This is a genomic window from Acidovorax sp. SUPP3434 (genome assembly GCF_030159015.1).
Taxonomy (GTDB): Bacteria; Pseudomonadota; Gammaproteobacteria; order Burkholderiales; family Burkholderiaceae_C; genus Paracidovorax.
The window spans coordinates 57,036-168,998 of sequence record NZ_BQXL01000003.1; the positions used below are offsets into that span (position 1 = coordinate 57,036).

The window sequence follows — 111,963 nt, forward strand, 5'->3', positions numbered from 1 at the left end:
ATCGCAGCAGCCAGATACGCGCCGGGGATCGGCGCGCGTTGCATTCTCGACGCCCCGTGAATTCTCGCTTGTCGCCCTGCGATTTCTGGTGTTTACTCCCTCTATCCGCCTTCGCTGCGAGATCGTCAAAAAGCATCGCTGCCAGGTGCGGATATTGATCGACAAACCTTTTTTTGGGAGAGGGAAACTCACATGGATCCGATTCTGGGCCAGATCATTCTTTGGGCCGTGCCATGGGTACCGCAGGGCTGGGCTCTGTGCGACGGCACACTGCTGTCAATCAATCAGAACCAGGCGCTCTACTCGCTGCTGGGCACCCGTTATGGCGGCGATGGCGTCAACACCTTCGGCTTGCCCGATCTGCGCAACCGGGTTCCGCTCGGTTCCCAGAACATGGTGACCATCGGTGGTACGAGCGGTGCCGCTACCGCGTCCACCAACGCCATTGGCGCTGCGATCCTGTCGCTCGCCAACCTGCCGGCCCACACCCATGGCGTGACGGTGGCTGCGGGCGGAACGGCCGCGGTGTCCATTCCTGCGGACGACACCACGGGCGACAACAACATTCCAAGCAATACATTGGTGATGGGCAAGGGCGCTGCTGGCACCACGCCCGCCAAGGTGTACAGCTCCAAGTCCTCCACCACGACGCTCAAGCCTTTCGATGCACCCTTGACCCTGCCTGCCATCACCACGCAAGCGGCCGGCAGCGCCACGCCCACGCCCGTGCAGATGAACGTGCCCGTCACGGTCAGCACGCTGCAGCCCGGCATCACGCTGAACTTCATCATTGCCGTGAACGGCATCTATCCGTCGCGTCCCTGACCGCGGATGGGCAGGCAGCGGCCTGCCTGCCGCCATGGCCACCCGGGCGCGGCTAGCGCTTCGGTGGCGATGGACGACGAGGCCGGGGCAACCCGGCCTTTTTCTTTCTTTCTTTTTGCGGACCGTCGCACAGGCGTCCGCCGGTGCTTCAGGTCAGGTCAACGCGCCCCGGGCATCCACCCGGATGATCCGCTCCACCACGCCGTGCGCCAGCCCGCCGCGCACGCCGATCAAGAAGTCGTACAGGTTCACCGTCGGGTCGCAATGGCCGGGAATGAGCCACAACATGCGGCCCAGCGAGGGCAGCCGGGCCTTGTTGCCGTCGGCGTAGAGAATGCCGTGCTCGTCGCCGCCGTTGGCATAGCGCAGCGCCCGCTCGGGCGGCAGCATCGCCACGATCGGCAGGCCGGAGTCGATTGCGTGGCTCTTGTGGCCGGCATCGCACACCGCGTGCGTTTCCTGGCTGGAGATGACCTGGGTCTTGACGAACAGTGCATGCTCGAAGGCCGGCTGGGCCGGCTCGCGTTCGTTGCCGGCGTAGTCCGCGTCCATGAACAGGAACGAGCCCGCCTGCAGTTCGCCGTAGACGCCGCTGGCGGCCTCGTGCACCAGCGTGCCGGTGCCCGCGCCGGTCACCAGCGGCACCGGAAGGCCGGCGGCGGTGATGAGGTCGCGCGTGTGGCGCGCGGCCTCCACCACGGCGGCGATGGCCTCCCGGCGGGCCTGGGCGCCGCGCAGGTGCTGCGCGCGGCCATGGTAGGCATGCAGGCCCGCGAAACGCAGCCGGGCATGGCGCGCCACGGCCAGCGCCAGGGCCACGGCCGGTTCGCCGGGCGGCACGCCGCAGCGCCGCTGGCCCACGTCGATTTCCACGAACACATCGATGCCCGCATCGCTGGCGGTGACGGCCATGGCCTCGGCCAGGCGTTCGATGCCTTCCTCGCTGTCCACCGCCAGGGCCAGGCGCCCGCCGCGCAGCCCGAGCTGGTGCGCCAGGCGTGCCACGCGCAGCAGCTTGGCGGCGGCGATGACCTGGTTGCTGATGTACAGGTCGTTCACGCCGGCGGCGGCCAGCGCCTCGGCCTCGCTCACCTTCTGCACGCAGGCGCCCGTGGCACCGGCCTGCTGCAACAGCAGGGCGAGCTCGGCGCTCTTGTGCATCTTGGCATGGGGCCGCCAGCGCACCTGGTGCTTGCGCGCGAAGTCGGCCATGCGCTGGATGTTGCGCTCCATGGCGTCGAGATCGACGACGAGTGCGGGGGTGTCGATCAGGTCGACGCGCAGGCCGATGCTGGCGCGCAGGGATTCAGGAATGGGCTTCATCGCGCGTGGCGTCGTCCAGGTGCTGTGTGTCGGCCCAGCCGACCAGGGTGAGGCCGTCGCCGGTCCAGAGCAGGCGGTTGATGGCCGCGTTGGTGAGTTGCCAGGTGCGTGGGGCCTGCAGTTCCTGGCCGGTGGCGGCGCGGTACAGCACGTCCATCACGCCGCCGTGGGCGACCAGCACCACGAGTTCGCCGGGGTGGCGCTGCGCCAGCTGGTGGGTGGTGCCGAGGATGCGCTCTCGGAACACGATCAGCGACTCGCCCCCGTCGGGCACGAAGTGCGGATCGCGCTGGCGCCAGCGGCGGGCCTCCTCGGGCATTTCGGTCTCGATCTCGGCGAAGGTGCGGCCCTGCAACTGGCCGAAGCTGCGCTCGCGCAAGCCGGGCTCGGCGATCAGCGGTGCGCCCGTGGTGTCGGCCACCGCCTGCGCGGTGGCATGGGCGCGCTGCAGGTCGCTGGCATAGATGGCGGCCACGGGCTCGCCGGCCAGGGCCTCGCCCACGCGGCGTGCCTGCCACAGGCCGGTATGGTTGAGCGGAATGTCCAGATGGCCCTGGATGCGCGTGTCCACGTTCCAGGCGGTTTCTCCGTGGCGGATGGCGATGATGCGGGTGGCGTGCATGGCGTCGAGTTCGTCGATCAGGGGGCGGGCGGCGCCAGGGTGGTGCGCACCTGTCGCGGGCCCGCGGGGGGCTGCGGGAAACCGGTCAGCGCGGCGTCGAACAGGATGCCGAAGATGGCCGGGTCGCTGGTCCAGACGTCCTCGTGCACGGCGGAGGTCTCGTACACGATCTGCTGCGTGGCGGCGTCGCGCAGCACCAGGCTCGCCTCGCGGCGGTAGAGCGTGGGGGGGCGGTCCATCATCCAGCTGCCGCCCATGCCCCAGCCCCAGCGGCCGCCATGGCCCCCGTAGCCGAGGCCCAGGCCCCAGCGGGGGTAGAACGGGTCGCCGTAGTAGGGCCAGTAAGCCGGCGTGGCATAGCTTGCCTGTGCGCCGACCTGCAGCACGAGCCGGGCGTTGGCGTCGTCGCGTTGAAGCCCCACGCGCGCCAGCGACTGCTGGGCCATGGCTTCGATGGGGGCGAACGATGCGGCCTGGGCCTGCTGCGAGGGCAGGCGCTCCAGTCGGTAGGTGGGCGGCGAGGGCAGGGCCGCTAGCGTCGAGTAGCTGTGTACCGCGCTGTCCACGGTGCGGGTGACGGCGCAGCCGCCGAGCATCAGGGCGGCCGTGGCCAGGGTGATGGAAAAAGCGCAGCGCAGGGTCTTCATGGGTGTCTCCGGAAAGGGGCCGTCATGGTGCGGTCAGCGCTGGCGATGATCGATGGGGCGTTCAGGACAGCTGGACCACCTGCACGCCCGGCAATCCGGGGGCGGCAGGGAAATCCTCGCGGTCGAATGCCTTGTCTCCGTCTTCGCTGGCGATGCCCGTCGCCTTCAGACCCTTGAAGTCGTGCAGTGTTCCATCGAGCAGGTGCGACGGCACGACGTTCTGCAGCGCGTTGAACATGTTTTCCACTCGGCCGGGGAATTTCCGGTCCCATTCGCGCAGCATCTCGCCCACCTGCTTGCGCTGCAGGTTCTCCTGGCTGCCGCACAGGTTGCAGGGAATGATGGGGAAGTTGCGGTGCGCGGCCCAGCGCGCGGTGTCCTTCTCGGCCACGTAGGCCAGCGGGCGGATCACCACGTGTTTGCCGTCGTCGCTCACGAGCTTCGGGGGCATGGACTTGAGCTTGCCGCCGAAGAACATGTTGAGCAGCAGCGTCTGCAAAATGTCGTCGCGGTGGTGGCCCAGGGCGATCTTGGTGCAGCCCAGTTCGTCGGCCACGCGGTACAGGATGCCCCGGCGCAGCCGGCTGCACAGGCTGCAGGTGGTCTTGCCTTCGGGGATGAGGCGCTTGACGATGCTGTAGGTGTCTTCGTTCTCGATGTGGAACGGCACGCCCTGCGAGGCCAGGTACTCGGGCAGCACGTGCTCGGGAAACCCCGGCTGCTTCTGGTCGAGGTTCACCGCCACGAGGTCGAAGTGGATGGGCGCGCGCGCCTTGAGCTTGAGCAGGATGTCCAGCAGGGCGTAGCTGTCCTTGCCACCCGACATGCACACCATGACCTTGTCGCCCTCCTCGATCATCTGGTAGTCCACGATGGCCTTGCCCACCTCGCGGCACAGGCGTTTTTCCAGCTTGTGGGTTTCGCGCTCGATCTTCAGGCGGGCCGGCGCCGCAGCGGCCTCGGCGCTTGCCGCTGCATCGGGCGTGCCGAGGGGCTCGGGGGCGTCGGCGGTCCAGCCGGGCGTGGGGTGGTTGAGGATGGCATTCATGGGGTTCACCACTGTCCTGTCTCGCTGCGGATGGCCACTTCGCAGTCGTCAAAAATTTCCAATTTGGCGATCTTCACGCGCACGCCCAGCACGCCGGGCAGCAGCATGAGCCGGGCGCTGAGCTTGCCGATCAGCGTCTCCAGCAGGTTCACGTGCTCGGCCGTGCACTCGTCGATGATGATCTGGCGCACCTTGCGGTAGTCCAGCACGTGCAGGATATCGTCGTCGCTCGGGTGAAGGGGCTGCGTGCCCAGGTGCAGCTCGGCATCGACCTGGATGGGCTGCGGCGTGGTTATCTCGTGCGCGAGGATGCCCAGGTTGGCGTCGAAGCGCAAACCGGTGAGCGTGAGGATCTGGGTGCCTGCGGCGTTGTACATGGGGTATGGGGAGGAAAGGGGGAGGGCGGAGCCGGCTTGCGCTCACATCATCGAAAAGTCGCGCTCGAACCGCATCAGGTGCTGGCCGCCATCCACCAGCAGCGTGGTGCCGGTGATGGAGCGGTTTTCCAGCGCGAACTTCACGGTGGCGGCCACGTCGGCGGGCGTGGAAGACCGGCCCAGCGGGCTCAACGCGTGCAGCTGGCGGAATTTCTCGCCTTCCAGCAGGTGGCTGGTGAGGGTAAGGCCCGGCGCCACCCCCACCACCCGCACCCGGGGCGCGAGCGCCAGCGACAGCATGGTGCCGGCCGCTTCCAGCGCTGCCTTGGAGAGGGTGTAGCTCAGGAAGTCGGGGTTCTGGTTCCAGAGCTTCTGGTCGAGCAAGTTGACCACGGCGCCGTGGATTTCGCCCTGGTCACCCCCATCGCCTGCGGCTCGCTGTTCCAGATGCGCATGCAGGCCCTGGGCCAGCAGCACGGGCGCCGCGGTGTTGCTGCGCAGGTGCTGCTCCAGCGTGGAAAAGCCGAAGCTCGCGGCATCGTCGTGCTCGAAAAGCGAGGCACTGTTGACCACCGCATCCACCGCGCCGAAATGCTGCACCACGCGGGGCAGCAGGCCGCGCACGGCGGCCTCGTCCTGGAAATCGGCATCGAAATGGGCGCTGGCGCATGAAAATCGCCGGCATGCTGCTACGGTTTCGATAGCATCCTGCTCGGAATGCCGATAGTGGACGGCCACCTGCCAGCCGCCGGCCGCCAGCGCGAGCGCGATGTCGCGGCCCAGGCGCTTGGCGGCGCCGGTCACCAGCACGGTGCGAGGACGGGAGGGGGAGGGCATCGGGGACAATCGGGACCGTGACGACGACAGAACCCCCAAGTTTAACGACCGCCCTGGCGGCCCACATCGGCCAGGCCATTGCACAGGCCGGCGGCTGGATCGGCTTCGACCGCTTCATGGCCCTGGCCCTGTACACGCCCGGCCTGGGCTACTACGCCAACGACTCCACCAAGTTCGGCCTGCTGCCCGGATCGGGCAGCGACTTCGTGACCGCGCCCGAGCTGAGCCCCCTGTTCGGCCAGACCCTGGCCGTGCAGGTGGGAGAGGCCCTGGCGCAGACCGGAACGCACGAGCTGTGGGAGTTCGGCGCGGGCTCCGGCGCCCTGGCGCTGCAACTGCTCGATGCCCTGGGTGAGCGGGTGCAGCGCTACACCATCGTCGATCTTTCCGGCACCTTGCGCGCGCGCCAGCAGGTGCTGCTGTCCCCGCATGCGCACAAGGTGCGGTGGGTGGATGCGTTGCCCGACCGCTTTGCGGGCGTGGTGGTGGGCAACGAGGTGCTGGACGCCATGCCGGTGAAGCTGCTGGCCCGCCACGGCGGGCAGGCGGGCGGCGTGTGGCATGAACGCGGCGTGGTGCTGCAGGGCGATGCCTTCGCCTGGGCCGACCGGCCCACCGATCTGCGCCCGCCCGTCGAGGTGGAAGGCCCCCACGACTACCTGACCGAGATCCACCCGCAGGGCGAGGGCTTCATCCGCACCCTGGCCGACCGGCTGGAGCGCGGCGCGGCCTTCTTGCTGGACTACGGCTTCGGCGAAGCGGAGTACTACCACCCCCAGCGCCACATGGGCACGGTGATGTGCCACCAGGGGCACCTGGCCGACAGCGATCCGCTGGTGGCGGTGGGCCGCAAGGACATCACCGCGCACGTCAACTTCACGGCCATGGCGCTGGCCGCGCAGGACGCGGGCCTGCAGGTGCTGGGCTACACCACGCAGGCGCACTTTCTCATCAACTGCGGGTTGGCCCAGCGCATGGTGGAGTTGCCCCTGCTCGAACGCGCGACGGCCGCCAAGCTGGTCATGGAGCACGAGATGGGCGAGTTGTTCAAGGTGCTGGCCCTGGGCGCGGGCGAACCGTGGGAGCCCGTGGGCTTTTCGCAAGGGGACCGATCCCACCGGCTGTGATGCGCTGTGCCGCCCTGAGCCCTTTGGGTGGGCCCAACACAGGGTGGTGTCAATTCAGCCGCTGACCACTGGCCGCATCGAACAGGTGCGCCTGCTCCGCCACGGGCCGCAACTGAAGCGCGTCGCCCGGCCGCACGTCGATGCGGTCGCGGAACGCCGCCAGGATGTCGTGCCGGCCATCGAGCCGCAGCGCCACCTGGGTTTCCGAGCCCGTGGGCTCCACCACGACGACCTGGGCCAGCAGGCCCGCGCCGCTGGTGTCCAGCGCGAAGTGCTCGGGCCGGGCCCCGTACAGCACGTTGTCGCCATGGCGCCCACGGGGCGGGCGGGCCAGGGGCAGGCGCAAGCCGTCGTCGGTCACCACGCTGGCCTCGCCCTCCAGATGCAACCGGCCGGGAATGAAATTCATGGCCGGCGAGCCAATGAACCCCGCCACGAACGCATTGGCCGGCCGGTCGTACAGATCGAGGGGCGCACCCACCTGCTCGATCACCCCGTCCTTGAGCACCACGATGCGGTCGGCCAGGGTCATGGCCTCCACCTGGTCGTGCGTGACGTACACCGTGGTGGTGCCCAGGCGTTGGTGCAGTGCCTTGATTTCGGTGCGCACCTGCACGCGCAGCTTGGCATCGAGGTTGGACAGCGGCTCGTCGAACAGGAAGGCATCGGGCTGGCGCACGATGGCGCGGCCCATGGCCACGCGCTGGCGCTGGCCGCCCGAGAGCTGGCGCGGTGTGCGGTCCAGCAAGGCTTCCAGGCCCAGGATGGCGGCCACCTCGTCCACCCGGCGCCGGATGGCGGCCTGGCTCTCGCCCTGCAGCTTCAGCGAGAAGCCCAGGTTCTGCGCCACCGTCATGTGGGGGTAGAGCGCGTAGTTCTGGAACACCATGGCGATGTTGCGGTCCTTGGGCGCCACGTCGTTGATCACGCGCCCGCCCAGCCGGATCTCGCCGCTGGTGATGGTTTCGAGCCCCGCGATGGCGCGCAGCAGCGTGGACTTGCCGCAACCCGAGGGCCCGACGAGCGCGACGAACTCGCCGTCGCGGATGTGGATGTCCACCCCGTGGATCACGGGTGTGCCGCCGTAGTGCTTGACGATCTGGTGAAGGGACAGTTCGGCCATGTCAGTCCTTGACGCCGCCGGCCGTGAGCCCGCGCACGAGGTAGGTGCGCACGAGCACCGTGAAGATCACCACCGGGAACATCACCAGCGTGCCGCTGGCGGCAATCTTGGTCCACTCCCAGCCTTCGTACTGCAGGAAGTTGACGATCGCCACCGGGGCGGTGACGGCATTCGTGCGGGTGAGGATCAGCGCGTAGAAGAAGTCGTTCCAGGAAAAGATGAAGCACAGCACGGCGGTGGCCGCCAGCCCGGGCGCCGCCAGCGGCAGCGTGATGCGCCAGAACGCCTGCCAGACACCGCAGCCGTCGATGTAGGCCGCCTCTTCGAGCGCGGTGGGCACCGCTTCGAAGAAGGTCTGCATCAGCCAGATCACGATCGCCAGGTTGAAGGTGAGATAGACGATGGCCAGGCCCACGATGGTGTCCTGCAGGCCGAGCCAGCGGTAGGCCAGGAAGAACGGGATGGTGAAGGCGATGGGCGGTGCCATGCGCGTCACCAGGATCCACAGGGCCACCTGGCGCCGCCACCGGAACTGCCAGCGCGTGAGTGCATAGGCGGCCGGCACGCCGATCAGCAGCGACAGGCCGGTGGACAGGGTGCTGACCGCCAGGCTGTTCCAGAACGACTTGAGGAAGTTGCCCTGCAGCAGGCTGCGAAAGCCTTCCAGCGTGGGCGTGAAGAGCAGGCGGTCCTCGAAGATGTCCGCGCCGGGCCGGAAGGCCAGCTGCACCAGCCACAGGAAGGGGAACATCACCACCAGCAGCAGAGCGACGGCCACGAGGCCGCGCGCGTGGCGGCGCAGCCATCCGGCACGCCGCGCATCTGGCAAGGGCAGCGTGGCAGGGGGCGGCGTGAACGTGGAGGGCAGGGGCAGGGCGGCTTCAGCGTTTGTCATGGTCGTTCCATCCGAGTCGGCCCACCAGCCAGCTGAGCGCGAACACGCCCGCGAGAATCACCATCGCGATGGCGCTGGCATAGCCCCAGTAGGAGAAATTGAAGGCCTGGATGAAGCCGTAGTAGTTGGTCACCTCGGTCACCGTGCCCGGGCCGCCATCGGTCAGCACGTAGATCAGCGGAAAGGCCTTGAAGCTGTCGATCAGCCGGAACAGGCCGCACACCACCAGCACCGGCCGCAGGTAGGGCAGCACGATGTACCGGAACAGTTGCCAGCGGTTGGCGCCGTCCAGGCTCGCGGCCTCCAGCGGGTCGTCCGGCACCATCTGCAGCGTGGCCAGCACCATCAGCAGGGTGAACGGAAACCACTGCCAGGTGTCGGCGATGGAGATGGCCCACAGGGCCGTGTCGGGGTTGGCGATCAGCGAGCGCACCGGCAGACCCACCGCCTCCAGCGCGCGGTGCAGCGGGCTCACGTCGGGCGTGTACAGGATCTTCCAGATCAGCGCCACCACGATGGGCGGCAGCACCATGGGGATCAGGAACGCCGTGCGCGTGGCGCCCAGCAGCTTGGAGCGCCCGTTGAGCAGCAGGGCCAGGCCCAGCCCCACGCCCAGTTGCAGCGCCACGCTGGAGACCGACAGCTGCAGCTGCGTGGCGATGGAGCGCAGAAAGCGCGCGTCCTCCAGCAGGTGGCGGTAGTTCACCAGCGGATCGTCGAAGCGGAAAGTGCCGGCCGCGTCGGTGAGGCTCAGGGGCGTGAAGCTTGTCACCAGCAGCGCCGTGGCCGGCGCCAGCGTGATGACCAGCAGCACGGCCAGCGAGGGCAGCAGGCCCCACAGGAAGGCGCGGCGGCGCGCCGCTTCCCAGCCGAGGCCGGGGCGCAGAGTCAAGGTGCTCACTGCCGGCTCACAGCTTCAGCCCGGCGCGCTGGAGCTCGGTGATCGACTGGGCCTGCGCCTGCTGCAGCGCCTGCCGGGCGCTGGCCTGGCCGGAAGCGATCAGCGCGATCGCCTTGTTGAGCTGCTGGTCCACTTGCGGGTAGACCGACACCGTGCGGTACTTCATGTGCCCGGTCTTGGAGGCCAGCTCGATCGAGTCCAGTGCCAGTTGTGCCAGGTCGTTGCCGTTGATGACCTGCCTGGCGCGGAACTCCCGGGAGTCGATGTCCGAACGGCGCGCCGGCGAGCCGTACCCGGCCAGCACCGCTTTGCGCGTGGTCTGCTTGGACAGCGCCCACTGGATGAAGGCCCACGCGGCCTCCTTGTTCTTCGACCCCGTCGGAATGCCCAGGCCATGCACGGCCGTGCCCGGAAAGCGCCCTGCAGGCCCCTTGGGCACCTGGCCGAACTGCAGTGTCTTCAAGGTCTTGCTGGAGGCCGGGTCCCCCAGTTGCGCGAGATGCAACTGCCCCGCATCGGTGAAATTGACGCGGCCGAGCTTGAGCGCCTGGGTCACCTGGTCGGGCGTGTAGGTGATGGCACCGTCGGGCCCGAACTCTCGCAGCAGGCTGGCGTAGTACTCGGCCGCTGCGATGGCTTCGGGCGTGTCCAGCGTGGGGTACAGGTCGTCCGGTGCCTTGCGGAACACGTCGCCACCGAAGGCATGCAGATAAGGCACGAAGGTCCAGCCGTAGTGGCTGTCGGACACGAAGCCCGCCACGCGCTCCTTCTTGTTCACGGCGCGCAGCACCTTCACCAGGTCGTCCGTGGTGTCGGGGTAGGCCAGGCCGGCCTGCTGCACCAGATCGAAGCGCGAGGAGGCGGACAGCAGCGCCTCGGCCGTCCAGGGAATGCCGTAGAGCTTGCCGTCCTTGCCGGTCTCGGGTGCGCGCGCGCCGGGCAAAAAGTCGTTCACGTCCCAGTCGGCGGGCGTGAGGTTGGGGTTCCTGATGAAATCGTCGAGCGGCGCGAGCCAGCCCGAGTGGATCCATCGGCTCGAGTAGATGAAGGTCACGTTGACCACGTCGTAGGCCGAGCCTTTGGTGGACAGCTCCAGGTCGGCACGCTGGTTGTAGACCGGGAACGAGGGCGTGTCGAAGTTCACCCTGGCGCCCGTGAGCGACTCGAACTCGGGCAGGTACTGCTGCAGCAGCTTGGGGTAGGCCGCGCTGAAGGTCGAGACATTCAGGGTCACGCCCTGGAACTTCTTCGCACCGCTCTGCGCCTTCGCAAAGCCGGGCAGCAGGGCGGTGGCGCCCAGGGCCGATGCGGCCTGGAGCCACTGGCGTCGTTGGGTCATGTCGATGGCTCCGTGGCGTCAGGCGGTCGCGGTAATGACGCTGTCGATCTGCGCGTCGTTGGTGGCTTCGGGCCGCACGCGGGTGCGACTGCGGCGCCCGTCCACCGCCACGGCGGGCTCGCCGTGTACCGTGACGCGGCGCACCACGCGGGCCTGGGTGCCGTAGTCGTTGATCGCGAAATGCTGCGTCGCCCGGTTGTCCCAGATCGCCACGTCGTCCTGCTGCCACTGCCAGCGCACGGTGTTCTCCAGGCGGACCACGCGGTTTTGCAGGATCTCGAAGAGGCGTGCCGATTCGGTGCTGGAAAAGCCCGCGATCTTCTTGACGAAGTGGCCCAGCAGCAGCGCGCGCTCGCCCGACACGGGGTGCACGTGCACCACGGGGTGCTCGGCTTCGAACACGGAGGACACGAACACTTTGCGGTGGTGGTTCAGCCGTTCCTCCTCGACCACCACGCGCTCGGCACCGTAGTCGTAGTCGTTGCTGTGCACGGCCCACAGGCCGTCCGCCAGGCGCTGGAGGTCTTCGGGCAGGCGGGCGTAGGCCGCCGCCGTGTTGGCCCACACCGTGTCGCCGCCGTAGGCCGGGATGGTCACGCCGCGCAGGATGCCGTACTTGGGGAACGCGTCGATGAAGGTCACGTCGGTGTGCCACGAATCGGCACGGCCACCGCCCTTGGAGGCGTCGAGTTCGAAGATGCGCGTGCCCGTGGGCGAGGGCACCGTGGGATGGGCCACGGTCTTGCCCAGGCGCGCGCCGAACGCCTGGTGCGCGGCATCGTCCAGGTGCGTCTGGCCGCGGAAGAACAGCACCTTGTGGCGCACCAGCGCGGCGGTGAGGTCGGCGATGGTCGCGTCGTCCAGCTCCCCCGACAGCTGGAGGCCGAGCACTTCACCGCCCAGGCTGCCCGCCACGCGGCGGATGCGCAGGTTTCCAAAGGACGTATCGAACCGGGATGGGGATGTTTCGCTCACGGGCAGGCTCCAGCGGGGAGGGGGTGATGGCCGGATTCTGGAGACCGCCATGGCGGACGCGAAGCGACCAAATCGGATATGCAAGCGACCCGAACATCGGGCCATATCCATAGGCCGAAAAGATGGAAGGGCGCTGCCGGCCCGTTACCCGTTACCCGTTACCCGTTACCCGTTACCCGTTACCCGTCGGTCAGCGTGCCCTTGGCCGGTGCGGCGTCCAGGGTGGCTGCATCGCTGCGGTCCTTGAGCCCGATGCCGGTAAGCCCCAGGCGCCGGGCCTCCTGGCACAGCCACCACAGGCGCGCCGCCGCCGCGGCCGGGGCCAGCCCTTCGGGCCGCACGTTGGAGATGCAGTTGCGCTGCGCATCGCTGCGGCCCACCTGCGGATGCCAGGTGAGGTAGATGCCCAGGCTGTCGGGCGAACTCAGGCCCGGGCGTTCGCCGATCAGCACCGCCACCAGGCGTGCGCCCAGCAGTGTGCCCACCTCGTCGCCCAGCGCCACGCGCGCCTGCGTGGCAATGACCAAAGGGCCGATGCGCCAGCCCTGCGGTGCCGTGCCCAGAATGGCTTGCACCAGCGGCGCGGCATGGCGTTCCACGGCCAGGGACGAGAGGCCATCGGCCACCACCAGCAGCAGGTCGCATCCCGCCTGCGGGGTGCCGCCATCGCCCTGGCGGCCCAGGCCGCGCAGGCGCTCGGCATCGGCATCGCCCAGGCGGCGGCCGAGGTCCGGGCGCAGCAGGTAGGTGGCACGGTCGGTGGCGGCGCTGGCCACCTGCAGCGGGGTGCCGCCTGCCGGGGCGAGCTGCGTGGCCAGGCCTTCGGCATCGAGTGGCCGGTGCACGGCATCGCGTGCCTGAGCGTGGGCCATGCCGAAGTCCAGCAGTTCGCGCGTGGGGATGGCGGTGCCTGCGCGCCCCAGCGCCAGCCGCGCCGCCGTGTGGGCGCGCAGGTCGTCCCAGGGATCGGGCGGGGGGCCGGCGTCCGGGGTGGCGGGCGTGTCGGCCATCACCCGGCCCCTCCGATGCGCCGCAACTGCGCCAGCGCGGGCCGCTGCTGCGCGGCGGGCAGCAGGCGGCCGGCCCCGTCGGTCAGGTGCATGCGCTGCAGCCAGGCCTCGAACTCGGGTGCGCGCCGCAGGCCCAGCACTTCGCGCAGGTACAGCGCGTCGTGGAACGAGGTGCTCTGGTAGTTGAGCATGATGTCGTCCGCACCCGGAACGCCCATGATGAAGGTCAGGCCCGCCACGCCCAGCAGCGTCATCAGCGTGTCCATGTCGTCCGAATCGGCCTCGGCATGGTTGGTGTAGCAGACATCGCAGCCCAGCGGCACGCCCAGCAGCTTGCCGCAGAAGTGGTCTTCCAGGCCCGCGCGGATGATCTGCTTGCCGTCGTACAGGTATTCCGGCCCGATGAAGCCGACCACGGTGTTGGTGAGCAGGGGCGAGAACGCGCGCGCCACGCCGTAGGACCGCGCCTCGCAGGTCTGCTGGTCCACGCCGTGGTGGGCGTCGGCCGACAGGGCACTGCCCTGGCCGGTCTCGAAATACATGACGTTGTCGCCCAGCGTGCCGCGCCGGAGCGACAGGGCCGCCTCGCGCGCCTCATGCAGCAGGGCCAGGTTCACGCCGAAACCGGCGTTGGCCTTTTCGGTGCCGGCGATGGACTGGAACACCAGGTCCACCGGCGCGCCCTGCCCGATCATCTGGAGGGTGTGGGTCACGTGCGTGAGCACGCAGGACTGCGTGGGGATCCGCAGCGTGGCGATCACCTCGTCGAGCCGGTGCACCAGCCCCGTCAGGGCCGCGATGCTGTCCGTGGCCGGGTTGATGCCGATCACCGCGTCGCCCGCGCCGTAGAGCAGGCCGTCAATCATCGAGGCGGCGATGCCGCGCAGGTCGTCCGTGGGGTGGTTGGGCTGCAGCCGCACGGCCAGGTGCCCGGGCAGGCCGAGGGTGTTGCGAAAGCGCGTGGTCACCCGGCACCGGCGCGCGACCGCCACCAGGTCCTGGTTGCGCATGAGCTTGCTCACGGCGGCCGCCATCTCGGGCGTGAGGCCCGGCGCCACGGCGGTCAGCAGGGCGCTGTCCGCGGCCAGCAGCCAGTCGCGCAGCCCCCCGACGGTGAGGTGGGCGATGGGCGCGAAGGCCGCGGCATCGTGCGTGTCGATGATGAGGCGGGTGACCTCGTCGTCCTCGTAGGGCACCAGCGCTTCGCTCAGGAAGCGGTCGAGCGGCACATCGGCCAGGCACATGCGCGCGGCCATGCGTTCCACCGCCGTGCCCGCCGCGATTCCCGCCAGCACGTCGCCCGACCGGGCCGGCGTGGCCTTGGCCATCACGTCGCCCAGGTCGCGGAACTGCCAGCGCTGTCCGCCGGCGGTGTGGTGGTAGCGGCTGGCGGGCATGGGGCGTCGGGGCCTTTCGTGGACAGTCAGGCGACGATGACGTGGCTGCCGGCCGCCTGCAGCGCCGACAGGCCGGGCAGCGCGCGCGAGCCCGCATCGGTCACGATGGTATCGATCTCGGGCAGGCCTGCATACACCACGCGGCTGGCCTGGCCGATCTTGCTGTGGTCGGCCAGCACGATGAGCCGCTGCGCCTGCGCCGCCATGGCGCGGGCGATGGCCGCCTCGTGGTGGTCGAAGCTGGTTGCGCCGTGCAGGCAGTGGATGCCCACGGGCGAGAGCAGCGCCACGTCGGCGCGGTAGCGGTGGATCTCGGCCACCGTGATGTCGCCGTGCGTGGCCCGCACCCCGGGGTCGGTGCGGCCGCCCAGCAGGATGACGTCGTTGCGCGCCGGGCGGCCGGCGTCGGCCCCGGCCAGCTGGAGCGCGGCGTTCAGGCTGTTGGTCACCACCGTCATCCCCGACAGGGACGACAGCTCCGCCGCCAGGAGGGTGGTGGTGCTGCCGGCATCGAGGAACAGCGTCTGCCCCGGCTGCAGCTGCCGCAGCGCGGCGCGGGCGATGGCGCGCTTTTCGCGCTCGCGCACCGCCTGGCGCACAGCCAGCGGCGGTTCGGGCGCCGGGCCGGGCGCGACCACGCCGCCGTGCACACGGCGCAGCACGCCCTGCGCCTCCAGCTCGACGAGGTCGCGCCGCACGGTCTCGCGCGAAACGTCGAGGTCCTTCACGATGCGCTCGGTGCTCACGCGGGTGAGCGTGGCCAGCAGCGTGCGGATGCGGATGAATCGTTCTTCCTGCAGCATGTCCTGTGATCCTGTCGTGTCGGTTCGTTCGCGGGTGGGGACAGCGCAGGGGCCGTGCCCGCGGCCCGGTGGTGCCGGGTGGCTCCGTTCACCCGCAGGCGCCGGTGTCCTGGGAGCATCGCGAAAGAACGGGGGAGGGTGTGTGCGTTCCGTGCGGCCCCGGTCGGTGCGATGGGGCGCATGGGTGCCCAGTGTTATCTTTTGCATGAAAGGGCACAAGCACCCAATATGCCAAGGTCAGGCGTCCGTTTCGTGACGGTTGCCAGTGCTGTGCAAGCAGTGGGGGCGTCGTGTCGATAGATGATTTTGTAGTTAGCAATGCATAAATCATTCGTTCCGGTTTGCACGCGTGCTGAATAAAGTGGCAACCCAGAGGGCCCCGCCGGGCCCGTTCAAAGGTGGTTCACCATGTCGGCAGTTCTGTCCCACGCCCCGGTTTCCGCGACGGCCATCGCCCTGGACGATGATGCCGCGCCGCAGCCCTTCGATATCCGCCCGGTGGCCGGCGCCGCAGGCCCGCTGGGCGCCGAGGTGGTGGGCCTCGATCTGTCGCGGCCCCTCGGCGCACAGGACTTCGACCGCATCCACCGTGCCCACCTGGCGCACCACGTGCTGGTGTTCCGCGACCAGCGCATCACCCCGCGCCAGCACATTGATTTCAGCCGCCGCTTCGGCCCGCTGCAGATCCATGTGCTGAAGAACTTCCAGCTGGCCGATCACCCCGAGATCCTGATCGTCTCCAACATCAAGGACGCCGGCGGCCAGCCCATCGGGCTGGGCGATGCGGGCCATTACTGGCATTCCGACCTGTCATACAAGGAAAAGCCCAGCCTGGGCTCGCTGCTGCACGCGCAGGAGTTGCCCTCAGAGGGTGGCGATACGCTGTTTGCCGACCAGCACGCGGCCTACGATGCCTTGCCCCAGGCGCTCAAGAACGCCATCGCCCCGCTGCAGGCCGAGCACAGCTACCTGGCCAAGTACGAGGAGCTGCGCGCCCGCAGCCCCTGGCGCCCGAAGCTCACGCAGGCACAGATCGACGAGGTGGCGCCCGCCGTGCACCCGGTGGTGCGCACCCACCCCGAAACCGGCCGCAAGGCGCTCTTCGTGAGCGAGCACTTCACCACGCGCCTCGTCGGCCTGCCCGACGATGAAAGCCGCGCGCTGCTGGACGAACTGTTCGCCGCCAGCGTGCGGCCCGAGTTTCTGTACCGGCACCGCTGGCTGCCGCACGACCTCGTGTTCTGGGACAACCGCTCGGTCATGCACCTGGCGGCCGGCACGCCCGACAGCGAGCGCCGCAAGCTCTACCGCACCACGGTCGAGGGTGACCTGCCGTTCTGAACGGCCGCCGCCTTCGCCCCCGCGCTCCTCCCTTTCCCCTTCTTCGTTGCTTCTCGCTTCTCGCTTCTCGCTTCTCGCTTCTCGCTTCTCGCTTCTCGCGCCAGGAAATGCCCACCATGCACCAGCCTTCACGCCGCGGCATCGCCCGCCGCACCCTTGCCGCCCTGGCCGCTGCCGGCCTCATCGCCTGCGGGGTGGGGCTGCCCGCCGCTTCGCACGCGGCTGAAGGCCAGTTGCGCATCGCGCAGCAGTTCGGCGTGGTGTATCTGCTGTTGAATGTGGCGCAGGACCAGAAGCTCATCGAAAAGCACGGCAAGGCGGCGGGCATCGACATCCAGGTTGATTACCTCCAGCTGTCCGGCGGCTCTGCGGTCAACGATGCCCTGCTGTCGGGCAACATCGACATCGCAGGCGCTGGCGTGGGCCCGCTGTTCACGCTGTGGGACCGCACCAAGGGCCGCCAGAACGTGAAGGGCGTGGCCTCGCTGGGCAACTTTCCGTACTACCTGGTGAGCAACAACCCCAAGGTGAAGACGCTGGCCGACTTCACCGAGCAGGACCGCATCGCGCTGCCCGCCGTCGGCGTGTCGGTGCAGTCGCGCGTGCTGCAGATGGCCTCGGCCAAGCTCTGGGGCGACAAGGAGTTCAACCGCCTGGACAAGATCCAGGTGGCCCTGCCGCACCCCGACGCCGCCGCCGCGATCATCAAGGGCGGCACCGAGATCACGGGCCACTTCGGCAACCCGCCGTTCCAGGAACAGGAACTGGCCGGCAACCCGGCCGCGCGCATCGTGCTCAACTCCTACGACGTGCTGGGCGGGCCTTCGTCGGCCACCGTGCTGTACGCGACCGAGAAATTCCGCCGCGAGAGCCCCAAGACCTACAAGGCGTTCCTGGATGGCCTGGACGAGGCCGCCAAGTTCATCACCGCCCACCCCGAGAAGGCGGCGGACATCTACCTGCGTGTGACCGGCGCCAAGACCGACCGGGACCTGCTGCTCAAGATCATCAAGAACCCGGAAGTCCAGTTCAAGGTGAAACCCGAGAACACGCTGGGCATGGGCCAGTTCCTGCACCGCGTGGGCGCTATCAAGAACGCGCCGACCACGCTCAAGGACTATTTCTTCGAAGACGCCCACACCGCGGGCGGCAACTGACGCGCGCCATGCGGATGGGACCCCTTTCCCCCGCGCTGATGGAGCGCCTGGAGCCCGAGACCGGCGGCGCCGGCGGTGGCGTGGCCCCGGCGGCCGGACCGCTGCCCACCCGCGCGGCGGACCCGTCGGCGCTGCTGCACGTGGAGGGCGTGAGCATCGACTACCGCACGCGCGACACCGTGGTGCGTGCCACGCACCGGGTGGATTTCCAGGTGCATGCGGCCGACCGCTTCGTGCTGCTGGGCGCTTCGGGCTGCGGCAAATCGACGCTGCTCAAGGCCATTGCAGGCTTCATCCCGCCGAGCGAAGGCCGCATCGTGCTCGACGGCCAGCCCGTCACGCGGCCGGGGCCCGACCGCGTGGTGGTGTTCCAGGAGTTCGACCAGCTGCCGCCCTGGAAGACCGTGCGCGAGAACGTCATGTTCCCGCTGCTGGCCGCACGCCGCGCCAGCCGCGCCGAAGCTGCGGAGCGCGCGGCGCTCTATCTCGACAAGGTGGGGCTGTCCCGGTTCGCCGATGCGCACCCGCACCAGCTGTCCGGCGGCATGAAGCAGCGCGTGGCCATCGCCCGCGCCCTGGCCATGCAGCCGAGGGTGCTGCTGATGGACGAACCCTTCGCCGCGCTCGATGCGCTCACGCGCCGCCGCATGCAGGAGGAACTGCTGGGGCTGTGGGACGAGTTCCGCTTCACGCTGATCTTCGTCACCCATTCCATCGAAGAAGCGCTGGTGGTGGGCAACCGCATCGCCATCCTGTCGCCGCACCCGGGGCGGCTGCGCGCCGAGGTCAACTGCCACCAGTTCGGGCTGCACAGCCTGGGCGGCACGGCGTTCCAGGCCACGGCCCAGCGCATCCACCGGCTGCTGTTCGACGAGCCGGCGCCCGGAGGCGGCGCGGCCGGGCCGGTGCAGGCCGAGGTGCAGGCGCACGAGCGGGCCGTGCCTTCCGCCGCGGCGCGGCCGATCGGCGCCCTGCCTTTCCAGATTTCCGTATGACCGCTGCCCTCACCCCTTCCGTGGACGCCGCGCCCCGTGCGCGGCCCGAGCCGCCCGTGCGGCCGGAGTTCGAAGGCCCGCTCGCGCCGCTCGAACGCATTGCGCCCCAGCAGCCGCTGCCGCTGTTCGCCCGCGTTTGGCAGCAGCAGGCCGTGCGGCGGCTCGCCATCCTGGCGGTGCTGGCCGTGCTGTGGGAGCTGCTGGCGCGCTGGCAGGACAACGATTTGCTGCTGCCCACCTTCGTGCAGACCGCCCGGGCCCTGGCCGAAGGCCTGGCGTCGGGCGAGCTGCTGGCCAAGGCCGCGATCTCGCTGTCGGTGCTGCTCAAGGGCTACCTGGCCGGCATCGCGGGGGCCTTCGTGCTGACCACGCTGGCGGTCTCGACCCAGTTCGGGCGCGATCTGCTGTCCACGCTGACCGCCATGTTCAACCCGCTGCCCGCGATCGCGCTGCTGCCGCTGGCGCTGCTGTGGTTCGGCCTGGGGCAGGGCAGCCTGGTGTTCGTGCTGGTGCACTCGGTGCTGTGGCCGCTGTCGCTGGCCACCTACGCGGGCTTTCAGGGCGTGCCCGAGACCCTGCGCATGGCCGGGCGCAACTACGGCCTCACCGGCATCCGCTACGTGCTGCAGATCCTGGTGCCGGCGGCGCTGCCGTCCATCCTGTCGGGCCTGAAGATCGGCTGGGCCTTTGCCTGGCGCACGCTGATCGCCGCCGAGCTGGTGTTCGGCGCGTCGTCGGGCAAGGGGGGCCTGGGCTGGTACATCTTCCAGAATCGCAACGAGCTCTACACCGACAAGGTGTTCGCCGGCCTGGCGCTCGTGATCCTCATCGGGCTGCTGGTGGAGACGCTGGGCTTTCACACGCTGGAGCGACTGACGGTGCGCCGCTGGGGCGTGCAGCGCTGACTGACCGGCCCGCTGCACTGGGCGCGCGCGGGCGGGGGCCATGCCCCTGGGCTTTCAGGGCCCGGGCCGGCCGATCCGGGGCCGAAAAGCCGCAAGCCCTACACTGCAGCCCATGTTTCGCTGGCTGATCGTCGTTTTTCTCGCGCTGGTGCTCATCAACGGCCTCACGCCGCTGCTGCAGCGCCTGGGGATGGGGCGTCTGCCGGGGGACTTCCGGTTCCGTCTGTTCGGTCGCGAGTGGTTCATTCCACTCACCAGCACGCTGCTGCTCAGCGCCTTGGCGAGCCTGATCGCCAAGTGGGTGTGAGGCCCGCGCGTCGCCTGTCACGGATTTTCCATCTGCCCTTGTCACACTGGGCGCGCCCGATGTCCCGGCCGCCCCTTTGAAAGTCGTTTTTCCCATGTTCCGCTCCATCGCCCGGCTGCTGCCGCTGCTCGCCTGCGCCATCGCGCCGTTTTCCGCCATGGCCCAGGGCCCGGCCAACACCTTGCAACGCATCCAGGAAACCCATTCCATCACCCTGGGCGTGCGCGAAGCGGCCTGGCCGTTTTCGTTCCTGGACGACAAGAAGGCCCCCGCGGGCTACTCCGTGGACCTGTGCCTGGCTGCGGTCGATGAGATCAAGCGCACGCTCAAGCTCAAGGAGCTGGACGTGAAATACAAGGTGGTGAGCGGCACGGAGCGCATCCCCAAGCTGGAAGCCGGCGAGATCGATCTCGAATGCGGCTCCACCACCAACACCAAGGCGCGCCAGGATCGCGTGGCGTTCAGCAACACCGTCTTCGTGGCGGGCATCCGCGTTCTGGTGCCCAAGGGCGTCAAGATGGATGTGCTGCAGGACCTGGCCGGACTGCCCGTGGCAGTGAGCAAGGGCACGACGTCCGAAAAGCTCCTGACCCAGCTCGCCGTCAACGAGGTGAAGATGCAGCTCAAGGTGTTCGCCTCCGACACCGAGGCCTACAAGGCCTTGCAGGACGGCACCGTGCGCGCCTATGCCAACGACGATTCGCTGCTGCTCGGCATGGCCGCCAAGAACAAGGCCGCGGACAAGGTGGAGCTGAGCAAGTTCGTGCTGTCGGTGGAGCCCTACGCCATCATGATGCGCAAGGGCGATACCGAGCTGGGCGCCGTGGTGGACCGCACGCTGAACCGCCTGTTCTCGAGCCGCGACATCGACCCGCTGTACAAGAAATGGTTTGCCACCGAGCAGTTCAACCTGCCCATGGCGCGCCTGAGCCGTGAGAGCTTCAGCCGCCCGAACAAGGAGCCGGGCGTGGCGATGGTCCTGGGCTACTCCATCTGAGGCCCCCGCCAGGCGCGCCGGCGGTCGGCCCTGGCCTACATGCCGCCTCCGCCGCCCCGCCGATACTGGCGGGCAACGCCTGCGTCCGTTGACCGCCGCCCTTGCGGGCCGGCCGGGCCCAGGCCCTGCACGAACGCGAGGTGGTAATGAGAGCATGCATCGACATCGGCGGCACGAAGATCGCCGTCGCCCTGGCGCCCGCGGGCACCGGCCTGGCCGAACTGGTGGCGCGCCGCACCGAGCCCACCGCCAAGACCGGCGCACCCGACGCCCTGGCCCGGCAGGCCCTGCGCATGGTAGACGAGGCCTGCGCCGAAGCGGGCATCACCCGCGCGCAATTGCAGGCCACAGGCGTCTCGGCCTGCGGCCCCTTCGCGCTGCGCGACGGCCAGGTGGAGCTGGCCACCCCCAACATTTGCGGCGGCCTGGCAGGCCCCGGGCGCGACGCGCCGAACGACTGGATGCAGATCCCCTTGCAGGCGCCGCTGGCGGCCGCGCTGGGCACGGTCCATGCGCAGAACGATGCCGTCGCCGCGCTGCTGGCCGAGCGCCGCTGGGGCGCGCTGCAGGGCCTGGACCACTGCGCCTACGTGACTTGGAGCACCGGCGTGGGCGTGGGCCTGTGCGTGGACGGCCGGGTGCTGCGCGGCAAGAGCGGCAACGCGGGCCATGCGGGCCACAGTTTTTCCAGCGACGGGCCGGGCGATGCCCTGTGCGGCTGCGGCAACGTGGGCGACGTGGAGTCGCTCGTGGCCGGCAGCTCGATGCCGCGCCGCTTCGGCCATGACGCCGAACAGCTGGTCGATGCGGCCAAGCGGGGCGATGCCGCCGCGCACGCCGCGGTCGCGGGCATGTGCCGCGTGCTCGGCCGCATGCTCTACAACCTGGTGGCCACGCTGGACCTGCAGCGCATCAGCCTCGGGGGCAGCGTGTTCCTGCACCACCAGGACTACCTGCTGCCGCCGCTGCAGGCCGAGGTGTCGGCGCACCTGCCGGCGCTCACGGCCGGGGTGCAGCTCGTGCCGGCCGGCCTGGGCCTGCAGGTGGGCGACTATGCGGCGCTGGCGGTGGCGAGCGGCTGAGATGGATCAGCCTTCAACCTTCTCGCTTCGTCGGTTCGCCCGGCCGTGCTGCAGCACCGGCTGCGGTGTCCCGCCGGGCGATGCGGCGCAATGACAAACCGCAGGAACCGTTACATGGCGGCCCGGTCGGGGGGACGATAATCCGGCCCCATGCACATCCGCTTCACCAAGATGCAGGGCGCGGGCAACGATTTCGTCGTGATCGATGAAACCCAGGGCCGCCTCGGCCTCACCGCCGCGCAGTACCGCTTCCTGGGCGACCGCCACTTCGGCGTGGGCGCCGACCAGATCCTCACCGTCCGTCCCTCGCCCGCCGAGGACATCGACTTCGAATACGTCATCCACAACGCCGACGGCGGCGAGGTGGAGCAGTGCGGCAACGGCGCGCGCTGCTTCGCCCGCTTCGTGCGCGACAAGGGCCTGACCACCCGCGACCGCATCCGCGTGCGCACCCGCGCTGGCGACATCGCCCCCGAACTCACCCCCGACGGCCGCGTGACGGTGGACATGGGCCGCCCGGTGCTCGATCCCGCGCGCGTGCCGTTCGACACCACGGGCCTCACCCCCATCATGCAGGGTTTGGGGCAAAAATGGCCTCTGGCGCATGATTCACTAGGGCATGGCGCTATTGTTTTTGTAGCAGTCGTTTCCATGGGCAATCCGCACGCGGTGCAGCTCGTGGACGACGTGGACACCGCGCCCGTCGCGCAGACCGGCCCGCTCATCGAGCGCCATGCGCGCTTTCCGCAGCGCGTGAACGCGGGCTACCTCCAGGTCGTGGACCGCACCCGGGTGCGCCTGCGCGTGTACGAGCGCGGCGCCGGCGAGACGCTGGCCTGCGGCACGGGCGCCTGCGCCGCCGTGGTGGCGGGCATCCGCCTGGGGCTGCTCGATGCGCGCGTGGACGTGCAGACGCGTGGCGGCCTCCTCACCATCGCCTGGAGTGGCGGCGACACGGACCCGGTCTTCATGACCGGTCCCGCCACCACCGTCTTCGAAGGCCAGATCGACATTCCCGACACACCATGACCATTCCCCACAGCACCCAGGTTCCCCCCATCACCGAAGACGACATCGCCGAGTTCCTGGCGCAGACGCCGGGCTTTTTCGAGCGCCACGCCGAGGTGCTGGCCAGCGTGCAGATCACCAGCCCCCACGGCCAGCGGGCCGTGAGCCTGCAGGAACGCCAGGCCGAGATGCTGCGCGAGAAGATCAAGGGCCTGGAGCAGCGCATCATGGAAATGGTGCGCAACAGCAACGAGAACGCCGCCATCGCCCACAAGATCCACCGCTGGACGCGCGAGCTGGCCGAGGCCCGCAACCCCTCCAGCCTGCCGAACGTGGTGGAGGAGGGTATCCGCCGCCTGTTCGACGTTCCCCAGGCCGCGCTGCGCCTGTGGGACGTGGCCCCCACCTATGCCGGTGCGGCCTATGCCCAGGGTGCGAGCGAGGATGCGCGGGCCTTCGCCTCGTCGCTGACCATGCCGTTCTGCGGACCCAACCTGGGGTTCGAGCCCACGGCGTGGCTGCCCGATGCATCGCAGGTGCAGTCGCTGGCCCTGCTGCCGCTGCGCGAAGGCGCGATCGACAGCACCGAGCCGGCCTTCGGTTTGCTGGTGCTGGGCTCGGCCGATCCGCACCGCTTCGATGCCGCCATGGGCACGGATTTTCTCGCCCGCATGGCGGAGCTGGCGAGCGGCGCGCTCTCGCGCCTGCGCTGAGCGGCGGCGCCGGCCCCTTGCCCGCCGGCGCCTTCTGCCTTTCTTTTCCCCTGCATCGCCGCCTGCCATGACCGAACCGGTGCCCACCGCCGATGCCGAGCCGGCACCGGCCGCCACCGCGCCCACCGATCCGGCGGTGCTGCGCTACCTGGAGCACGTGCGCGTGGAAAAGCGCCTGGCCGCCCGCACCCTGGCCCTGTACACGCTGGACCTGGACAAGCTCGCCCGCTTCGCCGAAGGCGCGGGCGTGCCGCTGCTGGGCCTGGCCACCGCGCACATCCGCCGCTTCGTGGCGCAGATGCACAGCGGCGGGCGCAGCGGGCGCGGCATCGCGCTCATCCTCTCGGGATGGCGCGGGTTCTTCACCTGGGCCGGGCAGCAGGGCCTGGTGCCGCACAACCCTGTGCAGGGCGTGCGGGCGCCGCGCGCGCCCAAGCCGCTGCCCAAGGCCCTGCCCGTGGACGACGCGGTGCGCCTGGCCGAGTTCGAGCACGCGGGCGGCGACCCCTGGCTGGAGGCGCGCGACGCCGCCATGGTGGAGCTGCTCTACGGCTGCGGCCTGCGGGTGGGCGAGCTGGTGGGGCTGGATGCCGCGCCCGGCCCCGACACCCAGCGCCAGGGCCGCGGCTGGGTCGACCTGGAGGCCGGCGAGGCGCATGTGTTCGGCAAGGGCTCCAAGCGCCGCAGCGTGCCGGTGGGCACGGCCGCGCTGGCTGCGCTGCAGGCCTGGCTGGCGCAGCGCCCGCAGCCTTTCGGCGGCGCTGCGTCGGCGCGGCTGGATGCGGCGCTGTTCGTGGGCCAGCGCGGCCAACGGCTCACGGCGCAGTCGATCTGGCTGCGCCTGCGCCAGCGCAGCCAGCAGGCGGGGCTGACCACGCCCGTGCACCCGCACATGCTGCGCCACTCGTTCGCCAGCCACCTGCTGCAATCGAGCGGCGACCTGCGCGCGGTGCAGGAGCTGCTCGGCCACGCCAACATCACCACCACGCAGGTCTATACGCGGCTCGATTTCCAGCACCTGGCCAAGGTGTACGACGCGGCCCATCCGCGCGCCCGCAAGAAATCCAGCGACTGAGGGGCCGGCCGCTGGTGCCGGGCCTGGAGGCCGGCGGCCGGCCGCCGGGCGGGATCAGCCGCGCACCAGGCGCCGCGGGATGCGCGGGGCTGCCAGGACGGGGTGCTGGGGCAGCTTGAAGGCCGCCACCGAGGCCAGCAGTTCGCGGGCCCGGCTGCTCAGGGCAGCGGCGGCCGCAGCCATTTCCTCGACCATGGCGGCGTTGTGCTGGGTGGTCTGGTCCATCTGCGTCACGGCGCCGTTGATCTGGTCCACGCCCTCGCTCTGCTCGCGGCTGGCGGCGGTGATCTCGCCGACCAGCCCGCTCAGGCCGCCGATGCTGCTCACCACGCTGCCCATGGTGTGGCCCGCGCGGTCCACCAGGGCCGTGCCCGCGTTCACACGCTCCACGCTGGCGGTGATGAGGCCCTTGATCTCGCCGGCCGCCTGCGCCGCGCGCTGGGCCAGGTGCCGTACCTCGCCCGCCACCACGGCGAAGCCCCGGCCCTGGTTGCCGGCGCGGGCCGCTTCCACGGCGGCGTTCAGCGCCAGGATGTTGGTCTGGAAGGCGATGGCATCGATCACACCGATGATGTCCGCGATCTGGCGGCTGCTGTCGTTGATGCCGCGCATGGTCTGGATCACGTCCGACACCACCGCGCCGCCTTCGCGGGCCACGGCGGACGCGGTCTGCGCCAGCTGGTCGGCCTGCCGCGCGCTGTCGGCGTTGTGGCGCACCGTGGCGCTCAGCTGCTCCATGGACGCCGCCGTCTGCTGCAGCGCGCCGGCCTGGCCCTCGGTGCGCGCCGACAGGTCGCCGTTGCCCTGGGCGATCTGCGCGGCAGCGGCCGAGACGCTCTCGGCGCCCTCGTGGATGGCGGTCACCACGGTGGCGAGGTGGTCGCGCATGTGGCGCAGCTGCGCCATCAGGCTGGTGTCGTCGCCGGGGGCGAGGGCGATGGCCACGGTGAGGTCGCCCTGGGCCACGCTGCGCGCCAGGGCGGCGGCGGTGGCGGGCTCGGCGCCCAGTTCGCGCAGGATGCTGCGCGCCACGAGGTAGCCGAAGCCGAGCGCGGCCAGCACGCCCGCCGCCACGGCCACCACGATCCCCAGGCGGGTGTCGGCAAAGGCCACCTCGGCGGCTTCGTAGTCGGCCTGCGCCGTGTCCAGCTGCACCTGCGTGAGGGACGACAGCACCGTCTGCAGCGGGTCGAGCGCCGGGTACATCTCGCGGGCGGCGAAGGCGGTCAGCCCCGGGATGTCGCCGTCGTGCAGCAGGCCTTCGAGCCGCGCCACCGCCGCATCGGCGGCCAGTTGCAGCGGGCGAAATTGCGCGACCAGCCGGCGCTCCTCGCCGATCAGCGGGGCGGACAGGTAGGCCGACCAATGGGCGTCGATGTCCTTGCGTGCGCTGGCGATCGAGTCGAGGCCCTGGCGGGGCGTCATGGCGCCGTCGCGCACCTTGTGCGCCGTGTCCACGACGTTCACGGCATAGGCGTCCGCCACGATCTTGATCTGCTTGAGCGGCACGACGCGGTCGTGATAGACCGACACGAGTGCGGCATTGGAGCCCGCCATGCCCAGCAGGCCGGCGGTGCCGACGCCGGCGGCGAGCAGGCACAGGAGGGCCAGGAGCAGGGCCAGGCGGGTGGCGACTTTCAAAGGACCGAAGTGCAGCATGTGGTGTTTTCTCCCTGAAATTGTTGGAATGCTTGGTGCTTGGATGTGCGTCTCCTGCCAGGGGGCTGGAGATGGGGTGGATGGTAGGAATCTGTGAGCGGATGTTTCTCAACAATGCTCAAATGTTGCTTTGCGTCCTCCCGGCCCGGCCGCGCGCCACCGGGCCCGCGCCATGGCTTTCGCCGGGGCGGCGCACGGGCATCGCACAATCGCGGGCATGAAAACCCTACGCCTTCGACCCGGCAAAGAGCGCTCCCTGCTGCGCCGCCATCCCTGGATCTTCGAATCGGCCATCGCCAAGGGCGGCGGCGACAGCGGCGAGACCGTGCGCGTGGAATCGCACGAAGGCCAGTTCCTCGCCTGGGCCGCGTTCAGCCCGACCTCGCGAATCCGCGCACGCGTGTGGAGCTTCGACGAAGCCCAGCGCATCGATGCTTCTTTTTTCATAGCGGCATGCCGGCGTTCCATATGCGCCAGAGGCCGATTCGGCATCGAAAGCGATGGCGTGCGCCTGGTGCATGGCGAGTCCGATGGGCTGCCTGGCCTGATCGTGGACCGCTATGGCGACACCCTGGTGGCGCAGTTCACCAGCGCCGGCACCGAGCGCTGGAAGGCCGTGATCGCCGACGCGCTGCTGCAGGAGACCGGGCTGGTGCGCCTCTACGAACGCTCCGATGCCAGCGTGCGCGGGCTGGAAGGGCTGGAGCCCGCCACCGGCTGGCTGCGCGGCGAGGGCGAGACGGGCCTGTCGATCCGCGAACACGGCTGGCGCCTGACGCTGGACATCGCCGAAGGCCACAAGACCGGCTTCTATCTGGACCAGCGCGACAGCCGCAAGCGCTTCGCCGACGCCACGCAGCGCCTGGGCTTTCAGCGCGTGCTCAACTGCTATTGCTACACGGGCGGGTTCACCGTCGCGGCGCTCTCGGGCGGGGCGGGGCACGTGACCTCGATCGATTCGTCCGGCCCGGCGCTGGAGCGCGCCCGGGCGCACGTCGCCCTGAACGGCTTCGAGGCCGGCCGCGCGGATTTCCTCGATGCCGATGTGAACGCCTCGCTGCGGCAGTTCCTCAAGGACGGGCGCACCTTCGACGCCATCGTGCTGGACCCGCCGAAGTTCGCGCCCACCGCCGCGCACGCCGACCGGGCCGCGCGCGCCTACAAAGACATCAACCGCCTGGCGCTGCAGCTGCTGGAGCCGGGCGGCATGCTGTACACCTTCTCGTGCTCGGGCGGCATCAGCGCCGACCTGTTCCACAAGATCGTCGCCTCGGCCGGGGCCGATGCGGGGGTGGACGGCTTCATCCTGGAGCGCCTGGGCGGCGCGCCCGACCACCCCATGACGCTGGAGTTTCCCGAGGGCGAATACCTCAAGGGCCTGGCGGTGATGCGCAAATAGCCGGCCGCGCTCAGCCGCCCGCGCCGAACACCTCGACGCGCCCGCGGCCGTTGTGCTTGGCCCGGTAGCAGGCCACGTCGGCATCGTGCAGCACCACGTCGGGGCTGTCGCTGTGGCTGGAGAAGACGCGCACCCCCACGCTGGCGCCCACGCGGAAGCGGGCGCCTTCGGCGGCGAAGTCCTGCTGGTGGATGGCCTGGACGATCTTCGTCCCCACGGCCTGCGCCTGCTGCGTCTCGCAGGCCTGCAGCACCACGACGAACTCGTCGCCGCCGATGCGCACCAGCGTGTCGGCCATGCGCACCGACTGGCGCAGCAGCACCGCCACCTGGCACAGCACCTGGTCGCCCGCGCCGTGGCCCGCCGCGTCGTTCACGGCCTTGAAACCGTCCAGGTCGATGTACAGCAGGGCATGCGGCCCGGGCTGGCCGGACAGCGTCTGCACGATCGAGTGCAGCCCGCGCCGGTTCTGCAGGCCTGTCAGCGCATCGTGCAGGCTTTCCTCGCGCAATTGGTCCGTCAGCGCGCGCAGTTCGTCCTGGCGCCGCTTGTCGGTGCTGATGTCGGTGTGGAAGGCGCAGGTCTGTCCGTCGGCCATGCGGTTCATGGCCACCCGCACCCAGCGGCCGCCGGGCAGCGGCACCTCGAACGGCACCCCGGCGAAGTTCAGGCTGTCGTGCAGGGCGGCGACGATGTCTTCGGCGCGCGCCGCGTATTCGTCCGGGGCGCAGGCCGATGCCCAATGCTGGCGCACCACCTCGGCGTAGCTGCGCCCGAGCGCCGCCACCTTCGAGGGCAGGCCATACATGGCAAGGAAGTGGTCGCTCGCAAACACGATGCGCCCGTCGCCGCTTTGCACCGAGGCGCCGTCGCCCGCGTGTTCGAGCATCTGCAGCGCATCGCCGGCCGGCCGGTCGGCGGGAGGCGGTGCGGGCGCCTGGGTGGGCATGCGAAGGTTGGCCTCGGCCAGTTCCAGCCAGATGCGCACGCGGTGCCCGTCGCCCATGGAGGACGCCGCCACCCGCAGCCAGCGGCCCCGGTGCTGGAAGACGTAGGGGCGCGTCTGCTGCACGTGCCGCGCGATGCCGTCGGCCACATGGCGCTCCAGGTAGCGCAGGTCGTCCGGGGCCAGGCGCTGGCGGTAGAAGCGGCGCAGGTTGTCCGCGTACGGCTCGCCGGCGTGGACGTGGCCGTCGTGCTCTGGAAAGAAGCGCAGGAAGCTCTGGTTCCACAGCACGGTGCGGTGCTGGTCGTCGAAGACGCACATGGCGATGCCCAGGGAATCGAGCAGCGTGGCGGTCAGGCGGTAGTCCATGGCCAAAACGTATCAAAAAGCTTCTTCGATAGTCACTGTATAGCAGGCCGATGACGGTGTTGCGCTCGATGGGGGTGCTTGACAGCGCCGCTACACTGGATGATGGTCCTGCAGCCGCCTTCGCGGCCGCGCTGCAGAGGCCGGCGCGCCGTGCTTTTTCTTTCTTTCCGCGTTGCGGCACCCGCTGTTTCACCCAAGGCTTTTCTCCATGTCCCTCATTCCCGCCACCATCCTGACCGGCTTCCTGGGCTCGGGCAAGACCACGCTGCTCAAGCGCCTGCTGTCCGAGGCCCACGGCCAGAAGATCGCCGTGATCGAAAACGAATTCGGCGAAGAGAACATCGACAACGACATCCTGGTCACCGAGTCCAAGGAGCAGATCGTGCAGATGAGCAACGGCTGCATCTGCTGCACCATCCGCGAGGACCTGCGCGAGACGCTGCAGCTGCTGGCCGCCAAGAAGCGCAAGGGCCTGCTCGAGTTCGACCGCATCGTGATCGAGACCACGGGCCTGGCCGACCCCGGCCCCGTGGCGCAGACCTTCTTCATGGACGAGGAGATCGCCGAGACCTACCTCATCGACTCCATCATCACCCTGGTGGACGCCAAGCACGCGCCCCAGCAGCTCAACGACCGCCAGGAAGCGCGCCGCCAGGTGGGCTTCGCCGACCAGATCTTCCTGTCCAAGACCGACCTCGTGGGCAAGGAAGAGGCCGACGCGCTGATCCACCGCCTCAAGCACATGAACCCGCGCGCGCCGATCAAGGCCGTGCATTTCGGCGAGGTGCCGCTGGCCGAGGTGCTGGACCTGCGTGGCTTCAACCTGAACGCCAAGCTCGACATCGACCCGGATTTCCTCAAGGAAGACGACCACGGGCATGGCCACGGCCACGACCATGGGCATGACCACCACGATCACGACCACGCGCATGGCGAGCATTGCGACCACCCCTCGCACCAGAACGGCCAGGGGCACGGCCACCACCATCACCACGACGATGACGTCAAGAGCTTCGTCTACCGCTCCGAGCGCCCGTTCGATCCCGCCAAGCTGGAAGACTTCCTGGGCGCCATCGTCAACATCTACGGCCCGCGCATGCTGCGCTACAAGGGTGTGCTGAACATGAAGGGCACCGAGCGCAAGGTGATCTTCCAGGGCGTGCACCAGTTGATGGGCAGCGATCTGGGCCCGCAGTGGGCTGAGGGCGAGCAGCGCCTGAGCAAGATGGTCTTCATCGGCATCGACCTGCCCAAGGACATCTTTCTCCACGGCCTGGGACAGTGCCTGGCCGAGTAGGACAGGACCCCGTTTGGGGCTTGCCGCACCGGCTTGTGTGATATCTGCCACTTTCCAGTTCGCGCCGGGCCCGGATCGATACAATCGCGCCCCGGTAAAACGCCGGAAGGCCTGCTACTGCCCCTGGAGCCGCGTCGCGTGCTCAGGGCCCGCCCCTACTGCGAGGAGACAGGAAGTGAAAGCCGAACCCAGCAAACCCGAGGCGGATGCCAAGGCACCCTCCAGCGGCACCGTCCGCGCGGCCGCCAAGGCGCCCGCCAAGTCCAAAGCCGCCGTGCCGGTGCCTGCCTCCGCGGGGCCTTCGAGCGAACCCGCGCGCAGTCCCCGGCCTTCTTCCCGTTTGGCCCAATTGACCGTACCATCCATGGCACCCGCGGTGGCCTCCACCGCCGCCAAAGCCAGCTATACACACACCATGCCTACGACCCTGCAACCGCAAAATTCCGTCGCGGCCGCCAAGAAAGATCCCAAGCTGGCCGGCAACTGGAAAACCAAGTCCGCCGAAGAGCTGAGCGACGCCGAAGTGCTCGCCATGCCCGACAGCGAGTACATGAACGAAAAGCAGCTGGCGTTCTTCCGCCACAAGCTGGTGCAGCTCAAGCAGGACATGCACAACAACGCCGGTGAAACCACCGAGCACCTGCGCGAAGACACCGTGGTCGTGCCCGATCCCGCCGACCGCGCCACCATCGAAGAAGAGCACGCCCTCGAACTGCGCACGCGCGACCGCGAACGCAAGCTGCTCAAGAAGATCGAGCAATCCATCGGCCGCATCGATGCGGGCGACTACGGCTACTGCGACGAGACGGGCGAGCCCATCGGCGTCGGCCGGCTGCTCGCGCGCCCCACGGCCACGCTGTCGCTGGAAGCGCAGCAGCGCCGCGAACTCAAGCAAAAGATGTTCGGGGACTGACCGGCCGATCCTGTCTTCCCTTTTTGCGCGGCGAGCGACCTGAACCACCATCCATGAGCAAGGAAGAGTCTTCCCCCGGCCTGTTGTCCAAGATGGTTCGGTTCGTCCGCAACCCCACGGTCAACTGGACCGATCTCGATTCGATCGATGCCGACCGCGAAAGCCAGTACAGCAAGCAGATGCTCAAGGAGATGATCGAGCGCAAGCGCCGCAACGATTTCGTGCGGCGCCGGGAGTTCGACCAGTTGCGCAAGCTGCGCAAGCGCGAGGCCCTGCAGGGCCAGCGCACCGAAGACCCGACCGCACGGCCTTCGTTCTTCCAGAGCAGCATGGCATCGCCCGACGACCGGGCCGTCACGCTCAAGAAGATCGACGAGATCGAAGCGCAGATGTCTCAGCAGTGGTGGAAGAGCAAGAACACCCCCACGCCCAGCGAACTGGGTGACTCCGCCGCCTCCGCCACCGATTCCACCATCGCCGCGGCCCACGACCGGGCCTTCGCCCCCACGGCACCCGCCAGCCTGCCTGGCGTGCTGTCGGCGCCGACCGCCGTGCAGCCGCTGTTTTCGGGCGAGAGCCTGCTGCCCTCCGGCGCGCCCGAGGGGGCCGGCGCAGCGCCATCGCCTTCGCAGGCGGTGCCGGCAGCCGCTGCCGCATACGCCCCGCCACCGGCCCCCGAGGTGGCCCCCGCAGAACCGGAGGAATTCGTGCACGAACCCGACCTCGAGGAAGCCGCCATCCGCTTTGCCAATGGCGACCATGCCGGCGCGGAGTCCGGCCTGCTCGAAGTGCTGGCGCAGCACGAGCAGGACGATCCCCAGCAGCAGCTGGAGATCTGGATGACGCTGTTCGATCTGTACCGCGCCATCGGGGAGCACGAGCGCTTCGATGCGCTGGCGATCGACTACGCGGCCCGGTTCAGCCGTTCTGCGCCGCTGTGGTTTTCCATGCCCGAACTGCTGGGCCTGCAGGCGCAGCCCGCGCCGGCCGCCACGGGCTTCGCGCAGCGCGAATTCAGCTGGAACTCGCCGACCACGCTGGCCGCGCAATCGGTGGTGGCGCTGCAGGCGTCGCTCGCCCGCGCCGCCCCGCCCTGGACGCTGACCTGGTCGCGCCTGGCCGCCATCGACGAGGCGGCCGTGCCGCTGCTGGCCAACCTGTTCACGCAGTGGGCGGAGCAGGAGGTGCAGCTGACGTTCTTCGGCGTGGAAGCGCTCAACACGGTGCTGGAAGCCCGCACCCAGTCCGGCGACCGGGATACGTCCCCCGAGTGGTGGCGCCTGCGCATGGCGGCGCTGCGCCTCATGAGCCGACCCGACGAGTTCGAACTCGTGGCACTCGACTACTGCGTGACCTATGAGGTCTCGCCGCCATCGTGGATCTCGCCGCGGTGCAGTTACTCCAGCGACGACGGCGGGGCCCCGGTGCCCGAAGATGCCACGTCCTCCGATTTGCATGCCTCGGGCTACGGCGATCCTTCGTCCATGCCGGCGGGCCTGGAGAGCGCCGAGCCTTCAGCCTCGCTGTCCGGCCACATCGAGGGCGATGCAGTGCCGCTGCTGGCGCCATTCGAGGAGCAGGTGAAGCCCGGCGCGCCGCTGATCATCGCTTGCGACCGCCTGGTGCGCGTGGACTTCGCGGCGGCCGGCTCGGTGCTCAACTGGGCGGCCGAGCAGCAGGCCCACGGCCATGCGGTCCACTTCGTCAACCTGCAGCGGCTGGTGGCGGTGTTCTTCAACGTGATCGGCGTGAACGAACACGCCTGGGTCGTTCCGCGCAAGAACTGACCCTCGGGCGCAGGGCGCTCTTCATGCCCCGTGCAACGCCGTGCGCGGGGGGCGTTGCAAACCGTGCAGGCATCCCCACATGCCAACGCTATGGAACAGTTTCACGGCACCACCATCCTCAGCGTCCGCCGCCAGACGGCGGACGGCATCCAGGTCGCCATCGGCGGCGACGGCCAGGTCACCCTGGGCAACATCGTGGTCAAGGGCACCGCGCGCAAGGTGCGCAAGCTCTACCACGGCAAGGTTCTGGCGGGCTTCGCCGGGGCCACGGCCGATGCGTTCACGCTCTTCGAACGGTTCGAGGCCAAGCTGGAAAAGCACCAGGGCCACCTGACGCGCGCGGCCATCGAACTCACCAAGGACTGGCGCACCGACCGCGTGCTGCGCCGCCTGGAGGCCATGCTGGCCGTGGCCGATACCAGCGCCTCGCTCATCATCACCGGCAACGGCGACGTGCTGGAGCCCGAGCAGGGCATCGTGGCCATCGGATCGGGCGGCGCCTATGCGCACTCGGCGGCCAAGGCGCTGCTGAACCACACCGAGCTCAGCGCGCAGGAAGTGGTCAAGAAGTCGCTGGAGATCGCCGGCGAACTGTGCATCTACACCAACATGAACCACACCATCGAGACGCTCTGAGCGCCCCGGCGGTTACTATTATTTTGATAGCTGTCTGCCCTAGAAGAATATGTGCTGACGGCTGATTTGATTGCAGGTCCCCATGTCGTCCATGACCCCCCAGGAAATCGTCTCCGAACTCGACCACCACATCGTCGGCCAGGCCAGCGCCAAGCGCGCCGTCGCCATCGCGCTGCGCAACCGCTGGCGCCGCCAGCAGGTGGAAGGCAGCCTGCGCCACGAGATCACCCCCAAGAACATCCTCATGATCGGCCCCACCGGCGTGGGCAAGACCGAGATCGCGCGCCGCCTGGCCCGGCTGGCCGATGCGCCCTTCATCAAGGTCGAGGCCACCAAGTTCACCGAGGTGGGCTACGTGGGCAAGGACGTGGACTCCATCGTCCGCGACCTGGTCGAGATGGCCGTCAAGCAGGCGCGCGAGAGCGACATGAAGAAGGGCCGCGCCCGCGCCGAAGACGCGGCCGAGGACCGCATCCTCGACGTGCTGGTGCCGCCCGCGCGGGGCCATGCGGCGGCCGAGGCCGCGCCACCGGCCGACAACACCGCCCGGCAGGTGTTTCGCAAGAAGCTGCGCGAGGGCCAGCTGGACGACAAGGAAATCGAGATCGACGTGGCCGACGCCCGCCCGCAACTGGAGATCATGGGCCCGCAGGGCATGGAAGAGATGGCCGAGCAGCTGCGCGGCATGTTCAGCCAGATGGGCCAGGAAAAGCGCCGCACGCGCAAGCTCAAGATCGCCGAGGCGCTCAAGCTGCTCACCGACGAGGAGGCCGCCAAGCTCGTGAACGAGGACGAGGTGAAGACCCGCGCCGTGCAGAACGCCGAGCAGAACGGCATCGTCTTCATCGACGAGATCGACAAGGTGGCCACCCGGCAGGAATCGAGCGGCTCGGACATCTCGCGCCAGGGCGTGCAGCGCGACCTGCTGCCGCTGGTGGAGGGCACCACCGTGTCCACCAAGTACGGCATGGTCAAGACCGACCACATCCTGTTCATCGCCTCGGGCGCATTCCACCTGAGCAAGCCGAGCGACCTGATCCCCGAGCTGCAGGGGCGCTTTCCGATCCGCGTCGAACTCGAATCGCTGTCCGTGCAGGATTTCGAAGCCATCCTCACGCAGACGCATGCCTCGCTGGTCAAGCAGTACCAGGCCCTGCTGGCCACCGAAGGCGTTACGCTCGAATTCGCGCCCGAGGGCATCACGCGCCTGGCGCACATCGCCTTCGAGGTGAACGAGCGCACCGAGAACATCGGCGCGCGCCGGCTGTCCACGGTGATGGAGCGGCTGCTGGACGAAGTGAGCTTCGATGCCGCCCGTTTGTCCGGCCAGACGGTGGTGGTGGATGCCGCGTACGTGAACGCCCGGCTCGAGTCCTTGAGCCAGGATGAGGATTTGTCGCGCTATATCTTGTAAAAGATTCCGGCGTGTTGCGGGCCCCTGGATTCTTGCCCGGATTCCAGGTTGCCCGATAGCCTTCAGGTATCACTTGCATAGCCTGGGCTAAGTGCTTATTCAGTAAAGCATTTTGGGCGTTCTCCACTGGCACTGTCGGTGCTAAGTCGTTGATTTCATTGCAAAACTTTGTTGCACCTGGCGGGGCTCGGTATTTTTTTCCTGCTACAGTGCAAAAAAGTGCAATTAAGTGGTGAAAAGTGCCCTCGTGCGTCCATTCCGGATGCGCAGGCGCGACAACGAGCTGGGGTTCGATTCCGTGTTTCAAGGGGCGTCATCGCTGAGTCTGGATGCGAAGGGAAGGCTTTCCGTGCCTACCCGGCATCGTGACGTCCTCGCGGCGACCGCCAACAGCCAGCTCACCATCACCAAGCATCCGCACGGCTGCCTCATGGTGTTTCCCCGCCCCGAATGGGAAAAATTCCGCGAACGCATCGCCGAGCTGCCCATGTCCGCCCAGTGGTGGAAGCGCATCTTCCTGGGCAACGCGATGGACGTGGACATGGACGGCACCGGCCGCGTGCTGGTCTCGCCCGAACTGCGGCAGGCCGCCGGCATCACCAAGGACACGATGCTGCTCGGCATGGGCAACCACTTCGAGCTGTGGGACAAGGCCACCTACGAGGCGCAGGAGGCTGTTGCCATGCAGGCCGAGATGCCGGCCGCTTTCCAGGACTTTTCTTTCTGAGGCCATGGTGAACGCACCGCTGCAACACACCACGGTCTTGCTGGGCGAGGCGGTCGACGCCTTGCTGGGCGCCGCCGGCCCCGCGCCCGCCGGCGTGTGGATCGATGCCACCTTCGGCCGTGGCGGGCACTCCCGCAAGATACTGGACCGGCTGGGGCCGGGCGGGGGCCTCGTGGCGTTCGACAAGGACCCCGAGGCCATCGCAGAAGCAGCGCGCATCACCGATGCGCGCTTTTCCATTCGGCATGAAGGATTCCGCCATCTCGCCGAACTGCCCGAGCGCAGCGCCGCGGGCATCCTCATGGACCTGGGCGTGAGTTCGCCCCAGATCGACAGCCCCGATCGGGGCTTCAGCTTTCGTTTCGACGGCCCGCTGGACATGCGCATGGACACCACGCGCGGCGAGAGCGTGGCCGATTGGCTGGCCACGGCCGAGGTCGGGCAGATTGCGGAGGTGATACGTGACTACGGCGAAGAACGGTTTGCTGGCCCCATTGCAAAGGCGATTGTTGCTCGTCGCGAGGAGCGGGGCCCTCTTGCCACCACCGCTGAACTGGCCCAACTCGTGGCTGGCTCGGTCAAGACCCGCGAAGCAGGCCAGAACCCTGCAACGCGCACATTTCAGGCTCTTCGGATTTTCATCAACGCCGAGCTTGAAGAGCTGCAACAGGCGCTAGAGGCCAGCCTGCGGGTGCTCGCACCCGGTGGCCGGCTGGTGGTGATCAGCTTCCATTCGCTGGAAGACCGCATCGTCAAGCAGTTCATCGCCCAGCATTCCAAGGAGGTCTTCGACCGCCGCGCGCCGTTCGCGCAGCCGCAGCCCATGCGGCTCAAGGCGCTGGACCGCATCAAGCCCACTGCGGCCGAGATCGAGGCCAATCCCCGCTCCCGCAGCGCGGTGATGCGCGTGGCCGAGCGCACGGAGGTGCAGTCATGACGCGCCTGAGCCTGGTGCTGCTGCTGGGGGTGATGGTGAGCGCGCTGTACCTCGTGCACATGCAGTACGAGTCGCGGCGCCTGTTCACCGAACTGGACCGCGCGGTGGCCGAGTCGCGCCGCCTGGAGACCGAACACCAGCGCCTGCAGGTCGAAAAGCGCGCCCAGGCGACGCCGCTGCGGGTGGAAAAGCTCGCCCGCGACCGCCTGCAGATGCGCACGGCCACACCGGCCATCACGCAGTACGTCGCCGACGACGGCACGCCCGTGGTCACGGCCGCCACGGCGGCTCCGGTGCCGGCCACGCCGGGTGGCGCAGGGAGCGTGCGCCGATGAGCCGCAGCGTCAACTACACCTCCAGCCCGCTGCTGGCCAGCAAGACGCCTGTCTGGCGCAGCAAGTTCATCGTCGCCATGGTGGCGCTGGGCTTCGTGGGCCTGGGTGCCCGCGCGGCCTACGTGCAGGTGTTCGGCAATGCGTTCTTCCAGCGGCAGGGCGAGGTGCGCTTCGCCCGCACGCTGGAGCTGCCCGCCAACCGGGGCCGCATCCTGGACCGCAACGGGCTGATCCTGGCCTCCAGCGTGCCGGCGGCCAGCATCTGGGCCATTCCGGAAGACGTGGAGCAGGACAAGCCCGAGGTGCGTGAAAAGCTCCAGCAACTGGCCAAGCTGCTGGAGATGCCGCTGCCCGCGCTCAAGACCAAGCTCGCGGACGAGGACAAGACCTTCGTCTGGATCAAGCGCCAGCTCGACTGGGAGGTCGGCCAGCAGATCGCCGCCCTCGACATCAAGGGCATCTACCAGCGCAAGGAATACAAGCGCCAGTACCCCGAAGGCGAATCGGCCGCGCACGTGGTGGGTTTCACCAACGTGGAAGACCATGGCCAGGAGGGCATGGAGCTGGCCTTCGACCAGCAGCTGGCCGGCAAGGCCGGCTCGCGCCGCGTCATCAAGGACCGCCTGGGCCGCGTGGTGGAGGGCGTGGGCGCCGAGGTGCCACCGGTGGACGGGCAGGACATGCAGCTGTCCATCGACAGCAAGGTGCAGTTCTTCGCCTACCAGAAGCTGCGCGACCAGGTGGCGCTGCACAAGGCCAAGGCCGGCAGCGTGGTGGTGATCGACGCGCACACGGGCGAGCTGCTGGCGCTGGCCAACTACCCGAGCTACGTGCCCGACAAGCGCCAGAACCTCACTGGCGAGCAGCTGCGCAACCGCGCGCTCACCGACGTGTTCGAGCCCGGCTCCACCATGAAGCCGTTCACCATCGGCCTGGCGCTGGAGACCGGGCGCGTGCGCCCGGAAACCATCGTGGACACCAACCCCGGCCGCGTCACCATCACGGGCTCGACCATCTCCGACACGCACAACTACGGCGTGCTCACGGTGGAAGGCGTGATCCAGAAATCCAGCAACGTGGGCACCACCAAGATCGCCATGCAGATGCCGGCGCGCGAGATGTGGGAGACCTTTTCGGCGGCCGGTTTCGGTCAGAAGCCGCAGATCCACTTCCCCGGCGTGGTGAGCGGCCGCCTGCGGCCCTACAAGACCTGGCGCCCGGTGGAGCAGGCCACCATGTCCTACGGCTACGGCCTGTCGGCCAGCCTGCTGCAGATGGCGCGCTCGTACACGGTGTTCGCCAACGGCGGCCAGATCATTCCCGCCACTATGCTCAAGTCGAGCACGCCGGCGGTCGGCGTGCCCGTGTTCTCCGAGCGCACGGCCGACCAGGTGCGCAAGATGCTGCAGATGGCCGCGGGCCCCGGCGGCACGGGCCAGCAGGCGCAGACCGTAGGCTACTCGGTGGGCGGAAAATCCGGCACCGCGCGCAAGCAGGTCGGCAAGAGCTATGCCTCGGGCAAGTACCGGGCGTGGTTCACAGGCATGGCCCCGATCGACAAGCCGCGCATCATCGTCGCGGTGATGATCGACGAGCCCAGCAACGGCGTGTTCTACGGCGGCGCGGTGGCCGCGCCGGTGTTCAGCGCCGTGGTGCAGCAGACCCTTCGCATGATGGGCGTGCAGCCCGACATGGCCGTCAAGCCTCAGATCGTGGCCAACACCGTGGAGGAATCGCTATGACGACGACCCCGCTGCTCACTTCGGTGCACGACGCCGTGCAATGGCTGGCCGCCCGGGTGACCGGTACGCTGCAGACCGACAGCCGGCTGATCCAGCCCGGCGACGGCTTCATCGCCTGGCCGGGCGCCGCCACCGATGGCCGCGCCCATGTGGGCGACGCGCTCGCGCGTGGCGCCATGGCCTGCCTGGTCGAGCACGAAGGCATCGAGGCCTTCCATTTCGCCGACGCGCCGGTGGTCGCGCTGCGCGGGCTCAAGGCCATCACCGGAACGCTGGCGGCCGAGTGGTTCGGCCACCCCACGCAGTCGATCGACGTGCTGGCCGTGACCGGCACCAACGGCAAGACCAGCGTCAGCTGGTGGTTGGCCGATGCGCTCAACCTGCTGGCGCGCAACGAACTGGCGGCGCCTGGCGGCTGCGCGCTGATCGGCACGCTGGGCGCCGGCGTGCCGCCCGCGCTCGAATCCACCGGCCTCACCACGCCGGACCCGGTGCGCCTGCAGCGCGCCTTTGCCCATTTCGCCAAAGAAGGCCATGTGGCCTGCGCGATCGAGGCGTCGTCCATCGGGCTGGCGGAGCACCGCCTGACCGGCACCCGGGTGCGGGCGGCCCTGTTCACCAATTTCACCCAGGACCACCTGGACTACCACCCGAGCATGGCCGCCTACTGGCAGGCCAAGAGCACCCTGTTCGACTGGCCCGGGCTGCAGATCGCCGTGGTCAACATCGACGACCGGCGCGGCGCCGAACTGCACGAGACGCTGTCCCAGCAGCCGCTGGACCTGTGGAGCGTCTCCCTGCAGGGGCCCGCACGGCTCCAGGCCCGGGACATCGCCTGGGGCGATGGCGGCCTGTCGTTCACCGTGGCCGAAGGCGCGCAAAGCCATGTGCTGCAGACGCGGCTCATCGGCCACTACAACGTGGGCAACCTGCTGCTCGTGATGGCCACGCTGCGGGCGCTGGGCTTGCCGCTGGAGCATGCGCTCTACGCCTGCGCGCAGCTGTCGCCGGTACCGGGCCGCATGGAGCAGATCCATGTGCTGCACCAGCCCCTGGTCGCCGTGGACTATGCCCATACGCCCGATGCGCTCGACCAGGCGCTGCAGGCGCTGCGCCCCATCGCGGCGGAGCGCGGCGGACGGCTGTGGTGCGTGTTCGGCTGCGGCGGCAGTCGCGACCGCACCAAGCGGCCCCTGATGGGCGCGGTCGCGCAGCAGCGGGCCGATGCGGTCATCGTCACCAGCGACAACCCGCGCGGCGAAGTGCCGGCGGACATCGTTCACGAAATCCTGCAGGGCACCGTGGCCGGGCGCACCGTGCGCGCCGAGGTGGACCGCGCCGCAGCGATCGCGCTGGCGTTGTCCGAGGCCGGGCCGCGTGACGTGGTGCTGATCGCCGGCAAGGGCCACGAGGACTACCAGGAGGTGGCGGGCGAGCGCCGGCCGTTCTCCGACATGGCCCACGCCCAGGCCGGCCTGGCCGCCCGGGGAGGTCGCGCATGATGACGCTGCAGCAGGCGCTGGGGTTCATCCAGGCACGCGTGCCCACGGCCCGGCTGGTGGGCGAGGGCGCGCTGCCGCTGTCCCGCGTGCACACCGACACGCGCACGCTGCAGGCGGGCGATTTGTTCGTGGCGCTCAAAGGCGAGCGCTACGACGCCAATGCCTTTCTGGCCGATGCGCGCACGGCCGGCGCCGCTGCGGCCGTGGCCCACGGCGGCCTGGAGGCCGCGGGCCTGCCCGGCATCGAGGTGCCCGATACGCTCGCGGCGCTCGGTGCCCTGGCCGCTGGCTGGCGTGCCCAGTTCCGGCTGCCGCTGATCGGGGTGACCGGCAGCAACGGCAAGACCACCGTCACGCAGATGATCGCGGCGGTGCTGCAGGCCTGGAAGGGCCCTGCGGCCTTTGCGACGCAAGGCAACTTCAACAACGACATCGGCGTGCCGCTGATGCTGCTGCGGCTCAACGCGGCGCACGAGGCGGCGGTGATCGAGCTGGGCATGAACCATCCGGGCGAGATCGCGTACCTGGCCGACCTGGCCCGCCCCACGGTAGCCCTCGTCAACAACGCGCAGCGCGAGCACCTGGAGTTCATGCACACGGTGCAGGCCGTGGCCGAAGAGAACGGCTCCTGCCTCTCGGCCCTGCCCGCCGATGGCGTGGCCGTGTTCCCGGCGGGCGATGCCTACACCGCGCTGTGGCGGCAACTGGCTGCGGGGCGCCGATGCATCACCTTCGGCGCGGACGGTGCCGACGTGCGCTGCACCGCCGCACAGTGGGAGGGCAGCGCCTGGCGCATCCGCATCGACACGCCGCAGGGCGGCTTCGATGCCACGCTGCGCGTTGCCGGCATGCACAACGTGACCAACGCCCTGGCCGCCACGGCCTGCGCGTTGGCGGCTGGTGCGCCGCTCGACGCCGTGGCGCGCGGGCTCTCGGCCTTCGTGCCGGTCAAGGGGCGCTCGCGCGCCTTCAGCGTGCCGCAGGCCGGGCGCGTCGTCACGGCGGTGGACGACACCTACAACGCCAACCCCGATTCCATGCGCGCCGCCATCGACGTGCTGGCCGGCCTGCCCGGCCCGCAACTGCTGGTGCTGGGCGACATGGGCGAGGTGGGCGAGCAAGGGCCGCAGTTCCACGCCGAGGCGGGCGCCCAGGCGCGTGCCAGCGGCATCAGCAGGCTGTTCGCGCTGGGCGCGCTCAGCACTCACGCCGCGCAGGCCTACGGGCCGGACGCGCGGCATTTCGACGACATGGCATCGCTGCTCGCAGCGGTGCAGCAAGCCCTGCCCCAGGTGGGCAGCGTGCTGGTGAAGGGATCTCGGTTCATGAAGATGGAGCAGGTGGTGCAGGTGCTGGAAGCCCGTGCGGACACGACGAAGAACGCACGCGGGGGCGCCACATGCTGCTGATACTGTCGCAATGGCTGCAGGGCCTGTCGCCGGAATTCGGGTTCTTCCGCGTCTTCCAGTACCTCACGTTCCGTGCGGTGATGGCGGCGCTCACGGCGCTGGTGATCGGGCTGGCGGCGGGGCCGAAGGTGATCCGCATGCTCACCTCGCTCAAGATCGGCCAGCCCATCCGCGGCTATGCGATGGAATCGCACCTGTCCAAGAGCGGCACGCCGACCATGGGGGGCGTGCTGATCCTGGGCTCGATCGCCATCTCCACGCTGCTGTGGTTCGACCTGTCCAACCGTTTCGTGTGGATCGTGCTGGCCGTGACCCTGGGCTTCGGCGCCATCGGCTGGGTGGACGACTGGCGCAAGGTGGTGCGCAAGGACCCCGAAGGCATGCGCTCGCGCGAGAAGTATTTCTGGCAGTCCGTCATCGGCCTGCTGGCGGCTCTCTACCTGGTGTTCAGCATTTCCGAGAACTCCAATTCGCGCGTGTTCGAACTGTTCATCACCTGGGTGCAATCCGGCTTCTCGCTGGACCTGCCGCCGCAGGCCGGGCTGCTGGTGCCGTTCTTCAAGGAGGTGAGCTACCCGCTGGGCGTGCTGGGCTTCGTGATCCTGACCTACCTCGTGATCGTGGGATCAAGCAACGCGGTCAACCTGACCGACGGCCTCGATGGCCTGGCGATCATGCCGGTCGTCATGGTGGGCTCGGCGCTGGGGCTGTTCGCCTACGTGGCCGGCAGCACGGTGTACTCCAAGTACCTGCTGTTCCCGCACATCGCGGGCGCGGGCGAGTTGCTGATCTTCTGCTCGGCCATGGCCGGCGCGGGCCTGGCCTTCCTGTGGTTCAACACCCATCCGGCCCAGGTGTTCATGGGCGACGTGGGCGCGCTGGCGCTGGGCGGCGCCCTGGGCACCATCGCCGTCATCGTGCGCCAGGAGATCGTGCTGGCCATCATGGGCGGGATTTTCGTGGTCGAGGCGCTTTCGGTGATGCTGCAGGTGGCCTGGTTCAAGTACACCAAGAAGCGCTACGGCCAGGGGCGGCGGCTGCTCAAGATGGCACCGCTGCACCACCATTTCGAGAAAAGCGGCTGGAAGGAGACGCAGGTGGTCGTGCGCTTCTGGATCATCACCATGCTGCTGTGCCTCATCGGCCTGACCACGCTGAAACTGCGATGAACCCGCACGACCCCCTTCTTCCTGGCGAGGCGCCAGGCCTGCCGCAGGGTGCCGATGGCCCCGGCGAGGGGGAGGGCGCGCCCAGGGTTTCGCCGTCCGGGGTGGCGCCGGTGCAGGGCGTGGAAGCCATGCCGCCGAGCCCCGACGCACCCGGCGCCACCGATGTGGCCGACGTGCCCCGCGTGGCCGAAAGCGTGGCGCTGGCGCCGCAGGACGCATCCTCCGCACCGGCCCCCGCGAACGACGCGACGGCGCAGGCGATCGCCGGCATGACCGCGCCCGCGGTGTCCGCCGCTGCGGCGGCGGCCGCGTTCGTGGCGCAGATCTTCGCAGACGTGGGCTCGCCCGAGTCCGCCACCGCGGCCGGTCCGCGCGATCCGGGCGCGGCGCCATCCCCCGATGACGCGGCCCCGGCCGACGGCGCCGCCGGCCCGGTGGCCGGCCCCACGCCGGTGCCGGCCGGCTGGCCGGGCGAGGGCGCTGCGCTGCTGCAGGGCCAGGACATTCTCATTCTCGGCCTGGGCGCTTCCGGGCTGGCCATGGCCCGCTGGTGCGTGCGCTGCGGCGCACAGGTGACGGTGGCCGACACGCGCGAGGCGCCTCCGCAGCGCGGCACGCTGCATGCCGAACTGCCCCAGGTGCGTTTCGTGGCCGGTGCGTTCGACGCCTCCCTGCTCGAAGGGCGCACGCCGCAGGCCATCTACCGCTCGCCCGGCCTGCGTCCCGACACGCTGGCCGCCCTGTCGTCCGAGGCCCGGGCGCGCGGCATCCGCATGGAGGGCGAGCTCGCCCTGTACGCCATGGCGCTGCGCGAGTTGCGCGCCGCGCACGGCTACGCCCCGGCGGTGGTGGCCGTGAGCGGCACCAACGGCAAGACCACGGTGACTTCGCTCACCGGCCAGCTCGTGGACTGCGCCGGCAAGACCGTGGCCGTGGCCGGCAACATCGGCCCCACGCTGCTGGACACGCTGGGCCAGCACATCGATGCGGGCACCCTGCCCGAGGTGTGGGTGCTGGAGCTGTCCAGCTTCCAGCTCGACGGCGTGGCGGGCTTCGAGCCCACGGCCGCGGCCGTCCTCAACATCAGCCAGGACCACCTGGACTGGCACGGCAGCCTCGCCGCCTATGCGGCCGCCAAGGCGCGCATCTTCGGCGAGAGCGGCCTGATGGTGCTCAACCGCGAAGACCCCGAGGTCATGGGCATGCTGCCCGATGCCGGGCCAGCGCGCAGCACGGCCAGGCCGGCGGCCGGGCGCTCGAAGGCCCCGAAGGTGCAGGTGCGCCCCCATGTCACGTTCGGCGGCGACATGCCCCAGCGCCCGGGCGATTTCGGCCTGGAGGTCGTCAATGGCATGGCCTGGCTCGTGCGGGCCCAGGAGGCCGACGAAACCGCCCGCCGTTCGCGTGCACAGGAAGAAGAGCTGCACATCCAGCGCCTGATGCCCGCCGATGCGCTGCGCATCCGCGGCCGCCACAACGCCGTGAACGCGCTCGCCGCGCTGGCGCTCGCGCAGGCCGCCGGCTGCGCGCTGGGCCCCATGCTGTACGGCCTGCGCGAATACCGCGGCGAGCCGCACCGCGTGGAGGCCGTGGGGCTCATCGGCGATGTGGAGTATTTCGATGACAGCAAGGGCACGAACGTGGGCGCCACGGTGGCGGCTCTCACCGGCCTGGGCGCGGAGCGCCGGCTGGTCGTCATCCTGGGCGGCGACGGCAAGGGGCAGGACTTCTCGCCGCTGGCCGCGCCCGTCTCGCGCTATGCCCGCGCGGTGGTGCTGATCGGCCGCGACGCACCCCAGATCCGCGCCGCGCTCAAAGACGCGGGCGTGGCCCTGCTGGACGCACCGACGCTGCCGCAGGCGGTGGACCTGGCCACGCAGCGCGCCCATGCCGGTGATGCGGTGCTGATGTCGCCCGCCTGTGCCAGTTTCGATATGTTCAACGATTACGAGCACCGCGCCCGCGTGTTTTGCGAAGCCGTGCAAGCGCTTGCGAACGATCGCGGCCAGGACCTGGAGGGCTCCGCATGAGCACCGCACCCGCATCCCCCGGCCTGCTGCAGCGCCTGACCGGAAAGTTCGGCGGCTGGTTCGGTGGCCTGCCCGCCAAGCCCGCCGACGTGCTGCCGGTGCGCGTGGGCGGCACCGAATACCGCCAGACCACGACCACGCCGGCCAGCGTGCTCGGCTTCGACCAGGCCCTCCTGTGGGTCGTGGTGGCGCTGCTCGCCTGGGGACTGGTGATGGTGTATTCCGCGTCCATCGCCATGCCGGACAACCCGCGCTTCGGTAAGATCGCGCCCACCCATTTCCTGGTGCGCCACATCATGGCGCTGGTGATGGCCTTCGTTGCGGCCCTGCTGGCGTTCCAGATTCCCATGTCCACCTGGGAACGCGTGGCACCGTGGCTGTTCGTGCTGTCGATCGCTTTGCTCATCGCGGTGCTGATCCCGCACGTGGGCACGGTGGTCAACGGCGCGCGGCGCTGGCTCTCGCTGGGGGTCATGAACTTCCAGCCGTCGGAGCTGGCGAAGTTCGCCGTGCTCATCTACGCCTCGGACTACATGGTGCGCAAGATGGAGGTCAAGGAGCGCTTCTTCCGCGCCGTGCTGCCCATGGGCGCGGCCGTGGCCGTGGTGGGCGCGCTGCTGCTGGCCGAGCCCGACATGGGCGCCTTCATGGTGATCGCCGTGATCGCCATGGGCATCCTGTTCTTGGGCGGCGTGAACGCCCGCATGTTCTTCCTGATCGCCGCCGTGCTGGTGGGCGCCTTCGCGCTCATGGTGATGATGAGCGACTGGCGGCGCGAGCGCATCTTCGCGTACCTCGATCCCTGGAGCGAAAAGCACGCGCTGGGCAAGGGCTACCAGCTGTCGCACTCGCTGATCGCCATCGGCCGCGGCGAGATCTTCGGCGTCGGGCTGGGCGGCAGCGTGGAAAAGCTGCACTGGCTGCCCGAGGCGCACACCGACTTCCTGCTCGCGGTGATCGGCGAGGAGTTCGGCCTGGTCGGCGTGCTCATCCTTATCATGCTCTTCCTGTGGATGACCCGCCGCATCATGCACATCGGCCGCCAGGCCATCGCGCTGGACCGCGTGTTCGCCGGCCTGGTGGCGCAGGGCGTGGCCATCTGGATGGGCTTTCAGGCCTTCATCAACATGGGCGTGAACCTGGGCGCGCTGCCGACCAAGGGGCTGACCCTGCCGCTGATGAGCTTCGGGGGCTCCGCCATCCTGATGAATCTGGTGGCCATCGCCGTGGTGCTTCGGGTTGACTATGAAAACAAGCACCTCATGCGCGGAGGCCGCGTATGAGGTGCTTGTTTCAACAAAACGGGCACCGCATGGCGTCAGCCATGCCGGGCGCGCAGCGCGCGATGCGCGGAGGCCGCGTATGAGGTGCTTGTTTCAACAAAACGGGCACCGCATGGCGTCAGCCATGCCGGGCGCGCAGCGCGCGATGCGCGGAGGCCGCGTATGAGGTGCTTGTTTCAACAAAACAGGCACTGCATGGCGCCAGCCATGCCGGGCGCGCAGCGCACGGTGCGGGGTGGACGCGTATGAGCGCACCCAAAACCGCGCTCATCATGGCCGGCGGCACCGGCGGCCACATCTTCCCGGGCTTGGCCGTGGCCGAGGAGCTGCGCACGCGCGGCTGGCGCGTGCACTGGCTGGGCACGCCCGGCAGCATGGAGTCGCGCCTGGTGCCGCCGCGCGGGTTCGCGTTCGAGCCCATCGATTTTTCCGGCGTGCGCGGCAAGGGGCTGCTCACGCTGGCCTTGCTGCCGCTGCGGCTGCTGCGCGCCTTCTGGCAGTCGCTGGCCGTGGTGCGCCGCGTGCGCCCCGACGTGGTCGTGGGCCTGGGCGGCTATGTCACGTTTCCGGGCGGGATGATGGCCGTGCTGTTGGGCAAGCCTTTGGTGCTGCACGAACAGAACTCGGTGGCCGGCCTCGTGAACAAGGTGCTGGCCGGCGTGGCCGACCGTATCTTCACGGCCTTCCCCGGGGTGCTCAAGAAGGCCCAGTGGGTGGGCAACCCGCTGCGCACCGCCTTCACGCAGCAGCCCGCGCCGGCCGAGCGCTTCGCCGGCCGCACGGGGCCGCTGCGCCTCCTGGTCGTGGGCGGCAGCCTGGGCGCCCGCGCGCTCAACGAGATCGTGCCGCAGGCCCTGGCGCTGATTCCGGCGGACCGCCGGCCCGTCGTCACCCACCAGAGCGGCGCAGCGCAGATCGATGCGCTGCGCGAGCACTACGCGAAGGCGGGCGTGCAGGCCACGCTCACGCCGTTCATCGACGACACCGCGGCGGCGTTCGCCGACGCGGACCTCATCGTCTGCCGTGCGGGCGCCAGCACCGTCACCGAGATCGCCGCCGTGGGCGCGGCGGCGGTGTTCGTGCCGTTCCCCCATGCGGTGGACGACCACCAGACCGCCAATGCCCGCTTCCTCGTGGACGCCGGTGGCGGGTGGCTCGTGCCGCAGCGCGACCTCACCCCCGAGTGGCTGGCGAAGTTGCTACAAAATTCAGAGCGCGATGCCCTAGTGGATATTGCTCGGAAAGCCAAAAACATGCAAAAGATCAACGCCACCCGCGAAGTGGCGACTGCCTGCGAGGAGCTGGCATGAAGCACGCCATTCGCCACATCCATTTCGTCGGCCTGGGCGGCGCCGGCATGTGCGGCATCGCCGAGGTGCTGTTCAACCTGGGCTACGGCATTTCGGGCTCGGACCTGTCCGACAGCGCCACCCTGCGCCGCCTGCAGGCGCTGGGCATCCGCACCTGCGTGGGCCATGCGGCCGCGCACATCGAAGGGGCGGATGCAGTGGTCACCTCCACGGCGGTGCAGGCCGACAATCCCGAGGTGCTGGCCGCCCGTGAAAAGAAGATTCCCGTGGTGCCGCGCGCGCTGATGCTGGCCGAGCTGATGCGCCTGAAGCGCGGCATCGCCATCGCCGGCACGCACGGCAAGACCACCACCACCAGCCTGGTGACCAGCGTGCTGGCCGAGGCCGGGCTCGACCCGACCTTCGTGATCGGCGGGCGGCTCAACAGCGCGGGCGCCAATGCCAAGCTGGGCAGCGGCGACTACATCGTGGTGGAGGCGGACGAGTCCGACGCCTCGTTCCTCAACCTGCTGCCCGTGATGGCCGTGGTGACGAACATCGACGCCGACCACATGGAAACCTACGGGCACGACTTCGGCCGCCTCAAGGGCGCGTTCGTCGAGTTCCTGCACCGCATGCCGTTCTACGGCACGGCGATCCTGTGCGTGGACAACCCGGCCATCCGCGACATCCTGGCCGACGTGACCTGCCCGGTGACGAGCTACGGCTTCTCCGAAGACGCCCAGGTGCGCGCGGTGGACGTGCGGGCCGATGCGGGACAGATGCGTTTTCGCGTGCAGCGGCGCAACGGCGTCACGCTGCCCGACATCGACGTGGTGCTGAACCTGGCGGGCGAGCACAACGTGCTGAACGCCCTGTCGGCCATCGCGGTGGCGGTGGAGTTGAACATTCCCGACGACGCGCTGCTGCGCGCCCTGGCCCAGTTCAAGGGCGTGGGCCGGCGCTTTCAGCGCTACGGCGACATCGCCGCGCCGGGGGGCGGCAGGTTCGCGCTGATCGAGGACTACGGCCACCACCCGGTCGAGATGACGGCCACGCTGGCCGCGGCGCGCGGTGCCTTCCCGGGCCGGCGCCTGGTGCTGGCGTTCCAGCCGCACCGCTATAGCCGCACGCGCGACTGCTTCGAGGATTTCGTGAAGGTCATGGGCAGTGCGGACGCCGTGCTGCTGACCGAGGTGTATGCCGCCGGCGAGGCGCCGATCGTCGCCGCCGACGGCCGGTCGCTCACGCGCGCCCTGCGCGTGGCGGGCAAGGTCGAGCCGGTGTTCGTGGACGACGTGGCCCTGCTCGCGCAGGCGATCGTGGACAACGCCCGGGATGGCGACGTGGTGCTGTGCATGGGCGCGGGCTCCATCGGCGCCGTGCCGGCGAAGGTGGTGGAAATGCTGCAGAAAGAAGAAGCGCCAGCGTTGGCGGAGGTTGCGCGATGAGCCACGAAGACACCCCTGCCATCGACGTGCGCGCCCTGGGCAAGGTCGCGGTGCTGATGGGCGGCTCGTCCGCCGAGCGCGAGGTCTCGCTGATGTCCGGCGGCGGCGTGCTGCAGGCGCTGCGCGCCCGCGGCGTGGACGCGCATGCGTTCGACCCGTCGCAGACCGACCTGTCCGAGCTGCGGCACGGCGGCTATGCGCGCTGCTTCATCGCCCTGCACGGCCGCCATGGCGAGGACGGCACGGTGCAGGGCGCGCTCGAACTGCTCGGCATTCCGTACACCGGCCCCGGCGTGATGGCGTCCAGCATCGCGATGGACAAGATCATGACCAAGCGCATCTGGCGCTTCGAGGGGCTGCCCACGCCGGACTGGCGCCTGGTGTCGAGCGCCGCCGAGACCGCGCAGGCGCTGCAGGCGCTGGGCGCGCCGATGATCGTCAAGCCCTCCCGCGAAGGCTCCACCATCGGCCTGACCAAAGTGACCTCGCCCGGGCAGTGCGAACAGGCCTACCTGCTGGCCTCCCGCTACGACCCCGAAGTGCTGTGCGAGGAATTCATCGAAGGCGACGAGACCACCTGCCCGGTGCTGGGCCAGGGTGCGGATGCGCATGCGCTGCCGGTGATCCGCATCGTGGCGCCGGCCGGCAACTACGACTACCAGAACAAGTATTTCACCGACGTCACGCAGTACCACTGCCCGAGCGGCCTGCCCGAGGCCGAGGAGCGCGAGATCCAGCGCCTGGTGGTCGAGGCCTTCCGCACGCTGAAGTGCCGGGGCTGGGCGCGCGCCGACATCATGATCCGCGCCAGCGACCGCAAGCCCTTCCTGCTGGAGATCAATACCTCGCCCGGCATGACCGGCCATTCGCTGGTGCCCATGTCGGCCCGCGCCAGCGGCGTGAGCTATGAGGCGCTGTGCCTGCGCATCCTGGCGAGCGCCTCGCTCGACGGGCTGCAGGGCCATGCCGGCGCCGGCGCCACCATCCACGCCACCCCCACGGGAACCCCGGGAGCCGCATGACCGCCTCGCTGCCCGCACCGCTCGACGTCAAGCTCATGAACCTGACCGCCACGGTCCTGTTCGTGGGCTGCGCCGCGTTCGTGCTGGTGGTGGGCGGCTCGTGGATGCTGCGCCATCCGGCGTTCGCGATCGGGCGCATCGTGGTGCAGGGCGAGCTGGTGCACAACAACGCCGTCACGCTGCGGGCCAACGTCGGGCCGCACCTGGTGGGCAATTTCTTCACCGTGGATCTGCGCGCCGTGCGCGAGGCGTTCGAGCAGGTGCCCTGGGTGCGCCACGCGATGGTGCGGCGCGAGTTTCCCAACAGCCTGCGCGTGGAGCTGCAGGAGCACGACGCCGCGGCCTACTGGGGCGCCGAAGAGGGCTCCACCCTGGTCAACAGCCAGGGCGAGGTGTTCGAGGCCAACGGCGACGACCTGGACGCGGACGACCTGCCCCGCCTGCAGGGCCCGCAGGGCCAGTCGCTGGAGGTGCTGCAGATGTACCACCGCCTGCAGCCGGTCTTCGAGCCGCTGGACACCAAGGTCGATGCGCTGGAGCTCACCGGCCGCGGCGGCTGGCGCGCCACGCTGAACAGCGGCGCCGTGGTGGAGCTGGGCGGCGGCACGCCGCAGGACGTGGTGCAGCGCACGCAGCGCTTCGTGCGCACGCTGGCGCGCGTGGCGGGCCAGTACGGGCGGCGCGCGGACGCGCTCGAATCGGCCGACCTGCGCCACGCCGACGGCTATGCGCTGCGGCTGCGCGGCGTGACCACGGTCAATGGCGACGCCCCCAAGGCGGCCGCCCGGGCGCCCGCGCGCACTGCGCCGCAGCGCGCGCGCCCCGCCAGAACAACAGGGCAGAACCACTGAGGGCAGGACACAGAATATGGCAAGAGAATACAAAGACGTGGTCGTGGGGCTGGACATCGGCACCGCCAAGGTGATGGCGGTGGTGGCCGAGGTGCTGCCCAATGGCGAACTCAAGCTGGCCGGGCTGGGCGTGGCGCCCAGCAACGGCCTGAAGCGCGGCGTGGTGGTGAACATCGACGCCACCGTGCAGAGCATCCAGCAGGCGTTGAAAGAGGCCGAGCTGATGGCCGACTGCAAGATCCAGCGCGTGTACACCGGCATCACCGGCAGCCACATCCGCGGGCTCAATTCGAGCGGCATGGTGGCGGTCAAGGACAAGGAAGTCACCCAGGCCGACGTGGCGCGCGTGGTGGAGACGGCCAAGGCCATCAACATCTCCAGCGACCAGCGCCTGCTGCTGGTGGAGCCGCAGGAATTCGTGATCGACGGGCAGGATGTGAAGGAGCCCATCGGCATGAGCGGCATCCGCCTGGAGGCCAAGATCCACATCGTGACCGGCGCGCAGAGCGCGGCCGAGAACATCATCAAGTGCGTGCGCCGCTGCGGGCTCGAGGTGGAGCAGCTCATGCTGAACCCGCTCGCCTCCAGCCAGGCCGTGCTGACCGACGACGAGCGCGAGCTGGGTGTGGCGGTGGTGGACATCGGCGCGGGCACGACCGACGTGGCGATCTTCACCGGCGGCGCGATCCGCCACACGGCCGTGATCCCGATCGCGGGCGACCTCATCACCAGCGACATCGCCATGGCGCTGCGCACGCCCACCAAGGACGCCGAGGACATCAAGGTCGAAAGCGGCTATGCCAAGCAGCTGCTGGCCGACCCCGAGGCGCAGGTGGAGGTGCCCGGCCTGGGCGACCGCAGCCCGCGCATGCTCAGCAAGCAGGCACTGGCCGGCGTGATCGAGCCGCGCGTGGAGGAGATCTTCTCGCTGGTGCAGCAGGTCATCCGCGAGTCGGGCTACGAAGAGGTGCTGTCCTCGGGCATCGTGCTCACGGGCGGCAGCGCCATCATGCCGGGCATGGTCGAGCTGGGCGAGGACATCTTTCTGAAGCCCGTGCGCCGGGGCATTCCCAAGTATTCGAGCGCGCTGGCCGACATGATCGCCCAGCCGCGCGCCGCCACCGTCATGGGCCTGCTGGAAGAGGCGCGCCTGGCGCGCCTGCGCGGCTTCAAGGTGGCGCAAAAGAGCGGCTCGGTGAAGACCGCGTTCGGCCGCTTCAAAGATTTCATCGTGGGGAACTTCTGACATGTTGTCCCCTCAGCACTGGCTCGCTCGCGCCGGCCCCGATGCGCTGTTCTGGCAACGATGGCGGGGCACCGGCCCCCCTTTCGTGCCGCGGGCCGCGTCCCACCCGATTCCAACCATCCAGCCGTTTTGGCCCCATGCAATTCACGTGAAAGACTAGGAGCACCCACCATGACCATCGAAATGATCGAAGCCGAAGAATTCAATCAGGGCACCCAGATCAAGGTGATCGGTGTCGGCGGCGGCGGCGGCAATGCCGTCGCCCACATGATCGCGCGCAATGTGCAGGGCGTGGAGTTCGTCTGCGCCAACACCGACGCGCAGGCCCTCACGCGCAGCCCCGCGCACCGCACCATCCAGCTGGGCGGCAGCGGCCTGGGCGCGGGCAGCAAGCCCGACAAGGGCCGCGACGCCGCCGAAGCGGCCGTGGAAGACATCCGCAGCGCCATCACCGGCGCGCACATGCTGTTCATCACCGCCGGCATGGGCGGCGGCACGGGCACCGGCGCGGCCCCCGTGATCGCGCGCGTGGCCAAGGAGATGGGCATCCTCACCGTGGGCGTGGTCACCAAGCCCTTCGACTGGGAAGGCGGCCGCCGCATGGCCAATGCCGACAACGGCCTGGCCGAGCTGGAAGCCAACGTCGATTCACTGATCGTCGTGCTCAACGAGAAGCTGCTGGAAGTGCTGGGCGACGACATCACCCAGGACGAGGCCTTCGCGCATGCCAACGACGTGCTCAAGAACGCCGTGGGCGGCATCGCCGAAATCATCAACGAATACGGCCACGTCAATGTCGACTTCGAAGACGTGCGCACCGTGATGGGCGAGCCCGGCAAGGCCATGATGGGAACGGCCACGGCGGCCGGCCCCGACCGCGCCCGCATCGCCGCCGAGCAGGCCGTGGCCTGCCCGCTGCTGGAGGGCATCGACCTGTCGGGCGCCAAGGGCGTGCTGGTGCTGGTGACGGCCGCCAAGGGCAGCCTGAAGCTGTCCGAGTCGCGCCTGGCCATGAGCACCATCAACGCCTACGCCTCGCCGGACGCGCACGTGATCTACGGCGCTGCCTACGACGACAGCCTGGGCGAAGAGATCCGCGTGACCGTGGTGGCCACCGGCCTGTCGCGCCAGAACGCACGCCGCCAGCCCATCTCGGTGGTGCAGGGCGGCCTGCGCACCGGCACGGACAACGTGGCTTACCAGATGCCCATGGCCGGCGCGACGCTGGGCGCGGGCCTGGTCGGTGGCGGCACCGCGCAGGCAGACTACGGCAACATGTCGGTGCCCAGCGTGTGGCGCACCAACCGCACGCAGGCGGCCGCCCGCGTGGACGCGCTGTCCTCGGGCGGCATGGACGACCTGGAAATCCCCGCGTTCCTGCGCAAGCAGGCCGACTGACGGGCAAGGCCCTGCGGGCCTTTCTTGTTCACAACACCGCCATGTTCCGCAAGGGGCTGGCGGTTTTTTCTTGTGCGCGTGGGCCTATTGCCCCCATAGCGGCAGCGATGCCCCATGATGGGGCCTCCCCCTCTAAAATCGACCGATGCTCCAGCAACGCACGATCAAGACCCTGACCCGCGCCGTCGGCGTGGGCCTGCACAGCGGCCAGCGCGTCGAATTGACGCTGCGCCCCGCCCAGCCCGACACGGGCATCGTGTTCCGCCGCGTGGACCTGCCCGAGCCGGTGGACATTCCCATCACCGCCATGGCCGTGGTGGACACGCGCATGGCCTCCACCATCGGCGTGGGCGGCGCGAAGGTGCACACGGTCGAGCACCTGATGTCGGCTTGCGCGGGCCTGGGGCTGGACAACCTGTACATCGACATCACGGCTGAAGAGGTGCCCATCCTCGACGGCTCCTCCGCCTCGTTCGTGTTCTTGCTGCAGAGCGCCGGCGTGGAGCTGCAGCAGGCGCCCAAGCGCTTCATCCGCGTGACGCGCCCGGTCGAGGTGCGCGAGGGCACGGGCCCGAGCACGAAGTGGGCGCGGCTCGACCCGTACCACGGCTACAAGCTGCGCTTCGAGATCGACTTCGCCCACCCGGCGGTCGATTCCACCGGACAGAGCGTGGAGTTCGACCTCGGCTCCGGCAACTACACCCGCGATATCGCGCGCGCGCGCACGTTCGGCTTCACCAAGGACGTGGAGATGATGCGCGCCAGCGGCCTGGCGCTGGGTGGCGGGCTGGACAACGCCATCGTCATGGACGACTACAAGGTACTCAACAGCGACGGCCTGCGCTACGACGACGAGTTCGTGAAGCACAAGATCCTCGATGCCATCGGCGACCTGTACCTCGTCGGCAAGCCGCTGCTGGCGGCCTACAGCGCGTTCCGCTCGGGCCACGCGATGAACAACCTGCTGCTGCGCGAACTGCTCGCGCAAGAGGACGCCTGGGAAATCGCCACGTTCGACAACGAGCGCCAGGCGCCCGCCGGCTTCGCCCAGCCGGTGGCCGCGTGGTAGGGCGGCGCAGGGGCTTCGCGGCATGCTGATCTTTCGCTGGATCGCCACCCTGCTGCTGCTCATGGCAGCGGTGTCGTTCGCGTTCTACGTGGGCACGGGGCAGGCGCGCTACAAGCGCTGGGGGCTCATCATCCTGAAGTGGACGGTGATCGCCGGCTTCGTGTTCTTCGCCGTGCTCATCCTGGGGCGCATCGCCTGACCGGCACGGAGGGATGGCGGCGGGCGAGGGGGCTGGCCTATACTGGCGCCTGCTCCGGGGTGTGCTGATGCGCTGAGATGCGGGCGGCCTGACGAATGTCAGGCTGGCTTGCGAACCCGACGAACTTGATCCGGTTCATACCGGCGGAAGAAGAGCCGACCTCCCGTGACCGTGCCCGCACCCGCGTGGCACGCACCGCTTCACCAGGCGCCCTGCGCCCGGGTTCCAGGCACAGGTCCATTTCCGGAGCAGCCCCACCGCCCCCGGAAACAGGAGACCTGCCCCATGAACGCACCCGAACCCCTCGCCCGCGAAAAATTCGCCGAACTGCTCGCGCTCACCCGCGCGCCCTTTCCCGCATCGCGCAAGGCCTACCTGCCCGGCCACACGCACGCGGACCTGCGCGTGCCGGTGCGCGACATCGCGCTCACCAACGGCGAGCAGGTCAGCGTGTACGACACCTCCGGCCCCTACACCGACCCCGAGGCCGTGATCGACGTGCGCCAGGGCCTGGCCAGCGTGCGCGGCGGCTGGATCGCGGCGCGCGGCGACGTGGAGCACTACGAGGGCCGCCCGCCCGTGGCGCTGGACGATGGCCAAAAGAGCGAGGATGCCGCCCGCCTGGCCCAGCTGCGGGCCGAGGCCGCCGCGCTGCAGCGCCAGCCGCTGCGCGCCAAGAGCGGCGCCAACGTGACGCAGATGCACTATGCGCGCCGCGGCATCGTCACGCCCGAGATGGAATACGTGGCCATCCGCGAGAACGGCCGCCGCGAATGGATGGCGCAGTACATGCAGGATGCGGGCCGCGAGCAGCGCCTGATGGGCAACCCCATGGGCGCGAGCATCCCGAAGATCATCACGCCCGAGTTCGTGCGCGATGAAGTGGCCCGCGGTCGCGCGATCATTCCCGCCAACATCAACCACCCCGAGGTGGAGCCGATGGCGATCGGGCGCAACTTCAAGGTCAAGATCAACGCCAACATCGGCAACTCGGCCGTCACCTCCAGCATCGAGGAAGAAGTGGAAAAGCTGGTGTGGGCCATCCGCTGGGGCGCCGACAACGTGATGGACCTGTCCACCGGCAAGGCCATCCACACCACGCGGGACTGGATCGTGCGCAACTCGCCGGTGCCGATCGGCACGGTGCCCATCTACCAGGCGCTGGAGAAGGTCGGCGGCGTGGCCGAAGACCTGACCTGGGCCATCTTCCGCGACACGCTCATCGAGCAGGCCGAGCAGGGCGTGGACTACTTCACCATCCACGCGGGCGTGCGGCTGGCCTACATCCACCTCACGGCCCAGCGCCGCACCGGCATCGTCTCGCGCGGCGGCTCCATCATGGCCAAGTGGTGCATGGCGCACCACAAGGAGAGCTTCCTGTACGAGCACTTCGAGGACATCTGCGACATCATGAAGGCGTACGACGTGTCGTTCAGCCTGGGCGATGGCCTGCGGCCCGGCTGCGCGTCCGATGCCAACGACGAGGCGCAGTTCGCCGAACTGCACACGCTGGGCGAACTCACCCAGACCGCCTGGAAGCACGATGTGCAGACCATGATCGAGGGCCCCGGCCACGTGCCCATGCACATGATCCAGGCCAACATGACCGAGCAGCTCAAGACCTGCCACGAAGCGCCGTTCTACACGCTGGGCCCGCTGACCATCGACATCGCCCCGGGCTACGACCACATCGCCAGCGCCATCGGCGCGGCCATGATCGGCTGGATGGGCACGGCCATGCTGTGCTACGTGACGCCCAAGGAGCACCTGGGCCTGCCCGACCGCGACGACGTCAAGCAGGGCATCATTGCCTACAAGATCGCCGCGCACGCCGCCGACGTGGCCAAGGGCCACCCCGGCGCCCGCGCGCGCGACGACGCGCTCTCCCAGGCGCGTTTCGATTTCCGCTGGCAGGACCAGTTCAACCTGGGCCTCGACCCCGAGACGGCCCAGGAATACCACGACGAAACGCTGCCGAAAGACAGCGCCAAGGTCGCCCACTTCTGCTCGATGTGCGGCCCCAAGTTCTGCTCGATGAAGATCACGCAGGAGGTGCGCGAGTTCGCCGCCAAGGGCCTGCAGGAAAAGGCGGTGGAGTTCCGCGGCACGGGCGGCGAGCTGTACGTGCCGATCCAGCCGGTGGGCTGATCGCCCTTCATGGGCGCAGGGCGCGCCGCCTGGCAAGGCGGAGGCGTGCCCTGGCGGACCTCAGGCGTGGCCCAGGCGCAGGGCCCGCACCGCAGGGACCGTTGCGGGCAAAGGCGCCGGCACGGGCGCGGAGAGGCGTTCCGCCGATTCGCTGGCCGCCGAGGAGTGCGGCAGCGCGAAGCGGCTGATCACCGACGACAGGTCGTGCGCCTGCCCGCGCAGGCTTTCCGCCGCGGCGGCGGATTGTTCCACCAGCGCCGCGTTCTGCTGCGTCATCTCGTCCAGCCGCGACATGGCGGCGTGGATGGCCGCGATGTCCTGGTTCTGCGACCGGGTGTGGCTGCGGATCTCGCCCATGGTTTGCGCCGTGTGCTGGATGGTGGAGACCACGCGCTCCATCGTGCGGCCGGCGTGCCCGGCCAGGCTGGCGCCCGAGGCCACCTGCTGCACGGACTCGGCGATCAGCGCCTTGATCTCCTTGGCGGCCTCGGCCGAGCGGTTGGCCAGGCTGCGCACTTCGGATGCCACCACGGCGAAGCCCCGGCCCTGGTCGCCGGCGCGCGCGGCCTCCACGGCGGCGTTCAGCGCCAGGATGTTGGTCTGGAAGGCGATGGAGTCGATCACGCCGGTGATGTCGGCGATGCGGCGCGAGCCCGTGGCGATGCGGTCCATGGTGTCCACGACCTGCGTGACCACGCCGCTGCCTTCCTGCGCCACGCTGGCGGCCTGCGAGGCCAGGGCTTCCGTGCGCTCGGCGGACGCCGCCGCATCCGCCACGCGGCGGGTGACCTGCTCCAGCGAGGCCGCGGTTTCCTGCAGCCGCGCGGCGGCCTCCTCGGTGCGGTTGGACAGGTCGGCGTTGCCGCCCGCGATGTCGGTCGAGGCGGCGCTGATGCTCTGCCCCAGGGTCTGCACGCGGTGCACCAGGCTGCGCAGCGCGCCCTGCATCACCGACAGCGAGGTGAGCATGCGGCCGGTTTCGTCGCGTTCGTGGCCGGCGATGTCCTGGCGCAGGTCCAGCCCGGCCACGCGGTCCGCCGTGGCGCTGGCGATGGCGATCGGGCGGGTGATGCTGCGCACCAGCCACAGCGCCAGCAGGGTGCCCAGGGCCAGCGACAGCGCGCCGAAGGCCACCAGCGCCCAGCGCGCCATGCCGCTCAGGCGCGCGACCTGCGCCGCCGCTTCGTCGATGTCCTGCCGCTGCGACTGCGAGAGCGCTTCGAGCGCCTGGAGCAGCGCCGTGGCCGAGGGCAGGAAGCGTTCACCGTAGACCTTGCGGATGCGCTCGGTGAGGCCCGAATCGCGCGCGGCCACCAGCTCCGTCCGCGCGGCCAGAAAGGTGGCGCCCATGGTGCGCACCTGCGCCACCTGCTGCATGTCCTCGGTGCCTTCGAGCCGCCGGGCCAGTTGGGCGACCAGCGCGTCGTACTGCTGCTGGGTGCGTGCGATGTCGGCGCCGAGGATCTCGCCCACCTCGGGTTCGGAACTCAGTGCCACGGCCTTGTAGCGCTCGGCGTTGATGGCCTGCAGCCGGTACGCATCGGCCACCAGGCGCTCGGTCGCGACGCTGCGCTGCACCATGGCGTCCGTGGCGCGGCCGATGTGGTGCAGCGACCAGATGCCGATGGCCGAGCCCACCAGGCTCAGCGCCAGGACGGCGAGAAAGACAGTCAGCAGGCGCTGGCTCAGTGAGCCGGTGCCCGGCCGGGCGGCATTGGGGGCAGGGGATTCGTGGGACGCGGGAGATGCAGTGAAGGGGTGTGCCATGTGGAGTCCGAAGGTATGGCGGGCGCCATGGCGGGGCCGGAAGGCGCGGGCCGGCGCGGTCGCGATGGCAGTGACTTTGCCCTCTATTTGTGACAATTTGTTTTCCACTGCACGGTGTGAGGGCATGGCGCCGCGTGTTGGCCCCTCGGTGAATACCCCGTCGGCTATTGGCAGGGCGCCGCATATAGTGATCGCCGATGCGGCCCACGAGGCCGTGTTTTTTTGGTGGCGTGGTTATTGCTAACGCTCAAGTAACATTTTGTAGAGGAGAGCCATGAACGCTCTGGGCCGCCTGTCGATTCGCACCCGCCTGTATTTCGGGACGATCTTTTCCTTGGTGCTCCTCGTCGTCATCGGTGCCATGGGCTATCTCGCCCTGGACCGGACGCGGGACACGTTGCAGGTGCTGTTTTCGCAGCGCGTGCAGACCCTGACCGACATGGCCGAACTGCGCACCACACTGGGGAATCTGCGCCGGGCCGAGAAGGACATCATCATCAACTTCAACAACTCGGTCGAAGTGTCGGCCCTGCGCGACAGCTGGGGCAAGACGCTCGCCGCGCTGCGCAAGAGCCTGGCCGACGTGCGGCAGGCCCAGGCGGGGGATGCCGCCTTCGTCGAGGGCATCGACAAGTCGCTCGCCGAGATCAAGCAGTACGAGGCCGGCATCTCGCCCATCTTCGAGCAGATCGAGCGCGCGCAGATCGACGGGGCTGGGGGCGGCGCCTATGCCGACCGCCTCAAGCAGCACATGGAGGCCACCGACCAGCTGTTCGCCAGCCTGGCCACCACCGCGCGCCAGCAGATGGAGGAGGCGCGCCAGGGCGTGGAAGCGCGCACGGCCTTCATGTCGGCCGCGATCGGCGGCGGGCTCCTGCTGGGGCTGGCGGTGCTCATTCCGCTGACCTTCTTCAGCGTGCGCTCCATCACGCAATCGCTGGCCCAGGCGCGCGATCTGGCCGAGCGCATCGCCAGCGGCGATCTGTCGCACGAGGTGCATGCCACGCAGCAGGACGAGGTGGGCCAGTTGGTGACCGCCATGGGCCGCATGCAGGACTCGCTGCGCGGACTGGTGCGCCAGGTGCAGGAAGCGTCGGGCAGCATCTCCACGGCCAGCACCGAGATCGCCTCGGGCAACCACGACCTGAGCCAGCGCACCGAGCAGACGGCGGCCAACCTGGAAGAAACCGCGTCGTCCATGGAGCTGCTCACCAGCACCGTGCAGCAGAGCGCGCAGTCCGCGCGCCAGGCGAGCGAATTCGCCACCACCGCGGCCGAGGTGGCCGCGCGCGGCGGCGCCGTGGTGTCGCAGGTGGTCAGCACCATGGGGCAGATCACCGACAGCTCGCGCAAGATCGCCGACATCACCGGCGTGATCGATTCCATCGCCTTCCAGACCAACATCCTGGCGCTGAACGCGGCGGTGGAAGCCGCCCGCGCCGGCGAGCAGGGCCGCGGCTTCGCCGTGGTGGCCAGCGAGGTGCGCAGCCTGGCGCAGCGCAGCGCCGAGGCGGCCAAGGAGATCAAGGGCCTCATCGGCTCGTCGGTGGACCGCGTGGAAGACGGCTCGCGCCTGGTGAGCGAGGCTGGTGCGACCATGAACGAGATCGTGGGCAGCGTGCGCCGGGTGTCGGACATCATTTCCGAGATCACCGCCGCGTCGTCCGAGCAAAGCGACAACATCGGGCAGATCAGCCAGTCGGTGAGCCAGCTCGACCAGATGACGCAGCAGAACGCCGCGCTGGTGGAGCAATCCACCGCCGCATCGGAATCCTTGCGCGACCAGGCCAACCAGCTCACCCAGGCCGTGAGCCAGTTCAAGCTGAGCGATGCCGCCGAAGCCCCTGCGGGCCGGGTCGCCGCGCGTTCCCCTGCCGGCGTGCCGTCGCCCGCAGTGGCGCAGCAAGCCAAGGCGTTGCAGCTGCACTGAGCATCGTCGACGGGGGCGGTGCAGGGTGGGGCTCCCTGCGCTGCCCACTCCTATCCCGCGCCTGGCCCCCGCTGATGCATTTCGTTGCCGGTGTGCAGCGCGTGCAAACCTGTGGCAACCGCGGGAAAACCTCCGGTAAAGCAGGGCCGCCCCGGGACCGGGGGGCGGCAAATTGCGGCACCATGCGGGCATGTTCAACCTTTTCGAAAGGCTGGAAATGTCGCGAGACGCTTCGACCCTGCATTCCTTCCCCGGCTGTTCTGCCGCCGCGGGAACCCCCATCACCGCTTCGACCGCTCCCACACCCCGCCGCCTGCAGGGCCTGGCCGCCGCGTGCGTGGCCGTCCTTCTGGGCGCGGCATCGCTGGGCGCCGAAGCCCAGCCGCGCGACGACCGGTACGAGCAGCGACATGGCCAGCGCCACGGCGGCCGGCACGACGACCGGGGCCGCGACGACGCACGCCACGGCGACCGCCGTCACGACGACCGCCGTGGCCCGCCGGCCTACCGCCACCCGGGCCCGCCGCCGCAGGCCTACCACGGCGGCCCGGTGTACCGGCCCGGACCGCCGATGGCGCACCCCGGCCATCCGCAGATGCACGGTCGGCGCGGCGTCGGCCCGCAGCACAACTGGTACCGAGGCAGCCGCGTGCCGCCCATGTACCGCTCGCACCATTACGTGGTGAACAACTGGCGCCACCACCATCTGGCTCCTCCGCCGCGGGGATACCACTGGGTGCAGAACGGGCCGGACTACCTGCTCATCGCCATCGGCACCGGGGTGATCGCGCAGATCGTCTTCCAGTAGGCCGCTGGCCTGCACCTGGGCCGAGGGGCCCGATGCCGGCGCACCCCGCCGGTCAGTAGCTGCGGCCGCCCTTGTACATGGCGTGCTGGCGCCGGTTGAGCGTGGCCGCCTCGCCCAGGCGCGCCATGGCCGCCCCCGCATGCGCGTGGGTGATGGCCATGCCCAGCGCATCGGCCGCATCGGAGCCGGGCAGGCCCGGCAGGTGCAGCAGCCGCCGCACCATCTCCTGCACCTGGGTCTTGGCGGCCCGGCCGTGGCCGACCACGGCCTTCTTCATCTGCAGCGCGGTGTACTCGGCCACCGGCAGGTCGCTGGCCACCAGGGCGGTGATGCAGGCGCCCCGCGCCTGGCCCAGCAGCAGGGTGGACTGGGGGTTCACGTTCACGAAGACGATTTCCACCGTGGCCACGTCGGGCTGGTAGCGCGCCACCACTTCGGTGATGCCGTCGAACAGCACCTTGAGCCGGCCCGGCAGGTTGCCCAGCGCGAGCGCCGTGGTGCGGATCGTCCCGCTCGCGACGTAGCTCAGCGCGTGGCCGTCCACATCCACCACGCCGAAGCCGGTGGTCTGCAGGCCGGGGTCGATTCCCAGGATTCGCATGTGCTCACTTATTCATAGCATCGAGGGCAATAAGTTCTAGGGCATGGGGTCGATTTCGCCTACAAGCCGAAGTACCAGCGCACGGAGTGGAAGAACACCGGCGCCGCAAAGCACAGCGCGTCCACCCGGTCCAGCAGCCCGCCCGCACCCGTGACCGACTGGCCCTGCATGCCCCAGCTGGTGATGCCGCGGTCGCGCTTGAGCGCCTTCATCACCAGGTGGCCCAGGCTGCCCGCCAGGCACGCCAGCAGGGCCATGCCCAGCGCCTGCCCTGGCTTGAACGGCGTGATGAACGACAGCATGACCCCGGCCACGCCGCCCACCGCCACCCCGCTGGCCCAGCTCAGCCACTGGAAGCTCTGGCTCACCTGCGGCGCCACCGGCTTGTGGGGGAACCGGCGGCCCAGCAGGTGCTGGGCGATCACGCCGGCCTGCACCACCACGACCAGGAAGAACACCAGGAAGGCGCCCTTGCCCTCGTAGCCCGGAAAGTCGAGCAGCAGCAGCGCGGGCACATGGCTCATGCCGTACACGCACACCATGATCCCCCACTGCAGCTTGGCGTTGCGCTCCAGGAAGCGCTCGGGGTCGTTGGCGAGCGCGCTGGCCACCGGCAGCGCGAGAAAGACGTACACCGGGATGAACACCGTGAACAGGTCGAACTTGCGCGTGCCTACGATGATGAACTGCAGCGGCAGCACCACGAAGAAGGCCAGCACCAGGCTGCGGTGGTCGCCCCGGCGCGTGGGTGAGAGCGTGATGAATTCGCGCAGCGCGAAGAACGCCACGATGGCGAAGAGCACGGTGGCCACGGTATCGCCCAGGGCCCAGCCCACCCAGAACACGGTGGTCATGAACCACGAGGTCTTGAGCAGGCTCCAGAAGCGCCGCCATTCCTGCTGGTGCGCCTCGTGCTCGGCCTGGTCCTGCACGCCGGTGCCGCGCGCCTCGCGCAGGGTCTGGAAGAAGGCGTAGAGGGTGACCAACGAGAGCAGCCCGAACATCGCGACAAAGAGCGCGCCGATCTGCTGCGTGGTGGTGAGGTTGCGAAGGAAGTCGTTCATCTCAGACCTCCCGCAGCGCGATGACGGCGCGGCGCGCGCGGTCCAGGAACGGGCGGCGCTCCTCGCCGGGCTCGACCTGGATCGGGGCGCCGAAGGTCACCGAGCACAGGATGGGCACGGGCACCACTTCGCCCTTGGGCATGACGCGCTGCACGTTGTGGATCCAGGCCGGCACCAGCACCGCTTGCGGGAACATCAGCGCCAGCTTGTACAGCCCCGACTTGAAGGGCTGGGGCTCGTCGCCGTGGCCGCGCGTGCCCTCGGGAAAGATCACGATCGAATCGCCGCTGGACAGCGCCTGCACCAGCGGGGCCAGCGGGTCGTCGGGCGCGAGCGCGGCGCGCAGGGCTTCGGGCGTCGGCGGCGCGGGTTCGGCGGCCGCTTCGTGGGGTGCCGGGACTGGGGCCTCCACCGGCGATCCGCTCTGCGGAATGTAGGCCGCGTTCAGGGCGGTTTGGCCGTCCACCGGGGCCGGCGGGGCGGGGTTCAGGGCGGCCGTTTCGGCGCCGGGCGCCGCCGCTGGCGCCGCGGCAGGTGTGCCCGACTGGCGGTCCACGTACACGGCGTTGAATACCGCCGAGGTGAGCCAGTGCCGGAAGGGCGTCTTGGTCCAGTAGTCCTTGGCGGCGATGGGGCGGGTGATGCTGCGCAACTCCTGCGGCAGCGCGGCCCAGATCATCACCAGGTCGGCGTGGCTCTGGTGGTTGGCGAAATAGATGCGTTGCTCGGCCTTGGGCGGGCAGCCGTACCAGCGGGCCTGGGAACCGGTGAGAAATCGCACCAGCCCGAGGAGGAAAAGGCTCATCAACTTGGAAAGCATGGCGGCGATGATACGGGGGCGTGGCAAAGGGGCCGCGCCGGCCTGCACCGTGGGCCGGCGGGGCCCCGCCACGGGCCGGCCGCGCACCGGGAAGATTCGTTCTGCGAAGTGGAATTTTCCAAGTTCGCGCTTCCCTTTCGCGAGGCCACTTCTAGACTGTCCGTACCGCTTCACCGCGGCGATTCCGCTAAAAAAGCAGGGAGTTTCTCCATGAACGTTTCGACCACACGCCGCCAGGCCCTGGTTCTGGGTGCCTCGGGCGCCTTGCCCATGCTGGCGAGGGCGCAGGCCGGCGCCGACTTTCCCACCCACCCCGTGCGCCTGATCGTGCCGTTCGCGCCGGGCGGCTCGACCGACATCCTCGGGCGGCTGCTGTCCAAGCACCTGTTCCCCGCCAGCGGCCAGCCGATGGTGGTGGAAAACATGGCCGGCGCGGGCGGCAACCTGGGCGCCGCGCTGGTGGCCCGGTCCCCCGCCGACGGCTACACCCTCGAGATCGGCGCCATGTCCACGCATGCCATGAACGGCAGCCTGTACAAGCAGTTGGCGTTCGATCCGATGAACGATTTCGACACCGTGGCCATGCTGGCCTACGCGATCAACGTCATCGCCGTCTCGCCCAGCGTGCCGGCGCGCACCTTCCCCGAACTGCTGGCCTACATCCGCGCCAACCCGGGCAAGCTCAACTACGCCTCGGGCGGCATTGGCACCCACAACCACCTCACGCTCGCGCTGCTGGCCAAGACGGCGCAACTGGACATCGTGCACGTGCCCTACAAGGGCGGCGGCCCGGCCGTCGCCGCACTGCTGCAGGGCGAATGCCAGATGTTCGCAGGCGGCGCCTCGCTGCTGCTGCCGCATGCGCAGGCCGGCAAGGTGCGCCTGATCGCCGTCACCGAAAAGACCCGCTCCGACCTGCTGCCCGACGTGCCCAGCGCGGCCGAGACGCTCAAGGGCTTCGAGGTCACCAACTGGTACGGCGTGTTCGCGCCCAAGGGGCTGGACGTGGCGCGCCGCGCCCTCATCAACCACGAGATCAACCGGGTGACCGGCCTGCCCGAGGTCGCCGAGCGGCTCAAGGGCCTGGGCATGGTGCGGGCGCCCGTGGACCCGGTTCAATTGCGCGAGATCCTGCAGGCTGACTACCGGCTGTGGTCTTCCACCATCAAGTCGCTGGGAATTTCCTCCGAATGAACGCCCCACACCCCCTGCCCATGGCGCTGAACAGCGTCGATTGGAATGCGATGGAATGGAAGCCCGTGCGCCACGGCATCGAACGCAAGGCATTCGGCAGCGAGCACGTCACGCTCGCGCTGCACCGGCTGCTGCCGGGCCACGAGCCACGCCCGCATTCCCATCCCCATGAGCAGGTGGTGTACATCCTGGCGGGCCAGATCGACTTCTACGTGGAGGGCCAGGTGGTGCGCCTGGGCCCGGGAAGCCTGCTGGTGGTGCCTCCCAACGCCATGCACCACGGCATCGTGGTGGGCGACGAGCCGGTGCTCAATCTCGACGTCTTCACCCCCGCGCGCCCGGAATACCTGGCATGACGGCGGCCCGCCCCGGCGCCGCCGATGAGGCCCCGTCCCTGCGCGAGCGGCTGGTGGCGGGCGATTTTCTGTTCGCCACGTTCGTGAAGACCACCTCGCACCAGACGGTGGAGGTGCTCGCCGCCACGGGCCTGGACACCCTGGTGCTCGATGCCGAGCATGCGCCCTTCGGGCCGGAGAGCCTGGACCGCAGCCTGCTCGCGGCGCGCGCGTGCGCCCTGCCGGTGCTGGTGCGCGTGCCCTATCCGCGCGGCGCGGCCATCCAGCAGGCGCTGGACATGGGCGCGGCCGGGGTGATGGTGCCGCACGTGGACTCCGCCGCCATCGCGCTCGAAGTCGTGCGTGCGGCGCGCTACGGCGGCACCCGGGGCTATTCGGCCTCGCCGCGCGCCGGCGGCTACGGCCAGCGGAGCATGGCCGACCACCTGCGGCTGAGCGACGCGCACACCGCGGTGATCGTGCAGATCGAAAGCGGCGAGGCCGTGGCGCAGGCGCGGGAGATCGCGGCCGTGCCGGGCGTGGACTGCCTGTTCGTCGGGCCGGCCGATCTGGCCGTGTCCCTGGGGGCCGACGGCCCGGGCGATCCGCGCGTGGCCGAGGCCATCGCCCGGGTGTGCGCCGCCGGGCGCGCCGCGCAATGCGCCGTGGGGTGCTTCGTGTCCGATGCCGCGCAGGTGGCCGGCCTGCGGGCGCTGGGCATCGCTTTCTTCGTCGTGGGCTCCGACCAGGCGCTGCTTCGCGCCGCGGCACGGCAGGCCATGGCGGGCGCGCTGGAATCCATCGCCGCCTGACTCCCCTGGTACTACATATTGCGCGGGGTGTATGGCGTGCGCCATACTGCCCAACCCGAGACCGAGAGAGAAACATGAGTACCGAAGTCCGTTCCGTGCAGCGAGCGCTGCTCATCCTTCGCGTGATGAATGAGCGATCCACCTGGAGCCTGCAGGAGTTGCATCAGCGCACCGGCCTGGCCAAATCGACCCTGCACCGCCTGCTGAGCACGCTGGAGTCCGAGAAATACGTGCGCAGCGATCCGCACGCCTATGGGCAATACCAGCTCACGCTCGCCGTGGGCAACCTGAGCAGCGGCATCAACGAAAAGCTGCGCCTGGCCGAAGTGGCGGCGCCGCTGATGATCGCCACCACGCGCCAGATCAAGTGGCCGCTGTCCCTGGGGGTGATCGAAGGGCACCAGATCCGCGTGGTGTTCTGCACCATGCCCTACAGCCCGTACGCGATCCGGCCCTCCAGCCTGGGGCGCCGCTACGAGCTGATCCCGTCCGCGCTGGGCCGCACCTACCTGTCTTTCTGCAGCCGCGCCGAGCGCCGCATCCTGGTGGAGTCGGCCAACCTGAATGGCGACGAAAGCCAGAAGATCACCGACCTGTGGGCGATGCGCAAGATCGTGCAGCAGACGCGGCGCCAGGGCTATGCCATCCGCCACGCGCGCAGCAATGCCGAGAGCACCGCCTTCGCGGTGCCGGTGTTCGGTGGCGGGGTGCTGCGCGGCACGCTGGTGTATTCGACGTTCGCCAGCCAGATGGACGAGCGCATGCTCAAGCGTTTCCTGCCCCTGGTGCAGGCCACGGCGGACCGCATCGGGGAAGAGGCGGCCATCATGCCCGGACAGTTGGGCGAGGCGCTGAACGGCCCGCACGTCTGACCTGGCCGCTTTGGCAGCGGTGCTGCTGCTGCCGCCCCGCTCGTCCCCACGGCCATGTCAGGGCAATTCCGCCGAGCCCATGCGTCCCAGGATCACCCGCGTGCGGCCGGAGAGGTAGGCCGAGCCCGGCGCCTTCTCGAAGCGCTTGGGCTGCGGCAGCATCACCGCCAGCCGGGCGGCCTCGGCCGCGCTGAGCTTCGAGGCGCTCTTGCGAAAGTAGTGCTGCGCGGCGGCCTCGGCTCCGAAGACGCCATCGCCCCATTCCACGCTGTTGAGGTAGATCTCCAGGATGCGCTGCTTGCTCAGCAGCTGCTCCAGCGCCAGCGTGAGCACGAACTCCTGCCCCTTGCGCAGCAGCGTTCGTTCGCCCGACAGCAGCAGGTTCTTGGCCAGCTGCTGGGTGATGGTGGAGCCGCCGCGGATCTTGGGGTTGCGCACCGGCCGGTCGGGCTGCAGCTCCTGGCGCTTGGCGGCCTGGGCCTCGGCGCGGGCGTTGCGCTCCCAGGCCTTTTCGATCGCGTTCCAGTCCACGCCGTCGTGGTTGACGAAGCCGTCGTCCTCCGAGGCGATCACCGCGCGCTTGAGGGTGTCGGCGATCTGGCCGTAAGGCACCCACTGCTGGCGCCATTGCAGCGAGCCGTGGGCGACCTGGCCCCAGGCCTCCGAGCGCTGGAAGGCGGTGGATTCGGGGTCGATCGCCACCATGGCTGCGATGCGGCCGACGAAGAACACCTGCAGCGCCACGAAGGCCAGCAGCACCAGCCCGATCCAACGCAGCAAGCCTTTCATGCCGTGGTCTCTCCCCAGGGGCCGGTCAGTGGCCGGCGGCCATGGCGGCGCGCAGCTCGGCCAGCACCTGGGCCGCGGGCGGGCGCACGCCGCGCCACAGGGCGAACGCCTCGGCCGCCTGCTCCACCAGCATGCCCAGCCCGTCGCGCGGCACCGCGCCGTGGCGGGCGGCCCAGTCCAGGAACCCCTGCGCGGCGGGGCCGTACATCATGTCGTAGGCCAGGCTGCCGGCCCGCAGTACGTGGGCCGGCACCGGAATGCCGCCGCCGCCCAGGCTGCTGGCGGTGGCGTTGATGATCACATCGAAATCGGCCTCCAGCGCATGATTTTCTAGGGCGTTTAGCTCTGTTTTTTGTAGCAAAGCCAGATCGGCATGCGCCTGCACCAGCGCCTGGGCGCGGGCCGCGGTGCGATTGACCACCACGATGCGGCGCGGCCGTTCGTGCAGCAACGGTCCCAGCGCCCCGGCCGCCGCGCCGCCCGCGCCCACCAGCAGCACGTCGCTGCCCGCCAGGGGCACGCCGGCGTTGCGCACGATGTCGGCCACCAGGCCCAGGCCGTCGGTGTTGTCGGCGGCGATGCGGCCGTCGTCGCCGAAGGTAAGGGTGTTGGCCGCACCGGCCAGCCGCACCCGCTCGCTGCCCTGGGCGGCCAGCCGTGCGGCGTCGAGCTTGAAGGGCACGGTCACGTTGCAGCCGCGCCCGCCCGCCGCGGCGAAGTCGGCCAGGGCCTGCGGGAAGCCGTCCAGCGGCACCAGCCGGCGGGCATACGACAGGCGCTCGCCAGTGAGTTCGGCGAAGCGCGCATGGATCCAGGGCGAGCGGCTGTGCTCGACCGGGTTGCCCATCACGCAGTAGGAATCCACGGGCGAAGTCATCGGGGTGTCGTGCGGAAGAAAAGCGGCAAGAAAAGTACGGCGCAGGACGTACGGCGAAGGGGGGCGCGGCGTCAGCGCACGCTGGTTTCCAGCGTCTGGTCGCGCGTGAACTTGAAGCGCGAAACCACAGCGATCTGGTCGGCCTTGGCCCGCATGGCGGGGCCGAACACGCCGAACGGCCCGGCCGAGCGGGCGATGGCCTGGGCGCGGTTGTCGAGCAGGCGGTTGCCCGAGCCCTGCACGATCTCGGTCTCCAGCACCGTGCCGTCGTGGTTGACAGTCACGATCATCGTCAGCTCGCCGTAGAGCTTCTTGCCGCCCTGTTCGGGAAAGTTGTCGGTGCCCTTGTCCTCGATCTTGCGGCGCAGCCCGTCGTAGTAGATCGCGTAGACCTCCTCGCGCGTGGCGGGGCTGATGTAGCGCTTCTTGGGGCGGGCGTTCTCTTCGTTGATGCGCTTTTCGATCTCGGCCAGCAGTTTGATGAGCTGGCGGCGCTTTTCCTCCTGCGCCAGGGCATCGGCGCTCTGGCTGGGCTGGCGCGGGTCGGGCACCGGCAGGGTGGCCAGCTGCTTGCGCAGCTGGGCCAGCAGCTGGCTTTGCTGCTCCTGCATGGCGTCGAGCTTGCGCTGGGCCTCCTCGAAATCGTCGCCCACCGCCGTCAGGGCCGAGTAGGGCAGGGGGCTGGTCGCGCGGCCCTTGGCGGCCTCGCCGCCGCCGGCCAGCGACGACTGCGCGATCGCCTGGGCCTTGTCCGGCCGCTCGTTGGACTTGGCGTTGACCAGGATCACTTCCAGCGGCGTGTCCTGGAAGACGCGGTTGAAGCTCTCGGGGTCGATGAACCGCACCGACAGCAGCACCGCATGCACGGCGATGGACACGCCGAGCGCCAACTGCAGCGTGCTGAATCGTTGGAAGAAGGCGGGCAGTTTCACGGCGCCCGATTATCCGTGCTGGCGCTGGCGCCGGCCTCGGTTTCGTTCACGTCCACCGCGATGGCGATGGGGCCGGCCACGGCCTCTTCGTCGTCCTCGCCCGCCTCGTCGCCCTGCGGCGCGGCCTCGGCGCTGTCGGCGGGGCTGTCCAGGCGCTCCAGCACCGTGCCGTTCACGTCGAGCGTGATCTCGTCGATCTCACCGAGCTTGACGCGCACCCGCGCGCCACGCGGCAGGTTCTGCGCGCCCAGCACGGGCAGCACCAGCGGCAGCGTGTCGGCCCGCACGAGGAAGCTCCCCCCGGGGCCTTCCTTGAACACGGTGGCCTCGATCTCCGCGATGCCGTTCTGCTGCAGGTACTGCAGCGTCCAGAAGCGCTCCATGCCGGCCTGGTAGCCGTTGTAGGCGCTGTAGGCCGCATCGAAGCTGCTGATGACCGAGAACAGGTCCGCGTCCTTGGGCTTGAACGGCGCGGCCAGCGCGGCGGTCTTGCCGTGGCGCACGCACGCGATGATCTGCCACTGGTTCACCAGATCCACGTAGCGGCGCAGCGGCGAGGTGGCCCAGGCGTAGCTCTTGACGCCGATGCCCGCGTGCGGCAGCGCCTTGGTGCCCATGCGCACCTTCACGCCGGGCGCCAGGCTGGCCTGGCTGCGGTAGATGCCGGGCACGCCGTGGTCGGCCAGCAGGCCGCCCCAGGTGCTGTTGGCCACGATGGCGGCCTCGGCCACGATCAGGTCCAGCGGGGCGCCGCGCCGGCGCGTGGTGATCGAGACGGTCTCGCGGCCCTGCGGCTCGGCGCTGTCGTTGCCGGTGAGGCGGAAGTTGTAGTCCGGCCGGTTGAAGGTCTCGGGCTTGCCGCGCACCACCTCGCGCTGGGCCTTGAGGCTTTGGGCCAGGCGGTACAGAAACGATAGCTGCCCGCGCAGCTCCAGCAAGCGCTGGGGGGCTTCCGGGGCCTGCACCGTGGGGTCGGTCAGCCAGGCTTCGGTGACGATGTGGTCCAGTTGGTCGTGGCGCAGGTTGGCCGCCACGGGCACGCGTTCCAGCTTGGTTTCGGTGCCGGTGACTTCGAGCGTGGCCTCGTCGATGGTCACGTAGAGCGACACGGCCGGGTTGGCGCGGCCTTCGTCCAGCGTGTAGATCTTCACCACCTCGTCGGGCAGCATGGTGATCTTGTAGCCGGGCATGTACACCGTGGACAGGCGGTTGCGCCCCAACTGGTCGAGCGGCGTGCCCGGCACGATGGCCAGGCCCGGCGCCGCGATGTGGATGCCCAGCACCACGGTGCCGGTGCCCAGGCCCTGCACCGACAGCGCGTCGTCGATCTCGGTCGTCTGGGAGTCGTCGATGGAATAGGCCTGCACGGGCGCCAGCGGCAGGTCGTCGGGCGGCTGCGGCGCGGTGATGGCCGCAAAGCCGGTGCCCTTGGGAAAGTTGTCGAACAGGAAGCGCTTCCAGTGGAACTGGTAGGCCGAGTCGATGGCGCCGGCCCGCTGCAGCAGATCGAGCGGCGGCAGGTGGGTGGCGCGGCTGGCCTCCACCACGGCCTTGTACTCGGGCGCGTTCTTGTCGGGCCGGAACAGGATCTTGTAGAGCTGCTCGCGGATGGGCTGCGGGCACTCGCCCCGGCCGAGCTGCTCGGCCCAGTCGGCGATCTGCTGCAGCACGAGCTTCTTTTTCTCGATGGCGGCCAGCGCCTGCTGCAGGATCTCGGCCGGCGCCTTCTTGAAGCGGCCCTTGCCCGCGCGGCGGAAGTAGTGCGGCGCCTCGTACAGCGCGAACAGCGCGCCGGCCTGCTGGACGAGGGTGGCGTTCTCGGAGAAATAGTCCCGCGCCAGGTCGGCGAAGCCGAATTCGTCCTCGGGGGCGAACTCCCAGGCCAGGTCGAGTTCGATCGACGCGGCCACGGCCTGCGCCTGGGCGAGCATCTCGGCCGGGGCGGGTTTTTCGAACCGGATCAGCAGGTGGGCGGCCTTGACCTTCACCCGTTTGCCCGAGTCGAGCTCGATCTGGGCGGAGCTTTCGGCCTCGGAAAGGATGCGTCCGGCGAGAAATTTGCCGGCTTCTTCAAACAATGCATGCATGGGCGGGATTGTCCCATGGGCGCCCGAGGGGCCGAACGGGCGACCCTGCCTATGATCGGCCCTTTGCCTCGGCCAACCGCCCCATGCCTTTGTTCAACGCTTTCGCCGCCGCGCTGGCCACCGTGGCCGTGGCGCTGCCGTTCCTGTTCGCGCACACCCAGGCGCCGCTGTCCAATTTCTGGCCGCTGATGGTGTCGGGCGCGTGCGCCCTCGTGCTGGCGGGCCTGGCGATCGGCGTGGCCCGGGTGTCTCCGGCCCGGGGCGGGCTGCGCCGCGGGGCCGCCTGGGTGCTCGCGGGCGGGCTGGTGCTGGCGGCGGTGCTGGCCTCGGGGGTGGGGCTGGTGCAGTTCTTCTGGGGCGACGTGGGCGCGGCGCCGTGGATCTACCCCTCCACGCCGGGGCTGGCGCTGGGCAATCTGCGCCAGCGCAACCAGCAGGCCTCGCTGCTGGGCATGGGCGCCTGGGCCCTGGCCTGGACGGTGGGCCGCCTGCAGGCCGCGCTGCCCGGCACCCGCCAGCCGTGGCGGCCCGTGGCTGCGGGCGTGCTGGCCGCCTGGGCGCTGATGCTCATCAGCACGGCGGATGCGGCCACCGCCTCGCGCACCGGCATCCTCGAATGGGGCGTGATGCTCGGGCTGCTGGTGCTCTGGCGCCGCTCCCTGGGCGGCCTGCCCCTGGCCTTCGCCGCCACGGGGGGGCTGCTGTACGCGCTGGCGGCCTGGGCGCTGCCCTGGATGCTGGAGCGCTGGGCGGGCGTGTCGATGGACGGGCTGTTCCAGCGGCTCGCGGACGAGGGCCAAGGCTGCGTCAGCCGCACCGTGCTGTGGTCCAACATGCTCCACCTGATCGCGCAAAAGCCCTGGACCGGCTGGGGCTGGGGCGAGATGGCCTATGCCCACTACAGCACGCTGTTCCCGGGCGAGCGCTTTTGCGTGCTGCTGGACAACGCCCACAACCTGCCACTGCACCTGGCCGTCGAGCTGGGCCTGCCCGTGGCGGGCGGGCTGTGCCTGCTGGCGCTCTGGGGCGTGTGGCGCCTGGCGCCCTGGCGCGAGACCGATCCGGTGCGCCAGCTGGCCTGGGGCGTGCTGGCCATCGTGGGCGTGCACAGCCTGCTGGAGTTTCCGCTGTGGTACGGGCCGTTCCAGCTGGCCACGGGGTTCGCGTTGCTGCTGCTCGTGCGCCCGGCGCGGCCCTGGCGGCCCGGGCCGGCCTGGATCGCCGCCGCCGTGCTGGCCGGTGGCGCGGCGCTGGCTTTCGGGGGGCTGCTGGTGCGCGACTACGAACGGGTCAGCCAGCTCTACCGCGCCGTGCCCGACCGCGACCCGGCCTACCGCGAAGACACCGCCCGCAAGGTGCTGGGCGATATCGCCTTCTTCCGCGGCACGGCCGATTTCGCCACTGTGACGACGACACCCGTGACCGCGCAGAACGCGGCCGACGTCCACACCCGTGCCACGCGGCTGCTGCACTACTCGCCCGAGCCCCGCGTCATCGAGGCGGTGCTGGCCAGTGCGGCATGGCTCGGGCGTACGGACGAGGTGGATTTCCACACGGTGCGCTATCGCATCGCCTATCCGCAGGAGTACGCGCGCTGGGCGGCCAGCCACCCGGCCGCCGCGGCCTCCGCTCCGCTGCCTTGATGTCCTGACCGCCCCTCAGGCCAGGCCGCAGAACCGCGCCACCGTGCCGATGTGCGCGGGAAAGTCGCTCAAGGCATGGTCGCCGCCCTCCAGCAGGACCACCTGCGCGGCGGCATAGCGGCCCGCCATCTCGCGCCAGTCCAGCAACTCGTCGCCCTTGGCGATGACGGCCAGTTCCGGGCCGGCCGGGGGGCGGCCCCGCATGTCCAGCGCGCGCAGCTCGGCGATGTATTCGGGGCGGAAGAAAAAGCGCTCGGCCGGGTCGTGCCATGCGGTCTGCTCGCCGATGTAGCGTTGCAGGTCGCGCGCCGGGTCCACGGCGGGGTTCAGCAGCACGCTCGGGCAGCGGGCCTGCTGCGCCACCCAGCTCGCGTAGAACCCGCCGAGCGAGGAGCCCACCACCGCCATCGTCCCCTGCGGCCAGTCCGCGATGCCCTGCGCCACGAGGCCCATGGCCGCCCGGGGCGAGGGCGGCAACTGCGGGCACCAGAAATGCACGCCCGGATGGTGGGCGGCCACGTGCGCCGCCATCTGCCGGGCCTTGGCCGACTGGGGCGAGGAGCGAAAGCCGTGCAGGTAGAGCAGGTGGGTGGTGGGCATGGTGGGAGGCGCGGCGGCGTGGAGCGATGCAGGCAATGGTGCGGCAGTGCCGGGGGCCTTCGATTGTGCCGGGACGGCGGCGCCTTCGGCCGGCCGGATAATCGCGCCCCATGTCCGCCGTCTTCGACAAACCCTCCCTGCTGCAGCGCGTCCTGCCTCTGTTCCGTGGCTTCGACTGGCTGCTCATCCTGGTGCTGTTGATGCTGGCATCGACCGGGCTGGTGGCCATGTATTCCTCGGGCTACGACCACGGCACGCGCTTTTACGACCATGGCCGCAACATGCTGCTGGCCGCCGGCATCCTGTTCGTGGTGGCGCAGGTGCCGCCCCAGCGGCTGATGGCGATGGCCGTGCCGCTGTACACGATGGGGGTGGCGCTGCTGGTGGCCGTGGCGCTGTTCGGCATCACCAAGAAGGGCGCGCAGCGCTGGATCAACCTGGGGCTGGTCATCCAGCCCAGCGAACTGCTCAAGATCGCCATGCCGCTCATGCTGGCCTGGTGGTTCCAGCGGCGCGAGGGCCAGTTGCGGCCGCTGGACTTCGTGGTGGCCGGCGCGCTGCTGGCGGTGCCGGTGGGGCTCATCATGAAGCAGCCCGACCTGGGCACCTCGCTGCTGGTGCTGGCGGCCGGGCTGTCGGTGATCTTCTTCGCCGGCCTGCCCTGGAAGCTGGTGCTGCCGCCCGTGCTGATCGGGGGCATCGGCATCGCCCTCATCGTGTGGTTCGAGCCCCAGCTGTGCGCAGACGGGGTGCGCTGGCCCGTGCTGCACGACTACCAGCAGCAGCGCATCTGCACCCTGCTGGACCCCACGCGCGATCCGCTGGGCAAGGGCTTTCACATCATCCAGGGCATGATCGCCATTGGCTCCGGGGGCTTCTGGGGCAAGGGCTTCATGGCCGGCACGCAGACCCACCTGGAGTTCATTCCCGAACGCACCACCGACTTCATCTTCGCCGCGTTCTCCGAGGAGTTCGGGCTGGCCGGCAACCTGTTCCTGATCGTGTGCTTCCTGATGCTGGTGTGGCGGGGCCTGGCCATCGCGGTCGGGGCCACCACGCTGTTCTCGCGCCTGATGGCCGGGGCGGTGTCGATGATCTTCTTCACCTACGCCTTCGTGAACATGGGCATGGTGAGCGGCATCCTGCCCGTGGTGGGCGTGCCGCTGCCCTTCGTGAGCTACGGCGGCACGGCCATGGTCACGCTGGGGCTGGCGCTGGGCGTGCTGATGTCCATCGCGCGGGCGCAGCGCATTCCGCTGAACGAGCGCACGTGAAAAAGCCGGCCAGGCGGCCGGCTTCGAGAGGGGCCGGGCGGCTCAGGCCTGCAGCGGCTCGTGCGCGGTCTCGCGGGCGACCAGCAGGGCCACCAGCGTGAGGCCCAGCGCGGCCGTCACGTAGAGCGACACCGCCACGGTGGAGCCGTACGACTTGAACAGCGAGGCGATGATCAGCGGCGCGAAGCCGCCCCCCAGGATGCCCGCCAGCGTGTAGGCCAGCGAGGCGCCGGCATAGCGCACCCGGTTGGGAAACTGCTCGGTCACGAAGGCGGCCTGCGGGCCGTACATCATGGCGTGGATCAGCAGGCCGCCGACCACCGCCGCGCAGATGGCGAGCGGCTGCGCCCGGTCCATCAGCACGAAGAACACGAAGGCCCAGGCGATGCCCAGCAGCGCGCCGGCGATGTACACCGGGCGCCGGCCGATGCGGTCCGACAGCGCGCCGAACCATGGCACGGCGAGGGCGTTGCACGCCGCGCCGATCATGGTGGCGGTGAGCGCCAGCGGGCGCGACAGGTGCAGCACCGTGGTCACATAGGTCAGGGTGAACACCACGACCAGCGCGTACAGCACATCCGAGCCGATGCGCGAGCCGCCGGCCACCAGCAGGCGCCGCCAGTGCTGCGAGAACACCTCCTTGATGGGCGTCTTGGCCGTGGCCTGGTGGGCCTCCATTTCGCGGAACACCGGCGTCTCGTCCACGCCGCGGCGCAGCCACAGGCCGAACAGCACCAGCGCCACGCTGGAGACGAAGGGAATGCGCCAGCCCCAGGCCTGGAAGTCTTCGGGGCTCAGCCAGGCCGAGACCAGGGCGATGAAGCCGGTGCCGATCAGCGTGCCGCACGACGGGCCGACCTGCGTGAACGAGGCGTTGCGCCCGCGCTCAGTGGGCTTGCCGTGCTCCATCGACAGCAGCACCGCGCCGGCCCATTCGCCGCCGAGCGCCACGCCCTGCACGAAGCGCAGCGCCACCAGGGCGATGGGCGCCCAGATGCCCCAGGTGCCGTACGTGGGCAGCAGCCCCATCAGCCCGGTCGAGACGCCCATGATCACCAGCGTGGCCACCAGCACGAAGCGCCGGCCCAGCCGGTCGCCCAGGTGGCCGAACACCATGCCGCCCAGCGGCCGGGAGATGTAGCCCACGGCATAGGTGGAGAACGCGAGGATGGTGCCGGTGAGCGGGTCGAAGGACGGAAAGAAGATGGCGTTGAAGACCAGCGCCGCCATGATGTTGTAGACCGTGAAGTCGTACCACTCGAGCGTGGTGCCGACCGAGCTGGCCATGGCAAGGCGGCCCATCTTGGGGGAGGCGGGGGGAGCGTGGGCGACGCCCTGGGGAACTGCACGCATGGGAGGATCTCCGGTGAAAGGCGATGAAGGAAAAATCGGGGGCGCAGGGGCCGGGAATGGCAGATGGGATCAGCCCAGGTCGGCCCGCGTGAGCTTCCAGCCCAGTGCGTACTGGGCCGCCGCCGCGGCGGCATCGGTCTGCAGCAGCGCACCAGCGCGCGCCAGGGCCTCGCGGTGCGCCTCGGCGTGGCCGGTTTCCAACACCATGAGCGGCTGCAGCACGCGGCCTTCGGTGTGCTCCGTGGGCAGGGGCGTGCTCAGCACCGGGTCCGGTACCAGCAGGTACGACTGCACGAAGCCGGGCAGCTGCGCGAGCTGGGTGCCGGCCTGCACGGCGCGCGCCACCAGTGCGGCGCGGTCATCGGCCGGCGGCAGGGCCAGCACGCTCAGGTGGCTGCCGGAGCCGAACCCGGTGACGGCCTCCACCGCGCACACGCGGCGCATCGGGTCCCGCATGCGGCCCAGGTTGGTGACCGACCAGGGCGTCTGCCGGCCGAACGCGGCGCGGTACGCATCGGACGTGAAGGCCGCGAGCGACTGCGTGCGGTACAGGCCCAGGTACTTGCGGCCACCCTGCCGTGAAACGTAGCGGGCGCCGGAGAGAAAACCGTCGATGCGCACGCGCTCTTCGACATGCTCGCGGTCATACCATTGGTTGAAGTCGGCCTCGTCGGTGGCATCGACATCGGCGGCGACGAAAAGCATGCCGTGCACGGTGCCGGGGGCGGTGGAGGGAAGGTTCTGGGAGGCCATGGGCACTTGCGATTCCTTGCAAAAAGACCAGGGAATCATGGGCCGCGCATCGGCGTGCCACAAACGGGTTTTTTTGCCCTGCGGCCATCAGAATTACTTGTCGGGTCGGATGCTTTTTCTGCACCAAATCAGGGTTCACCCTCTGTGCCCGGCGTCCGGAATGGTGCGGACAGCGAGGCGGCGAAGCGCTCGGATTCGCTGCACGCCAGCTCGGCCGCGCGGCGGATGGCGGCCGAGCCGCTGGCGTCCAGATGGCTCACCACGATGCGCTGGGGCGGCAGGGGCGTATCGCACGCGATCACGCGCAGGTCGCCGCGCTCGATCTCCTCGCGCACGGGTGGCAGCGGGATCAGCGCGTTGCCGAACCCCGACTGCACCAGCCGCACGATCGCCGCCATCGAACTCACGCAATGCACCTTGCCCACGGGCATGCTGGCCTGCCGGTACAGCTGCTTGAGTGCCTGGTGGGGCTGCGATCCCGGGCTCATGGTCAGCACCGGCTGCAGCAGCAGGTGGGCGATGCGGCCTTCGTCGGGCTGGGGCGCGGAGGCGCCGGCGCCCACCCAGCCCATGGCCATCGGCGGGCAGGCCATGTTGACGATCTCGGCGCTGGCCATGGGGTCGGTCTGCAGCGCGATGTCGATCGCGCCGATCTGCAGGCGCTCGTGCAGGGCGAGGGTGGTTTCCGAGGTCAGCTGCACTTCGATGCCCGGGTGCAGGCGCTGCAGCGTGCCCAGGAAGTCCACCAGCCAGGTGTGCACCACGCTCTCGATCGCGCCGATGCGCACCAGGCCCAGAAGCTCCTGCTGCGGGTGCCCGAGCGCGATCATCTCGCGCTGCAGCTCCAGCATGCGCTCGCCATAGTCCAGCAGCCGCAGGCCCACGGGCGTGAGCCGCAGGTCGCGCGGGTCGCGCTCGAACACACGGGCGCCGATCTCTTCCTCCAGCGAGGCGATGCGGTTGGAGATGGCCGCCTGCGTCACGTGCAGCCGCTCGGCCGCGGCGCGGAAGCTCCCGAGCCGCGCGATCCAGAGAAAGGCTTCGACGAAGCGGGTGTTCATCGCGCGCAGGGCCCTGACCGCAAGCGTTTCAGCCCGCGCGCAGGCAGGCTTCGATGGCGCGGCCCACCTGCAGCACGCGCGCATCGGCGCCGTGCACGCCGCCTACGGACAGGCCCAAGGGCAGTTCGCCGGGCGCCTGGCAGGGAAGGGAGAGCGCGCAGCCATCGAGGAAATTGAGCACCGTCGTGTTGCGCAGCACCAGCCCGTTGGTGGCGAAGAACCGGGCATCGTCGCCGGTGAGGTCCGCCAGGCGCGGCGCGCGCACGGCCACGGTGGGCATCAGCCAGGCATCGAGGTCGCACAGGCGCTCGCGGGCGGTGGCTTGCAGGCGCAGCCGCGCGTCCTGCAGATCGATGTAGTCGGCCGCGGAAATCGCGGCGCCGCGGCGGGTGCGCTGGGCGACGCGGTGGTCGTACTGCGCCTCTTGGGCCGGGTCTTCCAGCCGCGCGCGGTGCACCTGCCAGGCCTCGGCGGCGATCAGCCCGCCCGCGGCATTGAGCGAGGGCAGCTGGTGCAGTTCGGTGAAGCTGAAGCGCACGATGCGTGCGCCGGCGGCGGACAGGCGCTGGAGCGCGCCGTCGAAGGCGGCCGCCACCTCGGGCTCGACGCCGTCCATGACGAAGTCGTCCGTCACGCCCAGGCGCAGCCCGGCCAGCGGTGCGGCGCGGGTGTCCAGCGCCTCGCCGCTCAGGATGGCATCGACGACGGCGCAGCAGTCCACGCTGCGGGCCAGCGGGCCGGCCGAGTCCAGGCTGCGCGACAGCGGATAGGCCCCGGCCAGCGGCACCCGCCGGGCGGTGGGCTTGAAGCCCGTGAGCCCGCAGAACGCGGACGGAATGCGGATCGAGCCGCCCGTGTCGGTGCCCAGCGCCACGGTGGCCAGGTCGAGCGCCACGGTGGCGGCGCCGCCGGAGGTGGAGCCCCCGGTGATGCGGCTCGGATCGTGCGGGTTGGCCGGCGTGCCGTAGTGGGGGTTGAGTCCCAGGCCCGAGAAGGCGAACTCGCTCAGGTTGGTGCGACCGAGCAGCACTGCGCCTGCGGCGCGCAGGCGGGCCACCGCGACGGCGTCGGCCTGGGCGGGCGCCCCGGCCATCACGGCCGATCCGGCACGGGTCACCTGGCCCTGCACGTCGAACAGGTCCTTGATCGAGACGGGCAGGCCCGCCAGCGGCGAGGGCACGTGCCCGCCCGCGCGGGCGGCGTCGCTGGCGCGGGCCGCCTGCAGCGCGGCTTCGGCTTCGACCTCGCCCACATAGGCGTTCCCGCCCGCCGCGCGGTGCGTGGCGATGCGCGCGAGCGCCGCCTCGACCAGCGCCACGCTGGTGGTGTCGCCGCGGGCCAGGGCCTCGGCCTGTTCGCGGACGGTGGGGTGGCGGGTGGTGGCGAGGGCATTCATCGGGCGATCTCCAGGGCTTGGGTGGCGTAGTGGTGGTGCAGGCTGCGGTTCAGAACGGGGTCGTGCAATTCCAGCTCGAAGGCCTCGCCCCAGCCGAGTTCGCCGATCACCGCATGGGTGCCGCAGAACATGGCCGTGTGGGCGGACAGGCCGTCTGCCGCATTCCATTTTTGCATCAGCTCGGCGGGGGGCAGGAGGCGGGCCAGGGCGCCTTCCTGGTACAGCGCGCGCACGCCGTCGCGGGTGCGCCAGCAGCGGGTGACCAGCTGGTCCCAGTGGCCCTGCACCTCCGACAGCTTCCACAAGGCGCGGCCCACGGGCTTGGCGCACATTTGCTTGGACACCGTGACGTCGTAGGCCTCGACGGTGCGGTCCGTGTGGTCCGAGCCGATGCCCACGAGCACGCCGTGCGCCTCGCTGGCCAGCAGCACGCATTCCACCTCGCCGCTGGAGTCATGGCCCGGAACCTGCACCGCGCTGCCCGTGTCGAGCAGCTGGCTGGCCACGCGGTAGAAGGTGGGCACCGTGGAGGGCGGCTTGACGCCGATCGCGGCCAGTTCGGCGATGTGGTGGTCCACCGCCGCGCGGTCGCGGCCGGCCCAGCCGGCGATGACGAGGTGGCGGATGTCCAGGGTGACCGGCCCGTGGCCGGCGAGATCGAAGGTGTGCTGGGGCATGGTGGGAGGCGAAAAGGGCGGAAGGATCAAAGTGCGCGGGTGATCGCGCGGCGGAAATCGTCGATGTGGCGCTGCATCGCGGCGGCGGCGGCATCGGGGTCGTGGCGCTCGAGCGCGGCCAGGATGTCCTGGTGCTCGTCGTGGATGCGCACGCTGTGCCCGGCCTCCGAGAGCGTCAGGAACCAAAAGCGCGCCTGCTGTTCGTGCAGCCGGCGCAGCAGGTCGGCCAGGACGGTGTTGCGGGCGGCGGCCGAGATCGCGCTGTGAAAGCGCAGGTCCAGCGCCATCAGCGCAGGCACGTCGTGTGCGGCCAGGAGCGCCGGGGCCTCGCCCAGCAGGTGGCGCATGGCGGCCAGTTCAGCGGGCCGGACCCGCTCGGCCGCCAGGCGCACGCACAGGGTCTCGTTGCAGGCGCGCACCTCGATCATGTCCAGCACCTCGTCCAGCGACAGCGGCGCCACCACGATGCCCTTGCGCGGCAGGATGGTCACCAGTCCTTCCATCTCCAGCCGGTGCAGCGCCTGGTGGATGGGCGTGCGACCCAGGCCGAGCAGCGTGCCCAGCGCGCCTTCGTTGATCTGCGCGCCGGGTGCCAGCTCGCAGGCAATGATGCGGCGCTTGATGTCGGCGTAGGCCTGCTCGCGCAGCTGGGCGCCGCCGCCGGTTGCGGCAGGAAGGGAGGGCTGGGGCAGGGCGGGCATCGGGGATGGGTAGGTTCGACTAAACTCAAATGATATATCAGTGAAATATCACAGATATCTCTTGGACATGGCCGATTCGTGTCGGCATGGCCGCGCCGCCGGGTGGGATGCTCGCAAAGCGCCATGCCGGCAGGCACCAAGGCTTCTAGAATCCGCCCATGATCTCCCGCGAACCCACCATCGAACGCCTGTCCGTCGCCCGCCGCCTGCTCCTGGAGCCTTTCGGCCTCGACGAAACCCATCTGGCGCGCGCGCTCGCCGACATCCGGGCCCATCAGGTGGACGATGCCGACCTGTATTTCCAGTACACCCGCAGCGAGGGATGGAGCCTGGAAGAAGGCATCGTCAAGACCGGTTCGTTCAGCATCGACCAGGGCGTCGGTGTGCGGGCCGTGAGCGGCGAGAAGACGGCCTTCGCCTATTCCGACGACATCTCCGAGGCCTCCTTGCTTGATGCCGCCCGCACCGTGCGGGCGATTTCGGCGGCCTCGCAGGAAAAGCGGGCGAAGATCTCGCTCAAGAAGATCTCCGCCAGCCGATCGCTCTATCCCGGCACCGATCCCATCGCGTCGCTGGACAGCACGGCCAAGGTGGCGCTGCTGGAAAAAGTGGAGCAGCAGGCCCGCGCCAAGGATCCGCGCGTGGCCCAGGTGATGGCGGGCCTGGCCAGCGAATACGACGTGGTGCTGGTGGCGCGCTCCGACGGCACGCTGGCCGCCGACGTGCGCCCGCTGGTGCGCCTGTCGGTCACCGTGATCGCCGAGCAGGCCGGCCGCCGCGAGGTGGGCTCGGCCGGCGGGGGCGGGCGCTTCGGCCTGGCCTATTTCGACGATGCGCAGATCACCCGGTACGTCGATGAGGCCGTGAACGCCGCCCTCGTCAATCTGGAGTCGCGCCCTGCGCCTGCGGGCGAGATGACCGTGGTGCTCGGCCCCGGGTGGCCTGGCGTGCTGCTGCACGAGGCCGTGGGCCACGGGCTGGAGGGCGATTTCAACCGCAAGGGCTCGAGCGCCTTCAGCGGCCGCATCGGCCAGCGCGTGGCGGCCAAGGGCGTGACGGTGCTGGACGACGGCACCCTGGCCGACCGCCGCGGCTCGCTCAACGTGGATGACGAAGGCCATGCCAGCCAGCGCAACGTGCTCATCGAGGACGGCATCCTCAAGGGCTACATCCAGGATTCGATGAACGCGCGCCTTTCGGGCGTGGCGCCCACCGGCAACGGCCGGCGCGAGAGCTACGCGCACATTCCCATGCCCCGCATGACCAACACTTACATGCTGGGCGGCGACAAGGACCCGGCGGAGATCGTCGCGAGCATGAAGCGCGGCCTCTATGCCACCAACTTCGGCGGCGGCCAGGTGGACATCACCAGCGGCAAGTTCGTGTTCTCGGCCAGCGAAGCGTATTGGGTCGAGAACGGCAAGATCCTGTACCCGGTCAAGGGCGCGACCATCGTCGGCAGCGGTCCGGAATCCCTCAAGAAGGTGACGCTCATCGGCAACGACATGGCGCTCGACAGCGGCGTGGGCACCTGCGGCAAGGAAGGCCAGAGCGTGCCGGTCGGCGTGGGCCAGCCCACGCTGCGCATCGACGGCCTGACGGTCGGCGGCACCGCATAAGGCCCCGGGCGGCGGCGGACCTTCCAGGCGTGCACCCACCATGCCTGACCCCTCGTCCAGCCAACTGCTGAACACCGCACAGTCGTTCGGCGATGTGAGCCGGCTGCTGCGCGAAGGCGTGGCCGACGAAGAATCCCGCCAGTTTCGCGATGCGCTGACGTCGCTGTCCGCGCTCATCGAAGATGCCGCGCACCTTCGCCGCGCCTGCGCCGATCCCTCCGCCATCTTCTGGAGCCTGGAGCACCTGAAGCGCGCCGCGCGCGAGCACCAGTTCTTTCTCACCGGGCTGGGCTCCGCCTGGCATGCGCTCTACGAGCTGGGGGCCTACCAGCAGGCCCTGAAAGACCTGCGCGATGCCATCGAGATCTGGCACCAGGCACTGACCCGTCAAAGCCGCAGCGAGCCGGCCTGCTTCGATGCGTTCGAGCGCCTGGCCTGGCGCACCCTGGGCGAGGCGATGCTGGTCATCGACATGTACGAGCAGGGCGGGGCGATGCTCAGCGAGCCTTCTCCAGAGCCCGCCGCAGCCCGGCGCCGCCCGATGCTGGCGCGCCTGCGCCGCTGGTTGGCGGGGCGCGGGCGATGAAAGCACGGCACCCCGCTTGTGGCAGCGCTGCAACGCGCCGGGGATGTTGCGGCGCAAAAATCGGTGTTACATTGCCACCGATGCAAGTGCGTAGCGCGTTTTATTTTTGGTTTTACTTCTCTGTCCCAGGCGGATGAGAGGTCAGCGCGCAACCACCCGAGCCCCCTCCTCTAGAAACCGCCGAAGCTGAAAAGCCCGGCGGTTTTTTGTTTTTCCGCTCCCCCTTTTTTCCGATCCAACCCACGAGGACGCAACCATGACGGCCACTGCCAACCCCACCAGCGATGCCTGGTACCGCGACGTCGAGAAGACCAGCCAGACCGACGACGAACGTATCAAGGACATCACCGTGTTGCCCCCTCCAGAACATCTGATCCGCTTCTTCCCCATCCGGGGAACGGCGGTGGAATCCCTGATCACGCGCACGCGGCGCGGCATCCAGGACATCATGGCCGGCCGGGACGACCGGCTGCTGGTGGTGATCGGCCCCTGCTCCATCCACGACCCCGCCGCGGCGCTGGAATACGCGCGGCGCCTGAAGGCGGTGCGCGAGCAGTACGCCGACACGCTGGAGATCGTGATGCGCGTGTACTTCGAGAAGCCCCGCACCACGGTGGGCTGGAAGGGGCTGATCAACGATCCGTACCTGGACGAGAGCTACCGCATCGACGAAGGCCTGCGCATCGCGCGCCAGCTGCTCATCGACATCAACCGCATGGGCGTGCCGGCCGGCAGCGAGTTCCTGGACGTGATCTCGCCCCAGTACATCGGCGACCTCATCAGCTGGGGCGCCATCGGCGCGCGCACCACCGAAAGCCAGGTGCACCGCGAGCTGGCCTCGGGCCTGTCGGCGCCGATCGGCTTCAAGAACGGCACGGACGGCAACATCCGCATCGCCACCGACGCGATCCAGTCCGCCAGCCGCGGCCACCACTTCCTGTCGGTGCACAAGAACGGGCAGGTGGCCATCGTCAACACCCAGGGCAACCCCGACTGCCACGTGATCCTGCGCGGCGGCAAGGCGCCGAACTACGACGCGGCCAGCGTCGCCGCGGCCTGCCAGGACCTGGAGGCCGCCAAGCTGCCCGCCACGCTGATGGTGGATTGCAGCCATGCCAACAGCAGCAAGCAGCACGAAAAGCAGCGCGACGTGGCGCGCGAGATCGGCGCGCAGATCGCGGGCGGCTCGCGTTGCGTGTTCGGCGTGATGATCGAGAGCCACCTGACCGCCGGTGCTCAGAAATTCACGCCGGGCAAGGACCAGCCGGGTGCCCTGGAGTACGGCAAGAGCATCACCGATGCCTGCCTGGGCTGGGACGATTCGCTGTCGGCGCTGGCCGACCTGTCGGCGGCCGTGGCCGCCCGCCGCGCCCGCTGAAAACCAGGGACCGGGGCAGCGGCGTGCGATGTAAGCTCGATGGCCCCGCCGCGGGCATCGGCTTGCGTGGCCGGCCTTGGCCCCACCTCAACCAGGAAAACAATCCATGCGCAGAGAAGTCTCGATCACCCTGGCGCCGGGCCAGGAATTCCGTTTCGACCTGGAAGGCTCGCAGCCTTTGAGCAATGAAGACGCCCGCCGCTGGCTGGACGAGGCGTTCATCAGCCTGGAGTGCGAGCCCCTGCGGGCCAGCGGCAAGGTGCTGCTGGCCGACAAGGTGCTCACGGTGGCACAGGCTGCCGGGGCCCCGCTGCTGGCCGATGCGCAATGGGGCCGGCAGTTCGCCGAGGCTGCCAGCGCCGCACTGGCCCGCCCGATCGTGCGGGTGGATGTCCCGGCCATGGCCGTGACGTATTGAAGAGGGGCGGAGGGTCGCCTTCTGCGCTATCGGCCGAATCGGCTTTCAGTGCATATTCTTCTAGGGCATATTGCTATTATTTTGATAGCGAATCAATGAGCTTGCCGTGGATGCCGCCGAAGCTGCCATTGCTCATGCACACGATGTGATCGCCCGGCCGGGCCGCCTGGGTGATCTGTCCGATCAGCGTGCCGATGTCCGCCGCCGTCCGGGCCTTGTCGCCCAGCGGCGCGAGCACCTGGGCCGCGTCCCAGTCCAGGCCGGCGGTGTGGCAGAACGCTAGGTCGGCCGGCTCCAGCGCCCAGGGCAGCTGCGATTTCATGGTGCCCAGCTTCATGGTGTTGCTGCGCGGCTCGAATGCCGCGAGGATGCGCGCCGCCGGGCCCACGCTGCGGCGCAGGCCGTCCAGCGTGGTGCGCAGGGCGGTCGGGTGGTGGGCGAAGTCGTCGTACACCGCAATGCCGCGCACGGTGCCGCGCAGTTCCATGCGCCGCTTCACGTTCTGGAACCGCGCCAGTGCACGGCCGGCCTCTGCCGGCGCCACGCCCACGTGGTGGGCGGCGGCGATGGCGGCCAGCGCATTCAACTGGTTGTGCACCCCGGTCAGCGCCCATTCCACGCGGGCCACGGTCCGGCCCTGGTGGAGCACATCGAAGGCGTGCGGCTCGCCCTGGGCCGTGAAGTCGCTCACCAGCGCGCCGAAGCTCGCCACCTCGCTCCAGCAGCCGGCATGCAGCACGCGGGCCAGGCTTTCCTCCAGCCCATTGACCACCACGCGGCCCGACGGCGGCACGGTGCGCACCAGGTGGTGGAACTGCCGCTCGATGGCCGGCAGGTCGTCGAAGATGTCCGCGTGGTCGAATTCCAGGTTGTTCAGCACCGCGGTGCGGGGGCGGTAGTGCACGAACTTGCTGCGCTTGTCGAAGAACGCGGTGTCGTATTCGTCCGCCTCGATCACGAACACGGGCGCATCGCCCGCCACGCCCGGGCCGGCCACCGGACGGCGCGCGGCGCCCAGCCGGGCCGAGACGCCGAAATCCAGCGGCACGCCGCCCACCAGGAAGCCGGGCTGCAGGCCCGCGCATTCCAGAACCCAGGCCAGCATCGACGTGGTGGTCGTCTTGCCGTGGGTGCCCGCCACGGCCAGCACGTGCCGACCCTGCAGCACGTGCTCGGCAAGCCACTGGGGGCCGCTGATGTAGGCGGCGCCAGCGTCGAGGATGGCCTCCATCAGGGGGAATTTCGGCGTGCCGTCGGGCAGGCGCGCCCGGCTGACCACGTTGCCGATCACGAATACATCGGGCGCCAGCGCCATCTGGTCCGCGCCGTAGCCTTCGATCAGTTCGATCCCCAAGGCGCGCAACTGGTCGCTCATCGGGGGATACACGCCGGCGTCGCAGCCGGTGACCTTGTGGCCTGCTTCGCGCGCCAGTGCCGCCAGGCCCCCCATGAACGTGCCGCAGATGCCCAGAATGTGAATATGCATGGGCGCAGATTCTAAGGTTCCAGGGTTGCAGGGCCGCCCGCGCAGATCCCTCTTGCCTTGATAGCTACATTTTCAATAGCAAGGTCCACAATGGGGTGCACCATGCCCCTGCCGGATGCGGGCGTTTTCCCGGGCCGCCTTCTTGCATTGAGGCCACAATGGACCCTTCCCCCCACCCGATCGCCGCCATGCCAAACGCCCTCGCCACCGAGATCGCCAACGCCGCGGCCCGCATGGTCGTCGAAGAAGGCCTGGAATGGGGCCCGGCCAAACGCCGGGCCGTTCGCCAACTGGGCCTGCCCACCCGCACACCGCTGCCCGACAACGATCTGGTCGAGGACGCGGTGCGTGAGTACATCGGCCTGTTCTGTGCCGACACCCAGCCCCAGGAATTGCTCGCGCTGCGGCAGCTGGCGCTGATCTGGATGGAGCGCATGGAGACGTTTCGCCCGCACCTGGGCGGAGCGGTGTGGCATGGCACGGCGACCCGGCTGTCCGACATTTATCTGCAGTTGTTCTGCGACGACTGCAAATCCGCCGAGATCGCGCTGATCGACCACCATGTGGACTACGAGCCGCGCACCGTCACCGGCTTCCATGGCGAGTCGGTCGAGGCGTTGAGCCTCTCCAGCCATTCGCCGGTGCTGGGAGAGATGATCGGCGTGCACCTTTTGATCTATGACCTGGATGACCTGCGCGGCGCATTGCGCCCCGATGCGCGGGGCCGGGCACCGCGCGGAGACATTCGCGCCGTGCGCAAGCTGTTGGAAAGCCCTCCCGAATGAATGTGTCACCGCCCTCCGATACGGGCACCCCTATGTCCCCACCCGCCCCCCGCCCGGCCCCCGCGGCCGGGTCCGATGCTGCGCCCCAGGCTTCGCGTCGCAGGCTGATGGCGTATGCCGGCGTGGCCGCCGCCGCCGGGCTGGGCGGCGCAGGGCTGGCGTGGTGGCGGTTCCAGCCGCACGCGGTGCTGTCTGGCGCCGAAGCCGCCCTGTGGGCCCAGCAGTTCGAGGCGCCCTCGGGCGGTGCGCCCGTGGCGATGGCGCGTTTTCGCGGCAAGCCGCTGCTGGTGAACTTCTGGGCCACGTGGTGCCCGCCCTGCGTGGACGAGCTGCCGCTTTTGAATGCCTTCTACCGGGAACATGCCGCCAAAGGCTGGCAAGTCGTGGGCCTGGCGATTGACCAGCCCTCGTCCGTGCGGCAGTTCCTGGGGCGCCTGCCGCTGGATTTCCCGGTGGGACTGGCGGGGCTTTCGGGCACCGAACTGGGCCGTTCGCTGGGCAATCTCACCGGAGGCCTGCCTTTCAGCGTGGTGATGGGCGCAGATGGCAGCATCGTGCACCGTAAAATGGGCCAGGTCACCGCGCAAGACCTCACCCAATGGGCTTCTCTGGGATAGGGCGCTGCAATCCACCGCGAAGATCAATGAATTTGCGCCCAAATACCGGCCATAGGTTGAATTTAGGGTAAATTCGCGCCCTATTTTGTTTTTGGCGTTGGAGTTCCCATGGATTTGCGAAAACTCAAGACTTTGATCGACCTCGTGTCCGAGTCGAATGTGTCAGAACTCGAGATCACCGAGGCAGAAGGCAAGGTCCGCATCGTCAAGAGCGGCGGTGCGGTGGTCCAGCAATATGTGGCCGCACCCGCCCAGCAGGCCCCGGCCCCCGCAGCGGCGGCCGCAGCCCCCGTGGCCGAGTTGCCTGCACCCGCCGCCCCGACCGGCCACATCGTGAAATCGCCCATGGTGGGCACGTTCTACCGCGCTTCCAGCCCGGGCGCCAAGTCGTTCGTCGAGGTGGGAAGCCAGGTCAAGGAAGGCGAGACGATCTGCATCATCGAGGCCATGAAGATCCTCAACGAGATCGAGGCCGACAAGTCCGGCATCGTCACCCGCATCCTGGGGGAGAACGGCCAGGCGGTGGAATACGGGCAGCCCCTGTTCGTGATCGAATAAATTGCGCATGTCTTCCTCGGTCCTTGTCGGGCGCGCCGGCCTCGTTGCCGGGTGCCAGGGAACGTCCATGTTTCAGAAAATCCTCGTCGCCGGTGCCGGCCGTCTTGCCCCGGGCAAGGCCACGCCAACCGCACTCGCATGCGCCCGCGCATGGGTGATGAGCCGCGAAGAAACCTATGTTTAAGAAAATCCTCGTTGCCAATCGCGGCGAAATCGCATTGCGCATCCAGCGCGCCTGCCGTGAACTCGGCGTCAAGGCCGTCATGGTGTATTCCGAGGCGGATCGCGATGCCAAGTACGTGAAGCTGGCCGAAGAGGCGGTGTGCATCGGCCCCGCGCCCTCGCCGCTGTCCTACCTCAACATGCCCGCCATCATCTCGGCCGCCGAGGTGACCGATGCGGAGGCCATCCACCCCGGCTACGGCTTCCTGTCCGAGAACGCCGACTTCGCCGAGCGGGTGGAAAAGAGCGGCTTCCAGTTCATCGGCCCCACGCCCGAGTCGATCCGCACCATGGGCGACAAGGTTTCGGCCAAGCAGGCCATGATCCGCGCGGGCGTGCCCTGCGTGCCGGGCTCCGAAGGCGAGCTGCCGGAAGACCCGGTGCAGATCCGCCGCATCGCCAAGGCGGTGGGCTACCCCGTCATCATCAAGGCCGCAGGCGGCGGCGGCGGGCGCGGCATGCGCGTGGTGCACACCGAGGCGGCGCTCGTCAACGCGGTGCAGATGACCAAGGCCGAGGCCGGCGCGGCGTTCGGCAATCCGGCCGTGTACATGGAGAAGTTCCTCCAGAACCCGCGCCACATCGAGATTCAGATCCTCGCGGACAAGCACCGCAATGCGGTCTATCTGGGCGAGCGCGACTGTTCCATGCAGCGCCGCCACCAGAAGGTGATCGAGGAGGCGCCGGCGCCCGGCATCCCGCGCAAGCTGATCGAGAAGATCGGCGAGCGTTGCGTGGCCGCCTGCAAGAAGATCGGCTACCGCGGTGCGGGCACTTTCGAGTTCCTGTATGAAAACGGTGAGTTCTACTTCATCGAGATGAACACCCGCGTGCAGGTGGAGCACCCGGTGACCGAATGGATCACGGGCGTGGACATCGTGAAGACGCAGATCATGGTCGCCGCCGGCGAGAAGCTGCCCTTCACCCAGCGCCAGATCGAGATCCGCGGCCACGCCATCGAATGCCGCGTGAACGCCGAGGACCCGTACAAGTTCATCCCCTCGCCAGGCCGCATCACCATGTGGCATGCGCCGGGCGGCCCGGGCGTGCGCGTGGATTCGCACGCCTACACCAACTACTACGTGCCTCCGAACTACGACTCGATGATCGGCAAGATCATCGTGCACGGCGACACGCGCGAGCAGGCGCTGGCCCGCATGCGCACGGCGCTGTCCGAGACCGTGATCGAGGGCATCAACACCAACGTGCCGCTGCACCGCGAGCTGATGGTGGACGCCAAGTTCGTGGCGGGCGGCACCAACATCCATTACCTGGAAGAGTGGCTGTCGCAGCACAAGCGCTGAGATCGCTGCGCGTGGTGGTTTTGCATGCTGGCACCTGGCAACGGGTGCCAGCATTTTCGTTTTCTCCCGGAGGTCTCCCATGTTTGAGCTGAGCCTGATGTGCCCCGAAGACCGGGTCGAGTCCCTGAGCGATGCGCTCGATGCGCTGCAGGCGCTGAGCGTGTCGGTCGAGGATGCCGACGCGCAGACCGATGCCGAGCAGGCGCTGTTCGGCGAGCCCGGCATGCCGCCGCCCAAGGACGGCTGGCAACGCAGCCGGGTGGTGGCGCTGTTCCAGAACGAAGCCGAAGCGCAGGAGGCGCGGGCCTTGCTGGAGGTGCAGGACTTCTTCGAGGGCTGCCGCGTGCTGGGCGTGGCCACCGTGCCCGAGCAGGACTGGGTGCGCCTCACGCAATCGCAGTTCGCACCGGTGGACATCACGCCGGATTTTTGGATCGTGCCCACCTGGCACGAGTTGCCAGCCCAGGCCACCCGCAGCATCCGGCTCGATCCCGGCCTGGCGTTCGGCACCGGCACGCACCCCACCACGCGCATGTGCCTGCGGTGGATCGCGGCGAACGGCGCGCCGCACGGCGCCAGCGGCAACCCGCTGGGCCGCGTGCTCGACTATGGCTGCGGCTCCGGCATCCTGGCCATCGGCACCGCCAAGTTCGGTGCGACGGATGTCGATGCCGTGGACATCGATCCGGCGGCCGTGGAGTCCACGCGGCTGAACGCCGAGGCCAACGGCGTGGCGCTGAAGGCCGGCCTGCCCGACCAGGCCAGCGGCACCTACCAGACGGTGCTGGCCAACATCCTCGCCACGCCCCTCAAGGTGCTGGCGCCGCTGCTGTGCGCGCATGTGGCGGCGGGCGGCCATCTGGTGCTGGCCGGCATCCTGGAGCGCCAGGCCGACGAGCTGAAAGAGGCCTATGCGCCGTGGCTGCCCCTGGAGGTGGTCGACACGCAGGAGGGCTGGATCCTGATGGTGGCCGCGCGTTGATGGGCAGGGCCGTGCCGCCCTTCGGGCGGGCATGGCGCCCACCTACAATCCCGAGCCGATGAGCCAGATCACACGCTGCCCCGCCTGCGGCACGACCTTCAAGGTCGTCGCGGACCAGTTGCGCATCTCCGATGGGTGGGTGCGGTGCGGGCAGTGCAAGGAAGTCTTCGATGCGGCGGCCCATCTGGTGCGCTCGGCGTCGCAGGACCTGCTGCCGGAGATGGCCATTCCCGAAGCTCCGCGCGCGGCCGTGCGGCCGCCGGCGCCTGCCGAACGGGCCTGGGGGGCTGGCGCGGCGAGCGTGCCGCAACCCTCTCCAACAGCGCCCGCGCCCGGCGTGCCACGCGGGCCCACCGCCTCTGTGGCCCCGGCACCGCCACATTCTTCATTCCCCCCAACGCCAGCGCCAACCGCACCGCTGCCGATGGACGACCCCGCCCCGCCCGCGCCACTGGAGGTGCCGGAGCCGCCGCCGGTGCCGAGCTATCTCACGGCGCGGCCGCTGGCGTCGCCGGGCGTGGAGCCGCCCGCCGACTGGAGCCTGGAGCCTGCGTCTCCGCTGGTTTGGCGAACCCGCTCGAGCGCGACGGATTCCACTGCCGCGCCGGCCAAGCCCGTTCTACCTCCACTGCCATCGGGATGGGCCTTGCCGGGATCGGTGGCTGCCGCTGAACGGCCCATCGGTGCGGTGCCCGCCGCCTCGACACCCCCGCAGGATGAAGCGGCTGTGGCAGGGCGCGCGCACAGCGCACCGCCACCGGAGCCAGCGGGCTATGAACTGCCCTTCGCCGAGTTGCGCGATTCCGAATGGCCCGAGGATCTGGACGATGGGCCGCTGCTCGCCGCCGCCGATGTGCCGGATGGCCACGGGCGGCAGGCTTCGACCGACGATGCCATCGCCAAGGCGGTGGCCATGGACATGGCCCTGGAAGCCATCGATGCCGACACCGATCCGGTGGCCATTGCCACGCAGGCCGGTGGTGGGCTGGAGGGCGTGGTGGCGTTGCCGGCAGAAGCGGCCATCGCCTCCGCGGCCCTGGCCGGTGCGCAGCCTTCCGTTCACCGCCCGCCGCTGCACTCGCCTGCGAAAGACGATGACGAAGACGACGATGCGGTGCATGCCACGGCCGCCGATGAGCCGGGCTTCATGCGCGCCGCGCGCCGCAAGGCCTTTTGGGGCAAGCCGGCGGTGCGGGCCGGCCTGGCCGTGCTGCTGATGGCCCTGGCCGCAGGCCTTGGCCTGCAGATGGCAGTGCAGGAGCGCGACCGGCTGGCATCGCAGTACCCCGGTGCGCGGCCCATCCTCCAGGCGCTGTGCGTGCCGCTGCAATGCACTATCGCCGCCCCGCGCCGCATCACCGAAGTGGTGATCGACAGCTCGTCCTTCAACAAGGGACGGGGCGACTCGTACCAGCTGGCCTTGTCCATCAAGAGCCGTGCCGGCTTTGCCGTGGCCATGCCGTCGGTGGAGCTCACGCTGACCGACACGCAGGACCGGCCGGTGCTGCGCCGCGTGCTGCAGCCCCAGGACATGGGGGCTCCCGCGGAGATCGCGCCCGGCGGCGAATGGAGCGGCACCTTGCCCATGGTGGTGGCCACGGGCGGCGCGCGCGTCTCCGGCTACCGTGTTCTGGCTTTCTATCCCTGATCTTCGGATCTTTTCTTCTTCACCGGATTTGTTATGGCTGCCTTGATTTGCGGTTCCCTGGCGTTCGACACCATCATGACTTTCGAGGGCCGCTTCGCCGAGCAGATACTGCCGGACCAGTTGCACATTCTGAACGTCTCGTTCCTCGTGCCTTCCCTGCGCCGGGACTTCGGCGGCTGCGCCGGCAACATCGCCTACAGCCTGAAGCTGCTGGGCGGCGATCCGGTGCCCATGGCCATGCTGGGCAGCGACGGCGCAGGCTATCAGGAGCGCCTGCGCAGCCTGGCCATCGACACGCGCCACGTGGGACAGGTGGATGACCTCTACACGGCCCAGGCGATGATCATGACCGACCGCGACAACAACCAGATCACGGCCTTCCACCCCGGTGCCATGATGCAGGCCCACCGCTCGCGCATCGTGGCCGAGCCTGACGTGCGCCTGGCCATCATCGCGCCCGATGGCCGCGACGCCATGCTGCAGCACGCCGCGCAACTGGTCGAGGCGGGCATTCCGTTCGTGTTCGATCCGGGCCAGGGCCTGCCCATGTTCAACGGCCAGGAACTGGCGCAGTTCATCGAGCAGGCCACGTGGATTACCGTGAACGACTACGAAGGCCGCATGCTGTGCGAGCGCACGGGCTGGAGCCTGCAGGACATCTCCCGCAAGGTGCGCGGCCTTGTCGTCACGCTGGGCGCCGAGGGCTGCGACGTCTGGGAGAACGGCGAGCGCACCAACGTGCCGGTCGCGGCGCCGGCCGAGGTGGTGGACCCCACCGGCTGCGGTGACGCCTGGCGGGGCGCGCTGCTTTTCGGCCTGGAGCGGGACTGGCCTCTGGTGCGCTGCGCCGCGCTGGGCAACCGCATGGGCGCGCTCAAGATCGCGCAGCGCGGGCCGCAGAACTACGTGCTCGACTTCCATCCCGAGTAAGCCGAGGGCACAGGCCTGCCGCGGCACGATGCGTGTGCAGCAGGCATAAAAAAACCCGGTGCAGGGCACCGGGTTGGCGGGACTTCCCGTGGACGTGGGCCTTACGGCTTGCCACCCGTGGGGAAGGGCCAGGCGGCTTGGGGGTTCAGCGTGGTCTGGGCTGCAGGCGCGGGCGCAGGGGCCTTGGCGGCTTTCTTGGGCGCGGCGGCCTTCTTGGCGGCCGGTGCTGCGGCAGGCTTCTTGGCAGCAGGTGCGGCCGAGGTCTTCTTCGCCGACGTCACGGCCTTCTTGGTCGCGGTCGCTGGCTTGGCGCTGGCCTTCTTGGCCGCTGGTGCAGCCGCCTTCTTGGCCGGTGCAGCCGACTTCTTCACGGCCGTTGCCTTCTTCGCTGGCGCTGCGGCTTTCTTGGCCGGAGCAGCGGCCTTCTTGGCCGGCGCTGCTGCCTTCTTCGCAGCCGTCACCTTCTTGGCGGGGGCCGCGGCCTTCTTGGCGGGCGCTGCCTTCTTCGCTGGAGCGGCGGCCTTCTTGGCCGGTGCTGCTGCCTTCTTCGCAGCCGTTACCTTCTTGGCGGGGGCGGCGGCCTTCTTGGCGGGCGCTGCCTTCTTCGCCGGAGCGGCGGCCTTCTTCGCTACCACAGCCTTCTTGGCGGGGGCGGCGGCTTTCTTCGCGGGTGCTGCCTTCTTGGCGGCGGTCTTTTTCGCAGTTGCCATCATTTTCTCCTTGGGTCAATTTGCAAAGAGCACTCCACGCCTGCATTGGACATGGAGCGATCCATGGCGATGGGACGAGTCCCATCGCCATGAACACGGGAACGCCCCGCACGGCAGGGCTTCGCAGCGCTGCCGGTGAGGGACGTGGAATGAAAATGCATGGCCTGGAATGTGTCGGGAGGCTAATCCCAGGACAGTGCACCGCCGGACTGGTACTCGATGACGCGGGTCTCGAAGAAGTTGCGCTCCTTCTTGAGGTCGATCATCTCGCTCATCCAGGGGAAGGGGTTTTCTTCGTTGGGGAACAGCGCCTCCAGGCCGATCTGCGTGGCGCGGCGGTTGGCGATGTAGCGCAGGTAGCCCTTGAACATGGAGGCGTTCATGCCCAGCACGCCGCGTGGCATGGTGTCTTCGGCGTACTGGTACTCGAGCTCGACGGCCTTCATGAACAGGCCGTTGATCTCTTCCTTGAACTCCGCGGTCCACAGGTGCGGGTTCTCCAGCTTGAGCTGGTTGATCAGGTCGATGCCGAAGTTGCAGTGCATCGATTCGTCGCGCAGGATGTACTGGTACTGCTCGGCGGCACCGGTCATCTTGTTCTGGCGGCCGAGCGCGAGGATCTGCGTGAAGCCGACGTAGAAGAACAGGCCTTCCATCAGGCAGGCGAACACGATCAGCGACTTGAGCAGCGTCTGGTCGGTCTCGGGCGTGCCGGTCTTGAAGTTGGGGTCCATGATCGCCTCGATGAAGGGGATCAGGAACTCGTCCTTGTTGCGGATGGAGGCGACTTCGTTGTACGCGTTGAAGATCTCGCTCTCGTCCAGGCCGAGCGATTCGACGATGTACTGGTAGGCGTGCGTGTGGATCGCTTCCTCGAAGGCCTGGCGCAGCAGGAACTGGCGGCATTCGGGCGCGGTGATGTGGCGGTACGTGCCCAGCACGATGTTGTTGGCGGCCAGCGAATCGGCGGTCACGAAGAAGCCGAGGTTGCGCTTGATGATGCGGCGCTCGTCTTCGGTCAGGCCGTTCGGGTCTTTCCACAACGCGATGTCGCGCGTCATGTTCACCTCTTGCGGCATCCAGTGGTTGGCGCAGGTGGCGAGGTATTTTTCCCAGGCCCACTTGTACTTGAAGGGCACCAGCTGATTGACGTCGGTCTGGCCGTTGATGATGCGCTTGTCTGCGGCATTCACGCGGCGATGCACGGTGTCGGCGGGCGGGGCAGAGGGGGTGGGCGTGCTGCCGGTGGGCAGGCTTTCGGCGGGTGCCGCAGCGGCTTGCGAAAGCGCGGACGGCGACTCCGCCGGGCGGTTGTTTTGCAGACCGCCGTCCAAGAGTTTCTGCGATGAGGGCTTGACTTCTTCGTCCCAGGTCAGCATAGGTTTTCCAATGGTCGGATTATGAAAGCAGCGCTGCAAAATTAAAAGCGCTGGAGCGTGATGCAGCCATGTTTTTGTTGCTTCACTGCACATGCGCGGCACCCTGATCGATCAGGGTGCCGCGCATGGCGTGCGCATCACTGGCAGGCTTCGCAGGTCGGGTCGTCAATCGCGCAGAACTTCACGTCGGTCGCGGGCAATGCCGCGGCCTGTGCCTGTGCTGCGGCCGCAGCGGCTTCGAGCGCGCTGGGCTTGGATCCGGCCTGTGCGCCGCCGCCGTCGGTGCCCGACGACACGGCGTTGAGCTGGCGTGTGTTCACGGTGCTCATCTCGACGTGCGTGGCGCTTTGCGTGCGCAGGTAATACGTGGTCTTGAGGCCGCGCACCCAGGCGAGCTTGTAGGTGTCGTCGAGCTTCTTGCCCGATGCGCCCGCCATGTAGATGTTCAGGCTCTGCGCCTGGTCGATCCATTTCTGGCGGCGCGATGCGGCCTCGACGAGCCACGACGGCTCGACCTCGAAGGCCGTGGAGTACAGCGCCTTGACGTCCTGCGGCACGCGGTCGATGGAGTGCAGCGAACCCTTGAAGTGCTTGAGGTCCATGACCATCACGTCGTCCCAAAGGCCCAGGCGCTTGAGGTCGCGCACCAGGTAGCCGTTGATGACGGTGAACTCGCCCGACAGGTTCGACTTGACCGAGAGGTTGCCGAACGAGGGCTCGATGGACGCATCGACACCGACGATGTTGGAGATGGTGGCGGTGGGCGCGATGGCCACGCAGTTGGAGTTGCGCATGCCGTCCTGCGCGATCTTCTTGCGCAGCGCATCCCAGTCCAGCGAGGACGAGCGGTCCACTTCCACGAAACCGCCGCGGGCATTCTTCAGCAGTTCGAGCGTGTCGAACGGCAGGATCCCGCGGTCCCACAGCGAGCCCTTGTAGCTTTCGTAGTGGCCGCGCTCCTTGGCCAAATCGGTCGAAGCCCAGTAGGCGTAGTAGCAGATGGCTTCCATGGATTGGTCGGCGAACTCGACCGCGGCCTGCGACGCGTAGGGAATGCGCAGTTCATACAGGCTGTCCTGGAAGGCCATGATGCCCAGGCCCACGGGGCGGTGGCGCATGTTGGAGGCGCGGGCCTTCTCGACGGCGTAGTAGTTGATGTCGATCACGTTGTCGAGCATGCGCATGGCCGTGGAGATGGTCTTGCGCAGCTTGACGTGGTCGAGCTCGCGGCCGTTCGGGCCGTCCTTCAGATGGCGCAGCAGGTTGACCGAGCCGAGGTTGCAGACCGCGGTTTCGGTGTCGCTGGTGTTCAGCGTGATCTCGGTGCACAGGTTGGACGAGTGCACCACGCCGGCGTGCTGCTGGGGCGAGCGCACGTTGCAGGCATCCTTGAACGTGATCCAGGGGTGGCCGGTCTCGAACAGCATGGTCAGGATCTTGCGCCACAGGTCGGTCGCCTGCAGCGTGCGCGAGGGCTTGATCTCGCCGCGCGCGGCCTTCTCTTCATAGGCCACGTAGGCCTTTTCGAAGTCGGTGCCGAACAGGTCGTGCAGGTCGGGCACGTTGGAGGGCGAGAACAGGGTCCAGGTGCCCTTTTCCATCACGCGGCGCATGAACAGGTCGGGAATCCAGTTGGCCGTGTTCATGTCGTGCGTGCGGCGGCGGTCGTCGCCGGTGTTCTTGCGCAGCTCCAGGAACTCCTCGATGTCCAGATGCCAGGTTTCGAGGTACGTGCAGACGGCGCCCTTGCGCTTGCCGCCCTGGTTCACGGCCACGGCGGTGTCGTTCACCACCTTGAGGAACGGCACCACGCCCTGCGATTCGCCATTGGTGCCCTTGATGTGCGAACCCAGTGCGCGCACGCGGGTCCAGTCGTTGCCCAGGCCGCCGGCGAACTTGGACAGCAGCGCGTTTTCCTTGATCGACTCGTAGATGCCATCCAGGTCGTCGGGCACGGTGGTCAGATAGCACGACGACAGCTGCGAGCGCAGCGTGCCGCTGTTGAACAGCGTGGGGGTGCTGGACATGAAGTCGAACGACGAGAGCACCTCGTAGAACTCGATGGCGCGCGCTTCGCGGTTGTCTTCCTTGAGCGCCAGGCCCATGGCCACGCGCATGAAGAACGCCTGGGGCAGTTCGATGCGGCTCTTGCGCACGTGCAGGAAGTAGCGGTCGTACAGCGTCTGCAGGCCCAGGTAGTCGAACTGCTGGTCGCGCTCGAACTTCAGTGCGGCGCCGAGCTTTTGCAGGTCGTACTCGAGCAGGCGGGGGTCCAGCAGGTCGTTGTCCACGCCCTTCTGGATGAACACGGGGAAGTAGTTCGCGTAGGCGGCGCCCATTTCGCCGGGCGCCACGTCGCGGCCCAGCACCTCGCGCACTATGGTGTGCAGCAGCAGGCGGGCGGTGGCGTAGGTGTAGTCGGGGTCTTTCTCGATCAGGGTGCGGGCGGCCAGGATGGAGGCCTTGTACACCTCGTCCATGGGCACGCCGTCGTACAGGTTGCGCATGGTTTCGGCCACGATGGGCGCGGCCTGGATGTCGGCGCCCAGGTTGGAGCAGGCGGCCTGGATGAGGCTCAGCATGCGCGCTTCATCGAGGGGCACGCGCTGGCCATGGTCGATCACGTGCAGGGTAGGCACGGCGGGGGTGCGCTGCTCCTGCTGGTGGGCGCGCTCCTGCGAGCGGCGCTCGCGGTACAGCACGTAGGCGCGCGCGACCTCGTGGTGGCCGCCGCGCATCAGGCCCAGTTCGACCTGGTCCTGGACGTCCTCGATGTGGAACGTGCCGCCGCCCGGGCGCGAGCGCATGAGGGCGCGCACCACGTTCTGGGTCAGCGTGTCCACGACTTCGCGCACGCTGGCCGAAGCGGCACCCTGGGTGCCGTGCACGGCGAGAAACGCCTTCATCAGGGCCACTGCGATCTTCTGCGGTTCGAACGGCACCACCGCGCCGTTGCGGCGAATGATCTGGTAGTGCGTCAGCAGGTCGCTGCCGGGCTGCGCCGCCGGCGATTCGTCTGCGGCAGTGGGGGCCTGCCCCGTTGCATTGGTGGTGGATGAAGGGTTTAGCGCAGCTTGCATGAAAGGTCCTTTGGGAGCTGTCGGAAAAGGCGGATCTGGCGGGCCGTAAGGCGGCGCCAAAGCGGAGAACGGGGTGGGGGTTGGGTGCTGGCCCACACGCTATATCTAGGGTGTGCAATGGTAGCAAGACACTACCGGTAGTGTACAGCGCCCTCTGCTCCGGATTCTGGAAACATGCTGTTTCCATGGCCTGGAAGCCGTGACCGAGGCATGGCGCAAAGGCCGTGTGGATGCGGTTGGGGGACGGGAAAACGTGGTCTGGCGCAGGACGCCGGGCGTTTTGACTTCAGGAGCCGCGTGGGCGCTGTCTTCCATGGCGGGAGGGCAGCGGGCCCAGAGTGTCGCGGTTTGGCGTCCCGCGTGCAGAGGGTTGGGGAAAACCCTCAATTATGGCGGTGGTCGGGTTGACTTCCGTGGAAACACGGCGGGTGGCCAAGGCAGGTCCGCTCGAAGCCGCTGCCAGTCGAAGCCCGGCCCCGGGTCCTGTTTTCTGCCGGGGGCCACATCTTCGTGGCCTGCCACGTGGGCGATGGGGTAGCGCAGCGGCAGGTCGGCGCAAAGCCGCGCCAGGGTGGCGTATTGGGCGGGCTCGAAGGTCTGGCCCTCCAGCCCTTCCAACTCGATGCCGATCGAGTCATCGTTGCAGTTGGCGCGGCCCCGATAGCTCGACGGCCCGGCATGCCAGGCCCGCAGATCGCAGTCCACAAATTGCCAGAGCCGGCCGTCGCGCTCGATGAAAAAGTGGGCCGACACCTGCAGCCCGCGGATGCCGGCGTAGTAGGGGTGCGCATCCCAGTCGAGGGTGTTGGTGAAAAGCCGGTGCACCTGCCCGCCGCCGTATTCGCCGGGGGGCAGGCTGATCGAATGCACGACGATGAGATCGATGACCGCCTGGGCGGGGCGGGGGCCGAAGTTGGGCGAGGGCTCGCGCGTGGCGTCCCGGTACCAGCCGCCGTCCCACACCGGCCTGCCCCCCGCCTCCGGGCAGGGCACTGGGCCGGGGTGCGGTGCCTCATTCGCTGTCGTCATTCGCGTCGCTGTCGTTGGGCGCGGCAATGTCCAGGCGGGCGATGCGGTAGCGGATCTGCCGCAGGCTGATGCCCAGCCGCGCCGCGGTGGCGGTGCGGTTGAAGCCGGTATCCCGCAGGGCCCGCACCAGAATCTCGCGCTCTTGCTGGTCCAGCCAGGCCTGCAGGTCGCTCGGCAAGGGCACGGAGGCGGCCGGGTTGGCGCTGCGCGGTGTGCCGTTGCCGGGCGGATCCCCCCCGGGGGCGGGCGATGCGCCCGCATCGGCGCGCGCGGCATCGGCGGCCGAGGCATGCGGGGGCTCCACGTGCAGCTCTTCTCCATCGCTCAGGGCGACGGCGCGGTGCAGCAGATTTTCCAGCTCGCGCACGTTGCCGGTCAGCGGGTGCATGGCGATGCGGTCGAGCGCGTTCTGCGTGAGGGGCGGCACCGGCGCGCCCGATTCCTGCGCGATGCGCGCCAGCAGCGTGGCGCACAGGGCGGGCAGGTCTTCGCGGCGTTCCCGCAGCGGCGGGATGACCACTTCGATCACGTTGAGGCGGTAATACAGATCCTGGCGAAACCGGCCGGACTGCACATCGGCCGACAGGTCGCGGTGGGTGGCGCTGACGATGCGCACGTCCACGGTCTCTTCCCCCGTGGAGCCCAGCGCCCGCACGCTGCGTTCCTGGATGGCGCGCAGCAGTTTGGACTGCATCGCCAGCGGCAGGTCGCCGATCTCGTCCAGGAACAGCGTGCCGCCGCGCGCCGCCTGGAAGTAGCCGTCGCGGTCCTGCGTGGCACCGGTGTACGAGCCCTTGCGCGCACCGAAGAACTCGGCTTCGAGCAGGTTTTCCGGAATGGCGCCGCAGTTGACGGCGACCAGCGGTCCGTCCGCGCGCTGGCTGCTGGCATGCAGCGCGCGCGCCACCAGCTCCTTGCCGGTGCCGGATTCGCCGCGGATGAGCACGGGCGCCATGCTGCGCGCCACCTTGGCGATGCGCTGCTTGACGTTGCGCATGGCCTCGGACTCACCCACCAGCCGGTCCAGCGACAGCGTGGTGCCGCCGGCCACGGCCTCTTGCGGGGCGCGCAGCGCGGTGCCGGGGCGGGCCGAGCGGGGCGGCGGCACGCCGCCCGTGCCCTGGACCGCCGATGCGACGACCGAGCGGAACTGCTTGAGGTCCACCGGCTTGGTGAGGTAGTCGAAGGCGCCCGAGCGCAGGGCCTCCACCGCGTTCTCGGCCGAGCCATAGGCCGTCATGACCACGCAGCGCTCGCGCCGCTGCTGGTCGCGCAGCTCGTGCAGCAGTTCCATGCCGAAGCCGTCCGGCAGGCGCATGTCGGTGATCACGGCGTCGAACTTGCGGGCTTGCAGCTGCTGGCGGGCCTCCTGCAGGTTGCCTGCCGTCTCGACCCGGTAGCCCTCGCGCAGCAGCGTCAGCTCGTACAGGGTGCGCAGGTCGGGTTCGTCATCGACGACGAGGATCGTGGCGGCGTTGGCGTTCATGGACAGGTGCGGGCAGGGTCAGACGACGATTGTGTCAAACAGCGTGGTGTTCGGGTCCTGCGGCCGGGCGTTCTTGCGGAACACGACCGTGAACGCGTTGCCGCCGACCGCACCGCGCGGCAGGTTGCGGGTGAGGCGCTGGTAGCCGATCGACGCGCCGTGCCGCTGGCACAGCTCGCGGCAGATATAGAGGCCCAGCCCGCTGGAGCGGCTTTCCGAGGAAAAGAAGGGCTCGAACAGGTGGCGCTCCACGGTCTTGTCCAGCGGCGCGCCGTCGCTCCACACCTGCAGCGCCACGGCGCCGGCCGCGCCGACATAGGTGGCCACGTAGAGCGAGTCGGGCTCGCCGCCCATGTAGCGCAGCGCGTTGTCGAGCAGGTTGACGAGCACGCGGCGCAGGTGTTCGGCATCGAACTCCACGGGCGCGCGGTTCGCCTCCAGCGCGAGCTGGGCCCGGCGCTTGCCCGGGTCCTGCGCCTGCCAGTCGCTCCAGACCTGCGCGACCGCATCGCACAGCACGACGGTGGAAGCGGGGGCGTGGCTGATCTGGTGCTGCACCCGGGCGATGTCCAGCACCTCCTCCGCGATGCGGGCCAGCCGCTCGGCGTTCTGCTGCACCATGTGGGCGAGGCGCTTCTGGCCGGGCTCGTGCAGTTCTTCTTCCAGCAGGGCATTGGCCTGCATGATGGCCGCGAGCGGGTTGCGGATCTCATGGGCCACGGCGGCCGACATGCGGCCCATCGAGGCCAGCTTTTCGGTGCGCAAGCGCGCCTCCATCTCGCGCAGGTCGTGCAGGAACATCACGCACAGGTGCTCGCCCCCGGTCTCGCGCGCGATCTCCTGCGACGACGTGAGCCACGCCCGCACGTGCAGCGCCAGCGGGCTCTGCCCCGGGTGCAGCACGTCCACGTCGGCGCTTTGCGGCTGGCCTTTCTGGAAGGTCTGGCGCGCCATGGCCAGCAGTGGCTTCCAGGGCGAGGAATGGGCCATGGAGAACGGCAGGGCGTGGCGGGCGTTGGTGCCCAGCAGCCGCAGCGCCGCGGGGTTGGCGATGCGCACGGTGTCGCGCTGGTCCAGCACCAGCACGCCGTCCGACAGGTTGTGGATGACCAGGGCGCTCACCTGCTCCTGCACCTTGGCTGCCATCTGGCTGGCCTGGGCCAGCTGCTGCTCCCGGTTCAGGCGCGAGGCGAGCTGGTGCACCAGGTAGGCGACGATGAAGTAGCCCGTGCCGGTGAGGGCCGTCTGGAAATAGCGCTGCGTGGCGTCGGAGCCGCCGCTGCTGCCCAGCCACCAGGCCCATGCCAGCAGCAGCAGCGTCACCGCCGCGGTCGTGCCCAGGGCCAGGGTCAGCGTGCCCAGCACGCCGGCCATCAGGATGGGCAGGCCGAACAGGGGCGTGAAGTTCATGGAGCCCACGTGCAGGATCTGCAGCGTGCTGATCAAGGCCAGGTCCACGCCGATCGAGCACATCCACTGCAGCCACGAATGGGGCCCGGGCGGCGCATTGCCGGCCAGCACCAGCAGCAGCACGGTGGCCACCAGGTAGCCGGCGCAGATGCCCAGCAGCAGCGGTTCGTAGGACTGGTTCAGCGCCACGCCCAGGCCCTGCAGCAAGAGCAGGGCGGCGGCCACCATGATGCGGCCCGACAGGAAGCTGCCCCACAGCCGGGCGAAGGGGGCGTCGGCCGACAGCAGGGCGCTGGCGCGTTTCAGGGCCGGCACGGGCGGGGGCCTTTCACGCCGGCCCTTGGCGCTGGTGCTCGGGACTGCAGTAGCTCGCGCCGCCGTCGGTCAGCGCCTCGGAGCGGGGGATGTGCATGCCGCACCGGGCGCAGGACACCATGGCCTGCGGCAAGGCGGGGCGCGCCGAGGTCGGCGGCGGCATCTCCCGGCGCCGCTGGTTGCGCCACACGCCGAACGCGATGACCAGCACCGCCAACAGGACGAGGTATTTCATGCGGCGCGTCCCAGGACCACTTCGAGCACGAAGCGCGAGCCCACGTAGGCCAGCAGCAGCAGGCCCGCGCCGGCATACAGCACGCGCACGGCGCTGCGCCCGCGCCAGCCGAAACGCGCGCGCCCGATCAGCAGCACCGCGAACGTGATCCACGACAGGACCGAGAACACCGTCTTGTGCTCCCAGTTCCAGGCCCGGCCGTACAGCGTTTCGCCGAACAGCCAGCCGGCCACCAGCGTGGCGGTGAGGAGCACGAAGCCGGCCATCACGAAGCGGAACGTGAGGCGCTCCAGGGTGAGCAGGGGAATGCCGCTGTGCGGGTCCGCGGCCTGGCGGATCTTGCGCTCCGCGCGGGTCATGAGCCAGGCGTGGACCACGGCGGCGGCGAACAACCCGTAGGACGCGATGCCCAGCGCCAGGTGCAGCGGCAGCCAGGCGGATGCGTTCACGTGCAGGGGCTGCCCCGGAAACAGCAGCGCGAGCACCACCGCCACGGAGCCCAGGGCGCCCAGCAGCCAGCGGGCCTGGAGTTCGGGAAACATCTGGCGTTCGACGGCATACACGGTGAGGACCAGCCATGCCGTCATGGAGAGGGCGGGCGCGAAACCGAAGTGCGGCGTGCCTCCGAGGAGGCTGTAGGCCAGCACGGCCGCGTGCAGGCCCCAGGCGACCCAGAGCGCGGTGCGGCCCGTTTTGCCGCCGAACCGCGCGGCGGCCACGGCGGGGGCGGCGTAAGCCATCGCCGCGGACAAGGCCAGCAGCCAGCTGACGGGAGACGCACTGGGTAAAATCATGGACTCACAGTTTAGCCCTTCGCCCGCCCCCGGCGGACCTGCCTGCGGCACCAGCCGCCCAGGCACAGGGGCACTTCCGGAACACTCCTATGGCCTCCGCCCTTACCGAAAAACTCACGCGACTCGTCAAGGAGATGCGCGGCCAGGCCCGCATCACCGAATCCAACGTCCAGGACATGCTGCGCGAAGTGCGCATGGCGCTGCTGGAGGCCGACGTGGCCCTGCCGGTGGTGCGCGACTTCATCGCCCGCGTGAAGGAAAAGGCCCTGGGCCAGGAGGTGCTGGGCTCCCTCAAGCCGGGGCAGACGCTGGTGTCCATCGTGAACCGCGAACTGGCGGCCACCATGGGCGAGGGCATCGCCGACATCAACTTGGCGGCCCAGCCGCCCGCGGTGATCCTGATGGCCGGCCTGCAGGGCGCTGGCAAGACCACCACCACCGCCAAGCTCGCCAAGCACCTGATCGAAAAGCGCAAGAAGAAGGTGCTCACCGTGTCGGGCGACGTGTACCGGCCCGCCGCCATCGAGCAGCTCAAGACGGTGACGGCGCAGGCCGGCGCCGAGTGGTTCCCGAGCACGGCCGACCAGAAACCCCTGGACATCGCCCGCGCGGCCATCGACTACGCCAAGCGGCACTACTTCGACGTGCTGCTGGTGGACACGGCCGGGCGCCTGGCCATCGACGAAGCCTTGATGAACGAAATCAAGGAACTGCACGCTGCGCTGAACCCGGTCGAGACGCTGTTCGTCGTCGATGCCATGCAGGGGCAGGACGCCATCAACACCGCCCGCGCCTTCAAGGAGGCGCTGCCGCTCACCGGCATCGTGCTGACCAAGCTGGACGGCGACTCGCGCGGCGGCGCGGCGCTGTCGGTGCGCCAGGTGACCGGTGCGCCCATCAAGTTCGCCGGGGTGTCCGAGAAGATCGACGGCCTGGAAGTGTTCGATGCCGAGCGCCATGCCGGCCGCATCCTCGGCATGGGCGACATCGTCGCGCTGGTCGAGCAGGTGAGCGCGGGCGTGGACATGGAGGCGGCGCAGAAGCTCGCGGCCAAGGTCAAGAGCGGCGACGGCTTCGACCTGAACGACTTCCTGTCGCAGCTGCAGCAGATGAAGCAGATGGGCGGCCTGTCCAGCCTCATGGACAAGCTGCCGGCCCAGTTCTCCGCCAAGGCCGGCCAGGTGGACATGGACAAGGCGGAGAAGGACATCCGCCGCAAGGAAGGCATTATCCAGAGCATGACGCCCCTGGAGCGCCGCAAGCCCGAGCTGATCAAGGCCACGCGCAAGAAGCGCATCGCCGCCGGCTCCGGTGTGCATGTGCAGGAGGTGAACCGCCTGCTGAACGAGTTCGATCAGATGCAGGGCATGATGAAGAAGATGAAGGGCGGCGGCCTCATGAAGATGATGAAGCGCATGGGCGGCATGAAGGGCCTGGGCGGCGGCGGGATGCCGAAGCTGCCGTTCTGACCCGAGCCCCTACGCCCGCCGTGCCGGGCGGACCGCAGGCACCGGTGGTGGCAGTTTGCTATCAGAAATATAGCGATATGCCCTAGGGAATCATGCGCTGGAGCCCGAAAAGACTTTGATCTGTCGGCGCCTGCGCTTGGTGGATGGAGCCCGATCTCCGAGCTTGGCCGATCGCCACGCGCTCGCACCGGCCCGGTCACCATTCACCTTCCCATAGAAAAAGCCGACCCGAGGGTCGGCTTTTTCATTGAAGCGCCGCGGTGGGTGGCGCGCGTTGGCAGGTGGATGCCGTTCAGGCCGCCTTCAGCACCGGGGCTGCGGAACGCAGGGGGCGGTTCTTCAACTGGGTGGCATGCATCCATGCGCGGCGCAGGACGGGCGGAGACCATGCCTCTTCGGGGATCAGCAGCAGGCGCTGGGCCCGCACGGCACGGCCCAGGGCGATCTGGCTGGAAACCACCACCAGCGGGATGGACAGGGCCAGCGGCAGGCCGACGGGCATGAGCCAGATCAGCGCGCTCGGGTCGATCAGCGCCACGCCCAGGCCCAGCAGGGCGATCACGCCGGTCATCGGGGCCAACTGGCGAACCGCGTCGCTCCAGGGCACGGCGTTGGCTTCGCGGGGAGGCGATTTCCATTCCAGCTTCAGGCCGGTGAGGGCGATGATCACGAACAGCGAATGGGCCAGCATGCGGATCGGGGCCTGCAGGATGGCCAGCACGCTTTCCAGGCCGGCGCTCTTGATCAGGCTGGCGGTGCCGCCGTACTGCTTTTGCTCGCCCTTCATGAAGATCGCTGCCACGCCCAGGGCGCGGGGCAGGAACAGCATGCACAGCGTCCAGGCCCAGAGCGCCATCAGTTCGCTGGGCAGGATGTTCCAGTCGGACACCAGGCGGGCGCCGGCCAGCCACAGGGCCGTGCCGAAGGTGATGAAGGCCAGCCACAGGGGCGCCGACAGGTAGGCCATCGCGCCGGTGACGAACATGGCGCGGTGCACGGGGTGGATGCCGGGCTCGGCCATCAGGCGGGCGTTCTGCAGGTTGCCCTGGCACCAGCGGCGGTCACGCTGCAGCTCGGACAGCAGGTCCGGCGGTTGTTGCTCGTAGCTGCCGACCAGGTCGGACACCAGCCACACGTGGTAGCCGGCACGGCGCATCAGGGCCGCTTCCACGAAGTCGTGCGACATGATGCCGCCGCTCATGCCGCCGGTGCCCTTGATCGGGGCCAGCGCGCAGTGTTCCATGAAGGGCTGCACGCGGATGATCGCGTTGTGGCCCCAGTAGTGGGACTCGCCCAGTTGCCAGAACTGCATGCCCAGCGTGAACAGGCGGCCCGTCACGCGGGAGGCGAACTGCTGTGCACGGGCGTGCAGGGTGACGTGGCCGATGGCCTGGGTGGCGGTCTGGATGATGCCGGCGCGGGGATGCGCTTCCATCAGCTTGGCCATGGAGACGATGCAATCGCCGCTCATCACGCTGTCGGCGTCGAGCACGACCATGTAGCGGTAGTCCTTGCCCCAGCGGCGGCAGAAGTCGGCCACGTTGCCGGCCTTGCGGTGGCTGCGGCGGGTGCGCAGGCGGTAGTACACCTCGACCTGCGGCTGGTTGCCGTTGGCGGCCAGGGCGGCGCGCAGGTCTTCCCATGCGGCGCGTTCGGCGGCGGCGATTTTGGGGTCGTAGCTGTCGGACAGCACGAACACGTCGAAGGTCTTGGCATGCCCCGTGGCGGCCACGGATTCGCAGGTGGCGCGCAGGCCGGCGAACACGGTGGAGACGTCCTCGTTGCAGATCGGCATGATGATCGCCGTGCGTGCATCGGCGTTCAACGGGTTGTTGCGCACGCTGGCGGCGGACAGCGCGTGCGCGTCGCCCCGCAGCATGACCCAGAAGCCCATCACGCCGGTCAGGAAGCCGGTGACGACCCAGGTGGAGAGCAGGGCGAACAGGGCGAGTTGGCCGTATTCGAGCCAGGCGCTGTCGTAGCTGGGCTGCACGCCTGCGAACAGCGTGGTGGCGAGCGCGCTGCTGGCCACGGTCAGCAGCATGAACACCAGGCGGCGCTGCTGGGCGGCCTGTTGCCACGTTTCGGTGATTTCGGAGCCTTCCGCGGGGCGGTTGCGCTGGCCGTTCAGGCGCATGAGCAAGGCGGTGCCGATGCTGTTCCAGAAGCCGCGCCATGGCAGGGGTGCCATGGAGCCGCGGTGCACCGGCGGTGCGGTGAGCGAGTTGGGGTGGCGTTCTTCGCGCAGCGTGCTGCGGTCAGAGGCCACCGGCCGGGGGTACGTGGCGCCGCGCCGCGCCACCACGGCGGGGGCGTGCGCGACAGCGCCGACACGTCCTGCACGGGAAGATTGATGTGGGTCCATGGTTCCCTCACTGCGAAGTTGGGTTGTCGTTGGGGAAGAAGCGGCCGTCCGGCTTTCGGCGACAAACGCGCCGAAGGCCGAGGACGGGGCCGGACGCGCAGAGGTTTCACCCCGGGCCGCCTGTGCCGGTGGCTGTCCTGCAGCCACTGCTGCTGCAGGTGTCCGGTTCGCATCAGCGCGGTGCGCTGGGCGGGCGGTGGAGGAGGAAATTTCTTGCGTCATGCCGGTCTATAGGGCAAACCCTGTGCCAGCTTCTAAAAGTCTTTTTAAATCAAAGACTTACGACGTTTTTGGTCTGTAAGTGGTTGTGCGGCGCAGCAAAACCACCTGAAAACGGCCGAATCTGTCGGGATTCAGCGACCCATCCCTGGGTCGGAAACCATATTTCCTTTTAAATCAACGACTTAGTCCTGTCGCTCATCGGCGACATCGTCTGCCGCACCCGCATCGGCCTTGAAATTGCCGGGGGTCAGCGCGTGCTTTTGCAGCAGCCGGTAGAACTCGGTGCGGTTGCGCTGCGCCAGGCGGGCGGCGTCGGCCACGTTGCCGTCCGTCATCTTGAGCAGGTCCACCAGATACTCCCGTTCGAACCGCTGGCGGGCCTCGGCGAAGCTGAGCACCTGGGCCGAGGGCGTGCGCAGGGCGCGCTGCACGAGGCCCAGCGACACCAGGGGCGTGGTGGACAGGGCGCAGACCTGTTCCACCACGTTGAAGAGCTGCCGCACGTTGCCGGGCCAGGCGGCAGTGGTCAGCGCCTTCAAGGCCTCCGGCGAGAAGCCGGACAGGCGCTTGTCGTACTTTCGGGCCAGGTTGTCCAGGAAGTGATTGGCCAGCAGCGCGATGTCCTCGCGCCGGTCGCCCAGCGTGGGCAGGGTCAGCGTGACGACATTCAGGCGGTAGTAGAGGTCTTCCCGGAACTGGGCGGCGGCCATGGCCGTTTCCAGGTCCCGGTGGGTGGCCGAGATGATGCGCACGTTCACCGGCGTCGCCTGGCTCGCGCCCACCGGGCGCACGGCACGCTCCTGCAGCACGCGCAGCAGCTTGACCTGCAGGGCAGGCGGCATATCCCCGATTTCGTCGAGCAGCAGCGTGCCGCCATCCGCCGCCTGGAACAGGCCCTTGTGGTTGGTCACCGCATCGGTGAACGCGCCCTTCATGTGGCCGAACAGTTCGGATTCGAGCAGCGCCTCGGGAATGGCGCCGCAGTTGACCGCCACGAAGGGCCGGTTGGCGCGCGGACTGGCGCGGTGGATGGCGCGTGCCAGCAATTCTTTGCCGGTGCCGCTGTCGCCCAGCAGCAGCACGCTGGCATCGGACTGCGCCACCATGTGGGCCTCGGCCAGCAGGTCCGCCATGCGGTTGGAGCGGCTGATGATCTCGGCGCGCCAGGCGTCGTCGGCGCGGGTGGTCTGCGCCGTGGGCGTGCTGAACGCCAGGGCCTGGGCGATCTTGTCCAGCAGGTCCTTGGCGTCGTAGGGCTTGGTGAGGTAGGTGAAGACGCCGCGTGCCGTGGCCTCCACCGCATCGGGGATCGTGCCGTGCGCGGTCAGCAGGATGACCGGCAGCGAGGGGTGGCGCGAGCGCACCTCGTCGAACAGCGCCAGGCCGTCGCGCCCCGGCAGGCGCACATCGCTCAGCACGAGCTGGGGACGGTCGATGTCCAGCTGCGCGAGCGCGGCCTCGGCGGAGGTCACCGCCGTGACCTCGTATCCCGCGCCCTGCAGGCGCAGGGACAGCAGCCGCAGCATGTCGGCGTCGTCGTCCACCACAAGGATGCGTTGGCGGTGTCCGGAGGAAGCTTTCATGGTGGCGATCGGTTGGCGGTCAGCGTTGGGGTTCTGCGGCGGGCGGGGGTTGCGCGCCCTTGGCGGGGTCGTTGACGCCGCCGGGCCGCGCGTTCAGGCTGCGCTCGATGGCGCGCATGGCCTCCAGCCGGTCGTTCAGCTGGTCGATCCGCCGCTGGGCATCGCGCAGTTGCTGGTTCTGCCGGTCCAGCTGGTCTTCCAGCCGGCGCTGCTGCAGCAGCCGGCCTTCCAGCAGGCGGGCCAGGGGATGCAAGGCCGGCGCGGGCGCCGTGGTGTCGGCCATCACGCGCTGCACCAGCCCGAGGGCCCGGGCCGTGTCGGGCGGCTGGCGCGTGTGCATGAGCACGATGGCCAACTGCAGCGGCTTTTCGGGCGACTGCTGCTGCGCGTTGGACAGCTGCGTGATCTCGGCGGCAAGCTCCGCCGTGCCCATGCTGCGCACCTTGTCCGCGTACTGCAGCATCTGCCGCGGAACGGAAGGTCGCTGGCTGCCGTTGTTGTCCTTGCTGGCGGGTTCGGACACCGGGGCGGGGGGCTCGTCGGGCTCTTCCTTCGGCGGCGGGGCGGTGGGCGCGGGCACTTCCACGGGCGGAGGTGGCGGTGGCGCCGCCGGCGGTGGATTGGCGCAGCCCGTGCTCAGCAGGGCCACCGCCAGCAGCAGGCCGGCCGGCCCGGCGCTGCGCGCACCGAAGACCGCTCGCGGGACGGAGTGCGACGGGAAATCAGGAGACATGGGGCAATTCAATGCGGAAGGGGGTGCGTTCGCCGTCTTCCACCAGGGTGACGTGACCGCCGTGGGCGCTCACGTATTCCTGGACGATGGACAGGCCGATGCCCGTGCCGCGTGCGGCGTCCTCGGGTTGGCGCACACCCCGGTAAAACGGTTCGAAGATGCGGGAGCGGTCATTCTCATGCACTCCGGGGCCGTCATCCGCGAAATCGATGCGAATCCGGTCGGGAAAACGTGACAAGGTGATCCGAATCGTTCCGCCGCGCGGCGAAAACCGGATGGCGTTCGACAGCAGGTTGCTGACCGCCGGGGCGATCTTCTCCGCATCGATCTGCAGCGCCACCGGCGCGCCCTCCACCACCACGTCGAGCTTCTTGGCCTGCCAGTGCAGGCGCTGCGCCTCCACCTGGCTTTCGATGAGCGCGAGGAGGTCGGTCTCCGCGCGGCGCAACTGGCGCGCCTCGAACGCCGCCGCGTTGAAGCGCAGCAGCGCCTCGATCTCGCCCTGCAGCACCAGGGTGTTCTGGTGCAGGATGTCCACCACCTCGCGCTGGCCTTCGGTCAGCTCGCCCGTCACGCCGTCCTGCAGCAACGCCACGCCTTCGCGCATTGACGCCAGCGGCGTTTTGAGTTCGTGGGAGACATGCCGCAGAAAGCGGGCCTTGTCGGCATCCAGCTCCAGCAGCCGCATGCGCAGCCATTCCAGCTGCTGGCCCACGCGGCGGATGTCCACCGGGCCGGACAGGTCCACCGCCTGCGACAGGTCGTTCTCGCCCAGCAGGCGGATGGCGTGCTCCATGCGCTTGAACGGCCGGGCCAGCCAGATGCCGAAGGCCAGCGCCAGGGCGAGCGCCAGCACGATCACGCCCACCACCTGGTGCGTCACCTCGCGCCGGCTGGCCTCGATCTTCTCCAGCAGCTCGGTGCTGCGCTGCGCATTCATGTCCTGCACGGTCTGGGCGATGGTGCCGTTGAGCGCGTCCAGTTCGAGGAACAGCGCCGCCACCACCCGCTCGTTTTCCAGCGACAGCGCCGCGGGGCCGTCCAGCAGCGACGTGACATCGCCCAGGTGCTTGCGCCACTGGTTGGCCAGGTCCGGCGGCAGGCCCTTGGCCTCCAGCCGCTGCAGGATGTCGCGGGCCTCGCGCGAGACCTCGTCGAACCGCCGCCGCAGCGACTTGTCGGCCAGCACCAGGGACTGGCGCGCCGCGCGCTCCAGTG

100 protein-coding genes and 1 riboswitch (1 of these 101 cut by a window edge) are annotated in these 111,963 nt (G+C 69.2%); of the genes, 56 read left to right on the plus strand and 44 right to left on the minus strand.

Annotated elements, in window-relative coordinates:
* Positions 1-192 precede the first annotated feature (192 nt).
* Positions 193-825 carry a phage tail protein gene (locus tag AVKW3434_RS06690; protein WP_284405241.1) on the plus strand — a complete coding sequence of 211 codons (633 nt, stop codon included), beginning with the start codon at positions 193-195 and terminating at the stop codon, positions 823-825.
* 153 nt (positions 826-978) lie between these two features.
* Here AVKW3434_RS06690 and AVKW3434_RS06695 read toward each other — a convergent pair whose 3' ends face one another.
* The 6 genes from AVKW3434_RS06695 to AVKW3434_RS06720 form a co-directional block, all read right to left on the minus strand.
* Positions 979-2,148 carry a DSD1 family PLP-dependent enzyme gene (locus AVKW3434_RS06695; protein ID WP_284405242.1) on the minus strand — a complete coding sequence of 390 codons (1,170 nt, stop codon included), beginning with the start codon at positions 2,146-2,148 and terminating at the stop codon, positions 979-981.
* Positions 2,132-2,770 carry a histidine phosphatase family protein gene (locus AVKW3434_RS06700; protein WP_272567152.1) on the minus strand — a complete coding sequence of 213 codons (639 nt, stop codon included), beginning with the start codon at positions 2,768-2,770 and terminating at the stop codon, positions 2,132-2,134. The genes AVKW3434_RS06695 and AVKW3434_RS06700 overlap by 17 nt, the downstream gene beginning before the upstream one ends.
* Positions 2,771-2,787: 17 nt before the next feature.
* A complete protein-coding gene (locus AVKW3434_RS06705; RefSeq protein WP_284405243.1) occupies positions 2,788-3,417 on the minus strand; it encodes a DUF4136 domain-containing protein in 630 nt (209 codons plus the stop codon).
* A gap of 61 nt (positions 3,418-3,478) precedes the next feature.
* On the minus strand, positions 3,479-4,465 hold the full coding sequence (ttcA, locus tag AVKW3434_RS06710) for a tRNA 2-thiocytidine(32) synthetase TtcA (RefSeq protein ID WP_284405244.1): 987 nt from the start codon (positions 4,463-4,465) through the stop codon (positions 3,479-3,481).
* 5 nt (positions 4,466-4,470) lie between these two features.
* Positions 4,471-4,842 (minus strand): dihydroneopterin aldolase, encoded by a 372-nt coding sequence (locus AVKW3434_RS06715; protein WP_284405245.1) that lies wholly within the window; start codon positions 4,840-4,842, stop codon positions 4,471-4,473.
* A 42-nt stretch (positions 4,843-4,884) separates the two neighbouring features.
* Positions 4,885-5,679, minus strand: coding sequence for an SDR family oxidoreductase (locus tag AVKW3434_RS06720; RefSeq protein WP_284405246.1), 795 nt, complete (start codon positions 5,677-5,679; stop codon positions 4,885-4,887).
* An 8-nt stretch (positions 5,680-5,687) separates the two neighbouring features.
* Between AVKW3434_RS06720 and AVKW3434_RS06725 the strand changes: the two genes are divergently transcribed.
* Positions 5,688-6,806, plus strand: coding sequence for a class I SAM-dependent methyltransferase (locus AVKW3434_RS06725; protein ID WP_284405534.1), 1,119 nt, complete (start codon positions 5,688-5,690; stop codon positions 6,804-6,806).
* 49 nt (positions 6,807-6,855) lie between these two features.
* On the opposite strand, the gene AVKW3434_RS06730 is transcribed toward AVKW3434_RS06725, so the two are convergent.
* The 8 genes from AVKW3434_RS06730 to AVKW3434_RS06765 all read right to left on the minus strand — a co-directional run bounded on the left by AVKW3434_RS06730 (position 6,856) and on the right by AVKW3434_RS06765 (position 15,249).
* Complete coding sequence (locus AVKW3434_RS06730) at positions 6,856-7,929, minus strand: ABC transporter ATP-binding protein (RefSeq protein WP_284405247.1); 1,074 nt, start codon at positions 7,927-7,929, stop codon at positions 6,856-6,858.
* A gap of 1 nt (position 7,930) precedes the next feature.
* Positions 7,931-8,824, minus strand: a complete 894-nt coding sequence (locus AVKW3434_RS06735) for a carbohydrate ABC transporter permease (protein ID WP_284405248.1) — start codon at positions 8,822-8,824, stop codon at positions 7,931-7,933.
* Entirely contained in the window at positions 8,811-9,725 is a 915-nt protein-coding gene (locus AVKW3434_RS06740; protein ID WP_284405249.1) for a carbohydrate ABC transporter permease, read from the minus strand. Before AVKW3434_RS06740 ends, AVKW3434_RS06735 begins: the two co-directional genes overlap by 14 nt.
* A gap of 7 nt (positions 9,726-9,732) precedes the next feature.
* Entirely contained in the window at positions 9,733-11,064 is a 1,332-nt protein-coding gene (locus AVKW3434_RS06745) for an ABC transporter substrate-binding protein (protein WP_284405250.1), read from the minus strand.
* A gap of 18 nt (positions 11,065-11,082) precedes the next feature.
* Positions 11,083-12,039 carry a TauD/TfdA dioxygenase family protein gene (locus tag AVKW3434_RS06750; protein ID WP_284405251.1) on the minus strand — a complete coding sequence of 319 codons (957 nt, stop codon included), beginning with the start codon at positions 12,037-12,039 and terminating at the stop codon, positions 11,083-11,085.
* Positions 12,040-12,218: 179 nt separating this feature from the next.
* The gene (eutC, locus tag AVKW3434_RS06755) at positions 12,219-13,049 is read right to left on the minus strand and encodes an ethanolamine ammonia-lyase subunit EutC (protein WP_284405252.1); all 831 of its coding nucleotides are present in this window, start codon (positions 13,047-13,049) and stop codon (positions 12,219-12,221) included.
* The gene (locus AVKW3434_RS06760) at positions 13,049-14,446 is read right to left on the minus strand and encodes an ethanolamine ammonia-lyase subunit EutB (RefSeq protein WP_284405253.1); all 1,398 of its coding nucleotides are present in this window, start codon (positions 14,444-14,446) and stop codon (positions 13,049-13,051) included. The genes eutC and AVKW3434_RS06760 overlap by 1 nt, the downstream gene beginning before the upstream one ends.
* A gap of 26 nt (positions 14,447-14,472) precedes the next feature.
* Positions 14,473-15,249, minus strand: a complete 777-nt coding sequence (locus AVKW3434_RS06765; protein ID WP_284405254.1) for a DeoR/GlpR family DNA-binding transcription regulator — start codon at positions 15,247-15,249, stop codon at positions 14,473-14,475.
* Positions 15,250-15,657: 408 nt separating this feature from the next.
* Here AVKW3434_RS06765 and AVKW3434_RS06770 point away from each other — a divergent pair, with 408 nt between their 5' ends.
* The 10 genes from AVKW3434_RS06770 (at position 15,658) to AVKW3434_RS06815 (ending at position 24,829) form a co-directional block, all read left to right on the plus strand.
* Positions 15,658-16,590 (plus strand): TauD/TfdA dioxygenase family protein, encoded by a 933-nt coding sequence (locus AVKW3434_RS06770; protein WP_284405255.1) that lies wholly within the window; start codon positions 15,658-15,660, stop codon positions 16,588-16,590.
* A 116-nt stretch (positions 16,591-16,706) separates the two neighbouring features.
* Positions 16,707-17,747 carry an ABC transporter substrate-binding protein gene (locus AVKW3434_RS06775; RefSeq protein ID WP_284405256.1) on the plus strand — a complete coding sequence of 347 codons (1,041 nt, stop codon included), beginning with the start codon at positions 16,707-16,709 and terminating at the stop codon, positions 17,745-17,747.
* 14 nt (positions 17,748-17,761) lie between these two features.
* Positions 17,762-18,742, plus strand: coding sequence for an ABC transporter ATP-binding protein (locus AVKW3434_RS06780; RefSeq protein WP_284405257.1), 981 nt, complete (start codon positions 17,762-17,764; stop codon positions 18,740-18,742).
* Entirely contained in the window at positions 18,739-19,647 is a 909-nt protein-coding gene (locus tag AVKW3434_RS06785; RefSeq protein WP_284405258.1) for an ABC transporter permease, read from the plus strand. Before AVKW3434_RS06780 ends, AVKW3434_RS06785 begins: the two co-directional genes overlap by 4 nt.
* 112 nt (positions 19,648-19,759) lie before the next feature.
* Positions 19,760-19,954, plus strand: a complete 195-nt coding sequence (locus AVKW3434_RS06790) for a DUF2905 domain-containing protein (RefSeq protein ID WP_272549218.1) — start codon at positions 19,760-19,762, stop codon at positions 19,952-19,954.
* A 94-nt stretch (positions 19,955-20,048) separates the two neighbouring features.
* Positions 20,049-20,951: an amino acid ABC transporter substrate-binding protein gene (locus AVKW3434_RS06795; protein WP_284405259.1), complete on the plus strand. Its 903-nt coding sequence runs from the start codon at positions 20,049-20,051 to the stop codon at positions 20,949-20,951.
* Between the two features lie 146 nt (positions 20,952-21,097).
* The gene (locus AVKW3434_RS06800; RefSeq protein ID WP_284405260.1) at positions 21,098-22,033 is read left to right on the plus strand and encodes an ROK family protein; all 936 of its coding nucleotides are present in this window, start codon (positions 21,098-21,100) and stop codon (positions 22,031-22,033) included.
* Positions 22,034-22,183: 150 nt separating this feature from the next.
* Positions 22,184-23,062, plus strand: coding sequence for a diaminopimelate epimerase (gene dapF, locus AVKW3434_RS06805; RefSeq protein ID WP_284405261.1), 879 nt, complete (start codon positions 22,184-22,186; stop codon positions 23,060-23,062).
* Positions 23,059-23,754, plus strand: a complete 696-nt coding sequence (locus tag AVKW3434_RS06810; RefSeq protein ID WP_272567184.1) for a DUF484 family protein — start codon at positions 23,059-23,061, stop codon at positions 23,752-23,754. The genes dapF and AVKW3434_RS06810 overlap by 4 nt, the downstream gene beginning before the upstream one ends.
* Before the next feature lie 67 nt (positions 23,755-23,821).
* A complete protein-coding gene (locus tag AVKW3434_RS06815; protein ID WP_284405262.1) occupies positions 23,822-24,829 on the plus strand; it encodes a tyrosine recombinase XerC in 1,008 nt (335 codons plus the stop codon).
* 54 nt (positions 24,830-24,883) lie between these two features.
* Here AVKW3434_RS06815 and AVKW3434_RS06820 read toward each other — a convergent pair whose 3' ends face one another.
* Positions 24,884-26,488 (minus strand): methyl-accepting chemotaxis protein, encoded by a 1,605-nt coding sequence (locus tag AVKW3434_RS06820; RefSeq protein ID WP_284405263.1) that lies wholly within the window; start codon positions 26,486-26,488, stop codon positions 24,884-24,886.
* 217 nt (positions 26,489-26,705) lie between these two features.
* On the opposite strand from AVKW3434_RS06820, the gene AVKW3434_RS06825 reads away from it, so the two are divergent.
* Positions 26,706-27,887 carry a class I SAM-dependent rRNA methyltransferase gene (locus tag AVKW3434_RS06825; RefSeq protein WP_284405264.1) on the plus strand — a complete coding sequence of 394 codons (1,182 nt, stop codon included), beginning with the start codon at positions 26,706-26,708 and terminating at the stop codon, positions 27,885-27,887.
* Between the two features lie 10 nt (positions 27,888-27,897).
* Here AVKW3434_RS06825 and AVKW3434_RS06830 read toward each other — a convergent pair whose 3' ends face one another.
* Positions 27,898-29,202 carry a sensor domain-containing diguanylate cyclase gene (locus AVKW3434_RS06830; protein WP_284405265.1) on the minus strand — a complete coding sequence of 435 codons (1,305 nt, stop codon included), beginning with the start codon at positions 29,200-29,202 and terminating at the stop codon, positions 27,898-27,900.
* 208 nt (positions 29,203-29,410) lie between these two features.
* Here AVKW3434_RS06830 and AVKW3434_RS06835 point away from each other — a divergent pair, with 208 nt between their 5' ends.
* The 23 genes from AVKW3434_RS06835 to thiC all read left to right on the plus strand — a co-directional run bounded on the left by AVKW3434_RS06835 (position 29,411) and on the right by thiC (position 57,056).
* Positions 29,411-30,499 carry a CobW family GTP-binding protein gene (locus AVKW3434_RS06835; protein ID WP_284405266.1) on the plus strand — a complete coding sequence of 363 codons (1,089 nt, stop codon included), beginning with the start codon at positions 29,411-29,413 and terminating at the stop codon, positions 30,497-30,499.
* A 175-nt stretch (positions 30,500-30,674) separates the two neighbouring features.
* Positions 30,675-31,412: an RNA polymerase-binding protein DksA gene (dksA, locus tag AVKW3434_RS06840; RefSeq protein WP_272567197.1), complete on the plus strand. Its 738-nt coding sequence runs from the start codon at positions 30,675-30,677 to the stop codon at positions 31,410-31,412.
* A 53-nt stretch (positions 31,413-31,465) separates the two neighbouring features.
* The gene (locus tag AVKW3434_RS06845; RefSeq protein WP_284405267.1) at positions 31,466-33,199 is read left to right on the plus strand and encodes an STAS domain-containing protein; all 1,734 of its coding nucleotides are present in this window, start codon (positions 31,466-31,468) and stop codon (positions 33,197-33,199) included.
* 90 nt (positions 33,200-33,289) lie between these two features.
* On the plus strand, positions 33,290-33,835 hold the full coding sequence (gene hslV / locus AVKW3434_RS06850) for an ATP-dependent protease subunit HslV (protein WP_272567200.1): 546 nt from the start codon (positions 33,290-33,292) through the stop codon (positions 33,833-33,835).
* A gap of 82 nt (positions 33,836-33,917) precedes the next feature.
* Positions 33,918-35,249, plus strand: a complete 1,332-nt coding sequence (gene hslU, locus AVKW3434_RS06855; protein ID WP_284393014.1) for an ATP-dependent protease ATPase subunit HslU — start codon at positions 33,918-33,920, stop codon at positions 35,247-35,249.
* A 298-nt stretch (positions 35,250-35,547) separates the two neighbouring features.
* Positions 35,548-35,976, plus strand: a complete 429-nt coding sequence (gene mraZ / locus AVKW3434_RS06860) for a division/cell wall cluster transcriptional repressor MraZ (protein ID WP_272569587.1) — start codon at positions 35,548-35,550, stop codon at positions 35,974-35,976.
* Between the two features lie 7 nt (positions 35,977-35,983).
* Positions 35,984-36,913 carry a 16S rRNA (cytosine(1402)-N(4))-methyltransferase RsmH gene (gene rsmH, locus AVKW3434_RS06865; RefSeq protein ID WP_284405535.1) on the plus strand — a complete coding sequence of 310 codons (930 nt, stop codon included), beginning with the start codon at positions 35,984-35,986 and terminating at the stop codon, positions 36,911-36,913.
* Positions 36,910-37,248 carry a cell division protein FtsL gene (gene ftsL, locus AVKW3434_RS06870; RefSeq protein ID WP_284405268.1) on the plus strand — a complete coding sequence of 113 codons (339 nt, stop codon included), beginning with the start codon at positions 36,910-36,912 and terminating at the stop codon, positions 37,246-37,248. Before rsmH ends, ftsL begins: the two co-directional genes overlap by 4 nt.
* On the plus strand, positions 37,245-38,990 hold the full coding sequence (locus tag AVKW3434_RS06875; protein WP_272567204.1) for a peptidoglycan D,D-transpeptidase FtsI family protein: 1,746 nt from the start codon (positions 37,245-37,247) through the stop codon (positions 38,988-38,990). Before ftsL ends, AVKW3434_RS06875 begins: the two co-directional genes overlap by 4 nt.
* Positions 38,987-40,492 carry a UDP-N-acetylmuramoyl-L-alanyl-D-glutamate--2,6-diaminopimelate ligase gene (locus tag AVKW3434_RS06880; protein WP_284405269.1) on the plus strand — a complete coding sequence of 502 codons (1,506 nt, stop codon included), beginning with the start codon at positions 38,987-38,989 and terminating at the stop codon, positions 40,490-40,492. The genes AVKW3434_RS06875 and AVKW3434_RS06880 overlap by 4 nt, the downstream gene beginning before the upstream one ends.
* The gene (locus AVKW3434_RS06885) at positions 40,489-41,901 is read left to right on the plus strand and encodes a UDP-N-acetylmuramoyl-tripeptide--D-alanyl-D-alanine ligase (protein WP_284405270.1); all 1,413 of its coding nucleotides are present in this window, start codon (positions 40,489-40,491) and stop codon (positions 41,899-41,901) included. The genes AVKW3434_RS06880 and AVKW3434_RS06885 overlap by 4 nt, the downstream gene beginning before the upstream one ends.
* Complete coding sequence (gene mraY / locus AVKW3434_RS06890; protein ID WP_284393025.1) at positions 41,892-43,070, plus strand: phospho-N-acetylmuramoyl-pentapeptide-transferase; 1,179 nt, start codon at positions 41,892-41,894, stop codon at positions 43,068-43,070. The genes AVKW3434_RS06885 and mraY overlap by 10 nt, the downstream gene beginning before the upstream one ends.
* Positions 43,067-45,100, plus strand: coding sequence for a UDP-N-acetylmuramoyl-L-alanine--D-glutamate ligase (gene murD / locus AVKW3434_RS06895; protein WP_284405271.1), 2,034 nt, complete (start codon positions 43,067-43,069; stop codon positions 45,098-45,100). Before mraY ends, murD begins: the two co-directional genes overlap by 4 nt.
* Complete coding sequence (gene ftsW, locus AVKW3434_RS06900; protein WP_284405272.1) at positions 45,097-46,383, plus strand: putative lipid II flippase FtsW; 1,287 nt, start codon at positions 45,097-45,099, stop codon at positions 46,381-46,383. The genes murD and ftsW overlap by 4 nt, the downstream gene beginning before the upstream one ends.
* A gap of 245 nt (positions 46,384-46,628) precedes the next feature.
* Positions 46,629-47,693: an undecaprenyldiphospho-muramoylpentapeptide beta-N-acetylglucosaminyltransferase gene (gene murG / locus AVKW3434_RS06905; RefSeq protein WP_284405273.1), complete on the plus strand. Its 1,065-nt coding sequence runs from the start codon at positions 46,629-46,631 to the stop codon at positions 47,691-47,693.
* A complete protein-coding gene (gene murC, locus AVKW3434_RS06910; protein WP_272567214.1) occupies positions 47,690-49,123 on the plus strand; it encodes a UDP-N-acetylmuramate--L-alanine ligase in 1,434 nt (477 codons plus the stop codon). Before murG ends, murC begins: the two co-directional genes overlap by 4 nt.
* Positions 49,120-50,145, plus strand: a complete 1,026-nt coding sequence (locus AVKW3434_RS06915) for a D-alanine--D-alanine ligase (protein ID WP_284405274.1) — start codon at positions 49,120-49,122, stop codon at positions 50,143-50,145. Before murC ends, AVKW3434_RS06915 begins: the two co-directional genes overlap by 4 nt.
* Positions 50,142-50,996, plus strand: a complete 855-nt coding sequence (locus tag AVKW3434_RS06920) for a cell division protein FtsQ/DivIB (protein ID WP_284405275.1) — start codon at positions 50,142-50,144, stop codon at positions 50,994-50,996. The genes AVKW3434_RS06915 and AVKW3434_RS06920 overlap by 4 nt, the downstream gene beginning before the upstream one ends.
* A gap of 16 nt (positions 50,997-51,012) precedes the next feature.
* Entirely contained in the window at positions 51,013-52,242 is a 1,230-nt protein-coding gene (gene ftsA / locus AVKW3434_RS06925; RefSeq protein ID WP_092741824.1) for a cell division protein FtsA, read from the plus strand.
* A 171-nt stretch (positions 52,243-52,413) separates the two neighbouring features.
* Positions 52,414-53,640, plus strand: coding sequence for a cell division protein FtsZ (gene ftsZ / locus AVKW3434_RS06930; protein WP_272549194.1), 1,227 nt, complete (start codon positions 52,414-52,416; stop codon positions 53,638-53,640).
* A gap of 145 nt (positions 53,641-53,785) precedes the next feature.
* Positions 53,786-54,709, plus strand: coding sequence for a UDP-3-O-acyl-N-acetylglucosamine deacetylase (gene lpxC, locus AVKW3434_RS06935; RefSeq protein WP_284405276.1), 924 nt, complete (start codon positions 53,786-53,788; stop codon positions 54,707-54,709).
* Positions 54,710-54,731: 22 nt separating this feature from the next.
* A complete protein-coding gene (locus tag AVKW3434_RS06940; protein WP_272567221.1) occupies positions 54,732-54,908 on the plus strand; it encodes a hypothetical protein in 177 nt (58 codons plus the stop codon).
* Between the two features lie 45 nt (positions 54,909-54,953).
* A riboswitch (TPP riboswitch) is annotated at positions 54,954-55,077 on the plus strand.
* A gap of 116 nt (positions 55,078-55,193) precedes the next feature.
* A complete protein-coding gene (thiC, locus tag AVKW3434_RS06945; protein ID WP_284405277.1) occupies positions 55,194-57,056 on the plus strand; it encodes a phosphomethylpyrimidine synthase ThiC in 1,863 nt (620 codons plus the stop codon).
* A 60-nt stretch (positions 57,057-57,116) separates the two neighbouring features.
* Here the strand turns inward: thiC and AVKW3434_RS06950 are convergent, their stop codons facing one another.
* Positions 57,117-58,823: a methyl-accepting chemotaxis protein gene (locus tag AVKW3434_RS06950; RefSeq protein WP_284405278.1), complete on the minus strand. Its 1,707-nt coding sequence runs from the start codon at positions 58,821-58,823 to the stop codon at positions 57,117-57,119.
* 274 nt (positions 58,824-59,097) lie between these two features.
* Between AVKW3434_RS06950 and AVKW3434_RS06955 the strand changes: the two genes are divergently transcribed.
* Both AVKW3434_RS06955 and AVKW3434_RS06960 read left to right on the plus strand, forming a co-directional pair.
* Positions 59,098-60,753 (plus strand): methyl-accepting chemotaxis protein, encoded by a 1,656-nt coding sequence (locus AVKW3434_RS06955; protein ID WP_284405279.1) that lies wholly within the window; start codon positions 59,098-59,100, stop codon positions 60,751-60,753.
* Between the two features lie 217 nt (positions 60,754-60,970).
* Complete coding sequence (locus AVKW3434_RS06960; protein ID WP_349816829.1) at positions 60,971-61,561, plus strand: RcnB family protein; 591 nt, start codon at positions 60,971-60,973, stop codon at positions 61,559-61,561.
* Positions 61,562-61,613: 52 nt separating this feature from the next.
* Here the strand turns inward: AVKW3434_RS06960 and ruvC are convergent, their stop codons facing one another.
* The 3 genes from ruvC to AVKW3434_RS06975 are packed head-to-tail and all read right to left on the minus strand — an operon-like array spanning position 61,614 to position 64,046.
* Entirely contained in the window at positions 61,614-62,162 is a 549-nt protein-coding gene (ruvC, locus tag AVKW3434_RS06965) for a crossover junction endodeoxyribonuclease RuvC (RefSeq protein WP_272567228.1), read from the minus strand.
* Between the two features lie 59 nt (positions 62,163-62,221).
* A complete protein-coding gene (locus AVKW3434_RS06970; RefSeq protein WP_284405280.1) occupies positions 62,222-63,226 on the minus strand; it encodes a phosphatidate cytidylyltransferase in 1,005 nt (334 codons plus the stop codon).
* Between the two features lies 1 nt (position 63,227).
* Complete coding sequence (locus tag AVKW3434_RS06975) at positions 63,228-64,046, minus strand: lysophospholipid acyltransferase family protein (protein ID WP_284405281.1); 819 nt, start codon at positions 64,044-64,046, stop codon at positions 63,228-63,230.
* Positions 64,047-64,256: 210 nt separating this feature from the next.
* Here AVKW3434_RS06975 and AVKW3434_RS06980 point away from each other — a divergent pair, with 210 nt between their 5' ends.
* From AVKW3434_RS06980 to AVKW3434_RS06995, 4 genes are all read left to right on the plus strand, one after another.
* Positions 64,257-65,240, plus strand: coding sequence for a Bug family tripartite tricarboxylate transporter substrate binding protein (locus AVKW3434_RS06980; protein WP_272567231.1), 984 nt, complete (start codon positions 64,257-64,259; stop codon positions 65,238-65,240).
* Complete coding sequence (locus AVKW3434_RS06985; protein ID WP_272567232.1) at positions 65,237-65,596, plus strand: cupin domain-containing protein; 360 nt, start codon at positions 65,237-65,239, stop codon at positions 65,594-65,596. The genes AVKW3434_RS06980 and AVKW3434_RS06985 overlap by 4 nt, the downstream gene beginning before the upstream one ends.
* Complete coding sequence (locus AVKW3434_RS06990; RefSeq protein ID WP_284405282.1) at positions 65,593-66,387, plus strand: HpcH/HpaI aldolase family protein; 795 nt, start codon at positions 65,593-65,595, stop codon at positions 66,385-66,387. Before AVKW3434_RS06985 ends, AVKW3434_RS06990 begins: the two co-directional genes overlap by 4 nt.
* A 74-nt stretch (positions 66,388-66,461) precedes the next feature.
* Complete coding sequence (locus AVKW3434_RS06995) at positions 66,462-67,259, plus strand: IclR family transcriptional regulator domain-containing protein (RefSeq protein WP_272567234.1); 798 nt, start codon at positions 66,462-66,464, stop codon at positions 67,257-67,259.
* Positions 67,260-67,316: 57 nt separating this feature from the next.
* On the opposite strand, the gene mtgA is transcribed toward AVKW3434_RS06995, so the two are convergent.
* The 4 genes from mtgA to AVKW3434_RS07015 all read right to left on the minus strand — a co-directional run bounded on the left by mtgA (position 67,317) and on the right by AVKW3434_RS07015 (position 71,944).
* The gene (gene mtgA, locus AVKW3434_RS07000; protein WP_284405283.1) at positions 67,317-68,048 is read right to left on the minus strand and encodes a monofunctional biosynthetic peptidoglycan transglycosylase; all 732 of its coding nucleotides are present in this window, start codon (positions 68,046-68,048) and stop codon (positions 67,317-67,319) included.
* A 25-nt stretch (positions 68,049-68,073) separates the two neighbouring features.
* Positions 68,074-68,925 carry a shikimate dehydrogenase gene (gene aroE, locus AVKW3434_RS07005; protein WP_284405284.1) on the minus strand — a complete coding sequence of 284 codons (852 nt, stop codon included), beginning with the start codon at positions 68,923-68,925 and terminating at the stop codon, positions 68,074-68,076.
* A 71-nt stretch (positions 68,926-68,996) separates the two neighbouring features.
* Positions 68,997-69,857, minus strand: a complete 861-nt coding sequence (locus tag AVKW3434_RS07010; RefSeq protein ID WP_284393069.1) for an energy transducer TonB — start codon at positions 69,855-69,857, stop codon at positions 68,997-68,999.
* Entirely contained in the window at positions 69,854-71,944 is a 2,091-nt protein-coding gene (locus AVKW3434_RS07015; protein ID WP_284405285.1) for a ribonuclease catalytic domain-containing protein, read from the minus strand. The genes AVKW3434_RS07010 and AVKW3434_RS07015 overlap by 4 nt, the downstream gene beginning before the upstream one ends.
* A gap of 83 nt (positions 71,945-72,027) precedes the next feature.
* On the opposite strand from AVKW3434_RS07015, the gene AVKW3434_RS07020 reads away from it, so the two are divergent.
* Positions 72,028-73,587, plus strand: coding sequence for a PglL family O-oligosaccharyltransferase (locus AVKW3434_RS07020; protein WP_284405286.1), 1,560 nt, complete (start codon positions 72,028-72,030; stop codon positions 73,585-73,587).
* Between the two features lie 15 nt (positions 73,588-73,602).
* Here AVKW3434_RS07020 and AVKW3434_RS07025 read toward each other — a convergent pair whose 3' ends face one another.
* Entirely contained in the window at positions 73,603-74,187 is a 585-nt protein-coding gene (locus tag AVKW3434_RS07025) for a YqiA/YcfP family alpha/beta fold hydrolase (RefSeq protein ID WP_284393072.1), read from the minus strand.
* Positions 74,188-74,297: 110 nt separating this feature from the next.
* On the opposite strand from AVKW3434_RS07025, the gene rodA reads away from it, so the two are divergent.
* Positions 74,298-75,461, plus strand: a complete 1,164-nt coding sequence (rodA, locus tag AVKW3434_RS07030; protein WP_284405287.1) for a rod shape-determining protein RodA — start codon at positions 74,298-74,300, stop codon at positions 75,459-75,461.
* A 42-nt stretch (positions 75,462-75,503) separates the two neighbouring features.
* Here rodA and AVKW3434_RS07035 read toward each other — a convergent pair whose 3' ends face one another.
* The 6 genes from AVKW3434_RS07035 to AVKW3434_RS07060 all read right to left on the minus strand — a co-directional run bounded on the left by AVKW3434_RS07035 (position 75,504) and on the right by AVKW3434_RS07060 (position 81,402).
* Positions 75,504-76,814: an MFS transporter gene (locus AVKW3434_RS07035; RefSeq protein ID WP_284405288.1), complete on the minus strand. Its 1,311-nt coding sequence runs from the start codon at positions 76,812-76,814 to the stop codon at positions 75,504-75,506.
* Positions 76,815-76,883: 69 nt separating this feature from the next.
* Positions 76,884-77,567, minus strand: coding sequence for a DUF4286 family protein (locus AVKW3434_RS07040; protein WP_284405537.1), 684 nt, complete (start codon positions 77,565-77,567; stop codon positions 76,884-76,886).
* Positions 77,568-77,695: 128 nt separating this feature from the next.
* A complete protein-coding gene (locus AVKW3434_RS07045) occupies positions 77,696-78,628 on the minus strand; it encodes a LysR family transcriptional regulator (RefSeq protein WP_284405289.1) in 933 nt (310 codons plus the stop codon).
* A gap of 28 nt (positions 78,629-78,656) precedes the next feature.
* The gene (locus tag AVKW3434_RS07050) at positions 78,657-80,024 is read right to left on the minus strand and encodes an amidase (RefSeq protein WP_284405290.1); all 1,368 of its coding nucleotides are present in this window, start codon (positions 80,022-80,024) and stop codon (positions 78,657-78,659) included.
* The gene (locus AVKW3434_RS07055; RefSeq protein ID WP_284405291.1) at positions 80,021-80,701 is read right to left on the minus strand and encodes a DUF2848 domain-containing protein; all 681 of its coding nucleotides are present in this window, start codon (positions 80,699-80,701) and stop codon (positions 80,021-80,023) included. Before AVKW3434_RS07055 ends, AVKW3434_RS07050 begins: the two co-directional genes overlap by 4 nt.
* Before the next feature lie 26 nt (positions 80,702-80,727).
* Complete coding sequence (locus tag AVKW3434_RS07060; protein ID WP_284405292.1) at positions 80,728-81,402, minus strand: GntR family transcriptional regulator; 675 nt, start codon at positions 81,400-81,402, stop codon at positions 80,728-80,730.
* Between the two features lie 158 nt (positions 81,403-81,560).
* Between AVKW3434_RS07060 and tldD the strand changes: the two genes are divergently transcribed.
* The 4 genes from tldD to AVKW3434_RS07080 all read left to right on the plus strand — a co-directional run bounded on the left by tldD (position 81,561) and on the right by AVKW3434_RS07080 (position 85,403).
* A complete protein-coding gene (gene tldD / locus AVKW3434_RS07065) occupies positions 81,561-83,021 on the plus strand; it encodes a metalloprotease TldD (protein ID WP_284405293.1) in 1,461 nt (486 codons plus the stop codon).
* Between the two features lie 40 nt (positions 83,022-83,061).
* The gene (locus tag AVKW3434_RS07070; protein ID WP_272567257.1) at positions 83,062-83,607 is read left to right on the plus strand and encodes a hypothetical protein; all 546 of its coding nucleotides are present in this window, start codon (positions 83,062-83,064) and stop codon (positions 83,605-83,607) included.
* 256 nt (positions 83,608-83,863) lie between these two features.
* Positions 83,864-84,985 carry a 3-deoxy-7-phosphoheptulonate synthase gene (locus AVKW3434_RS07075; protein WP_272567259.1) on the plus strand — a complete coding sequence of 374 codons (1,122 nt, stop codon included), beginning with the start codon at positions 83,864-83,866 and terminating at the stop codon, positions 84,983-84,985.
* Between the two features lie 106 nt (positions 84,986-85,091).
* Positions 85,092-85,403, plus strand: coding sequence for a hypothetical protein (locus AVKW3434_RS07080; RefSeq protein WP_284393083.1), 312 nt, complete (start codon positions 85,092-85,094; stop codon positions 85,401-85,403).
* Between the two features lie 76 nt (positions 85,404-85,479).
* On the opposite strand, the gene mpl is transcribed toward AVKW3434_RS07080, so the two are convergent.
* Entirely contained in the window at positions 85,480-86,889 is a 1,410-nt protein-coding gene (mpl, locus tag AVKW3434_RS07085) for a UDP-N-acetylmuramate:L-alanyl-gamma-D-glutamyl-meso-diaminopimelate ligase (RefSeq protein ID WP_284405294.1), read from the minus strand.
* A 188-nt stretch (positions 86,890-87,077) separates the two neighbouring features.
* Here mpl and AVKW3434_RS07090 point away from each other — a divergent pair, with 188 nt between their 5' ends.
* The 7 genes from AVKW3434_RS07090 to AVKW3434_RS07120 all read left to right on the plus strand — a co-directional run bounded on the left by AVKW3434_RS07090 (position 87,078) and on the right by AVKW3434_RS07120 (position 93,935).
* Entirely contained in the window at positions 87,078-87,674 is a 597-nt protein-coding gene (locus AVKW3434_RS07090) for a hypothetical protein (protein WP_284405295.1), read from the plus strand.
* Between the two features lie 32 nt (positions 87,675-87,706).
* Positions 87,707-88,291 carry a TlpA disulfide reductase family protein gene (locus AVKW3434_RS07095; RefSeq protein ID WP_284405296.1) on the plus strand — a complete coding sequence of 195 codons (585 nt, stop codon included), beginning with the start codon at positions 87,707-87,709 and terminating at the stop codon, positions 88,289-88,291.
* Positions 88,292-88,399: 108 nt separating this feature from the next.
* Positions 88,400-88,849, plus strand: coding sequence for an acetyl-CoA carboxylase biotin carboxyl carrier protein (gene accB, locus AVKW3434_RS07100; protein ID WP_284405297.1), 450 nt, complete (start codon positions 88,400-88,402; stop codon positions 88,847-88,849).
* A 176-nt stretch (positions 88,850-89,025) separates the two neighbouring features.
* Positions 89,026-90,375: an acetyl-CoA carboxylase biotin carboxylase subunit gene (gene accC / locus AVKW3434_RS07105; protein ID WP_284393093.1), complete on the plus strand. Its 1,350-nt coding sequence runs from the start codon at positions 89,026-89,028 to the stop codon at positions 90,373-90,375.
* A gap of 79 nt (positions 90,376-90,454) precedes the next feature.
* Complete coding sequence (gene prmA / locus AVKW3434_RS07110; protein WP_284405298.1) at positions 90,455-91,357, plus strand: 50S ribosomal protein L11 methyltransferase; 903 nt, start codon at positions 90,455-90,457, stop codon at positions 91,355-91,357.
* A 58-nt stretch (positions 91,358-91,415) separates the two neighbouring features.
* Complete coding sequence (locus tag AVKW3434_RS07115; RefSeq protein WP_284405299.1) at positions 91,416-93,005, plus strand: DUF3426 domain-containing protein; 1,590 nt, start codon at positions 91,416-91,418, stop codon at positions 93,003-93,005.
* 33 nt (positions 93,006-93,038) lie between these two features.
* Positions 93,039-93,935 carry a carbohydrate kinase family protein gene (locus AVKW3434_RS07120; RefSeq protein WP_284405300.1) on the plus strand — a complete coding sequence of 299 codons (897 nt, stop codon included), beginning with the start codon at positions 93,039-93,041 and terminating at the stop codon, positions 93,933-93,935.
* A 101-nt stretch (positions 93,936-94,036) separates the two neighbouring features.
* On the opposite strand, the gene AVKW3434_RS07125 is transcribed toward AVKW3434_RS07120, so the two are convergent.
* From AVKW3434_RS07125 to AVKW3434_RS07160, 8 genes are all read right to left on the minus strand, one after another.
* On the minus strand, positions 94,037-94,645 hold the full coding sequence (locus AVKW3434_RS07125) for a histone (protein WP_284393101.1): 609 nt from the start codon (positions 94,643-94,645) through the stop codon (positions 94,037-94,039).
* Positions 94,646-94,827: 182 nt separating this feature from the next.
* Positions 94,828-96,024 carry a ribonucleotide-diphosphate reductase subunit beta gene (locus AVKW3434_RS07130; protein WP_284393103.1) on the minus strand — a complete coding sequence of 399 codons (1,197 nt, stop codon included), beginning with the start codon at positions 96,022-96,024 and terminating at the stop codon, positions 94,828-94,830.
* 137 nt (positions 96,025-96,161) lie between these two features.
* Entirely contained in the window at positions 96,162-99,104 is a 2,943-nt protein-coding gene (locus AVKW3434_RS07135; RefSeq protein ID WP_284405301.1) for a ribonucleoside-diphosphate reductase subunit alpha, read from the minus strand.
* A gap of 387 nt (positions 99,105-99,491) precedes the next feature.
* A complete protein-coding gene (gene ampD, locus AVKW3434_RS07140) occupies positions 99,492-100,133 on the minus strand; it encodes a 1,6-anhydro-N-acetylmuramyl-L-alanine amidase AmpD (RefSeq protein ID WP_284405302.1) in 642 nt (213 codons plus the stop codon).
* Positions 100,117-101,619, minus strand: a complete 1,503-nt coding sequence (locus AVKW3434_RS07145; RefSeq protein ID WP_284405303.1) for a sigma-54-dependent transcriptional regulator — start codon at positions 101,617-101,619, stop codon at positions 100,117-100,119. Before AVKW3434_RS07145 ends, ampD begins: the two co-directional genes overlap by 17 nt.
* Positions 101,620-101,637: 18 nt before the next feature.
* Positions 101,638-103,344 carry a two-component system sensor histidine kinase NtrB gene (locus tag AVKW3434_RS07150; RefSeq protein WP_284405304.1) on the minus strand — a complete coding sequence of 569 codons (1,707 nt, stop codon included), beginning with the start codon at positions 103,342-103,344 and terminating at the stop codon, positions 101,638-101,640.
* 13 nt (positions 103,345-103,357) lie between these two features.
* On the minus strand, positions 103,358-103,579 hold the full coding sequence (locus AVKW3434_RS07155) for a PP0621 family protein (protein WP_284393112.1): 222 nt from the start codon (positions 103,577-103,579) through the stop codon (positions 103,358-103,360).
* Positions 103,576-104,373 carry a cytochrome C assembly family protein gene (locus AVKW3434_RS07160; protein ID WP_272567294.1) on the minus strand — a complete coding sequence of 266 codons (798 nt, stop codon included), beginning with the start codon at positions 104,371-104,373 and terminating at the stop codon, positions 103,576-103,578. The genes AVKW3434_RS07155 and AVKW3434_RS07160 overlap by 4 nt, the downstream gene beginning before the upstream one ends.
* An 89-nt stretch (positions 104,374-104,462) precedes the next feature.
* Here AVKW3434_RS07160 and ffh point away from each other — a divergent pair, with 89 nt between their 5' ends.
* Positions 104,463-105,842 (plus strand): signal recognition particle protein, encoded by a 1,380-nt coding sequence (gene ffh, locus AVKW3434_RS07165; protein ID WP_272567296.1) that lies wholly within the window; start codon positions 104,463-104,465, stop codon positions 105,840-105,842.
* Between the two features lie 292 nt (positions 105,843-106,134).
* Here ffh and mdoH read toward each other — a convergent pair whose 3' ends face one another.
* The 4 genes from mdoH to AVKW3434_RS07185 form a co-directional block, all read right to left on the minus strand.
* Positions 106,135-108,207 carry a glucans biosynthesis glucosyltransferase MdoH gene (gene mdoH, locus AVKW3434_RS07170; RefSeq protein ID WP_284405305.1) on the minus strand — a complete coding sequence of 691 codons (2,073 nt, stop codon included), beginning with the start codon at positions 108,205-108,207 and terminating at the stop codon, positions 106,135-106,137.
* Between the two features lie 404 nt (positions 108,208-108,611).
* Positions 108,612-110,012 (minus strand): sigma 54-interacting transcriptional regulator, encoded by a 1,401-nt coding sequence (locus tag AVKW3434_RS07175; RefSeq protein WP_284405306.1) that lies wholly within the window; start codon positions 110,010-110,012, stop codon positions 108,612-108,614.
* Positions 110,013-110,031: 19 nt separating this feature from the next.
* Positions 110,032-110,745, minus strand: coding sequence for a hypothetical protein (locus tag AVKW3434_RS07180; protein ID WP_284405307.1), 714 nt, complete (start codon positions 110,743-110,745; stop codon positions 110,032-110,034).
* Positions 110,735-111,963, minus strand: the 3' portion of a protein-coding gene (locus AVKW3434_RS07185) for a sensor histidine kinase (RefSeq protein ID WP_284405308.1). Its footprint extends 232 nt past the window's final position; 1,229 of the gene's 1,461 nt are visible here — the last part of the coding sequence; the start codon falls outside the window, past its right edge — the gene reads right to left on this strand; the stop codon is at positions 110,735-110,737. Before AVKW3434_RS07185 ends, AVKW3434_RS07180 begins: the two co-directional genes overlap by 11 nt.

What these genes read in the sequence shown, in the direction of transcription:
- AVKW3434_RS06690 (WP_284405241.1), top strand. Translation starts at nt 193, where the DNA reads ATGGATCCGATTCTGGGCCAGATCATTCTTTGGGCCGTGCCATGGGTA.
- AVKW3434_RS06695 (WP_284405242.1), bottom strand. Translation starts at nt 2,148, where the DNA reads ATGAAGCCCATTCCTGAATCCCTGCGCGCCAGCATCGGCCTGCGCGTC.
- AVKW3434_RS06700 (WP_272567152.1), bottom strand. Translation starts at nt 2,770, where the DNA reads ATGCACGCCACCCGCATCATCGCCATCCGCCACGGAGAAACCGCCTGG.
- AVKW3434_RS06705 (WP_284405243.1), bottom strand. Translation starts at nt 3,417, where the DNA reads ATGAAGACCCTGCGCTGCGCTTTTTCCATCACCCTGGCCACGGCCGCC.
- ttcA (WP_284405244.1), bottom strand. Translation starts at nt 4,465, where the DNA reads ATGAATGCCATCCTCAACCACCCCACGCCCGGCTGGACCGCCGACGCC.
- AVKW3434_RS06715 (WP_284405245.1), bottom strand. Translation starts at nt 4,842, where the DNA reads ATGTACAACGCCGCAGGCACCCAGATCCTCACGCTCACCGGTTTGCGC.
- AVKW3434_RS06720 (WP_284405246.1), bottom strand. Translation starts at nt 5,679, where the DNA reads ATGCCCTCCCCCTCCCGTCCTCGCACCGTGCTGGTGACCGGCGCCGCC.
- AVKW3434_RS06730 (WP_284405247.1), bottom strand. Translation starts at nt 7,929, where the DNA reads ATGGCCGAACTGTCCCTTCACCAGATCGTCAAGCACTACGGCGGCACA.
- AVKW3434_RS06735 (WP_284405248.1), bottom strand. Translation starts at nt 8,824, where the DNA reads ATGACAAACGCTGAAGCCGCCCTGCCCCTGCCCTCCACGTTCACGCCG.
- AVKW3434_RS06745 (WP_284405250.1), bottom strand. Translation starts at nt 11,064, where the DNA reads ATGACCCAACGACGCCAGTGGCTCCAGGCCGCATCGGCCCTGGGCGCC.
- eutC (WP_284405252.1), bottom strand. Translation starts at nt 13,049, where the DNA reads ATGGCCGACACGCCCGCCACCCCGGACGCCGGCCCCCCGCCCGATCCC.
- AVKW3434_RS06760 (WP_284405253.1), bottom strand. Translation starts at nt 14,446, where the DNA reads ATGCCCGCCAGCCGCTACCACCACACCGCCGGCGGACAGCGCTGGCAG.
- AVKW3434_RS06765 (WP_284405254.1), bottom strand. Translation starts at nt 15,249, where the DNA reads ATGCTGCAGGAAGAACGATTCATCCGCATCCGCACGCTGCTGGCCACG.
- AVKW3434_RS06770 (WP_284405255.1), top strand. Translation starts at nt 15,658, where the DNA reads ATGTCGGCAGTTCTGTCCCACGCCCCGGTTTCCGCGACGGCCATCGCC.
- AVKW3434_RS06775 (WP_284405256.1), top strand. Translation starts at nt 16,707, where the DNA reads ATGCACCAGCCTTCACGCCGCGGCATCGCCCGCCGCACCCTTGCCGCC.
- AVKW3434_RS06780 (WP_284405257.1), top strand. Translation starts at nt 17,762, where the DNA reads ATGGGACCCCTTTCCCCCGCGCTGATGGAGCGCCTGGAGCCCGAGACC.
- AVKW3434_RS06785 (WP_284405258.1), top strand. Translation starts at nt 18,739, where the DNA reads ATGACCGCTGCCCTCACCCCTTCCGTGGACGCCGCGCCCCGTGCGCGG.
- AVKW3434_RS06790 (WP_272549218.1), top strand. Translation starts at nt 19,760, where the DNA reads ATGTTTCGCTGGCTGATCGTCGTTTTTCTCGCGCTGGTGCTCATCAAC.
- AVKW3434_RS06795 (WP_284405259.1), top strand. Translation starts at nt 20,049, where the DNA reads ATGTTCCGCTCCATCGCCCGGCTGCTGCCGCTGCTCGCCTGCGCCATC.
- AVKW3434_RS06800 (WP_284405260.1), top strand. Translation starts at nt 21,098, where the DNA reads ATGAGAGCATGCATCGACATCGGCGGCACGAAGATCGCCGTCGCCCTG.
- dapF (WP_284405261.1), top strand. Translation starts at nt 22,184, where the DNA reads ATGCACATCCGCTTCACCAAGATGCAGGGCGCGGGCAACGATTTCGTC.
- AVKW3434_RS06810 (WP_272567184.1), top strand. Translation starts at nt 23,059, where the DNA reads ATGACCATTCCCCACAGCACCCAGGTTCCCCCCATCACCGAAGACGAC.
- AVKW3434_RS06815 (WP_284405262.1), top strand. Translation starts at nt 23,822, where the DNA reads ATGACCGAACCGGTGCCCACCGCCGATGCCGAGCCGGCACCGGCCGCC.
- AVKW3434_RS06820 (WP_284405263.1), bottom strand. Translation starts at nt 26,488, where the DNA reads ATGCTGCACTTCGGTCCTTTGAAAGTCGCCACCCGCCTGGCCCTGCTC.
- AVKW3434_RS06825 (WP_284405264.1), top strand. Translation starts at nt 26,706, where the DNA reads ATGAAAACCCTACGCCTTCGACCCGGCAAAGAGCGCTCCCTGCTGCGC.
- AVKW3434_RS06830 (WP_284405265.1), bottom strand. Translation starts at nt 29,202, where the DNA reads ATGGACTACCGCCTGACCGCCACGCTGCTCGATTCCCTGGGCATCGCC.
- AVKW3434_RS06835 (WP_284405266.1), top strand. Translation starts at nt 29,411, where the DNA reads ATGTCCCTCATTCCCGCCACCATCCTGACCGGCTTCCTGGGCTCGGGC.
- AVKW3434_RS06845 (WP_284405267.1), top strand. Translation starts at nt 31,466, where the DNA reads ATGAGCAAGGAAGAGTCTTCCCCCGGCCTGTTGTCCAAGATGGTTCGG.
- hslV (WP_272567200.1), top strand. Translation starts at nt 33,290, where the DNA reads ATGGAACAGTTTCACGGCACCACCATCCTCAGCGTCCGCCGCCAGACG.
- hslU (WP_284393014.1), top strand. Translation starts at nt 33,918, where the DNA reads ATGTCGTCCATGACCCCCCAGGAAATCGTCTCCGAACTCGACCACCAC.
- ftsL (WP_284405268.1), top strand. Translation starts at nt 36,910, where the DNA reads ATGACGCGCCTGAGCCTGGTGCTGCTGCTGGGGGTGATGGTGAGCGCG.
- AVKW3434_RS06875 (WP_272567204.1), top strand. Translation starts at nt 37,245, where the DNA reads ATGAGCCGCAGCGTCAACTACACCTCCAGCCCGCTGCTGGCCAGCAAG.
- AVKW3434_RS06880 (WP_284405269.1), top strand. Translation starts at nt 38,987, where the DNA reads ATGACGACGACCCCGCTGCTCACTTCGGTGCACGACGCCGTGCAATGG.
- AVKW3434_RS06885 (WP_284405270.1), top strand. Translation starts at nt 40,489, where the DNA reads ATGATGACGCTGCAGCAGGCGCTGGGGTTCATCCAGGCACGCGTGCCC.
- mraY (WP_284393025.1), top strand. Translation starts at nt 41,892, where the DNA reads ATGCTGCTGATACTGTCGCAATGGCTGCAGGGCCTGTCGCCGGAATTC.
- murD (WP_284405271.1), top strand. Translation starts at nt 43,067, where the DNA reads ATGAACCCGCACGACCCCCTTCTTCCTGGCGAGGCGCCAGGCCTGCCG.
- ftsW (WP_284405272.1), top strand. Translation starts at nt 45,097, where the DNA reads ATGAGCACCGCACCCGCATCCCCCGGCCTGCTGCAGCGCCTGACCGGA.
- murG (WP_284405273.1), top strand. Translation starts at nt 46,629, where the DNA reads ATGAGCGCACCCAAAACCGCGCTCATCATGGCCGGCGGCACCGGCGGC.
- murC (WP_272567214.1), top strand. Translation starts at nt 47,690, where the DNA reads ATGAAGCACGCCATTCGCCACATCCATTTCGTCGGCCTGGGCGGCGCC.
- AVKW3434_RS06915 (WP_284405274.1), top strand. Translation starts at nt 49,120, where the DNA reads ATGAGCCACGAAGACACCCCTGCCATCGACGTGCGCGCCCTGGGCAAG.
- AVKW3434_RS06920 (WP_284405275.1), top strand. Translation starts at nt 50,142, where the DNA reads ATGACCGCCTCGCTGCCCGCACCGCTCGACGTCAAGCTCATGAACCTG.
- ftsA (WP_092741824.1), top strand. Translation starts at nt 51,013, where the DNA reads ATGGCAAGAGAATACAAAGACGTGGTCGTGGGGCTGGACATCGGCACC.
- ftsZ (WP_272549194.1), top strand. Translation starts at nt 52,414, where the DNA reads ATGACCATCGAAATGATCGAAGCCGAAGAATTCAATCAGGGCACCCAG.
- lpxC (WP_284405276.1), top strand. Translation starts at nt 53,786, where the DNA reads ATGCTCCAGCAACGCACGATCAAGACCCTGACCCGCGCCGTCGGCGTG.
- AVKW3434_RS06940 (WP_272567221.1), top strand. Translation starts at nt 54,732, where the DNA reads ATGCTGATCTTTCGCTGGATCGCCACCCTGCTGCTGCTCATGGCAGCG.
- thiC (WP_284405277.1), top strand. Translation starts at nt 55,194, where the DNA reads ATGAACGCACCCGAACCCCTCGCCCGCGAAAAATTCGCCGAACTGCTC.
- AVKW3434_RS06950 (WP_284405278.1), bottom strand. Translation starts at nt 58,823, where the DNA reads ATGGCACACCCCTTCACTGCATCTCCCGCGTCCCACGAATCCCCTGCC.
- AVKW3434_RS06955 (WP_284405279.1), top strand. Translation starts at nt 59,098, where the DNA reads ATGAACGCTCTGGGCCGCCTGTCGATTCGCACCCGCCTGTATTTCGGG.
- AVKW3434_RS06960 (WP_349816829.1), top strand. Translation starts at nt 60,971, where the DNA reads ATGTCGCGAGACGCTTCGACCCTGCATTCCTTCCCCGGCTGTTCTGCC.
- ruvC (WP_272567228.1), bottom strand. Translation starts at nt 62,162, where the DNA reads ATGCGAATCCTGGGAATCGACCCCGGCCTGCAGACCACCGGCTTCGGC.
- AVKW3434_RS06970 (WP_284405280.1), bottom strand. Translation starts at nt 63,226, where the DNA reads ATGAACGACTTCCTTCGCAACCTCACCACCACGCAGCAGATCGGCGCG.
- AVKW3434_RS06975 (WP_284405281.1), bottom strand. Translation starts at nt 64,046, where the DNA reads ATGCTTTCCAAGTTGATGAGCCTTTTCCTCCTCGGGCTGGTGCGATTT.
- AVKW3434_RS06980 (WP_272567231.1), top strand. Translation starts at nt 64,257, where the DNA reads ATGAACGTTTCGACCACACGCCGCCAGGCCCTGGTTCTGGGTGCCTCG.
- AVKW3434_RS06985 (WP_272567232.1), top strand. Translation starts at nt 65,237, where the DNA reads ATGAACGCCCCACACCCCCTGCCCATGGCGCTGAACAGCGTCGATTGG.
- AVKW3434_RS06990 (WP_284405282.1), top strand. Translation starts at nt 65,593, where the DNA reads ATGACGGCGGCCCGCCCCGGCGCCGCCGATGAGGCCCCGTCCCTGCGC.
- AVKW3434_RS06995 (WP_272567234.1), top strand. Translation starts at nt 66,462, where the DNA reads ATGAGTACCGAAGTCCGTTCCGTGCAGCGAGCGCTGCTCATCCTTCGC.
- mtgA (WP_284405283.1), bottom strand. Translation starts at nt 68,048, where the DNA reads ATGAAAGGCTTGCTGCGTTGGATCGGGCTGGTGCTGCTGGCCTTCGTG.
- aroE (WP_284405284.1), bottom strand. Translation starts at nt 68,925, where the DNA reads ATGACTTCGCCCGTGGATTCCTACTGCGTGATGGGCAACCCGGTCGAG.
- AVKW3434_RS07015 (WP_284405285.1), bottom strand. Translation starts at nt 71,944, where the DNA reads ATGCATGCATTGTTTGAAGAAGCCGGCAAATTTCTCGCCGGACGCATC.
- AVKW3434_RS07020 (WP_284405286.1), top strand. Translation starts at nt 72,028, where the DNA reads ATGCCTTTGTTCAACGCTTTCGCCGCCGCGCTGGCCACCGTGGCCGTG.
- AVKW3434_RS07025 (WP_284393072.1), bottom strand. Translation starts at nt 74,187, where the DNA reads ATGCCCACCACCCACCTGCTCTACCTGCACGGCTTTCGCTCCTCGCCC.
- rodA (WP_284405287.1), top strand. Translation starts at nt 74,298, where the DNA reads ATGTCCGCCGTCTTCGACAAACCCTCCCTGCTGCAGCGCGTCCTGCCT.
- AVKW3434_RS07035 (WP_284405288.1), bottom strand. Translation starts at nt 76,814, where the DNA reads ATGCGTGCAGTTCCCCAGGGCGTCGCCCACGCTCCCCCCGCCTCCCCC.
- AVKW3434_RS07040 (WP_284405537.1), bottom strand. Translation starts at nt 77,567, where the DNA reads ATGGCCTCCCAGAACCTTCCCTCCACCGCCCCCGGCACCGTGCACGGC.
- AVKW3434_RS07045 (WP_284405289.1), bottom strand. Translation starts at nt 78,628, where the DNA reads ATGAACACCCGCTTCGTCGAAGCCTTTCTCTGGATCGCGCGGCTCGGG.
- AVKW3434_RS07050 (WP_284405290.1), bottom strand. Translation starts at nt 80,024, where the DNA reads ATGAATGCCCTCGCCACCACCCGCCACCCCACCGTCCGCGAACAGGCC.
- AVKW3434_RS07055 (WP_284405291.1), bottom strand. Translation starts at nt 80,701, where the DNA reads ATGCCCCAGCACACCTTCGATCTCGCCGGCCACGGGCCGGTCACCCTG.
- AVKW3434_RS07060 (WP_284405292.1), bottom strand. Translation starts at nt 81,402, where the DNA reads ATGCCCGCCCTGCCCCAGCCCTCCCTTCCTGCCGCAACCGGCGGCGGC.
- tldD (WP_284405293.1), top strand. Translation starts at nt 81,561, where the DNA reads ATGATCTCCCGCGAACCCACCATCGAACGCCTGTCCGTCGCCCGCCGC.
- AVKW3434_RS07070 (WP_272567257.1), top strand. Translation starts at nt 83,062, where the DNA reads ATGCCTGACCCCTCGTCCAGCCAACTGCTGAACACCGCACAGTCGTTC.
- AVKW3434_RS07075 (WP_272567259.1), top strand. Translation starts at nt 83,864, where the DNA reads ATGACGGCCACTGCCAACCCCACCAGCGATGCCTGGTACCGCGACGTC.
- AVKW3434_RS07080 (WP_284393083.1), top strand. Translation starts at nt 85,092, where the DNA reads ATGCGCAGAGAAGTCTCGATCACCCTGGCGCCGGGCCAGGAATTCCGT.
- mpl (WP_284405294.1), bottom strand. Translation starts at nt 86,889, where the DNA reads ATGCATATTCACATTCTGGGCATCTGCGGCACGTTCATGGGGGGCCTG.
- AVKW3434_RS07090 (WP_284405295.1), top strand. Translation starts at nt 87,078, where the DNA reads ATGCCAAACGCCCTCGCCACCGAGATCGCCAACGCCGCGGCCCGCATG.
- AVKW3434_RS07095 (WP_284405296.1), top strand. Translation starts at nt 87,707, where the DNA reads ATGTCCCCACCCGCCCCCCGCCCGGCCCCCGCGGCCGGGTCCGATGCT.
- accB (WP_284405297.1), top strand. Translation starts at nt 88,400, where the DNA reads ATGGATTTGCGAAAACTCAAGACTTTGATCGACCTCGTGTCCGAGTCG.
- accC (WP_284393093.1), top strand. Translation starts at nt 89,026, where the DNA reads ATGTTTAAGAAAATCCTCGTTGCCAATCGCGGCGAAATCGCATTGCGC.
- prmA (WP_284405298.1), top strand. Translation starts at nt 90,455, where the DNA reads ATGTTTGAGCTGAGCCTGATGTGCCCCGAAGACCGGGTCGAGTCCCTG.
- AVKW3434_RS07115 (WP_284405299.1), top strand. Translation starts at nt 91,416, where the DNA reads ATGAGCCAGATCACACGCTGCCCCGCCTGCGGCACGACCTTCAAGGTC.
- AVKW3434_RS07120 (WP_284405300.1), top strand. Translation starts at nt 93,039, where the DNA reads ATGGCTGCCTTGATTTGCGGTTCCCTGGCGTTCGACACCATCATGACT.
- AVKW3434_RS07125 (WP_284393101.1), bottom strand. Translation starts at nt 94,645, where the DNA reads ATGGCAACTGCGAAAAAGACCGCCGCCAAGAAGGCAGCACCCGCGAAG.
- AVKW3434_RS07130 (WP_284393103.1), bottom strand. Translation starts at nt 96,024, where the DNA reads ATGCTGACCTGGGACGAAGAAGTCAAGCCCTCATCGCAGAAACTCTTG.
- AVKW3434_RS07135 (WP_284405301.1), bottom strand. Translation starts at nt 99,104, where the DNA reads ATGCAAGCTGCGCTAAACCCTTCATCCACCACCAATGCAACGGGGCAG.
- ampD (WP_284405302.1), bottom strand. Translation starts at nt 100,133, where the DNA reads ATGACGACAGCGAATGAGGCACCGCACCCCGGCCCAGTGCCCTGCCCG.
- AVKW3434_RS07145 (WP_284405303.1), bottom strand. Translation starts at nt 101,619, where the DNA reads ATGAACGCCAACGCCGCCACGATCCTCGTCGTCGATGACGAACCCGAC.
- AVKW3434_RS07155 (WP_284393112.1), bottom strand. Translation starts at nt 103,579, where the DNA reads ATGAAATACCTCGTCCTGTTGGCGGTGCTGGTCATCGCGTTCGGCGTG.
- AVKW3434_RS07160 (WP_272567294.1), bottom strand. Translation starts at nt 104,373, where the DNA reads ATGATTTTACCCAGTGCGTCTCCCGTCAGCTGGCTGCTGGCCTTGTCC.
- ffh (WP_272567296.1), top strand. Translation starts at nt 104,463, where the DNA reads ATGGCCTCCGCCCTTACCGAAAAACTCACGCGACTCGTCAAGGAGATG.
- mdoH (WP_284405305.1), bottom strand. Translation starts at nt 108,207, where the DNA reads ATGGACCCACATCAATCTTCCCGTGCAGGACGTGTCGGCGCTGTCGCG.
- AVKW3434_RS07175 (WP_284405306.1), bottom strand. Translation starts at nt 110,012, where the DNA reads ATGAAAGCTTCCTCCGGACACCGCCAACGCATCCTTGTGGTGGACGAC.
- AVKW3434_RS07180 (WP_284405307.1), bottom strand. Translation starts at nt 110,745, where the DNA reads ATGTCTCCTGATTTCCCGTCGCACTCCGTCCCGCGAGCGGTCTTCGGT.